The 115,343-nt window shown below is 69.8% G+C and carries 84 protein-coding genes, 1 tRNA gene and 3 pseudogenes (2 of these 88 running past the window's edge); 59 read left to right on the plus strand and 29 right to left on the minus strand.

The annotated features are described in order from the left end of the window. Nucleotides 1–503, plus strand: partial view of a sensor histidine kinase gene (locus OG385_RS00735; protein ID WP_266850826.1) — the 3' end only. 694 nt of this gene lie to the left of the window's left edge; the window shows 503 of its 1,197 coding nt (coding positions 695–1,197); its start codon lies beyond the left edge, outside the window; it ends in the stop codon at nt 501–503. Then, the gene (locus tag OG385_RS00740) at nt 500–1,105 is read left to right on the plus strand and encodes a response regulator transcription factor (RefSeq protein ID WP_266850828.1); all 606 of its coding nucleotides are present in this window, start codon (nt 500–502) and stop codon (nt 1,103–1,105) included. Before OG385_RS00735 ends, OG385_RS00740 begins: the two co-directional genes overlap by 4 nt. Nucleotides 1,106–1,277: 172 nt before the next feature. On the opposite strand, the gene OG385_RS00745 is transcribed toward OG385_RS00740, so the two are convergent. Beyond that, nucleotides 1,278–1,829 (minus strand): DoxX family protein, encoded by a 552-nt coding sequence (locus OG385_RS00745; protein WP_266850829.1) that lies wholly within the window; start codon nt 1,827–1,829, stop codon nt 1,278–1,280. Between the two features lie 201 nt (nt 1,830–2,030). On the opposite strand from OG385_RS00745, the gene OG385_RS00750 reads away from it, so the two are divergent. Then, complete coding sequence (locus OG385_RS00750) at nt 2,031–2,708, plus strand: endonuclease V (protein WP_266850831.1); 678 nt, start codon at nt 2,031–2,033, stop codon at nt 2,706–2,708. A gap of 34 nt (nt 2,709–2,742) precedes the next feature. On the opposite strand, the gene OG385_RS00755 is transcribed toward OG385_RS00750, so the two are convergent. The 4 genes from OG385_RS00755 to OG385_RS00770 are packed head-to-tail and all read right to left on the minus strand — an operon-like array spanning nt 2,743 to nt 8,518. After that, entirely contained in the window at nt 2,743–4,776 is a 2,034-nt protein-coding gene (locus tag OG385_RS00755) for an ABC transporter ATP-binding protein (protein WP_266850833.1), read from the minus strand. Nucleotides 4,777–4,824: 48 nt separating this feature from the next. Further along, complete coding sequence (locus OG385_RS00760; protein WP_266850835.1) at nt 4,825–5,724, minus strand: ABC transporter permease; 900 nt, start codon at nt 5,722–5,724, stop codon at nt 4,825–4,827. Continuing rightward, a complete protein-coding gene (locus OG385_RS00765) occupies nt 5,721–6,671 on the minus strand; it encodes an ABC transporter permease (protein ID WP_266850837.1) in 951 nt (316 codons plus the stop codon). The genes OG385_RS00760 and OG385_RS00765 overlap by 4 nt, the downstream gene beginning before the upstream one ends. Further along, nucleotides 6,668–8,518 carry a peptide ABC transporter substrate-binding protein gene (locus OG385_RS00770; RefSeq protein ID WP_266850838.1) on the minus strand — a complete coding sequence of 617 codons (1,851 nt, stop codon included), beginning with the start codon at nt 8,516–8,518 and terminating at the stop codon, nt 6,668–6,670. The genes OG385_RS00765 and OG385_RS00770 overlap by 4 nt, the downstream gene beginning before the upstream one ends. A 305-nt stretch (nt 8,519–8,823) precedes the next feature. Between OG385_RS00770 and OG385_RS00775 the strand changes: the two genes are divergently transcribed. The 4 genes from OG385_RS00775 (at nt 8,824) to OG385_RS00790 (ending at nt 14,590) form a co-directional block, all read left to right on the plus strand. Further along, complete coding sequence (locus OG385_RS00775; RefSeq protein ID WP_266850840.1) at nt 8,824–9,969, plus strand: ROK family protein; 1,146 nt, start codon at nt 8,824–8,826, stop codon at nt 9,967–9,969. Between the two features lie 79 nt (nt 9,970–10,048). Beyond that, entirely contained in the window at nt 10,049–11,626 is a 1,578-nt protein-coding gene (locus tag OG385_RS00780; RefSeq protein WP_266850842.1) for a M81 family metallopeptidase, read from the plus strand. 154 nt (nt 11,627–11,780) lie between these two features. Continuing rightward, nucleotides 11,781–13,259 (plus strand): aldehyde dehydrogenase, encoded by a 1,479-nt coding sequence (locus tag OG385_RS00785; RefSeq protein ID WP_266850844.1) that lies wholly within the window; start codon nt 11,781–11,783, stop codon nt 13,257–13,259. Between the two features lie 65 nt (nt 13,260–13,324). Then, nucleotides 13,325–14,590 carry an IS701 family transposase gene (locus tag OG385_RS00790; RefSeq protein ID WP_266850846.1) on the plus strand — a complete coding sequence of 422 codons (1,266 nt, stop codon included), beginning with the start codon at nt 13,325–13,327 and terminating at the stop codon, nt 14,588–14,590. Between the two features lie 361 nt (nt 14,591–14,951). On the opposite strand, the gene OG385_RS00795 is transcribed toward OG385_RS00790, so the two are convergent. The 5 genes from OG385_RS00795 to phnA form a co-directional block, all read right to left on the minus strand. Next, the gene (locus OG385_RS00795) at nt 14,952–16,469 is read right to left on the minus strand and encodes a chitinase (RefSeq protein ID WP_266850848.1); all 1,518 of its coding nucleotides are present in this window, start codon (nt 16,467–16,469) and stop codon (nt 14,952–14,954) included. A gap of 150 nt (nt 16,470–16,619) precedes the next feature. Next, complete coding sequence (locus tag OG385_RS00800) at nt 16,620–18,332, minus strand: glycosyl hydrolase family 18 protein (protein WP_266850850.1); 1,713 nt, start codon at nt 18,330–18,332, stop codon at nt 16,620–16,622. Nucleotides 18,333–18,637: 305 nt separating this feature from the next. Beyond that, nucleotides 18,638–19,771, minus strand: a complete 1,134-nt coding sequence (locus tag OG385_RS00805) for a TIGR03364 family FAD-dependent oxidoreductase (RefSeq protein ID WP_266850852.1) — start codon at nt 19,769–19,771, stop codon at nt 18,638–18,640. Nucleotides 19,772–19,801: 30 nt separating this feature from the next. Further along, nucleotides 19,802–21,229: an MFS transporter gene (locus OG385_RS00810; RefSeq protein WP_266850853.1), complete on the minus strand. Its 1,428-nt coding sequence runs from the start codon at nt 21,227–21,229 to the stop codon at nt 19,802–19,804. A gap of 236 nt (nt 21,230–21,465) precedes the next feature. Continuing rightward, complete coding sequence (phnA, locus tag OG385_RS00815; RefSeq protein WP_266850855.1) at nt 21,466–22,731, minus strand: phosphonoacetate hydrolase; 1,266 nt, start codon at nt 22,729–22,731, stop codon at nt 21,466–21,468. A gap of 205 nt (nt 22,732–22,936) precedes the next feature. Here phnA and OG385_RS00820 point away from each other — a divergent pair, with 205 nt between their 5' ends. The 3 genes from OG385_RS00820 to OG385_RS00830 are packed head-to-tail and all read left to right on the plus strand — an operon-like array spanning nt 22,937 to nt 24,902. Continuing rightward, the gene (locus OG385_RS00820) at nt 22,937–23,881 is read left to right on the plus strand and encodes a LysR family transcriptional regulator (protein ID WP_266850857.1); all 945 of its coding nucleotides are present in this window, start codon (nt 22,937–22,939) and stop codon (nt 23,879–23,881) included. Between the two features lie 8 nt (nt 23,882–23,889). Further along, nucleotides 23,890–24,633, plus strand: coding sequence for a dienelactone hydrolase family protein (locus OG385_RS00825; protein WP_266850859.1), 744 nt, complete (start codon nt 23,890–23,892; stop codon nt 24,631–24,633). Nucleotides 24,634–24,635: 2 nt separating this feature from the next. After that, on the plus strand, nt 24,636–24,902 hold the full coding sequence (locus OG385_RS00830) for a DUF6295 family protein (RefSeq protein WP_266850861.1): 267 nt from the start codon (nt 24,636–24,638) through the stop codon (nt 24,900–24,902). 318 nt (nt 24,903–25,220) lie between these two features. Here the strand turns inward: OG385_RS00830 and OG385_RS00835 are convergent, their stop codons facing one another. Next, nucleotides 25,221–25,730 (minus strand): VanZ family protein, encoded by a 510-nt coding sequence (locus OG385_RS00835; RefSeq protein ID WP_266850863.1) that lies wholly within the window; start codon nt 25,728–25,730, stop codon nt 25,221–25,223. Between the two features lie 320 nt (nt 25,731–26,050). Between OG385_RS00835 and OG385_RS00840 the strand changes: the two genes are divergently transcribed. Further along, nucleotides 26,051–26,590 (plus strand): hypothetical protein, encoded by a 540-nt coding sequence (locus OG385_RS00840; RefSeq protein WP_266850865.1) that lies wholly within the window; start codon nt 26,051–26,053, stop codon nt 26,588–26,590. Here OG385_RS00840 and OG385_RS00845 read toward each other — a convergent pair. The 3 genes from OG385_RS00845 to OG385_RS00855 all read right to left on the minus strand — a co-directional run bounded on the left by OG385_RS00845 (nt 26,568) and on the right by OG385_RS00855 (nt 31,019). Then, nucleotides 26,568–27,647 (minus strand): enoyl-CoA hydratase/isomerase family protein, encoded by a 1,080-nt coding sequence (locus OG385_RS00845; protein WP_266850867.1) that lies wholly within the window; start codon nt 27,645–27,647, stop codon nt 26,568–26,570. The two genes, OG385_RS00840 and OG385_RS00845, sit on opposite strands and share 23 nt — an antisense overlap. Nucleotides 27,648–27,805: 158 nt before the next feature. Continuing rightward, nucleotides 27,806–29,464, minus strand: coding sequence for an amidohydrolase (locus tag OG385_RS00850; protein WP_266850869.1), 1,659 nt, complete (start codon nt 29,462–29,464; stop codon nt 27,806–27,808). Between the two features lie 70 nt (nt 29,465–29,534). Then, nucleotides 29,535–31,019, minus strand: coding sequence for a cytosine permease (locus OG385_RS00855; protein WP_266850871.1), 1,485 nt, complete (start codon nt 31,017–31,019; stop codon nt 29,535–29,537). Between the two features lie 168 nt (nt 31,020–31,187). Here OG385_RS00855 and OG385_RS00860 point away from each other — a divergent pair, with 168 nt between their 5' ends. After that, nucleotides 31,188–31,832 carry a TetR/AcrR family transcriptional regulator gene (locus tag OG385_RS00860; RefSeq protein ID WP_266850873.1) on the plus strand — a complete coding sequence of 215 codons (645 nt, stop codon included), beginning with the start codon at nt 31,188–31,190 and terminating at the stop codon, nt 31,830–31,832. A gap of 33 nt (nt 31,833–31,865) precedes the next feature. Here the strand turns inward: OG385_RS00860 and OG385_RS00865 are convergent, their stop codons facing one another. Continuing rightward, on the minus strand, nt 31,866–32,768 hold the full coding sequence (locus OG385_RS00865; RefSeq protein WP_266850875.1) for a DUF3048 domain-containing protein: 903 nt from the start codon (nt 32,766–32,768) through the stop codon (nt 31,866–31,868). A gap of 411 nt (nt 32,769–33,179) precedes the next feature. Here OG385_RS00865 and OG385_RS00870 point away from each other — a divergent pair, with 411 nt between their 5' ends. After that, on the plus strand, nt 33,180–37,250 hold the full coding sequence (locus tag OG385_RS00870) for a hypothetical protein (protein WP_266850876.1): 4,071 nt from the start codon (nt 33,180–33,182) through the stop codon (nt 37,248–37,250). 134 nt (nt 37,251–37,384) lie between these two features. Here OG385_RS00870 and OG385_RS00875 read toward each other — a convergent pair whose 3' ends face one another. Next, nucleotides 37,385–38,014: an SMI1/KNR4 family protein gene (locus OG385_RS00875; RefSeq protein ID WP_266850878.1), complete on the minus strand. Its 630-nt coding sequence runs from the start codon at nt 38,012–38,014 to the stop codon at nt 37,385–37,387. A gap of 698 nt (nt 38,015–38,712) precedes the next feature. Between OG385_RS00875 and OG385_RS00880 the strand changes: the two genes are divergently transcribed. After that, nucleotides 38,713–42,459 (plus strand): DNRLRE domain-containing protein, encoded by a 3,747-nt coding sequence (locus OG385_RS00880; RefSeq protein ID WP_266850880.1) that lies wholly within the window; start codon nt 38,713–38,715, stop codon nt 42,457–42,459. A gap of 64 nt (nt 42,460–42,523) precedes the next feature. On the opposite strand, the gene OG385_RS00885 is transcribed toward OG385_RS00880, so the two are convergent. Then, nucleotides 42,524–43,168 carry a hypothetical protein gene (locus tag OG385_RS00885; protein ID WP_266850881.1) on the minus strand — a complete coding sequence of 215 codons (645 nt, stop codon included), beginning with the start codon at nt 43,166–43,168 and terminating at the stop codon, nt 42,524–42,526. Nucleotides 43,169–43,958: 790 nt separating this feature from the next. Between OG385_RS00885 and OG385_RS00890 the strand changes: the two genes are divergently transcribed. The 11 genes from OG385_RS00890 (at nt 43,959) to OG385_RS00940 (ending at nt 55,313) form a co-directional block, all read left to right on the plus strand. Continuing rightward, nucleotides 43,959–44,990 carry a hypothetical protein gene (locus OG385_RS00890; protein ID WP_266850882.1) on the plus strand — a complete coding sequence of 344 codons (1,032 nt, stop codon included), beginning with the start codon at nt 43,959–43,961 and terminating at the stop codon, nt 44,988–44,990. Nucleotides 44,991–45,122: 132 nt separating this feature from the next. Next, nucleotides 45,123–46,394, plus strand: a complete 1,272-nt coding sequence (locus OG385_RS00895) for an FAD-dependent monooxygenase (RefSeq protein WP_266850884.1) — start codon at nt 45,123–45,125, stop codon at nt 46,392–46,394. Nucleotides 46,395–46,513: 119 nt separating this feature from the next. After that, complete coding sequence (locus tag OG385_RS00900; protein WP_266850886.1) at nt 46,514–47,938, plus strand: MFS transporter; 1,425 nt, start codon at nt 46,514–46,516, stop codon at nt 47,936–47,938. 30 nt (nt 47,939–47,968) lie between these two features. After that, entirely contained in the window at nt 47,969–48,835 is an 867-nt protein-coding gene (locus OG385_RS00905; RefSeq protein WP_266850887.1) for a xanthine dehydrogenase family protein subunit M, read from the plus strand. After that, entirely contained in the window at nt 48,832–51,222 is a 2,391-nt protein-coding gene (locus tag OG385_RS00910) for a xanthine dehydrogenase family protein molybdopterin-binding subunit (protein WP_266850889.1), read from the plus strand. Before OG385_RS00905 ends, OG385_RS00910 begins: the two co-directional genes overlap by 4 nt. Then, nucleotides 51,219–51,728 (plus strand): (2Fe-2S)-binding protein, encoded by a 510-nt coding sequence (locus OG385_RS00915; RefSeq protein WP_266850890.1) that lies wholly within the window; start codon nt 51,219–51,221, stop codon nt 51,726–51,728. Before OG385_RS00910 ends, OG385_RS00915 begins: the two co-directional genes overlap by 4 nt. Further along, nucleotides 51,725–52,384, plus strand: a complete 660-nt coding sequence (locus OG385_RS00920) for an SRPBCC family protein (RefSeq protein WP_266850892.1) — start codon at nt 51,725–51,727, stop codon at nt 52,382–52,384. The genes OG385_RS00915 and OG385_RS00920 overlap by 4 nt, the downstream gene beginning before the upstream one ends. Before the next feature lie 21 nt (nt 52,385–52,405). Further along, on the plus strand, nt 52,406–53,062 hold the full coding sequence (locus tag OG385_RS00925) for an isochorismatase family protein (RefSeq protein WP_266850894.1): 657 nt from the start codon (nt 52,406–52,408) through the stop codon (nt 53,060–53,062). Nucleotides 53,063–53,075: 13 nt separating this feature from the next. Beyond that, complete coding sequence (locus tag OG385_RS00930; RefSeq protein WP_266850896.1) at nt 53,076–53,963, plus strand: alpha/beta fold hydrolase; 888 nt, start codon at nt 53,076–53,078, stop codon at nt 53,961–53,963. After that, a complete protein-coding gene (locus OG385_RS00935; RefSeq protein WP_266850898.1) occupies nt 53,956–54,432 on the plus strand; it encodes a MarR family winged helix-turn-helix transcriptional regulator in 477 nt (158 codons plus the stop codon). Before OG385_RS00930 ends, OG385_RS00935 begins: the two co-directional genes overlap by 8 nt. A 95-nt stretch (nt 54,433–54,527) precedes the next feature. Continuing rightward, nucleotides 54,528–55,313, plus strand: coding sequence for an aspartate/glutamate racemase family protein (locus OG385_RS00940; RefSeq protein WP_266850900.1), 786 nt, complete (start codon nt 54,528–54,530; stop codon nt 55,311–55,313). A 43-nt stretch (nt 55,314–55,356) separates the two neighbouring features. On the opposite strand, the gene hisC is transcribed toward OG385_RS00940, so the two are convergent. The 4 genes and pseudogenes from hisC to OG385_RS00960 form a co-directional block, all read right to left on the minus strand. Next, nucleotides 55,357–56,394, minus strand: coding sequence for a histidinol-phosphate transaminase (gene hisC / locus OG385_RS00945; protein WP_266850902.1), 1,038 nt, complete (start codon nt 56,392–56,394; stop codon nt 55,357–55,359). Next, nucleotides 56,391–57,116, minus strand: coding sequence for an IclR family transcriptional regulator (locus OG385_RS00950; RefSeq protein ID WP_266850904.1), 726 nt, complete (start codon nt 57,114–57,116; stop codon nt 56,391–56,393). The genes hisC and OG385_RS00950 overlap by 4 nt, the downstream gene beginning before the upstream one ends. 263 nt (nt 57,117–57,379) lie before the next feature. Then, nucleotides 57,380–57,991, minus strand: a complete 612-nt coding sequence (locus tag OG385_RS00955; RefSeq protein WP_266850906.1) for a bifunctional 2-polyprenyl-6-hydroxyphenol methylase/3-demethylubiquinol 3-O-methyltransferase UbiG — start codon at nt 57,989–57,991, stop codon at nt 57,380–57,382. 53 nt (nt 57,992–58,044) lie between these two features. Next, nucleotides 58,045–58,197: pseudogene (locus OG385_RS00960) on the minus strand (integrase); the annotation flags it as partial. A gap of 224 nt (nt 58,198–58,421) precedes the next feature. Here OG385_RS00960 and OG385_RS00965 point away from each other — a divergent pair. From OG385_RS00965 to OG385_RS01040, 16 genes are all read left to right on the plus strand, one after another. Beyond that, a complete protein-coding gene (locus OG385_RS00965) occupies nt 58,422–58,829 on the plus strand; it encodes an FKBP-type peptidyl-prolyl cis-trans isomerase (protein WP_116507018.1) in 408 nt (135 codons plus the stop codon). A gap of 56 nt (nt 58,830–58,885) precedes the next feature. Then, a complete protein-coding gene (locus OG385_RS00970; protein ID WP_266850908.1) occupies nt 58,886–59,011 on the plus strand; it encodes a hypothetical protein in 126 nt (41 codons plus the stop codon). Nucleotides 59,012–59,475: 464 nt separating this feature from the next. Beyond that, nucleotides 59,476–60,951, plus strand: coding sequence for an amidohydrolase family protein (locus OG385_RS00975; RefSeq protein WP_266850910.1), 1,476 nt, complete (start codon nt 59,476–59,478; stop codon nt 60,949–60,951). After that, nucleotides 60,948–62,060: a M20 family metallopeptidase gene (locus OG385_RS00980; RefSeq protein WP_266850912.1), complete on the plus strand. Its 1,113-nt coding sequence runs from the start codon at nt 60,948–60,950 to the stop codon at nt 62,058–62,060. Before OG385_RS00975 ends, OG385_RS00980 begins: the two co-directional genes overlap by 4 nt. Nucleotides 62,061–62,145: 85 nt before the next feature. Then, the gene (locus tag OG385_RS00985; protein WP_266850914.1) at nt 62,146–63,042 is read left to right on the plus strand and encodes a GNAT family N-acetyltransferase; all 897 of its coding nucleotides are present in this window, start codon (nt 62,146–62,148) and stop codon (nt 63,040–63,042) included. After that, nucleotides 63,039–64,145 carry an o-succinylbenzoate synthase gene (menC, locus tag OG385_RS00990; RefSeq protein ID WP_266850915.1) on the plus strand — a complete coding sequence of 369 codons (1,107 nt, stop codon included), beginning with the start codon at nt 63,039–63,041 and terminating at the stop codon, nt 64,143–64,145. The genes OG385_RS00985 and menC overlap by 4 nt, the downstream gene beginning before the upstream one ends. Before the next feature lie 76 nt (nt 64,146–64,221). Further along, complete coding sequence (locus OG385_RS00995) at nt 64,222–65,877, plus strand: CdaR family transcriptional regulator (RefSeq protein WP_266850917.1); 1,656 nt, start codon at nt 64,222–64,224, stop codon at nt 65,875–65,877. Between the two features lie 140 nt (nt 65,878–66,017). Beyond that, nucleotides 66,018–67,292: an MFS transporter gene (locus tag OG385_RS01000; protein WP_266850919.1), complete on the plus strand. Its 1,275-nt coding sequence runs from the start codon at nt 66,018–66,020 to the stop codon at nt 67,290–67,292. Nucleotides 67,293–67,360: 68 nt separating this feature from the next. Then, nucleotides 67,361–68,254 (plus strand): serine hydrolase, encoded by an 894-nt coding sequence (locus OG385_RS01005; RefSeq protein ID WP_266850921.1) that lies wholly within the window; start codon nt 67,361–67,363, stop codon nt 68,252–68,254. Nucleotides 68,255–68,394: 140 nt separating this feature from the next. Then, entirely contained in the window at nt 68,395–69,786 is a 1,392-nt protein-coding gene (locus tag OG385_RS01010) for a serine hydrolase (RefSeq protein WP_266850923.1), read from the plus strand. Further along, the gene (locus OG385_RS01015) at nt 69,783–70,682 is read left to right on the plus strand and encodes a serine hydrolase (protein ID WP_266850925.1); all 900 of its coding nucleotides are present in this window, start codon (nt 69,783–69,785) and stop codon (nt 70,680–70,682) included. Before OG385_RS01010 ends, OG385_RS01015 begins: the two co-directional genes overlap by 4 nt. Continuing rightward, the gene (locus OG385_RS01020) at nt 70,679–72,268 is read left to right on the plus strand and encodes an ABC transporter substrate-binding protein (RefSeq protein WP_266850948.1); all 1,590 of its coding nucleotides are present in this window, start codon (nt 70,679–70,681) and stop codon (nt 72,266–72,268) included. The genes OG385_RS01015 and OG385_RS01020 overlap by 4 nt, the downstream gene beginning before the upstream one ends. Next, nucleotides 72,268–73,260 carry an ABC transporter permease gene (locus OG385_RS01025; protein WP_266850950.1) on the plus strand — a complete coding sequence of 331 codons (993 nt, stop codon included), beginning with the start codon at nt 72,268–72,270 and terminating at the stop codon, nt 73,258–73,260. Before OG385_RS01020 ends, OG385_RS01025 begins: the two co-directional genes overlap by 1 nt. Next, a complete protein-coding gene (locus OG385_RS01030) occupies nt 73,260–75,191 on the plus strand; it encodes a dipeptide/oligopeptide/nickel ABC transporter permease/ATP-binding protein (RefSeq protein WP_266850952.1) in 1,932 nt (643 codons plus the stop codon). The genes OG385_RS01025 and OG385_RS01030 overlap by 1 nt, the downstream gene beginning before the upstream one ends. Next, the gene (locus OG385_RS01035; RefSeq protein ID WP_266850954.1) at nt 75,188–76,186 is read left to right on the plus strand and encodes an ABC transporter ATP-binding protein; all 999 of its coding nucleotides are present in this window, start codon (nt 75,188–75,190) and stop codon (nt 76,184–76,186) included. Before OG385_RS01030 ends, OG385_RS01035 begins: the two co-directional genes overlap by 4 nt. Next, nucleotides 76,183–79,539 carry a serine hydrolase gene (locus tag OG385_RS01040; protein WP_266850956.1) on the plus strand — a complete coding sequence of 1,119 codons (3,357 nt, stop codon included), beginning with the start codon at nt 76,183–76,185 and terminating at the stop codon, nt 79,537–79,539. The genes OG385_RS01035 and OG385_RS01040 overlap by 4 nt, the downstream gene beginning before the upstream one ends. A gap of 107 nt (nt 79,540–79,646) precedes the next feature. Here OG385_RS01040 and OG385_RS37450 read toward each other — a convergent pair whose 3' ends face one another. Further along, nucleotides 79,647–79,886, minus strand: a complete 240-nt coding sequence (locus OG385_RS37450; RefSeq protein ID WP_353963179.1) for a helix-turn-helix domain-containing protein — start codon at nt 79,884–79,886, stop codon at nt 79,647–79,649. On the opposite strand from OG385_RS37450, the gene OG385_RS37340 reads away from it, so the two are divergent. The 7 genes and pseudogenes from OG385_RS37340 (at nt 79,870) to OG385_RS01075 (ending at nt 87,910) form a co-directional block, all read left to right on the plus strand. Beyond that, nucleotides 79,870–80,073 (plus strand): hypothetical protein, encoded by a 204-nt coding sequence (locus tag OG385_RS37340; protein ID WP_323183621.1) that lies wholly within the window; start codon nt 79,870–79,872, stop codon nt 80,071–80,073. The two genes, OG385_RS37450 and OG385_RS37340, sit on opposite strands and share 17 nt — an antisense overlap. Nucleotides 80,074–80,329: 256 nt before the next feature. Continuing rightward, nucleotides 80,330–80,448: pseudogene (locus OG385_RS01050) on the plus strand (IS5/IS1182 family transposase); the annotation flags it as partial. Nucleotides 80,449–80,738: 290 nt separating this feature from the next. Then, nucleotides 80,739–81,923 (plus strand): alpha/beta hydrolase, encoded by a 1,185-nt coding sequence (locus OG385_RS01055; protein WP_266850958.1) that lies wholly within the window; start codon nt 80,739–80,741, stop codon nt 81,921–81,923. 135 nt (nt 81,924–82,058) lie between these two features. After that, nucleotides 82,059–82,681, plus strand: a pseudogene (locus OG385_RS01060) (acyl-CoA dehydrogenase); the annotation flags it as partial. 102 nt (nt 82,682–82,783) lie between these two features. Further along, nucleotides 82,784–85,909, plus strand: a complete 3,126-nt coding sequence (locus OG385_RS01065) for a BTAD domain-containing putative transcriptional regulator (protein WP_266850960.1) — start codon at nt 82,784–82,786, stop codon at nt 85,907–85,909. 136 nt (nt 85,910–86,045) lie between these two features. Further along, the gene (locus OG385_RS01070; protein ID WP_266850961.1) at nt 86,046–87,122 is read left to right on the plus strand and encodes an ATP-binding cassette domain-containing protein; all 1,077 of its coding nucleotides are present in this window, start codon (nt 86,046–86,048) and stop codon (nt 87,120–87,122) included. Then, on the plus strand, nt 87,119–87,910 hold the full coding sequence (locus OG385_RS01075) for an ABC transporter permease (RefSeq protein ID WP_266850963.1): 792 nt from the start codon (nt 87,119–87,121) through the stop codon (nt 87,908–87,910). The genes OG385_RS01070 and OG385_RS01075 overlap by 4 nt, the downstream gene beginning before the upstream one ends. Nucleotides 87,911–88,234: 324 nt before the next feature. Here OG385_RS01075 and OG385_RS01080 read toward each other — a convergent pair whose 3' ends face one another. Continuing rightward, complete coding sequence (locus OG385_RS01080) at nt 88,235–89,194, minus strand: DUF1152 domain-containing protein (protein ID WP_266850965.1); 960 nt, start codon at nt 89,192–89,194, stop codon at nt 88,235–88,237. A 580-nt stretch (nt 89,195–89,774) separates the two neighbouring features. Between OG385_RS01080 and OG385_RS01085 the strand changes: the two genes are divergently transcribed. The 3 genes from OG385_RS01085 to OG385_RS01100 all read left to right on the plus strand — a co-directional run bounded on the left by OG385_RS01085 (nt 89,775) and on the right by OG385_RS01100 (nt 98,439). Further along, entirely contained in the window at nt 89,775–94,646 is a 4,872-nt protein-coding gene (locus OG385_RS01085; protein ID WP_266850967.1) for an RICIN domain-containing protein, read from the plus strand. Beyond that, entirely contained in the window at nt 94,639–95,028 is a 390-nt protein-coding gene (locus tag OG385_RS01090; protein WP_266850969.1) for a hypothetical protein, read from the plus strand. Before OG385_RS01085 ends, OG385_RS01090 begins: the two co-directional genes overlap by 8 nt. 2,193 nt (nt 95,029–97,221) lie before the next feature. After that, nucleotides 97,222–98,439, plus strand: coding sequence for a site-specific integrase (locus OG385_RS01100; RefSeq protein ID WP_323183930.1), 1,218 nt, complete (start codon nt 97,222–97,224; stop codon nt 98,437–98,439). A 110-nt stretch (nt 98,440–98,549) separates the two neighbouring features. Here OG385_RS01100 and OG385_RS01105 read toward each other — a convergent pair. Further along, nucleotides 98,550–98,623, minus strand: a tRNA-Pro gene (locus tag OG385_RS01105). A 113-nt stretch (nt 98,624–98,736) separates the two neighbouring features. Between OG385_RS01105 and OG385_RS01110 the strand changes: the two genes are divergently transcribed. The 5 genes from OG385_RS01110 to OG385_RS01130 all read left to right on the plus strand — a co-directional run bounded on the left by OG385_RS01110 (nt 98,737) and on the right by OG385_RS01130 (nt 103,999). Continuing rightward, nucleotides 98,737–99,234 (plus strand): DUF309 domain-containing protein, encoded by a 498-nt coding sequence (locus tag OG385_RS01110; RefSeq protein ID WP_266850975.1) that lies wholly within the window; start codon nt 98,737–98,739, stop codon nt 99,232–99,234. Between the two features lie 128 nt (nt 99,235–99,362). Beyond that, nucleotides 99,363–100,127: a precorrin-6A synthase (deacetylating) gene (gene cobF, locus OG385_RS01115; protein ID WP_266850977.1), complete on the plus strand. Its 765-nt coding sequence runs from the start codon at nt 99,363–99,365 to the stop codon at nt 100,125–100,127. A 220-nt stretch (nt 100,128–100,347) separates the two neighbouring features. Continuing rightward, nucleotides 100,348–102,369, plus strand: a complete 2,022-nt coding sequence (locus OG385_RS01120; protein WP_266850979.1) for an NADPH-dependent 2,4-dienoyl-CoA reductase — start codon at nt 100,348–100,350, stop codon at nt 102,367–102,369. Nucleotides 102,370–102,441: 72 nt separating this feature from the next. Further along, nucleotides 102,442–102,975, plus strand: a complete 534-nt coding sequence (locus OG385_RS01125; RefSeq protein WP_266850981.1) for a PadR family transcriptional regulator — start codon at nt 102,442–102,444, stop codon at nt 102,973–102,975. Nucleotides 102,976–103,078: 103 nt separating this feature from the next. Next, nucleotides 103,079–103,999, plus strand: a complete 921-nt coding sequence (locus OG385_RS01130) for a DUF2510 domain-containing protein (RefSeq protein ID WP_266860539.1) — start codon at nt 103,079–103,081, stop codon at nt 103,997–103,999. A gap of 69 nt (nt 104,000–104,068) precedes the next feature. Here OG385_RS01130 and OG385_RS01135 read toward each other — a convergent pair whose 3' ends face one another. Continuing rightward, nucleotides 104,069–104,383 carry a hypothetical protein gene (locus OG385_RS01135; RefSeq protein WP_266850983.1) on the minus strand — a complete coding sequence of 105 codons (315 nt, stop codon included), beginning with the start codon at nt 104,381–104,383 and terminating at the stop codon, nt 104,069–104,071. Nucleotides 104,384–104,582: 199 nt separating this feature from the next. On the opposite strand from OG385_RS01135, the gene OG385_RS01140 reads away from it, so the two are divergent. After that, nucleotides 104,583–105,140: a GNAT family N-acetyltransferase gene (locus tag OG385_RS01140; protein WP_266850985.1), complete on the plus strand. Its 558-nt coding sequence runs from the start codon at nt 104,583–104,585 to the stop codon at nt 105,138–105,140. Nucleotides 105,141–105,213: 73 nt separating this feature from the next. Here OG385_RS01140 and OG385_RS01145 read toward each other — a convergent pair whose 3' ends face one another. Both OG385_RS01145 and OG385_RS01150 read right to left on the minus strand, forming a co-directional pair. Then, nucleotides 105,214–106,056 carry a sulfite exporter TauE/SafE family protein gene (locus OG385_RS01145; RefSeq protein ID WP_266850987.1) on the minus strand — a complete coding sequence of 281 codons (843 nt, stop codon included), beginning with the start codon at nt 106,054–106,056 and terminating at the stop codon, nt 105,214–105,216. 137 nt (nt 106,057–106,193) lie between these two features. Beyond that, complete coding sequence (locus OG385_RS01150) at nt 106,194–108,863, minus strand: TIM-barrel domain-containing protein (protein ID WP_266850988.1); 2,670 nt, start codon at nt 108,861–108,863, stop codon at nt 106,194–106,196. A 419-nt stretch (nt 108,864–109,282) separates the two neighbouring features. On the opposite strand from OG385_RS01150, the gene OG385_RS01155 reads away from it, so the two are divergent. Next, nucleotides 109,283–111,004, plus strand: a complete 1,722-nt coding sequence (locus OG385_RS01155) for a coagulation factor 5/8 type domain-containing protein (RefSeq protein ID WP_266860541.1) — start codon at nt 109,283–109,285, stop codon at nt 111,002–111,004. Between the two features lie 10 nt (nt 111,005–111,014). Here the strand turns inward: OG385_RS01155 and OG385_RS01160 are convergent, their stop codons facing one another. Further along, nucleotides 111,015–112,625, minus strand: a complete 1,611-nt coding sequence (locus OG385_RS01160; protein ID WP_266850990.1) for a glycoside hydrolase family 71 protein — start codon at nt 112,623–112,625, stop codon at nt 111,015–111,017. A 383-nt stretch (nt 112,626–113,008) separates the two neighbouring features. On the opposite strand from OG385_RS01160, the gene OG385_RS01165 reads away from it, so the two are divergent. Next, complete coding sequence (locus OG385_RS01165) at nt 113,009–114,412, plus strand: sugar transferase (protein WP_266850992.1); 1,404 nt, start codon at nt 113,009–113,011, stop codon at nt 114,410–114,412. 52 nt (nt 114,413–114,464) lie between these two features. On the opposite strand, the gene OG385_RS01170 is transcribed toward OG385_RS01165, so the two are convergent. Further along, nucleotides 114,465–115,343, minus strand: the 3' portion of a protein-coding gene (locus OG385_RS01170; RefSeq protein ID WP_266850994.1) for a GDP-L-fucose synthase. Its footprint extends 60 nt past the window's final position; only the last 879 of its 939 coding nucleotides appear in the window; its start codon lies beyond the right edge, outside the window; the stop codon is at nt 114,465–114,467.

The following is a 115,343-nucleotide window of genomic DNA, read 5'->3' on the forward strand; positions in this document are numbered from 1 at the left end:
AGTCCACCGGAGATGTGGCCCTCGCCGTCGGCCAGGTCACCGAGCTGGAGAACATGGCGCGTACGGCGCTGTCCGACATCCGGGCCACCATTTCGGACTACCGCACCCTGTCGCTGGACAGCGAGCTCGCCGGCGCCCGTATGGCGCTGCGTGCCGCCGGTGTACGGGCCGACCTGCCCGCTGCGACTGACGCCGTACACGCCGAGCTGCGCGAGGTGTTCGGCTACGTCGTGCGGGAGGCGGCCACCAACGTGCTGCGGCACTCCGACGCCGAACTGTGCACGGTCCGCATCGGACCCGACTGGGTCGAGGTCACCGACAACGGCAGTTCCGCCGGCGAAGCGAGCGCCGGGAACGGTCTCACCGGTCTCACCGAAAGACTGGCCGCCGTATCGGGCACCCTCGAACACGGGCCTGCCCCCGGCGGCGGGTTCCGGGTCGTCGCCCGCGGACCGGCCCCGGCGACCCACCTCGCACCCTCGCAGGAAGCCGAGCCCACATGATCCGTGTCCTGCTGGCCGACGACCAGGCACTCGTACTCGGCGCTCTTGCGGCCGTGCTCCGGCTGGAGCCCGACATCGACGTGGTCGCCGAGGTCGGCACCGGCACCGAGGTGCTGGCCGCCGCGCGGCGGACCTCGCCCGACATCGCGCTGCTCGACGTCCAGATGCCCGGCCGGGACGGCCTGGCCGTCACCGCCGATCTCCAACAGGCGCTGCCCGGCTGCCGCACCATCATCTGCACGACCTTCAGCCGGCCCGGCTACCTCTCGCGGGCGATGTCCGCGGGCGCGTCCGGGTACGTCGTGAAGGACTCCCCGCCCGAACAACTGGTTGATGCGATCCGCCGCGTCCACGCCGGCCTGCGCTTCGTGGATCCCGCCCTGGCCGCGGAAGCACTGGCCGGCGGGGCGAGCCCGCTGACCGGGCGCGAGGCGGACGTGCTGCGCGCCGCCGCCGAGGGGGGCACCGTGGCCGACATCGCCAGGGAGCTCCGGCTGTCCCAGGGCACCGTGCGCAATCACCTGTCGTCGGCGATCGGCAAGACTCAGGCCCGCACCCGCGCCGAGGCGGCCCGGCTCGCCGAGGCCAACGGCTGGCTGTGACCGCTGCGCCGTCCGGCCGGACGCGGCGGCCTTGATTGCGGCCGGACCCCTCGGTACGACAACAGCTTCCAAGTGCCGCAATCCGTACCGCAGTTCGCCCGGACCGGCAGCGGGCGGGTAGGGACCGGGACCGGCTCCCGGTCCCCACCCGCCCGCTGATGGCTCAGCCCTGTTACGCCCCGGCGCCCGGAACCGCTTCGGCCTCGGCCTTCGCCCTGGCGGCCTGGGCCTTGTTCCGCTTGCTGACCACCGCGGCGCTCGCGACCGCGCTTCCGGCGAAGGCCAGGGCGAGCATCCATGGCCGGTCGAAGCGGCGGCCGGTGGCGTGGTCGAGGGAGTAGCGTCCGGCGCCCGCGACACCGATGGCGGCCGCGGTGAAGCCGAGGAACGCCGGGTACTCGTAGCCGCCCGACTGGGCGAAGAATCCGGCGGGCGCGTGGACGGCCACCGCTCCCGCCATGGTGCCCGCGACGGCGGCGCCCGCGACGGGTGTGCCGAGGCCCAGCGCCAGCATCGCCCCGCCGCCCGCCTCGCCGAGGCCCGCGGCGACCGCGTTCCGGTGTCCCGGCAGGAAGCCCATGTGTTCCATCCCCGCCGCGGTCCCCGCGAGCCCGCCGCCGCCGAACCAGCCGAACAGCTTCTGCGAACCGTGTGCGACGAGCACCGCCCCGGTACCGGCCCGCAGGGCGAGCAGTCCGAGGTCGTGTCGGTTGATGCAGGTCATCGCATGTCTCCAGATCTGTGGCAGCGGATCAGCGGCGACGGCCGCCCGCGGGGCAGCCGGAGCGGTCCCGGTGGCGGACGTACGTACCCCCACTCTCCCCGCCCCGTACGGCCCGCCCGCACCCGGGTTGGTCCATTCGGGTGAAGCCGCAGGTCACCGCCGCACACTCCGGCGCTCGGCCGCCCTCATAGGGTGAGGCCCATGGAGACACCCGCCGATGAGACGGCAGCCCGCGCGGTCCAGGACGAACTACGCACCCGGGTGGTGCTGGACGAGCCGGGTCCCGCCCCGGGCACCGGACTGATCACCGGTGTCGATGTGGCGTACGACGACGAGCGGGACGTGGTCGCCGCCGCCGCTGTGGTGCTCGACGCCGCGACGCTGGCGGTGGTGGACGAGGCCACCGCGGTGGGCCGGGTGACGTTCCCGTACGTACCCGGACTGCTCGCGTTCCGGGAGATCCCGACCGTACTGGCGGCTCTCGAAGCGCTCTCCACCGAACCCGGTCTTGTCGTCTGTGACGGGTACGGGCTGGCGCACCCGCGGCGGTTCGGCCTCGCCAGTCATCTGGGGGTGCTGACCGGCCTGCCGGTGATCGGTGTGGCGAAGAACCCCTTCGCCTTCTCGTACGAGCAGCCGGGCGTCCGGCGCGGTGCGGAGGCGCCGCTGCTGGCCGATGACGGTGAGGAGGTGGGCCGGGCGCTGCGTACCCAGGACGGGGTCAAGCCGGTCTTCGTGTCCGTGGGCCACCGGGTCTCCATCGGCAACGCCTGCGCCCACACACTGCGGCTCTCCCCCGGCTACCGGCTGCCGGAGTCCACCCGGCGCGCCGACGCGCTCTGCCGGCGGGCGCTGCGCGAGGCAGTGGCGTCACCCTGACGCACTGCTCCGGGCCGGTCGCCCGCCGGCCGGCTCAGGACGGCCGGGTGGCGGGCTCCCGTACCAGCGGGAAGTGGCAGGCCACCTGGTGGTCAGCGCCCGCCGGGGTGCTCGCCGGCGGTTCGGTCTCGGCGCAGATGTCCTTCGCGATGGGACAGCGGGTGCGGAACCGGCAGCCGGACGGCGGGTTCGCCGCGGAGGGCGTCTCGCCGCCGAGCGGGGCGCGGCCGGAGCCCGCCGTCTCCGGGTCCGGGACGTTGACGGTGTCCAGGAGACCGCGGGTGTACGGGTGGAGGGGGTTCGCGTACACCTCCTCGGCCGGGCCGGACTCGACCAGCTTGCCGAGGTACATCACCCCGACCGTGTCGGCCAGATAGCGGACCACCGCCAGGTCGTGCGAGATGAAGAGGTACGTCAGTCCGCGGTCACGCTGCAGTTCGCGCATCAGGTTGAGGATCTGCGCCTGTACGGAGACGTCGAGCGCGGAGACCGGCTCGTCGGCGACGATCAGGTCCGGGGAGAGCGTCAGCGCGCGGGCCAGCCCGAGGCGCTGGCGCTGGCCGCCGGAGAACTCGTGCGGGTAGCGGTCGACGGCGCCGCGCGGCAGCCCGACCGCGTCGAGGAGTTCGGCGACGATCCGGTCCTGCTCCGCCCGGTCGCCGACGCCCTGGATGACGAGCGGTTCACGCAGAATGGTGCCGATCCGCATCCGCGGGTCCATGGCCGCGGCCGAGTCCTGGAACATCAGCTGGATCCGGCGGCGGTGGGCGCGGCGCTGCCCCCGGTCCATGGTGGCCAGGTCCTGGCCCTCGAAGAGGATCGATCCCGCCGTGGGGTCCTCAAGACCGGCGATCATGCGGCCGATGGTGGTCTTGCCGCAGCCGGACTCGCCGACCATGCCGAAGGTCTCGCCCTTGCGCACCGTCAGTGAGACACCGCCGACGGCGCTGACCGTGCCGCGCTTGCGTGAGAACGGGCCGCCGGTGAGCGGGAAGTCCTTGCGGAGGTCGGTGACTTCGAGGAGGGTCGCACCGTCCGGGACGACGACGGCTTCGGTCTGCCGCTCCTGGGCGAGCGCCTCTCCGAGATTCGGCTCGCCCTCCTCCGGTACGGGGTGGAAGCAGGCGAACCGGTGGTCGCCCTCGGTCAGCTGCGGCTCGTCGGTACGGCACACGTCGGTGGCGAACGCGCAGCGGGCGGCGAACCGGCAGCCCTGCTGGGCGGTGGCGAGGTTCGGCGGCAGACCGGGGATGGTGCGCAGTTCGGTCTCGCCCTCAACGGCCTTCTCGGGGAGCGCGGCGAAGAGCGCCTGGGTGTAGCGGTGCCTGGGGCGGGCGAACAGGTCCCGTACGCCGGAGGTCTCGGCGACCTTGCCCGCGTACATCACGGCGACCCTGTCGACCCGGTTGGCGATGACGCCGAGGTCGTGGGTGACCAGGATCATCGCCATGCCGAGGCGGGAGCGCAGCCCGTCGATGAGCTCCAGGATCTGGTGCTGGGTGGTGACGTCGAGTGCGGTGGTGGGCTCGTCGGCGATGAGGAGCTTCGGCTCGCAGACGAGCGCCATGGCGATGGCGACGCGCTGGCGCATACCGCCCGACAGCTGGTGCGGATACGCCTTCATCCGCTCCGACGGCTGCGGCATACCGACCAGGCCGAGCATCTCCTCGGCCCGCGCCCAGGCCTCCTGCTTGCTGATGGGGCGGTGCAGCAGGAGAGGTTCGGCGACCTGTGCGCCGATGGTCATGGTGGGGTTGAGGGAGGTCAGCGGGTCCTGGAAGACCATCCCGATGGTGTTTCCGCGGACGTCGCGCAGCACGGGTTCACCGGCCGACGCGAGATCGTGTCCGTCGAAGAGGACACGGCCCGACGCGACGGCGCCGCCGGGCGGCAGCAGCCCGAGGACGCTCAGCGCGGTCATCGTCTTGCCGCAGCCGGACTCGCCGACCACTCCGAGGGCCTCGCCGGGGGCGAGGTCCAGGCTGACGCCGTCGAGGGCGTGGACGGTGCGATTGCGGGACGCTATGTCGACATGGAGATCGTCGATCCGCAGCAGCGGCTCGGTCATGGGAGTGTCCTCCGGGCAGTGCAGGCAGGAAAGCAGGCGGGGGTGTGGCTACTTCTTCTGGAGCCGTACTTCGAAGGCGTCCCGGAGGCCGTCGCCCACGAAGTTGAACGCGCCGACGACGAGCACGATGGCGACGCCCGGCGGGAAGATCAGCCACCAGTAGCCGTTCTGGGTGTAGGTGATGCCCGAGGAGAGCATCGACCCCCAGTCGGTCGCGGGCGGCGGGATGCTGAGGCCGAGGAACGCCAGATAGCTGACGTAGAGGATGGCGTCGGCGATCTGGAAGGTGCAGTTGACGATGACGGTGCCGATGGCGTTGGGCACGATGTGCCGGAACACCGCGCGGGCTCCGCCGCCGCCCATCATCCGCATGGCCTGGACGTACTCGCGGTCGCGCAGCGAGAGTGCCTCACCGCGGACGAGACGGGCCGGGGACAGCCAGGCCACCGCCGCGATGATCACGATGAGCACGCTCTTGCTGGGCGTGATGATCGCGGCGACGACCACCAGCAGGAACATCGCGGGGATGGCGAGTGCGGCGTCCGTGACACGCATCATCACCGCGTCGGTCCAGCCGCCGAAGTAGCCGGAGATTGCGCCCCAGAGGGTGCCGAAGAGGGTCGCGAGCAGACCGGCGGCGAGGCCGACTTCCAGCGAGGACTGTCCGGCCAGCATCAGCCGGCCGAGCAGGTCGTAGCCGAGGTCGGTGGTCCCCAGGATGTGTCCGGGGCTGCCGGGTGCCAGGTTGGCCTGCGCCAGGTCGGTGTGGACCTGGTCGGTGGAGTGGATCAGCGGGCCGATGTAGCAGAACGCGAACAGCAGCACGAGCACGATCACGCCGGTGAGGGCGAGCTTGTTGCCGGTGAAGACCTGCAGGGTGCGGCGGGCCAGCGAAGGCGTGGCGAGGTCGGCGTCCTCGTGCCCGGGGGCTATGACTGCGGTGCTCATGAGACGCTCCGGATCCGGGGGTCGAGGACGGCGTAGACGATGTCGGTGAGCAGCGATCCGACGACGGTGGCGACGCCCACGACCAGCGTCACTCCGAGCAGTACGGGGAAGTCGGAGCCCTGTGCTGCGTTCCAGAACAGGAGGCCCATACCCGGGTAGTTGAACATCGCCTCGACGACCAGGGCGCCGCTGAACAGCGTCGGCAGATACAGGCCGAGGAGGGTGGCGAGCGGGATGAGCGCGTTGCGCATCACGTGCTTGGCGAGGATCCGCCGGCTGGACTGGCCCTTGGCCATCGCCGTCCGGACGTACTCCTCGGTGAGGTTGTCGAGCGTGGCGGAGCGCATATAGCGGCTGAACATCGCGATGACGCCGAGCGCCATGGTGACGATGGGCAGCACCATGCCGGAGAAGCCGCTGAAGATACTGGACAGGGACTCGCCCTGCGGTGCCTCCGACGGGAAGATCGGGATCGTCTGGCAGAAGACGATGATCAGGATCAGGCCGAGGAAGAAGACCGGCGTCGCGTAGGCGAGGAAGGCGGCCCCGGTCAGCAGGTAGTCGGTGATCTTCCCGCGCCGGACGGCCTGGAGCAGGCCGAGCGGGATCGCGATGATCACGGCGAGGAGCGTGGAGAGCGCCGTCAGCAGCAGGGTCTTGGGGAGCCGCTGCATGAGCAGGTCGGAGACCGGCTGGTTCAGCTTGTACGACACTCCCAGGTCACCGGTGAGCAGCCGCTTCAGATACTCGAAGTACTGGAAGGGCAGCGAACGGTCGTAGCCCTGGGCGTGGTTGAAGTGCTCGATCTGCTGCGGGGTGCCCTTGGGCCCGAGGATGGCACGCGCCGGTCCGCCGGGGAGCATGTGCAGCAGGACGAAGACGATGACCGACACCAGGAAGAGAACGACCACCGCCTGGAGGAGGCGCTTGAGGAGAAAGCCGGTCACTGGTCGGCCCCCTTCTTGACGTAGTACCAGTCCTGCGGGGCGAGGGTCACGGTGGGGTTCTGGTCGACACCCCGCAGGTCGTTGCGGATCACCGACACCTGGTAGGCGGGGTTCGGCATCCACATCACGGGGAGCTGCTGGGAGAGGTACTGGCCGTACGCGTGGATGGCGTCCGGATTGCTGGAGTACTGGACGGCGCGGATCAGCTTGTCGGCCTTCGGGTCGGAGTAGTTGCCGAAGTTGGCGGAGGCGCCGGTCGAGAAGAGCTGCTCACCGCTGGGGTTGAGCGGGTAGTACCAGCTGCCCGCCGTGCCGAAGAAGGACATGTCCCAGTCGCAGCCCGGCTGTCCCGCCTTGCAGGGGACGGAGTTGCCGAGGACCGAGTTGAGCGGCTGCTGGCGGACCTTGAGGTCGATACCGGCCTTGCTCAGCGAGGACTTCAGCTCCTGCATCATGTTGGTGGACTCGGTGGAGCCCGACTGCGAGAGCAGGGTCAGATTGAGCGGGGCGTTCTTCGCGATGCCGGCTCCGCACCGGTCGGCGCCGGTGCCGGGGCGGGTGCAGCGGGCCTGGCCGTCGCGGACGGTCCACCCGTGGTCGGTGAGGAGCGCGCGCGCCGCCTTCACCGAGTACGGGTACTGGTTCTTCTGCATCTGAGGGGTGGTGTACTGCGTCTTCGGCGTGACGGGCACCGGGCCCAGCGTCGGGTCGGCGCTGCCCTGCCAGATGACCTTGCTCATCGACTTCTGGTCGACCAGGTGCTGCATGGCCTGGCGGATGTAGAGCTGGCGCATGGCCGCCCCGCCGTGCGAGGAGTTGAAGTTGTAGACGATGTAGGTGGCCGCCCAGCCCTCCCACGGGTCGACGCGGTAGCCGCGGCTCTCGAACTTCTTCTTCTGTGCGAGCACCGACGGCGGTATGTAGCCGTAGTCGACGCCGCCGGAGCGCAGCACGTTGTACTCGGAGTCCGCGGTGGTGAAGGGCTTGAGGACGACCTTGTCCAGATGCGCCTTGTTGTTACCGGTGTACTTCGGGTTGCGTACGAGGGTGACCTGGCCGGTGTTCTGCCATTCGGCTATCTTCCAGGGCCCGTTGACGGTCTTCCAGAGCGGATCCTTGGAGTAGGCGCCGAGGCTCTTGGAGTGGGTGGTCAGCCGGGCGAAGACCGCCTTGGCACCGGCGGTGGTCCGGTCCCAGTCGCCGACGGGGCCGCCGTCCTTCTTCGCGTCCCAGGCCTGCTGCGGAAGGGCGCGCATCAGGGTGAGCTGGTTGGCGGTGAACCAGTCGGGGTTGTACGAGCGGTTGAGGTGCAGCCGGACCGTGTGGGCGTCGACGGTCTCGAAGCTCTTGACGTTGTCGGGCATGGTGCCGACCGAGTAGCTGCCCCACTCCGCCTTGTTGGCCTTGACCATGTTGAACCAGAACTCGATGTCGCGCGCGGTCACCGGCTTGCCGTCGGACCAGGTGATGTCCTTGCGGAGCGGCACGGTGACGGTCTTGTTGCCGTCGCTGTAGACGGGCTTCGTACCCAGCGTGTTGGGCCCGGTGGTGGTGAGGGCACCGTCCTTCTTCACCGCGTCGTACACCGGCATGAAGAGCAGGGACTGGATGGCGAAGTTGTACGTGGCGCCGTATCCCGGGGCCCCGATGGGGAAGATCCAGTTGGGGGTGGCGGCGGGCGGCAGGGCCATCGTGGCGGTTCCGCCCTCGACGGGTGTGCCGCCGGTGGGCCCCATGTCGATCTTGCCGCCGTCCTGCGAACAGGCCGAGAGGGCCACGACGAGCGCCGCCCCGGTGACCGCTGCGGCGAGCGCGCGACGCCGCGCGGATGAGCGCCTTGGGCGCATGGGTGGGCCTCCATCGGGTTCCAGCAGCGAGCCGACGTGAACATCGGCTGGAGAATGTCTGAAAGTTAGGACGGCCTTCGAAACTAAGTCAAGGGTAAAGATTCGACTTAGGGCACCCTTACTGAAGCTTTTGATGGTGTATGTCCCATATTCTGATGCCGAATTACTGAAAACATTCCCGCTACCCCTGGCGAAAGTCGGCCATGGATCGCTAACTTTCATCGAGACAGCATGGACTTGCTTTGAAAGATCGAAGTAACTTCACCTCGAAGTAACTTCACGCAGCCAGAGACTCGGGGAGCCCCATGACGGACAGCGCATCGAACCAGCAGATTCTGCGCATGGTCACGTCCGGCACCGCATCCTCACGGGCCGATCTCGTCCGGGAGTTGGGGCTCGCCGCCTCCACCGTCTCGCTCCGGGTGCAGGAGCTGGTCGCCGCCGGGCTCCTCACGGAGTCGGGCGAGGGCGCCTCCCGCGGCGGCAGACGCCCCAGGCTGCTGCGGATCCCGCAGCAGGGCGGAGTGGCCCTGACGGCCGACCTCGGCTCGCACCACGGCAGGCTGGCCGCCGTCTCCGCCGACGGCACGGTACGGGACGCCGCCGACCACAGCCACGACCTGACCGCGGGCCCCGAACAGGCCGCCGACTGGCTGGTGGAGCGGCTGACCGCGCTCGCCGACCGGCAGCGCGCGGCGGGCCGCACCGTACGGAGCGTCGGCATCGCCTTCCCCGGCCCGGTCGACTTCCCGGCCGGCCGGGTGCTCACCCCCTCCCGGATGCCCGGCTGGCACAACTTCCCGCTCCGCGACGTCCTCGCCGACCGGCTCGGGCTGCCGGTCACCGTCGACAACGACGCGACCCTGATGGCCGTCGGCGAGCACCAGTCGGCCCGTCCGGAGCTCCAGCACCTCGTCGTCGTCAAGGCCGGCCGCGGCATCGGCTGCGGAGTGATCTCCGCCGGCCGCCCGCACCGCGGGGCCAACGGCTGCGCGGGCGACATCAGCCACGTCCGGGTCGAAGCCGCCGAGGAACGCCCGTGCAGCTGCGGGAACATCGGCTGTCTGGAGACGGTCGCCAGCGGCGCGGCCGTACTGCGCGAACTCGCCCGCCGGGGCACCCCGGTGGACGGCACAGCCGAACTGCTGCGGCTGGTCACCGACGGGGACCCGCAGGCGACCACCCTGGTCCGGGCGGCCGGCCGGCACATCGGCACGGTCCTCAGCGTCGTCGTCAACTTCTTCAACCCGCAGGCCGTCGTGCTCGGCGGCGCGCTGGCATCGGCGGAGCCCCTGGTGGCCGCTGTCCGCGGAGTCCTGTACGAGCGCTGCCTGCCGATGGCCACGGCGGGGCTCGAAATCACCACCACCGTCTCGGGCCGCGACGCGGGCCTGCTGGGCGCGGGGCTGACGGCTCTGCGCGAAGGCCGGCCGCACGCCGAAGCGCCCTGATCCCGCCCTCACCGCGCCCGGACACCCGGCGGGCGCGACCCCCGTACCACCCCACCCGCAACCCGGAGAGCAGCGCCACATGACCACCGCCACCCCCGCCCGCCGTCTGCGCATAGCCATCGGCGGCATCGGTATCGAGTCCTCCACCTTCTGTCCGCACCGCTCCACCGTGGACGACTTCCGCCAGACCCGCGGTCAGGATCTCCTCGACCGGTACACCTGGACGCAGCCCGCGTCGGACCTCGGCGCGCACGTCGAGTGGGTCCCGCTGCTGCACGCCACCGCGCTGCCCGGCGGCCCCGTCGAGGCGGAGTCGTATCTGCTGCTCAAGGACGAGCTGGTCTCCCGGATCCGGGCGGCGGGCCCCCTCGACGGCATGGTCTACGACCTGCACGGCGCGATGAGCGTCATCGGCCTCACCGATGCCGAGGGCGATCTGACCGAGGCCGTACGCGCCGCGCTGGACGCGGTCGGCACCCCGGAGGACCCGGCGTCCGGCCGCCCGATGATGTCCGCTGCCATGGACCTGCACGGGAACGTCTCGCGCCGCTTCGCCGAGCCCGTCGAGCTGCTCACCGCCCACCGGCTCGCCCCGCACGAGGACGCCTGGGACACCCGCGAGCGTGCGGCCCGCAAGCTGGTCGAGCGGCTGCGGCTGCCCGCAGCCGACCGCCGCCCGCACCGCGCCTGGGTCCAGGTGCCCGTCCTGCTGCCCGGCGAGAAGACCAGCACCCGGCTGGAACCCGCCAAGGGGCTGTACGGGCGTCTCGCCGGGATCGAGGCGAAGCCCGGCATCGTGGACGCCGCGATCTGGGTCGGGTACGCCTGGGCCGACGAGCCGCGCTGCAAGGCGGCCATCGTGGTCACCGGTGACGACGCCGCGCTGGCCGCCGCCGAGGCCGAGTCGCTGGCCCGTCAGTACTGGGACGTCCGCCGCGACTTCGAGTTCGTCGGCCCGACCGGCACCGCAGAGGAGTGCATCGCGGCGGCGGTGGCGTCCGACCGCCGCCCGTTCCTGATCAGCGACTCCGGGGACAACCCGACGGCCGGCGGCGCGGGCGACCTCGCGTACATGCTCGGCAAGCTGCTGGAGAACGAGGAGATCGCCTCCGGCAGGGTGACCGCCGTCCACCCCGGCATCACCGACCCGGCCGCGGTCCGCGCCTGCTTCGAGGCCGGGATCGGCGCCACGGTCACCGTCGGTGTCGGCGGCAAGGTCGACACCAGCCAGGGCGGACCGTGCGAGATCACCGGCACCGTGACCGGACTGCAGCGCGCGGCCGACAAGACCGACCGGGCCGAGGGCGGCGCGTACGACCGCGGCTGCGACCTCGCGGCGATCACGGTCGGCGGCCTCACGGTCGTCGTCACCGGGCAGCGCAAGCCGTTCCACACGGTCGCCGACTTCACCGGACCGGCGCAGGGCGGTCTGGGCATCGACCCGCGCACCTTCGACCTGGTCGTCGTCAAGATCGGTTACCTGGAGCCGGAGCTGCACGACATGGCGGCGGACTGGCTGCTCGCCCTCACCCCCGGCGGTGTCGACCAGGATCTGCTGCGCCTGGGCCACCACCGTGTGGAGCGCCCGCTGTACCCCTTCGACGAGGACGCGTACGAGAGCGAGGGCGGCCCGGACCTGACGCCGGTGCTGCTCTGACCGGCCTGACAGGCTGTACCGCCGGGGGCTACGTGCACCCGATAGACCCCGGCTATCAGGCGTATTCGCCAATCGCGCATTGTGATGGCCCCCTCCCCTGAGCGAGCCTGGCCGGACCGGCAGCCGCGCCGGCAGGTCCAGCGAAGGGGAGGGCATGACAAGCGTTGCGCAGGAGATCCAGGTTCCGCAGCACCTTCGGCTCAACTTCATCGACGGGCAGTGGCTCCCGGCGGAATCGGGACAGCTCAGGGAGAACATCAACCCAGCCGATCTCTCCGATGTGATCGGCGAGTTCACCGAGTCCGGCGGCGTCGACGTCGATCACGCCGTCGACGCGGCGGCCACGGCCCTGCCCGCGTGGCGCGGGCTGGGCCCGGTCGCGCGCGCCCGGTATCTGACCGCCGCGAGCCGCATCCTCGGCGAGCGGGCGGCGGAGGTCGCATCCGTCATCACCCGCGAGCAGGGCAAGCTGCTCGGCGAGGCCCGCGGCGAGGTGACGAGGGCGCAGGCCGTCATCGACTTCACCGCGGGGCAGGCGCGGCTGCTCGGCGGGGTGACCGCGCCCGCGGAGGAGGAGCGCACCTTCGCGTACACCTTCCGCAAGGCCATCGGGGTGGTCGGCCTGGTGTCCCCGTGGAACTTCCCGCTCGCGATCCCGATGTGGAAGGTGGCGCCCGCGCTGCTCTCGGGGTGCACGGCGGTGCTCAAGCCGTCCCCGCTGACGCCGCTGACCTCGGCGCTGCTGGTCGAGATCTTCCAGCAGGCGGGGATCCCCGACGGTGTCCTGAATCTGGTGCAGGGCGATGCGGCGGCGGGCGAGGCGCTGGTCGCCAACCCGGCGGTCGCCGGCATCAGTTTCACCGGCTCGCTGCCGGTCGGGACCGCCATCCACAGCGGCGGGGCCCACCGGCTGCTGCGGACCCAGCTCGAACTCGGTGGCAAGAACGCGCTGATCGTGTGCGACGACGCCGACATCGGCAAGGCCGTCGACGCTGTGGTGAACGGCGCCTTCGGCCAGGCGGGCCAGCGGTGTTCGGCCACGAGCCGGGCCGTGGTGGATGTCCGGGTGCGGGAGGAGTTCCTCGACCGGCTGGTGGCGCAGGTCGCCGGACTGCGGGTCGGGCCGGGCGACGATCCGGCGTCCCGGGTCTGCCCGGTCGTCAACACGGCCCGGATGGAAGCGGCGCTGGCGGCCGTCGCCGGGGCACAGCGCGACGGCGGCAAGGTGCTGTGCGGTGGGGGCCGGGAGGAGCGGGCGGATCTGCCCGATGGCTGCTACGTCCAGCCGACCGTCATCCGCGATGTGCCCGCGGACAGCTCGCTGGCGCAGGAGGAGGTGTTCGGGCCGGTGCTGGCCGTGATCGACGCGGACGGCTTCGACGAGGCGATGTCGGTGGCGAACTCGGTGAAGTACGGGATGTCCGGCACCGTCTTCACGGCGTCCCAGTCGCGGGCGTTCGAAGCGATCGAGCGGTTCGAGGCCGGGATGCTCCATGTGAACCGGCCGGGTGTCGGGGCCTATTCGCATCTGCCGCATGTCGGGTCGAAGGCGTCGCAGTACGGGCCGCCGGAGTGTTCCCCCGAGGTGTGGGACTTCTACACGGAGTGGCATTCGGCCTGCATCAGCTACTAGTAGGGCTTGGTCATGTTGATGGTGGTGGAGCGTGTCCGTTGGGTGTGGTCCGGCGTTGAGAGGGTGTGACTCCGGACGAGATTGCCTGTGTGCGTGGTGAGTTGGAGACGTTTGCGGCGGAGGTGTTCGAGCCGTTCGCGAGAAAGGATCAACGTCGCTGGGGGCAGGTCTACCTGCGCGGGCTGTTGACCGACGGCAAGCGGAAGTCCGTCGAGCCGATGGCGGCCCGCCTCGGGGAGGAGGGGAACCGGCAGGCGCTGGCTCACTTCGTCACCACCAGTCCGTGGGACCCCTCACACATCAGGGCCCGGCTGGCGTGGAAAATGGAGGCGGCGATCCAGCCGAGCGCGCTGATCTTCGACGACACCGGCTTCCTCAAGGACGGAAATGCTTCGGCGTGTGTGTCGCGGCAGTACACCGGCACCGCCGGCAAGGTCACCAACTGCCAGGTGGGCGTTTCGCTGCACCTGGCCTCCGATCACGCCTCCTCGGCGGTGGACTGGCGGCTGTTCCTGCCCGAGACGTGGGATGCGGCCTCGCCGAAGGCGAACCCGGACAGGGTCGCCCGCCGCGCCTCCTGTGGCATTCCCGACGATGTCGGGCACGTGGAGAAGTGGCAGCTGGCCCTGGACATGCTGGACGAGACGCGCTCGTGGGGCATTGAGATCCCGTTGGCCATCGCGGACGCTGGATACGGCGACGCCACCGCTTTCCGGCTCGGTGTTCAGGCCCGCGGCCTGAATTACGTCGTCGGGATCTCCACGACGCTCACGGCCCACCCCGGCCAGGCCGTTCCCGTGGCCGTTCCGTACTCCGGAACCGGACGCCCACCGGTTGTGAAGTATCTGGACAAACCACAGTCGGTGAAACAACTGGCCATGGAAGCAGGCCGGAAGGCGGCCAAACCCGTGCAATGGCGGGAGGGCTCGCGGCCTGGCACCAGCCGCAGCGGCTTCAAGCGCATGTACTCGCGGTTTGTCGCCCTGCGGATTCGCCCCGCCGGACGCGAGATCCGTCAGGCGGTCCAGGGCCCGCAGTTGCCGGAGTGCTGGCTGCTGGCCGAGTGGCCGGCAAACGAACCCGAACCGGTCCAGTTCTGGCTCTCCGACCTGCCCACCGACACTCCACTGACCACGTTGGTCCGCCTCGCCAAGCTCCGTTGGCGCATCGAGCACGACTACCGGGAGATGAAACAGGCCCTGGGCCTGACCCATTTCGAGGGCCGCACCTTCAACGGCTGGCACCACCACGTCACACTCGTCTCCGTCGCCCACGCCTTCTGCACCCTGCAACGACTGGCCAGAGCCCCAAAAGACACGGCGCCGGTCTGAGCCTCTACCAAGTCGTCCGCGAGCTGCAGATACTCCTCGCGGTCTGGGCCGGCGCCTGCCCCACCTGCCACCGCGACATACCCACGCTCGTACTGACCTGACCAAGCCCTACTAGGGCCTGTCGTCAAAGTGCCGTCGTTGCCCGAAGGGCGGCCGCGCGGCGTCTGGTGCGTGCGATCGCAAGGCGCCGGAATGTTCTCGTAGCGGAGCTACTAGGGCATTTCGGCAACGCCGCGTGCGTGCGTGCCAGACGCCGCGCGGCAGGCGCGGCACTTTGACGACAGGCCCTAGGCGGCGCCCGGCAGGGCAACTGGCCTGCCGGACACCGCATATCAGGATCGGAATACCGGCATCGGGGGGATCAGCAGGCGCCGAGGTCCTGCCAGACGCCCCAGTCACCCGTGGTTCCGGGTGTCTCGCCGGTGGTCCACCACTTGGCCTTCCAGGTGTGGCCGCCGTACGAGACGGTGTTGCCGCCGACGTAGACCGCCGTCTTGTTCCACTGCGCCGCACTGCAGGCGGTGGCCCCGCCGGTGACGGTCAGTGTGTAGGTGGCCGCGTGGGTGGCGGACCCCGTCTTGCCGGTGACCGACAGGGAGTACGTGCCGGAGACGGCGGACGAGGTGGTGGAGACCGACAGGGTCGCGTTGCCTCCGGCGTCGACCGAGCCGGGGCTGACCGATGCCGTGACGCCGGCCGGGGCGCCGCTCACTGCCAGACCGACCGGCTGGGCCGAGCCGGCGGTGACCGCGGTGTGCACCGAGGAGGTGGTGGAGCTGCCGGCGGCGACGGTGGCCGAGGCCGGGGAGAGCGAGACCGAGAAGTCGTCGGCCGGGGGCGGTGTGGTGCTGCCGCTGGTGAACGGCGCGAAGGTGTGGGCGAACTGCCAGGTGCTCTGGTCGATACCGGAGCAGGAGTCCGAGCCGCCCTGGCCCGCGCAGCCGCCGTTGTCACGCTGAAGGGCCCAGATGGACAGGGTGTTGATGCCCTTGTCGACGGCCCAGTTGTAGACGGCTGTGGCGTTGGTGGTGGTGAAGGTCTCGGCGGCCCCGAAGTCGTCGATGCCCGGCATCTCGATGACGCCGATCCCACCCCACAGCTGCGCGTCCGTCTTCGACGGGTACAGCTTCGCCAACTGGTCGTGCAGGCCCTGGGCCGCGGTCTGGGTGTCGTTGGCCATGTCGTGCGTGGCGTTGTCGTAGTAGTCGAACGTCATGATGTTCGTGACGTCGATCCTGGCGCCGTTGGACACCGCGTTCTTCAGTACGGCCAGACCGCTGGAGGCCAGACCGTGTGTGGTCGTGGGCAGCGTGTAGGAGAACTCGACGGTGCGCCCGTTGGCGGCTGCCCAGTCCTCCACCTGCTTGACGGCCTTGTTGCGCCGGTCGATACCCGCGGTGTTGGTGAGGGAGTTGTCCTCGGTGTCCAGGTCGATCCGGGTGATGCCGTAGGTGGTGATGACCTTCTCGTAGGCGGCGGCGATCTGGCTGACGTCGGTGCAGCTGTCGGCGATCTCGGTACCGGTGTTGTCGGCGGTGTAGCCGCCGAACGAGGCGATGACGTCACCGCCCTTGGCCTTGATGGTGCTGATGTCGCTGCCGAAGCTGGCGGACGAGACGGGCGTACTGCTGTCGCCGTTCCAGTACGGCGTGCACGACCCCTTGCTCGCCGCCTGGAGGAACGCCATCGTCAGATAGGTGCTGCCGGACTGCTCGGCCAGGGCGGCCGGGCTGTCACCGGTCCAGGATTCGAAGTACGGGGCGTACACGTGCGCCGGAAGCGGCGTCGCCGCCTGAGCGGATCCACTGCCGACCGTGACGAGCCCGGCGGCGGCCGCGGCTGTGACGAAGGCGGTGAGAAGGGTGCGTATCGGTCTCATAAGAGTCTCCTGAGAACACCGGTTGGAGGGATGGGAGGGAGCGGAAGCGCGGTGCGCGTCCACGGCTCCAGGGGGCCCGCGATGCCCGGCGGGCCCGAACAGGTGGGGGCTGGAAGGGCCCGGCCGGGCATCGCGGGAGTTGCGGAGTGATCAGCAGGCGCCCAGGTCCTGCCAGGCCCCCCAGTCGCCCGTGGTGCCCGGCTCCTCATTGGTGGTCCACCACTTGGCCTTCCAGTTGTGGCCCTTCCAGGAGATCTGCTTGCCACCGACGTAGACCTCGGAAGCGCTCCAGGACGGCGAGGTGCAGGTGCCGGACGGGGGCGGCGTGGTGGGAGGCGGCGTGGTAGGAGGCGGCGTGGTGGGAGGCGGCGTGGTCGGGGGCGTCGTCGGGGGCGACGAGCACTCGGACGCGGACCCGTTCGTCGCGGAAACGATCTTGTTGAAGAGGGTGGCTGCGGGGTCGAGGTCGAGCAGGGAGTACATCATCGAGCCGGCCAGGCCGTGGCAGTGCGCGTAGTCCGCCTTGGCCTGGATGCTCTGGTCGCCCAGACCGGTCCAGAACTCCGTACCGTTGTAGAAGTAGTTGGACTGTGAGGCCGCGTCGTAGAACGTGGTGGACGCGTTGGCGACGATGCCCGTCAGTTCCTTGTAGTACGCCGTCCCCGGGACCTGACTGATGCCGCGCGCCGGTGCCGGTCCGGTGGCCGGCTGGTACAGGCCGTGGTTGCTCCCCGCCGAAACGCCGGTCCAGCCCCGGTAGTACAGCGGATAGCCCATGGTGATCTTGTCGGCCGGGAATCCGCCGGGGATGCCGTAGGCCGGGTCACCCGTGGTCCACGCCTTGATGGCGTTGTCGGTGGAGTACTTCTCGGTTCCGGGCGGGATCGGCGTCGACGGGTCGTCGGGCGACACGTACGTCGGGTCCTGGTGGTTGGTCGGGCCGGTCGCGTCCCAGGCGCCGTGCATGTCGTACGTCATGACGTTCGCGTAGTCGAGGTACTGGCCGAGCTTGTCGGTCTCAAGGTTCGCGATCTTGTCCTGGCCGGCCGGCAGCGCCGCGGTGAGCAGCATCTTCTTGCCGCCGTTGGCAGCGCCGTAGGCATCCAGCTCGGTGCGGAACTCGGCCATCAGCTTGGTGTAGTTCGCCTTGTCCGCAGTGCTGTAGTGGTTGCCCGTATGCCCGTTGGGCGAGCCGGGGTACTCCCAGTCGATGTCGAAGCCGTCGAAGATGCCGGCCGCGGAGCCGTCGCCGCCGTAACCGCCCTGCACCGGCAGGTTGCCCTTGATGAACATGTCGATGCAGGAGCTGACGAGCTTCTTGCGGCTCGCGTCGGTCGCGGCCGCGTCGGAGAAGTACTTGGAGTACGTCCAGCCGCCGATCGACGCGACGATCTTCAGCTTGGGGTATTTCGCCTTCAGCTCTTTGAGCTGGTTGAAGTTGCCGACGATCGGCTGGTCCCACTTGTCCGCGACACCGTTCACGCTGATGTCGGCGCCGAAGGACTTCTGGTAGTCGGCGAAGGCATCGCCCGCGCCGTCCCCGGCGTTCGGGTCGCTCTCGTTCGTCGAGTCGGACGCCTTGGTCGCCTCGAAACAGGTGTGGCTGCTCGGGTCGATGTTCTCGAACGAGTAGTTGAGGATGTCGAGCTTGCCCGCGATCCCCTCGGTGTCGAGGTTCTTGGGGTAGAAGGCGTTGCCGTACACGCTCCACTGGTCGTAGTACGCGATCTTGACGCCCCCGCTGCTCGCGGCGGCAGCCACGGGCTTGGCGGCGGACGCGGCGTCCGCCTGGGCGCCGGAGACGCCGGCCGCGAGTGCGGTGAGCACTCCCGCGGCCAGCGCCGCGCTCATGGCGGCGGCCATGAGCGTTCTCTTCCTGGATTGCACGGGGACCTCCAGATGGCGGATGTGCCACACCGGCTCGCGCAGCACGGTTGGTAAGGAGATATCCGCAGCTGAAGGGCGCGTCAATAGTCTGGACCAAGTGAGGACTAGACCAATTCCCTCAAAGGCGACGTTGTCATGGGCCTGACGCTGGGGGATCCGGACTGGACCAAACACAAGGCAAAATCACTGATCGCGCCCGGACAAGCCCTTGGTGGCAGGGAGCGGCGGTGCCGCTCACCGGATCTCCGGTGAGCGGCACCTGGTGGCCGGGTGGGCCGGTATCAGCGGCCGACGATCTCCTCGGCCAGGCCGAACGACAGCGTCATCCCGGCGCCGCCGACGCCGTTCACGACGGTAACGCCCGGTTCGGGCTCGGCCACCAGTTGCGTACGCCCGTCCCGCAGAGACGGGTAGTAGCCGCTCCAGCGCTCGGTGATGGCCGGGTTGGGCAACTGCGCGAAGGTGCCCAGATAGTCGACGACCGCCTCGTTGATCTCCTCGCTCTCGAAGGGGTGGAGGGTCTTGGCGTACGCATGGCTGTCGCCGATCGTCAGCCGACCGTCCGCGGTCTGGGAGAGCAGGACGTGGACGCCGTTCTCCCGGTGGAAGGGCAGTTCCTCGCCCATCCGGGCCGCCAGCGCGGCCTTCGACACGCAGTCGTCGAAGGCCGCGTAGTGCAGGAGAGTCAGCCCGCCGCAGAGCATCGGGCCGAGCTGCCAGCCGGCCGGCTGGGCCCCGGTGCGCATCATCTGGAGCTTGCACCGCATCAGACCGCTCCGGGCGAAGACTTCGGGGTACAGCGTCGCGAAGTCGTTGCCGCTGCACACATAGACCCGGTCGGCGTGCCACTCGCCCTCGGTGGTGGAGACCGTCGGCAGCGAGATGCCGCGTACGGTCGTGCCGAACCGGATGTCGACGCCGTACTCGGTCACCAGGTGCCTGGCGACCGCCGGGATGGCGAGCCGCGGGTCGACGTTGAGTTCGGTCGGGCTCCACATCGCGGCGAGCAAGCCGTCGGTGCGCGCGGTGGCGCTGCGGTCACGGGTCTCGGCTGCGGTGATCATCCGGGCGCCGCGGTCCCGGGCCGGCGGCGTGATCGCGAGGAACTCTTCGAGTACCGCGACCTCGTCGGGGTGGTGTGCGAGGTGCAGTGATCCGGTCGGTGCGGCCCAGAGACCGGACTTGGCGGCTATCTCCAGCCAGATCTCGCGGGTCCGCAGGGCGCGTTCGTAGACCTCGCCGCGCTGCTGGCCGATCGACCAGATCATGCCGAAGTTGCGGATGGAGGCACCGACGGCGAAGTCGTCGCGCTCGAACAGGACGACGCGGTCCCCCCGGCGGGCTGCGGCGAGCGCGTGGGCGAGGCCGACGATGCCTCCGCCGACGACAGCGGTGTCGGCACGGTTGACAGTCATGGGATCTCCTTCTCGATGGGTGCAGGAGGCTCAGGACGTGGGGCGCGGTACGCGGTTCCAGTGCGGGAGCATCAGCAGTCCGGCGAGGAGCGCGGCCCCCGCGAAGCCGGTGAACAGCACACCGCCGGAGAGGAATCCGGGGAGCAGGCCGCCGAGGATGGCACCCACCGAGCCGCAGCCGTTGACCAGCCCTGCGGCGGTTCCCGCGCCCTTGGCGCTGCCGAAGTCCACGGCGGCGACACAGGAGATCATCGCGTCGGCCGCGTACACGGCGAGTCCGATCACGGCGAGAACGGCGATCATCACGCCGACGCTGCCGGCCGCGGTGAGCGGCATGAACAGGGCGAGGGCCGCGGTCAGTACGCCCAGGGCGAGGACGCATGCCGGCACCCGGCGGGACCGGAACAGCCGGTCGGAGACCCAGCCCACCAGGATCGGGGCGAGGACGCCGGTGACGCCGAACGCGATGGGGATGAGTGTGGCGCCGACCTTGTTGATCTCGGGCAGCCGGTGGCTGACGATGACCGGCCCCCAGAGCAGGATGGCGTAACGGGCGGGCTTGAGAAGGAAGTAGCAGAGGCCGAGGGTCAGCACCATGCGGTCGCGCAGGGTTTCACGGTAGAGCCCGACGGCCGAGCGGCGCGGCTCGCTGCCCGCTCCGGGCCCGGGGCTGAGGCTGGGTTCCGTGGGCTCTGCGGGGTTGGTGGGCTCTGCGATTTCTACGGGATCGGTGGGATCGGTGGGGTCGGTGGGGTCGGTGGGATCCGGGAGTCCCACGTCGCGGGGGGAGTTGCGCTGGAGGAGCACGAACAGCAGGAGTACGACGGCGAGGGTGGCTGCGCCGGCGAGGAAGGCGGCCCGCCAGCTGTCGAGCACCGAGTAGGCGATCCACCCGAGGAACGGCGGGGCCACGAGCCCGCCGAACGCGTAGTTGGTGCTCCACACACCGAGCACCCGCCCCCGCTCCCCCACAGCGAAGAAGTTCCCCATGTTCTTGCAGAGGGGCGCCCACCCCGCCGACTGGGACAGCCCCTGGATCACCATGGCGCCGCCGAACACCAGGAGCGCGCTGTTGAGCCCCATCAGACAGGCCGCGGCGATGGCACCGGCCATCCCGCCGATCACCACCACGCGCGGCCCGAAACGGTCGGCCCACATGCCCCAGAGGAACTGCCCGGCCGCGTAGGCCGCGAGATAAACCGCGTCGATGATGCCGAGGACATGCTCGGTGAGCACCGTGTTCACCGAGGGGTCGTCCAGGATGCCCAGCTTGGCCACGGAGAACGCCTGCCGGACGAAGTAGAAGCCGACGTACGCGAGCCAGGTGATCGCGAAGATCTGCCGCCGCCAGCGGCGGGCGCGCGCGGAACGGAGCAGCGGTGAGACCTCGTCGAGCGCTTCACGTGTGGTGACGGGGGTGCCGGTCGGTGGTGGTTGCTGGAGTGGGGTGTCTGCCATGGCGGTGTCCTGTCCTCGGCGCGGTGAGTGCGGGGTGAGGGATCGGAGTCGTACCTGGACATGGCTCGGCCCCGGCGCGCGCCTCGACAGCGCACGCCGGGGCCGGGTCAGTGGTGGAAGCGTTCGTTTCAGGATCGAGCAGTTTCAGGATCGAGCAGCTTCGGAGATCGAGGAGTCTCAGGAGTCGAGGAGTTCCGGGAATCGCGGAGATTCATGGGCTGTCCTGTCCAGTCCGGTCAGGCGGTGAGCGGCCGGTCCGCCGCGAGTGCGGTGCCCACCCAGAAGGCGTCGAAGTTCCGGAGCCGGTGGCCCTCGGGGAGTGGCCCGGTCGGGGCGTTGACCAGGAACGGCACGCGCTGCTCCGTCAGCCCGCCGTGCGAGCGCAGCGGCTCCTCGAAGCCGGAGATGTCGTGGCGGGCCGGGGTCGTGCCCAGCGCTGTGTTGCGTTCGGCAATGACGACGATGTCGCCGATCCGGTCCGGCGGCAGCTCGAAGCGCTCGCAGGCCTGTGCACGGGTGAGGACGGTGTCCACACCGTCCAGCGTGGTGAGCGCGGCGACCAGCGGCGCCACGTCGGTGGCGGCGGGCAGATGCACGGTCGCGTACGAGCCGAGCGCCCCGTGGTGCACGGTGTACGGGTCGGTGATGGGCAGCACGACCCGCGCCGTCCCCTCGCCGAGCCGTGCGTCGAGGACGTCCTGGAGGAACACCACCCGGGCGTCGCCCCCGGCGTCGCTCTTGGCGTTCATCCCGTGGTCGGCGGTGACGACCAGGACGGCGCCGAGTGCGTCGATCCGCTCGAAGTAGCCGTCGAGCATCGCGTAGAAGTCGTTGGCGACGGGCGAGCCCGGTGCGTGCTTGTGCTGGATGTAGTCGGTGAGCGAGAGGTACATGAGGTCCGGCCGCTCCTGCTCCAGGACGTCCGTGCCGGCTGCCATGACCAGTTCACTGAGCCCGGCGCTGTACACGGAGGGCAGCTCGGCGCCGACGCGCTCCAGCACCTTGCTGATGCCGTTCTCCTCCTCCGTGACCTGGTCGGCCTTCTCGGCGGAGAAGCACATGCCGTCGACCAGGTCGCGCCCCAGCAGCCTGCGCAGTTTGTCCTTGGCCGTGATGACGGCGACCTTCGCGCCGGCCGCCGAGAACGCGGCGAAGAGCGTGGGCACCCGCAGCAGTGCCGGGTCGTTCATCATGATCTCGGTACCGGACTCGGTGTCGTAGAAGTAGTTGCCGCAGATGCCGTGCACCGAGGGTGGTGTGCCGGTGGCGATGGACAGGTTGTTGGGGTTGGTGAAGGACGGCATGGTGCAGTCGGCGCGCAGATCGCTGCCGTCCTGCACCATGCGTTCCAGGAAGGGCATCCGGCCGTCCGCCACCGCCCGTTCATGGTAGGCGGGTTCACTGCCGTCGATGCAGACCACGACGACCGGCCGACGGGGCCGGCCGTAGCCACGCCCGTTCACATCGAGCCCGTCGAGCCGTCCGGCAACAGGTTCCTTCATGTACGGATCCACCCCTGAGGTCGAAGTCCGGAGCGGTGGCTGCCGCTCTCCTTTTCATGGGTAGCACCCGTCACCGGCGGTGGAGAACCACCGGAATCGCTATGGCGGCCATAGCTGTGCAGGGGCCGGTGCACCCCCTCCCCACCAGGGCCGTTCGCCGCTAGGCTCGCCGCGCGGACGGTCGGTGAGCAACGTCAGGAGGCCCGTGGAACTCAACCTCCACCGATTGTGGATCTTTATGCAAGTGGTCGAGCACCACGGCTTCTCGGCGGCGGCCCAGAAGCTCTACATGAGCCAGCCGTCCGTCTCCAACCAGGTGCGCAGACTGGAGCAGTCCCTGCGGGTCACCCTGGTGGACCGCTCCGGCGCCCGCACCCGCCCCACCGCCGAGGGCGAGGTCCTGGCCGAGTACGGCAAACGGGTCTTCCTGCTGGCCGACGAGGCCGTCGCCGCGGTTCAGCAGGTGAGCGGGCTGGCGTCGGGCCGGCTGCTGATCGGCGGCACGACGACGGTCGGCACCTATCTGCTGCCGTCGCTCCTCGCCCGGTACCAGGCGGCGCATCCGGGCATCGAGTGCGACATCTTCGTGGGCAACAACGAGGCAGTGCTGGAACGGCTGACCGGAGGCGGAATCGGGGTGGCGGTGGTGGCGGGGGCGCCCACCACGGCCCAGCTGGTCGTCGAACACGTACTGGACGAGCGGCTGGTGCTCGTCGCCGCGCCGTCGCATCCGCTGGCGGGTGCGGGCGAGGTCCGTCCCGCCGAGCTGTCGGGCTCGCGGTTCCTGCTGCGCGAGCCCGGTTCACAGACCCGCGAACTCCAGGAACAGGTGCTGGCCGAGTGGGACTTGACGGAGGTGTCGCACGGCGACATCTGGGGCCCGGAGGCCGTCAAGCAGTGTGTGGCCGCCGGTCTCGGGCTCACGCTGATCTCCGAGCACGCGGTCGACAGTGATGTACGGGCGGGTTCGCTGGCCGTGCTGCCGGTCGGCCCGCGGCCGCGGTCCCGCCCGATCAGTCTGGTGAGCCGGCGCGACCGGCTCCTCTCCCCCGCCGAGCGGGCCTTCATCGCCCTGCTGCGTACGACCGGCAGCTGGCCCCGGGACTCTCCCGCCGGGCAGCCGCGGGCCGGTTCGGATCCGGTGATATAGCTGGTCCCATGAGTGACTCACTAACCGCGGAAACCATCAGGCTCACCGGTCACAACGGCGACGAGATCGAGGCATATCTGGCCCGCCCGCAGGGCGGAACCCCGCGCGGCGGCGTCGTGGTCATCCACCACATGCCCGGTTACGACCGGGGCAGCAAGGAGATCGTCCGCAGGTTCGCCGAGCTGGGCTACGACGCGGTCTGCCCGAACCTCTTCTACCGCGAGGCGCCCGGCGCGGCCCCTGACGACGCGGCAGCCGCCAACCGTGCGGCCGGCGGAGTGCCGGACGACCGTCTCGCGGGTGACGTGAGCGGGGCAGCGGCGTATCTGCGGGCGCTGTCCACCTCCAACGGCAAGGTGGGCACGATCGGTTACTGCTCCGGCGGGCGGCAGAGCGTACTCGCCGCCTGCCGTCTCGACCTCGATGCGGCGGTGGACTGCTACGGCGCGTTCGTCACCGGAACACCGCCCGAGGGCTTCCCGCTGAAGGTCACCAACCTGGTCGGCGAGCTCCCCGGGCTGCGCGCTCCGCTGCTCGGCCTTTTCGGGGCCGACGACAGCTTCCCCGGCCCCGAGCAGGTAGCCGAGCTGGAGCAGATCCTCACGGAGCACGGAAAGGACTTCGAGTTCCACACGTACGAGGGCGCAGGTCACGCGTTCTTCTCCACCGACAGGCCCTCGTACAACGTGGCGGCGGCGAACGACGGCTGGGAGCGGGTCGAGACCTTCTTCGCCAAGCACCTGGGGGTCTGAGCATGTGCACCTACACGACGATCAAGGACACCGTGGACGGCAGCGCCAAGGGGCCGGGCAGCTCCTGGTTCCATGTGTCCGACGTGACCGTGTACTTCGACCACCCGGTGCACGCGATGGCCGAGCACACGCTCAACATCGACTTCACCGACCCGTCGAAGGGCCCGTCGGCCCGGGTCGCCCTGGAGCTGACGGCCGAGTCCGCCCGCACGCTGGTCGCGGCGATCCAGGAGGCGCTTGCGGCGGTTCCGCCCGCGCTCACCGCATGATGATGCAGCCGGGCCGTGGCTGAGCGTTCGCGGGCCTGATCCGCCAATACCGGGCTGTGGGACAGCGCTTGGACGGCTGCCTCACAGCCCGTGGCCGGCTTGCGGGTGCCCGCCGTCGCCCAGGGCGCCACCGAGGACCGGGGCGGTCCGGGGCGGTCCGGGGCGTTTCGGCGAGTACCACGCCGTCGACGACGGGACACAGGACGGTGCCGGTCTCGGTCGCCGGGTCGCGGTCGGGGCCGATGTGCCCTCCTCGCCCTCACCGGCTTCGCCACCCTGATCGAACTGGACGTGATCGCCCGAGCGCAACGAAAGCCCCTAGTCGGCGTGGATTTCCCCGGCCTGCCGGGAGTCGCGCGCCCGGCCGATCAGCCACCCCAGCAGTGCGCCGGCCGCGACGCCCAGGGTGTTGTTCGCCCAGTCGAGCGGCTGGCAGGACCGTACGGGATCCAGCGTCTGCAGCAGCTCGACCACCACCCACGCCGCCGACCCCGCGAGCGTCACGGCCACCGGCCGCCGCGAGGCCAGCGTGCCCAGCAGCCCCATGGGCACCCACAGCACCACATTGACCGCGTTGTGCGCGAAGCCGCCCGTGAGCGTCCTGACCGAGTCACCGGTCACGCACGCCCCGAGCCGCCCTGCTGCCCCACTGACGATCTGATCGGGCAGCGTGATCCCCAGACACACCGCCACCGCGAGCAGTACCCCCAGCACGGCCCCGGCCGGCCGGCCCGTTCTCCGTGCGACCGGCCGGTACGCGACCACCGCGGCAACAGCAAGGACCAGTACGAGCGCCGCCATCACGGCACTGTGCATCGAGGAGGACATGGGGCAGAACCTACGGCACATCTGGCACGTCATGCCAGATGTGCACGAGATGCCGCACATGAGAACTCTATGAGTCCGGAGAAGCGGCCGACCGGGCTCGGGGCGCGGGCCGCACCTCACTGGTCGCAGGCAACTGCCGGTCGTGTCATCGGAAGCGGCTCGACACGTGGCAGGACTGGCGGCACCTCGCGTCCCGGGCATGACCGGCACGGAGCGGTCGGGCGCTCCGTGGGCCGTCTCGTCGGGGGCCGCCGCTTCCTGGCGGCGGCCCCCGGAAAAAGTGCGATCCGGGTCCGCGCGCCTCGACGTACGATGCCGAGATGCACACTGGCAGCCCCCGGGGCGCTCGGGCCCTCCTGATCAACGGCACCGTCGGTGTGGGCAAAACCACCGTTGCCGACGCGGTCGGCGACCTTCTCGCCGATGTCGGGACCCCTCATGCCGTGCTCGACCTCGACCGGCTACGCCAGTCGTGGCCCGCACCTCCCGGTGACCGTTTCAACTTCACCATGCTGCTGCGGAATCTGCGGAGCGTCGCCGGCAACTACGTCGAGGCAGGAGCGACACGCCTCGTACTCGCCGGCGTGATCGAGCGACAGAATGAGCGGAAGCAACTGGCCGACGCCGTAGGCGTTGATCTCACGGTGTGCCGGCTCCGGGCTGAACTGCCCGTCATCCACAAGCGTCTGGCCCAGCGCCACGACGGCGAACCCGAAGCACTGCGGTGGCATCTGGACCGGTCCGCCGAGCTGGACGCGATCCTCACCCGGTCCGCGGTCGAGGACTTCGCCATCGATACCACCACAGGCTCCGTCCCCGACGTGGCTGCATCCGTGATCAGGACAGCCGACTGGCAGTGATCTCCGGGCTGTTGGGCCGGTCCACCAGGTGGAGGTCCCCTCCTTCGGGCGGGGCGAAGTAGCGCTCCACATCTGTGTCGGTGACCTCGGCCGGAGTGGCCGGTTTCCAATGGGGCCTGCGGTCCTTGTCGATGACCTGGGCCCTGATGCCCTCGGCCAGATCGTGCGAGGCGAGCGCTGCGCAGGAACTCCGGTACTCCTGCTCCAGGACGCGCTCCAGCCGGCCCAGCCGCCGTGCGCTGCGTACTGCGGCGAGCGTGACCTTCAAGGCGGTGGGTGACCTGGTCGCCAGGGTGTCGGCCGTCGCTTCGGCGGCGCCCGTTCCGTGTCCCCGCAGCCGGGCGACGATCTCCTCGACGGTGTCGGCCGCGTAGCAGTCGTCGATCCACGCCCGGTGACCCGCCAGTTCGCCGGGTGGCGCCTGACGCACGTACAGCTGGAGCGCGTCCTCGACCGTCCGAGTGGCGAGGGCGTCCAGCAGCCGGGGCAGGTCGCCTGAGGGTACGAAGTGGTCGGCGAGACCGCACAGCATGGCGTCGTCCGCGCCGATCTCCGCGCCGGTCAGGGCGAGGTGGGTGCCGAGTTCACCGGGCGCGAGGGCGAGCAGATACGTACCGCCCACGTCGGGTGCGAAGCCGATACCCGTCTCCGGCATGGCGATCCGGGACCGCTCGGTGACGATGCGGACGTTGCCGTGCGCCGAGACTCCGACACCGCCGCCCATCACGATCCCGTCCATGAGGGCGACGTACGGCTTCGGGTACCGGGCGATGCGGGCGTTGAGCCGGTACTCGTCCCGCCAGAAGGCGAAGGATGCGGTGCCTCCGGCGCGTGCGTCCTCGTAAATGGAGCGGATGTCGCCGCCCGCGCACAGGCCACGTTCTCCGGCACCGGAGATGACCACGGTCTCCACGGCCGGATCATCCTCCCAGGCGGCCAGGGCCTCTTCGATGCGCCGCACCATCGCGCGGTTCAGCGCGTTCAGCGCCTTCGGCCGGTTGAGGGTGAGATGGCCGATCCGCCCCTCGGTGCGCACCAGCACGCAGTCGTCGCTCATCGCGGGTCCCCTGCCTGTCCTGTCCCGGTGGAGCGCGCGCACGGCCGCGGCGGTTCCGCCCGGGGTCCCGTGGACCCGGAGGTCCCTGCCGGTCATCACGATGCCTTACGCGGCAGGGGCGGCGGCCGCCGGGGGCCGCCGCCCCTGCCGTCCGGCTCTCAGGCCCCGGTCCCGGCGACCACCTCGCCGCCGACGACGACCAGCTCGGCCGTCGTGCCGGGGATGTCCTCCGGGCGGATCCGCAGGATGTCCCTGGACAGGACGGTGAAGTCGGCCAGTTTGCCGACGCTGAGCGAACCGCGTTCGTCCTCAAGGAAGTTGGCGTAGGCGGAACCCATGGTGTAGCCGTGGACGGCCGTCTCCACGTCGACCGTCTCGGCCGGCTGCCAGGGCTCGCCGCCACCGAGGGGACGGCGGGTGACCGCGGTGTAGATACCGATCATCGGGTCCATCTCGGCCACGTTCCAGTCACTGGAGAAGGCCAGCACGGCCCCCGCCTCGTGCAGGCTGCGCATCGGCCAGGCCTTGTGCCAGCGGCCCGAGCCGACGTTCTCCGCCCAGTCCTGGCCGGGACCCGCGATCTCGGGTGCGCAGTGCCTCGGCTGCATACAGGCGACGACGCCGAGTTCCGCGAAGCGCGCGGTGTCCTGCGGGTCGAGGCACTCGACGTGGACGACCTGGTGGCGGGCGTCGCGCCGCCCGTTGATCGCGGCGGCGTGCTCGACGGCGTCCAGTACGGTGCGGATGCCCCGGTCGCCGGTGGCGTGCACGAAGCACTGGAAGCCCCGGGAGTCCAGCTTGGCGAGCAGCCCGGCGAACTCCTCCGCCGGGTAGAACGTGTCGCCCCGGTGCTTGCCGCAGCCCGTGTACGGCTCAAGCAGCGCGGCGGTGCGCGGCTCGACCACGTCGTCGATGTAGAGCTTGAGCGGGCCGACCCGCATCCGGTCGTCGTTGAACCGGGCGGCGGTCGCCGCGAAGTCGTCCAGGTCGGCGTCGGTGGTACCGCGCGGGTGGAAGAGCGCCGCGACGAGGCGGGAGCGGAGCCGGCCCTCGGTGCGGGCGCGGGTGAACAGCTCCAGATCGTCCAGGGAGTTCTGGGGTTCGACCACGGTGGTGATGCCGAACCGGATCGCGTCGTCCAGGCTCTTCACCAGCCGGCCGTACTGGCGGTCGGGAGCGGCCCACGGCACGCCCAGCTCGCGCAGCGCCCGGTGCCCCTCGCGGGACAGCCCCTTGACCGCGAAGTCCTTGATGAATCCGGTGGGTTCGCCGGTCTCCAGGTCGGTCTCGGCGCGCCCGAACGGCAGCTCGGTGATCTCCCTGGTGACGCCGAGCCGGCGCAGGGCCGCGGTGTTGAGCCACGCGGTGTGGACGTCGTAGCTGAGGACGAAGGCCGGGGTGTCGCCGGTGACCTGGTCGAGGTCGGCCGCGTTCGGCATCCGGCCGTCCGGGATCGCGGAGTAGTCGAAGGCCTCGGCCTCGATCCACTCGGCGTCGGGGTTCTCGGCGCACCATGCGGTGATGCGGTGGTGGATCTCGGTGAGCGTGCGGGCTCCGGCGAGCTGGACGCAGGCGTCGTCGGAGCCGAGCCGTACGTGGTTGTGCGCGTCGATGAAGCCGGGCAGCACCAGCCTGCCCTCGCCGTCGACGATCCGGGTGCCCTCCCCCGCCCAGGCCGCCGCCTCCGCGTCGGGGCCGAGCCAGACGATTCGGCCGTCGCGGACGGCGAGCGCCTCGGCGGCGGGGAGCCGCGGGTCGACGGTATGGATACGGGCGTTGCGCAGGACCAGGTCGGCGGGGGCGGTGGTGCGGGTCATGAGGGACGGACTCCTGGGGTAGTACGGGAGGTACGGGGGTGGTGGCCGGCGGATGCGGCGTACGGGCCGGTCAGCTGTCGGCGGGGGCGGTACGCAACTGGCGGCGGGTCAGCGCCCAGTAGACGAGCCCGGAGACGACCGAGCCGAGCAGGGTGAGGTCGCCGCCGCCGAGCGGGGCAACCAGGGGCCCCGTCCACAGTTCGGAGTTGCAGGTCAGCGCGGCGAAGGCCATACCGGCGACGAGGGAGGCCATCCCGGCGAGGTGGAATCCCCCGCGGTACCAGTACGCCCCGCCGCGTCCGGCGTGCAGCGCGCGGGTGTCGTACCGGCAGCGGCGTATCAGCATGTCGGCGAGGAACACCCCGCCCCACGGGGCGAACACGATGATCAGCAGGGAGAGGAAGCTCAGCAGCGACTCGGTGAAGTCCACCAGGAAGAGCGCGCCGAGTGAGCCGAGCGCGGTCACGACGACACTGACGATGATCGCCCTGGCCCGGCTCCACGGGATGCCGAGCACCTGGAGGTTCAGGCTGGAGGAGTAGAGGGTCAGGATGGAGTTGGTGACCGAACCGCCGAGCACGAGCAGCAGGAAGACCGGCTGGAACCAGCCGGGCAGCAGCTTCTCCACCCCGGCCACGGCGTCCGTCATGTCGGCCTGGGTGGCGGCCGCGACACCGGCGACACCGAGCGCGACGGACGAGATGAGACCGCCGAGCGCACCGCTCCAGGTGATGGAGCGCAGCGAGGTCTCGCGGGGCAGGTAGCGGGTGTAGTCGGCGGGCATCGGCAGGTACGAGAAGGGCCCCGCCAGCATGACGACGAAGGCGAGCGTCCAGCCGGAGAACCCGGGCGCACCGCCGGAAGCGGCGCCCGTCGTGGCACCGGGCAGCAGGAAGACCAGCAGCACACCGAAGCCGGCGGCGAGCACGTACGCCATCCAGCGCTCGGCGAACTGCACGGTGGCGTGGCCCCACATGGCGACCGCGAACGTCACGGCGAGGGTGATGACGAGCGCGAGCGCCCGGGCGGTGTCACCGCCACCGCGCCATCCGAGGTCGGCGAAGAGGGATTCGAGTGCGAGGGTGCCGACCACCGTGTTCACGATGGTGTAGCCGATGGAGACGATCCAGTTGAGCAGCCCGGCGGGGAAGTTCCCGAGGACGCCGAAGGACGCACGCGAGATGACCAGCGTCGCGGTGCCGGTACGGATACCGCTCAGTCCGGCGGCGCTGATGACGAAGAAGGTCAGCCCGCCGATGACGACGACAGCGGTGGCCTGCCAGAAGGAGAGCCCGAAGCTGACGGCGAGGGCGCCGTTGATGACGTAGGTGAACGTCAGGTTGGAGCCGAACCAGAGCCAGAAGAGGTCCTTGGCACTGCCGTGCCGCTCCTCGTCCGGGATCGGGTCGATGCCGTGCGTCTCGACCTGGAACACCTCGTCGCTGGCGACCCCGGTACCCCCACCGGCCGGTGTCGGCGCGGTGTTCGTCGGGGTATTCCGCTCGGCGCCCGGCGGGGTGGTCCGCTCGGTGACATCCGTCGGTTGTCGCGCCATACGAGGCCTCCGTATTCCGCATCCATACTTTGAATGCCGTTCTAAGAGTTAGAACGGCATTCAAGATGCGCCCCGCACCCGTGGCACGTCAAGACCTCCGGCCGAATTGGCGTCACCGCCCGGGGATAGGCTCGGGGACAGGCGCGGCAGCGTCCGGAGCAGACCAGCGTGAGCGGGGCGGAAGTGGCACATCGCAAGGACGGGCAGATCGCACGGGACCGGATGCTCGAAGAGGCCATGACGGCCATCGCCGAGAACGGGCTCGCCGCGCTCACCATGTCCGCACTCGCCGAACGGCTGGGGACCAGCGGCGGCCACATCCTGTACTACTTCGGCAGCAAGGACCGGCTGCTCCTGGAGGCGCTGCGCTGGAGCGAGGACGCGCTCACCGGGGAGCGCCGGGCGCTGCTCGCGGGCCGGACGGCGGCGGCGCGCCGGCTCGACCGCTTCCTCCAGCTGTATCTGCCCAAGGGCGAGCGGGACCCGCGCTGGATGCTCTGGATCGAACTGTGGGCGCGCGCCGGGTCGAACGAGCAGCTGCGCGCGGCCCAGGAGGAGCTGGACCGCGGCTGGCAGGAGGACCTCGAAGCGGTGCTCGCCAAGGGCGCGGCGCAGCACCGCTTCACGATCGACGACGTACCGGGCCGTGCGGGTGAACTCCTGGCGCTGCTGGACGGGTTGAGCACCCGGGTGGCTCTGGGCCAGCGGGGCGCGGACCGCCGGGCGGCCCTGGCGTCGGCCCGGTCGGCGGCGGCGCGGCTGCTCGGCGCGGCGGACCTGGCGGACACCCGCGAGTCCGGTTCGCGGGCGTAACAGCGGCTCCCCCGGGCCCGGCGGACGGAGCCGTCAGGCGGGTTCGAGAACGATCCAGGTCCTGCCCGGCCGCAGCGGCAGGGTCCGCCCGTCGGAGGTGTACGTCGTCCCGGCGTCCTCCGCCGGCCTGCTCCAGTGCACGTCGTACGACCGCCCGTCGCGCAGCACCACGCCGGAACCGCTGCCTACGGTCTGGGAGAACGGGACATAGCCGGTACGGCTGTGGAAGCGTGACTCCTTGACCTGCACCCGCTGGATGATCACGTTGTCGGCGGTCCAGGGCGACGTCGAGCCGTCCATGACGACCCGGTACCGCGGCGCGCTCCAGGTGAAAGTGAACCGGGCGGAGGGCATCGAGGCCGAGGTGACGGTCACCGCCCTGCCGCCACCGGGCGTCTTCGACGCGAAGCGCAGGCCGATGTCCTTGGCGGTCCCGGCGCCGTCGGTGAGCCCCTTCGTGTGGACGTACTCGTTGTGCGGGGCCGGCCGGTGCGGGTCGCGGAAGAACGCACTGGTACCGGTCCTGGTGATGATGTCCGAGCTCTTGAGCACGGGCAGCAGCTTGCTCTGGGCACCGGAGAACGCGAGGGCGGGCTTGTCGTACGCGGCGAGCAGCTGGAGGTCCGTCTCCCGCGCACTGCGGACGGGCCCGACCGCCGAGGGCAGATGACTGCTGTCGTATACGGCCATCAACCGCGAGAGCCCGCCTTCGACCTCGATGGCGTACACGAGGCCCGCGTCGTTGAGCCCGGTCTGCGGCCGGGCGGCGGGTACGTTGTCGACCTTGACGGCGAGCACCCGCCCGGCGGCCCCGTTCTCCCCTGTGAGGACGGAACGGCCCGAGCCCTCGTGCCCGCCCGTCGATGAACAACCGACGGCGAGCCCGACGGCGAGGGCCGCCGCCGCGCCTGCCCGGAGTGCTTTCAGCCTGTTCACCCGTACTCCTCACGTCCGTACCACCTGCGGCCCCGAGCCGGCCGGAGGCCGAGCCGACCCGCAGGACCATACTCGGGCGTAACGCCCTGGCGCGGTTGCGGCGGCGCTCTGTCGGTCCCGGAGATTCCCGCCGGTCCTTCGACCACTTCGACGCGCAGTCACGGGGCCCGGCAGCAGTCGGCAGACCCGCTCCGCGGAGGCGTCCAGACCGATCGGCTCAAGCACGTCGTACCCCTTTCGCACCGTCTCAGCACCATCTCGGCACCGTCTCGGCAGAACAGCGATCGACCGGCAGTGGCCGTCAGCGGTCGATGGCCGCAACCGGCCACTCGCGACCTCTCCCCCAGGCCTGGTTCGCCTGGAACAGTACGAGACCCCCGAATCAGGTGACTTGAAAGTGACGGAGCCTCAATGAGACCCGGAACAAAGGGCATACGCGCCATAGCGGTGGCGGCGGTGCTTGCCGCTGCCACCGCGGCGCTGTCCGCGCCCGCGGCGCAGGCCGACCCGACGAAGAAGGATCCCGTGCGGCTGACCGCCGCACAACTGGCCAAGCTCAGCGCCCACTACACTCCCCGCTCCGACGGCACGCCCGGCCTCGTCGCCGCAGCCGAGGGCACCCCGGCCGACGCCAAGGACTCCAAGTCCGGTGCCACGGTGTCCGCCCCCGCGACGGCACCCTCGATCGACCAGAAGGCGAGCTGGGAGACGGCTCGTGGCGCGGCCTCGACCCTGGCACTGGGCGGCACGGGCGACTGGGTCTCGGTGTTCTCCGGCGGCACGGTGAGCCGCTACAACGCCAAGGGCGACCCGGTCTGGCAGCGCACCAGCCACTCCCTCTACACCGACTGGCAGGTCAAGCCCAAGGTTCCGTACCAGACCGAGGAGTACACCCCGGTCATGTACGAGGGGTACGACCCGTACGAGCCGTCCTCGACCGGCACACATCCCTACGCGCAGGCGGACTTCAACGGCGACGGCGTGGCCGACATCGCCGTCGCCTACTCCGTCGGTGCGAGCCCCGCCCGCAGCTTCACATCGCCGGGCTCGACGCTCCCGTCCGGGACCTTCGTCAGTGTCCTCGACGGCCGCAGCGGCAAGATGCTCTGGCACAAGCTCCTGCCCGGGTACGTCGGTTCGCTGCTCGCCCAGGACGGCAAACTCATCGTGGCCGACCGCACCGGCCCCGACTGGGGTGACGACCCGGTGGCCGAACAGGGCGACAGCCGCAGCTCGCTGCTCGCCTACACCCTGACGCCGGGTTCGGGCGGCAGCCTCAAGGCGCACTCGGCCTGGAAGTACAGCACCGGCGCCCCCTGGGCGTCGTGGACCGATGTCGAGTCGCTGACCGGTGGCCGTATCACCGTCGGCTGGACCGACACCCCGCTGGGGCTCGGCAACCCGCGGCCGGCCGACGGGCACGTCATGGTGCTCGACACCGCTGACGGCCATGTCACCGTCAACACCAAGACCCCCGGGTATCCGCGCATCCTGCACCAGGACCCGGGCTCGGACCGCGTCCTGGTCGCCGAGCAGAACGACCCGCTCGACGCCGTCCGCTGGGACCTCACCGCCATCAATGCCCGCAGCGGCGCCCGCAAGGTGCTCGGCTCGCGCGACAACACCATTCCCGAGGCGTTCCTCGTCAACGGCCAGGCCCACGGCAAGCAGGCCCGCTACGCCGTGGCCGAACTCGGCATCGACCCCGTCGACCTGAGCGACGGACAGAGCACCGTCTCCGGCTGGGACGACAGCGGCGACACCGTCTGGCACTACCGGACCGCCAGCACCGTGGGCGGCGCCAACGCGCCCACCCTCTCGCTCCAGTACGACCCGAGCGGACACGGCCAGGTCGTCGCGGCGGTCGCCGACCCGACCGCCGTCACCCCGGCCGAGCCCGAGGGCATCTACCACAGCCAGCTCATCGCCTTCGACGCCCGCGACGGCGACATCGCGTGGCGCCGCGAGGGCGACGTCGCAGGCGACCAGGTGACGCCCTACCGGGGCCGCCTGCTCACCGTCGGCTACGACCTGACCGCCTGGAGCATCGACCCGAAGCAGGGCAACAGCACCGCGCTGCCGCTGCTCGGCGACAACTACGCCTCCGTGGCCAGCGACGTCAACGGTGACGGTGTCAAGGACCTGATCGTCGGCGGCCAGAGCCACGGCGTCTTCGCCCTCGACGGCCGCGACCTCGACCGCGCGTCGCCCCGCATCCTGTGGCACAGCGCCGTCGGTGCGGCCGTCCACCAGCTACAACTGTCCGAAGTCGCCGACAAGCAGGGGAAGTCGGCGCAGCGCCTGGTCGCCGCCACCTCCCGCGGCTTCGCCGTGCTCGACCCGCACAAGGGAAAGGTGACCACCGACATCGACACCGGCGCCTTCCAGTTCGGGGTGGCCGTCACCGGCGGCCGCATCATCGCCAGTGGCAGCAAGGGCGTCAGCGCCTACACCGCGGACGGCACCACCCGCTGGACCTACCGGCCCGCGGGCACCAAGGACAAGCAGGTGGCGTACTCGACGCCGGCCACGGACGGCGACGGCCGCCTCTTCCTCGAATACGGCGGAACGCGCTCCGGCACCGACACCGGCCCCGGTGACCCGGCCCCGACCGCGGTCGCCCTCAACTCCGCGACCGGCGCCAAGCTGTGGCAGGAGCAGCCGAGCGGGGTGGGCGCCGACTGGATCGAGGCGCAGGCCGGTGTGTTCGCCGGTTCCGCCGTCCCCGGCGCCGACGGCCACGGGGTGGCCTTCGCCTGGGGCGGGGAGAAGTTCAACTCGCCGCACCTGGTCCAGACCGTCGACGGAACCACCGGCAAGGTCCTGACCAAGCGCGACTCGACCGGCGCCAGCACCTTCCAGGGCTTCGCCGGCTCCCAGAAGTACGGGCTGGTCGAACTGCACGCCTACGAGATGACGGTGTACCCGCCCGACGGCGGCCCCGCCTACGACGTCCTCAACGACGAGAACGTCCAGCAGGGCGTGTTCGCCACCACCACCGGCGGTAACGAGACGTTCATCGGTGGCGGGGGCGGCCTGTTCCAGTTCACGCAGCCCTTCCCGAACACCCCCGAGCAGTACGTCGACTCCAGCAGCTCCGCGTTCTCCCTGTTCGCCGGTTCGCTCACTCCGGCCGGTCTCGGCGGCAAGGGCGCCGGAACCGACCTGATCGGGCTGCCCGAGGACACCACCGCCTACGCGGTCAACCAGCTGATCGGCGGCTTCGAATACGACATGCGCGCCGTGGACAACTACCAGCACGGCGTGACCGTCCAGCGGGTCGGTGATGCCAAGGCGGCCGCGCCGACGGCCAAGCTCCAGTCCCTGCCCGGCAGCGACGCGACGTCCAAGGCCGTCAAGGACCCGGCCCTGCCCAGCGGCACGGCATCCCCGGACCTGCGTATCCGGGCCACCCACAAGGTGGACCCGGCCTCGGACACCGAGACCGCGCCCGGCTACAGCCCGCAGCAGATCCAGGCCCGGCTCGGCCTCAAGGGTGACGGCACCGGTCAGACCATCGCCATCGTCGACGCCTACGACTACCCCACGGCGAAGGCCGACCTGAACCACTTCGCCGCACACTTCGACCTGCCGCAGACCTGTGACAGCGTCCCGGCCGGCACCGACTGCTTCGACTTCCAGCAGACGTACGCGAGCGGCACCAAGCCGGCCGCGAACGCCGGCTGGGAGGAGGAAGAGGCCCTCGACATCGAGTGGGCCCACTCCGTCGCCCCGCACGCGAAGATCGTGCTGATGGAGGCGGCGGACGCCTCAACAACAGGACTCTTCCAGGCCGTCGACAAGGCGGCAGCGCTACACCCGGCGGCCGTCAGCAACAGCTGGGGCATGTCGGAGTTCTCCGAGGAGTCCTTCTACGACGGCCACTGCAAGCTCGCGGACTCGGTGTGCACCCAGTCCACCGGCGACGCCGGCTACCCGGCGGGATACTCCAGCACCAACCCGTACGCGCTGGCCATCGGCGGCACCAGCCTCCAGCTGGACTCCTCCGGCGCCACGCTCGGTGAGACGGCGTGGTCGTCGACCGGTGGCGGCCTCAGCTACTTCGAGAAGCGCCCGGCCTACCAGAAGGGTGTCCAGTCATCCCGTTTCCGGGCCACCCCCGACGTGAGCTTCGTGGCCGACCCGCGCACCGGCGTGGCTGTCTACACCAGCGCCGGAGGGACCGCCCAGTGGCTGGAGGTCGGTGGCACCAGCCTGTCCGCACCGGTCTGGGCCGCGGTCCTCACCGCCGCCGACCAGCTGCGCGCCACCGCCCACAAGCCGCATCTGGCCGCCGCCGGACCGGACGGGGACACCGCGCACCGTGACGTTTACGGGCTCGGCGCGTCGCTCAAGGACATCACGTCGGGCTCCAACGGACTGTGCGGGACGGAGTGCACCGCCGGTCCGGGCTACGACACGGTGACCGGACTCGGCTCTCCCCTCGCGGGGGTGGACACCGCCCTCAGCGCGATGAAGTAACCACCGGGCAATGTGACCACCAGGGGCCGGCGGCGCGCTCAGCGCCGCCGGCCCATACATGCCCGCCGAACAGTTGGACGGCTTCGAGCACTGCACGAACGCCAACACAGACTGGGACTGCGCCTGCGCCCGCGTCATCCGGTGAACGGCGTCCACAGCGCTTCCAGGCCAGGGTCCGACGGTGGCCCCCACACCAGGACGCCATTGACCAGACCGGGCTTCTCCCCGGTGACCAACGACGGCGCCTCCAGAGCGTCCGCCATCTCCTCCAGGTAGTCGGTCAGCGACTCGAACCCGGGCCTGTGCTCATAGAACCTGCTCCAGCCACCAATTTTGCCCGTCTCGGCGTCCAGATACAGCCCATAGGTGTAGTCGGCGGCGTAAAAGGAACACACCGGGATCCAGGCGGGACGCCAGAACAAGAATTCGTCATCACCGTCACGCTCCTGGGAGACCATCTTCTCCCGGTAGACGTAGGTGACCGAGTCAAAGCTCAACAGAGCCCAGCCCCCCAGCAGGAAGTTACTGCCCTGCCCCGGAACGGTACGGACGCCCGCACACTGGCGCCACAAACTCTTCAGCCCTGCCGGGATCCGCACGCCCAGAGCCTGTTGCAGGGCAGTGATCTCGTCCTCGGTGGCGCCGGGCCGCAACAGTTCCAGGGTCGCCGGAGCGTGGCACCGAAGCCAGGTCGTGATGCGCAGCCACGCGTCAGCAACCTGCCTCTCCTCAATCGCCTGCGCGCTTCGTATGTCGTCCTTCACGCCGGTCACCGTACCGGTGGAGACTTGAATCGGCCCTGAATACCAGCGGGCGGAATCGACCCGGTCCTCGGAGAAACCAACAGCGCATGCTCATGCAGTACGGGCTCGCCGACCGGATCCTTCAGACGCTTACCCAGACCGGGTCTCGCAGAGCCGCGGCCTCCTGCTTCACCACTCGTCACCCCTGCTCGTGGCCGGCACTCTCCGACCTCTCCCGCTCCCGCGCAGCCGCCTCGCCCCGAGGCCCGCTCGTACCGGGTCGATGCCCGCGGCGACCCTTGCCGTCGGTGCCGGCGATCCACCAGCGGGTAGGCCAGGCAAAGTCGGCGGTGTAAGTACTCAGGCTTGAAAGCCTGACGAGTCAGACATTGCCATTACTTTCGGGGATACGAGCTGATGTGAGTCTCTGGCCGGCAGAGGGCGCTAGAGATACCCGTCACCTGACACAGCAAACGCCCAGCCCGGTGAGTCCATAGAACACGACAGGTGCCAGGGGCAGGCTTCGGAGAGTGGCCCAAGCAACCATGACTCATGTCTCACCAGCGCCCAACTTCACCCTCCCCCAGAGGCTTTACCCGACGTTTACAGTCCCTGGGTGATCGCTCGCAACGGGCGACACGGAAGGGACACACGAGTTGAGTACGCACATTCCTGGACGCCCGGCGCGATCCAGGCGACGAAGAACCCACGCTGCCGCAATGGCGGTGTTACTGCTGGCCGCCGACCTCACCCTGGCCACGGGTCGGACGGCAGCCGCCGAGCCCAGACCCGCCGCGGTGGTCGGAAGCCACCCGCAGGCCGAGCAGCCGTCCGCGGCCGAAGTCCGTGAGGCCGACCTGGCCTGGGCGCAGAAGCACAGTAGGGGCGGTATCGCCTGGGCGCTCGCCGAGGCGAAGAAGACGGGGAAGAAGACTCTCGCCCCGGATGAGACCACGCCCACCAACCTCACCTACGCCAACCCCGACGGCACCCTGACCTCCGAGGTCACCACCGGGCCCGAGCGCATGGAACGCGACGGCAAGTGGGTCGACGTCGACGCCACCTTGACGACCACCGCCGACGGTGGCGTGCAGGCCAAGGCACACCCTGAGGGCCTGACCCTCGCTCCCGGCGGCGGCACCCCGTCCAGGTCGCTCAGGGCCGCGCAGGGCGACGCAGGCCGTGACCTGGTCAGCCTCGGTAGGGGTGACGAGCGGGTGACGTTGCAGTGGAAGGGCGGTCTGCCCAAGCCCGTCCTGGACGGCACCACCGCCACGTACAAGGACGCCGTGCCCGGCGCCGATGTGATCGTGAAGGCCACCCGCACCGGCTTCGAGCAGTTCGTGAAACTCGACGCCCAACCGACGGCGGGCGACTACACCTACACGCTGCCGCTGAAGGCCAAGGGCCTCAAGGCGACAGCGCAGAAGGACGGTTCGGTCCTGTTCACCGACGCCGATACCGGCGTGCGGAGGGCCACCATGCCCGCCCCCGTGATGTGGGACGCGAGCGTGGACAAGGTCTCGGGCAGGCACGAGAACCGCGCCCGAGTCGGTATGAAGGTCACTGACAACGGTGGCGGGAACATAGACCTCCAGGTCACCCCGGACGCCGCATTCCTCGCCGACCCGGACACCACGTACCCGGTCACCGTGGACCCGTCGACCTCCGCGCTCGGCAACACCTTCGACACCTACGTGCAGCAGGGCGAGACCACCGACCTCGGCGGCGAGACCGAACTCGACTTCGGCAACCCCGGCACCATCAACGCCGACGGCACTCCACGCACCGCGCGCACGCTCATGACGTGGAACACCGCGGGGTTCGCCGACGCGCTTGTCTCCTCCGCCAGCGTGCAGCTGTACAACTTCCACTCCGGCGCCACCGACTGCAAGGCCCAGGGCTGGACAGTGTGGAACACCGGAGCGGGTTCCGGGGCCTCACGCTGGACGAAGCAGCCCGCGTGGCTTCAGCAGTACGGCTCCTCCACCCAGACCGCCGGCTACCCGGCCGGCTGTACCGGCACGGCCGGCGGCTGGATCAAGGCAGATGTGACCGACCTGGCGAAGGTCTGGGCGTCGCAGAAAGCCACCAGTGGATACATGGGCGTCCGCGCCGCGAGCGACGACGCCACGGGATGGAAGCGCGTCAACTCGCGTAACGCCACAGTGAACCAGCCCAAGCTGACGGTCAACTACAACTACCGTCCGGGCGATGGCACCGACCAGCAGGCCGGCGCCCCGTTCAAGTCCTACGCCGGGGTATGGGCGGTCAACTCGACCACCCCTACTCTGCGCGACAAGTTCCCCGATGCCGACGGCGACAAGGTCAACGGCACCTTCCAGGTCTACGACGCCGCGACGAACAAGCCCATCACCACCCCCGCCGGCGACGGCGCGATCGTCTCCGCCGATGTCGCCCCCGGTTCCTGGGCCTCGGTGAAGGTCCCCGCCGGACAACTCGTGAACGGCAAGACCTACAAGTTCCGCACCAACTCCTACGACGGCACCCACTACAACCTGAACTGGTCCCCCTGGCGCGAGTTCGTCGTCGACACCACCGCGCCGGGCGCACCGACGTCCATCGCCTCGGCGACATATCCGGAGAACTGGGGCGGCGGCGGCAAAGGCATCACGGGCACCTTCGACGTCAACACCGGCGTTTCCGACGCACGTGACGTGCAGTACCGCAGCGACCCGTACGAGGACGACGCCGCAGACGCCAACTGGTCGACCGTGGCCACCAGCCTGCCCAAGGCGGCCATAGCAGCGGAGGCAACGGCCTCCTACAGCGTCACCCCTGCCGAGGACGGCAACCACACGGTGCAGACCCGATCCGTGGACCGCGCCGACAACGTCGGCCCGATCCGCGACTACGGCTTCACCGCAGGCAACCGCGACTACAACCGCAAGCAGAAGATCGACATCAAGCTCCCGGACAATGACTTCAGCTCGCCGCAACCGGACCCGACCGATCCTCCACAGCCTGCGCTGGGCCAGTGGAAGCAGGGCAGCCAGGCTCGCGTCTTCAAGACCGGCGATGGCATCCGGGTCACTGTCACCCCGAAGGGCCATGCCTCCAAGGAGTTCACCAAGAAGGCCGCGAAAGAGCGCAACATCCGTGCCGGTTCGCGCCCGGACCCGGTCGTTACGGATGCCTGGTGCCAGCCCACCCTGTCCGGTGAGGCCCAGAAGTCGCTGATGACCCGTACCGAAGCCTGCGTGTTCTTCGACCTTCAGCTCACCATGGAGGCCAAGCTGCAAGATGGTTTCCCGCCCACGAAGTACCGGGCGAACTGGGAGGTCGCCTTCCAGGTCAAGACTGACGTCCACGGTGGCGCCATCAAGACGTGGGTGGAGATCAACCCGGTCTACAACGACTTCCCGGGCGATGAGCGCGCGGTCGTGATGGGCGACGGCAACCCGAATGCCTCGTTCGACTCCAAGTGCGTGGGTGCCGGTTGTGACAGTCAGCGGAAGAGCTTCGACTTCTTCGGCGACCTCAGCTGGAAGGGAGGCGGCGGCGCCAGTCCGGTCGACACCCACATGGCCACCGGCACGTCCGACTACAAGTGGAACGGCCAGGTGGACAACGCTTCAGGCACGACCGACGCCGACCAGTCCACGGGCATGCTGATCTCCTTCACCGGCAAGGTTCTGACAGAAACGGAGCCCCCGACCGGCGTGAACGGCGAAAAGGGTGAATGGCTGGACCCGGGGGACTTTCAGTCTCCGTTCCTGCTCGTCAAGTGCGACAAGGTCGCTTCCTACGGCGTCCCGGGCTGCGTCCTGTCGGAGTACATGCCGACATACAAGTTCAACACCGCCGCCTATCCTGAGGCTGCCGCGCACGCCTGGCTGATCCAGAACAAGTCGAAGGTCAAGGGGCTCGGCCAGAGCTGGGAGGGGCAGGGCCCGCTTTCGTACCTGCCGCCGCCGAGCCGGAACAAGGAGGGCTACGACTCTGACAAGAGCCGCGACAGGATGTGCACCCGCTACCGGGGCCCGAAGTCGGGAAGCACTGGGTGGGTTCCGGGCAGGACGTTCCTGCCTCACCCGAAGACGGCCCTGCACCACGACCCGCCGCACTTGGACGAGGTCAACTGTGACGAGTTCCCGTTTGCCTCGACGTATCAGTCCGCCGGTATGAAGAAGACCGACGGCGGCCGGAACGAGGCCCCGGGTGGCGGCGCCGACTGCATGCAGACCGTTTCCGCCGTCGCGGACGACGGAACGACCCACTTCCTCGACGATACCCGCTACGACGCTCCGACGTTCACCGAGAACTGTGGCCGCTCGTCGATGTCCGGTGACGTCAACCAGGGCTCCATGCGACCGTTCGGCGACTTCGCGAGCAAGATGCGGATCTTGGATCAGGAAGGCTATTTCCTGGATCCGGGCAACGCCTGGTTCAAGGAATGTGACACCTCCAAGGCCGAACTGGTCTGCACCATGAAGAAGCCGTAGAGCGGCTGCCGCTCGGCTGACCGGGTCCCACTCCACCAGCAGGGTGGAGTGGGACCCCATCTGTTCAGTGCACGGGCCGCCAGTCAGCGAACGTCTCGTCCAGCCTGGGATCCTGCGGATCATCCCAGATGAGGCACCCGTACACGATGCCCGGCACCTGAAAACCCCTCACCTTGTCCGGTCCCTCGTCGAGCGTTCGGTTGACTGCTTCCAGGTACGCGGCGATGGACGGATACAGCGGTTCATCCATGAACAAGCCTTCGTAGCTCCTCCACTTACCGAGCCCGGCGGCCGACAGGTACAGGCCGGTGTCGGTTGCTTCGGGGTAGTTGCCGAAGGGGGCCGCCCAGTGCGCGCTTCCCCAGGAGTCCTTGCCCTGGCGGTCGAAGCCTGCAAGCCGCGGCCGGATCGACTGAGCAGGGGTGAGCAGCAGTCCGTGGGGCAGGAACCGCCCGGTGTCCACCTCGCCCTCTTCGTCGCACTCGTCGCTGTCGAGCTGCTGGACCCCGCCGGCCATCGCCCAGAGGGCGACCAGCTCGGGTGGAAAGCCGTACCCGCAGTATTGCCTGAGGCGGCCTTCCGCTTCCTCTATCTCGGCCTCGGTGGCCGGGGGCAGAATCGAAGCGTGCGAGGTTGGGGCACGCACGCGAAGCCATTCGATCAACTGCTGCCAGGCGGCGGTCGTCCGCTCTATATGCTCTGGGCTCATACCTCAAACCCTACGCAAAGAAGAAACAATCCCAGTGCCCCGAGACACCGTGAAACACTCCGGCATTCTCCTGCTGCGCCGGCACGCCCTCTCAGGAGACCGAGGCGACAGCGCCGTCTGACGGGTACGCCCCCACCCGTGGGTTGCCTTGCATCGGCGACTCTTGCTTCAAGGCATGCGATACATCCAAGGCCGACCTCATCTGTGAGATGAAGAAGCCCTGACCGGCTGATCACGCTCCCAGCCCTGGCCTTCAACCGGCCGGAGCTGGGAGCCAACCATCCTCAGTGAACCGGGTGGAACGGCTCCCAGCCGTCCGTGGTTGGAGCCTCAGGGTTCTCCCACACCAGGCATCCGTTCACCACCCCGGGCAACTCCGGCCAACCAGCGGGCGATCCGCCTCCACACACTCGTCAAACGTTCCACATCTGGGTGCTTGGTCATGCCCTGAGCCTACGAAGGGCGAACCCCGCTCCTGCACAAGGGAAGAGCGATACGAACGTGAGCACCGGAACACCCCCTGCCCGTATTCCAAGGGCGGCCTTGATGCCGTCAGGGTGCGCAGCGAAGGCCTCACGACGAAGGCTGCGGCGGGTGATCTCCGGACCGGACCGAAGGTGAACTCGGCGCGTTAAGTCCTCCGCCACCCCTTGCCAAGCGAGATAGTACGTGTTCGGATTATCTCTGTCGGGCGGTGCTCCGCCCCGTGTCTTCGCAGCTCATCACCCGTGCACAACAGGCCTGTTCGTCATGCCCGCGTGCACTCAGCCGAGCCCAGGAAGGACATCTCGTGTTCGATCTGACCTCCGTCGATCTGCTCGACGCATTCACCCGCCAGCTCCGCCTCTGCAAGCTCCGCGAGGGCGAACACGTCGTCGTGCTGTCCGAGCCCGGCAGCCGCGGCGACTACGTGGCCGCCGCGTTCGGAGCGGCCAAGACGTGCGGCGCGCATGTCATCGCCGCGACCGTGCCCGGCGGCAGCCCGGCCCCGATGCCCAGCACCCACACGGGCGCGGGCCCCGGCCTCATCTCCGTACTCAACGACACCACCGCGCAGACCCTGCTGAAGTCCGCCGACCTGGTGGTCGATCTGACCCGCGAGGGGTTCATCCACGCCCCGGTGCAGCAGGAGATCCTGCGCGCCGGAACCCGGATCATCTTCGTCTGCGACGCCCCGGACGTACTGATCCGCAATCTGCCCAAGGAGTCGGACAAGGAGGAGGTGCTCCGCGGCGTGGAGCTGCTCAAGGCCTCGTCCGTCATGCACGTCACCTCGGCCGCGGGCACCGACCTCACCATTCAACTCCCGGGATCCAAGCCGGAGTTCCAGTGCGGTTTCGCCGACGACCCGGGGCGCTGGGACCACTGGCCGAGCACGATGGTGCTGTGCTGGCCGGAGATCTCGGACGGGCAGATCGTGCTCGCCGAGGGCGACATCCTGCTCCCGTTCAAGGAGTACGTACGCACGCCCGTCACGCTGGAGGTCTCCGGCGGACACATCAACAAGGTCACCGGCGGCGCCGAGGCCGAGATGCTCAACACCTTCTTCGACGACTCGCAGGACCAGTGGGCCCGCAGCCTCTCCCACATGGGCTGGGGCCTGATGCGCACCGCCGACTGGTTCGCGACCGCGATGTACGGCAAGGACGACCTGATGGGCATGGACGCCCGCGCCTTCGCCGGGAACTTCCTATGGTCGACGGGCCCGCACCCGCACCTGCAGCGCGAGTCGTACGCCCACCTCGACATCGCCATGCGCGGCTGCACGGTCGCCGTCGACGGCGCCGAGGTCGTCACCGGCGGCCGTCTGGTCGAGAGCTGACATCGAAGCGGCCGGCACCGGAGCAGCTGCGCCCGACGCCGGAACAGCTGCGACCGGAACCGGGACCGCTGCGGCCGGCAGCCGGCACCGCAGGACCCACGACCTCACCAGACTCCCGGGAGAACAGCCATCGTGGCTCTCAGCCAGTCGTTTGAAATCACCGTTGTCGGTGGCGGCCTCGGCGGGCTCACCGCCGCGCTGTCGCTGCGCCATCAGGGCCTGCGGGTCACCGTCCTCGAACAGGCCGCCGAGCTCGGCGAGGTGGGGGCGGGCATCCAGACCGCGCCGAACGCCAGCCGCATCCTGATGGGCCTCGGACTGCGCCGCCGCCTGGAGGCCATCCGCACGGAGCCCCAGGACCAGGTCCGCCGTCGCTGGCAGGACGGCAGCATCATCGGGCTCACACCACTCGGGCAGCACGTCAAGGAAACCTTCAACGCCCCGTACTGGCACTACCACCGGGCGGATCTGCACCAGATCATCCTCGACGCCTGCTCCGATCCGGAGGGTCCGGGCCCCGCCGTCCGGATCCGCACCGGCAGCCGGGTGACCGCCATCGACCGCAGCGATCCGCAGCGCCCCGTCGCGGTCACCGAGGACGGCACCCGGTACGCCGGGGACGTGCTCATCGGCGCCGACGGCGTCCGCTCCCAGGTACGCGACCTCATAGGTGCCGAGGACACGCTCGTCTTCTCCGGCGACATGGCCTTCCGCACACTGATCCCCGGGGATCTGCTGCGGGCGGACCCGGCCACCCGGTTCCTCTTCGACCGTTTCCAGAGCACCATCTGGTACGGGCCCGGACGCCACCTCGTGCACTACCTCATCCGTGGCGGCGAGTCCCTCAACGTCGTCGGCTGTGTTCCGTGCACCGACGAGGTCGCCGAGCAGTGGTCCACCACGGCCCCCGCGCAGCAGCTGGTCGATGCCTACGAGGGGTGGGACGACCGCGTTCCGGCAATGCTGTCGAAGGCCAAGGACGATGTCACCTGCTTCGCCCTCTACTACCGGCGTCCCGACCCGGTCTGGGTCGACGGCCGGGTCGCGCTGCTCGGCGATGCCTGCCACGCGATGCTGCCCTATCAGGCCCAGGGCGCATCCCAGGCCATGGAGGACGCCGCCGTCCTCGCTGAAGAACTCGCCGGCGTGACGGTGACCGGGGTGGAGGACGCATTGCAGCGTTACGTCCGCCGCCGGGCCAAGCACGCCGGGATGGTGCAGCAGGCCTCCCTGCGCAACAAGACCTTCTACCGCCACCCGGACGGGCCCGAGCAGCAGGCCCGTGACGCCGCGCTCGCGACCAGCTTCGACGGCGAGTCGGACGTCTCGTACGACTGGCTGTGGAGCGGCAGTCCGCTCGACAGCGCCGGTCAGGAGCAGTTCGCCTATCGGCACCACCGCTGATCCTCTCCCGGCTCCTCTCACCCCAGGCCTCCGCCCGGCGGCCCGCACCCGCAGCTCGTGCAGTCATCCAGCGCCCGCGACGACGCGGCGCCCCTCCTCTGCAGACCTGGAGTACGCGCGTGAAAACCGGTGACCAGATTGTCCAGGAACTCCCCTGGAAATGGGGTGTACAGGGCCGCATCTTCATCATCGGCGGCCTCGGCTATCTCTTCGATGCCTGGGACGTCGCCCTCAACGGCTTCCTCACCCCGCTGCTCGGCACGGAGTTCGACCTGTCCGTCGGGCAACGCAGCCTCGTCGCCACCGCCAACCTCATCGGAATGGCGGCCGGTGCGGTGGCCTGGGGTTCCGTCGCGGACCGTATCGGCCGCAAGAAGGCCTTCAGCACCACGCTGCTGGTTTTCGCCGTCTTCTCCGTCCTGGCCGCCGTCTCCCCCACCTACGACACCTTCCTGCTGCTGCGCTTCCTCGCAGGCGTCGGTCTCGGTGGCTGTATCCCCGTCGACTACGCGCTCATCAGCGAGTTCTCACCACGCAAATACCGCGGCCGGATCCTGACCGCGCTGGATCTGTGGTGGCCGGTCGGCGGCACCCTGTGCGGCGTGGCCTCGACCGTGATGCTGGACCTCGGCGGGAACTGGCGCTGGATGCTGGGTGCCATGACGCTGCCCGCGCTGCTGCTCTTCTGGGTACGGCGCGGGGTACCCGAGTCACCGATCTACCTCACCGCCAAGGGACGTGAGGCCGAGGCACGTACCGTCATCGACGACCTCGTGGCCCGCACCGGCACCCCCGCCGAACCGTACGCCGTACCCGCTCCCCCACCGGAGAAGGCGTCCCCGAAACATGGACTCACCGAAACCTTCGCGCAGTTGGGCCGGGTGTGGACGTTCAACCCGCGCATCACCTCGGTCGCCTGGGCGCTGTTCGTCACGATCATGCTCGTGTACTACGCCGCGCTCAGCTGGATGCCCTCCATCCTCGCCGACCAGGGATACAGCGACACAGCGGCCTTCACGGGCACCACGCTCATGAGTGCCGTGGGCATCCTCGGGGTTGCCGCGTCGGCCTGGCTGGTGGACGTGGTCGGCCGGAAGTGGCTGATCGGTGTCTCGGCTCCGCTCGCGTCCGCCGCGCTGGTGCTGTTCGCGCTGCTGCTGAGTACCCCTACAGCCGCCATGGTGGCGCTCGGCGTCTTCGGGTTCACCATTCAACTGACCATCCCGGCGCTGTACGCCTACGTGGCCGAGCTGTACCCGACGTCGATGCGGGCCACCGGCTTCGGCTCCGCGTCCGCGGCGAGCCGCGTCGCCACGGGCTTCGCACCCCTGCTGTTCGGCACGCTCATGTGGCCGGTCCTCGGACTGCCGCTGACCTTCGCGGTGCTCGGTGCCGCGGCGGCGCTGGCGGTGGGATGGATGGCCGTGGCCGCTCCGGAGACGAAGGGCCGCGAGCTGGACCACGTGGAGCCGGACCCGGCCCCGGGTGCTGCGGCCCACCGCTCGGCCGGCCCGTCCGCCGAGCCCGCCCGGCCCACCATCTGACCCGTATCCGAGCACGATGAGAGGAGGGCCATGAAACCCGCCCCCTTTACCTACCACCGCGCGCGATCGACCGAGGACGCCGCCCGGCTGCTCGCCGAGCTGGGTGACGAAGCCAAGCTGCTGGCGGGCGGCCAGAGCCTCATCGCCATGATGAACTACCGGCTCGCGCGGCCCCGGCACCTGGTGGACATCGGCAGCCTCCCCGCGAGCGAGGGCCTGACCGGGTTCCGGCACGGCCCCGACGGGCTGCGCATCGGCGCCCTCACCACCCACCACGCGGTCGAAACGGCGGACGAAGCGCAGATGGGGGCCGGTTTCGCCGTGCTGAGGGACGCCATGCGATGGGTCGGTCACCTGCCGATCCGTACCCGCGGCACCGTCGGCGGCAGCATCGCCCACGGGGACAGCACCGCCGAGTGGTGCCTGCTCGCCGTCCTGCTCGACGCGCGGATCGTGGCCCGAGGCCCCCGGGGCACCCGCACCATCATCGCCGGCGACTTCTTCTACGGCTTCTTCAGCACCGCGCTCGAACCCGACGAGCTCATCACCGAGCTGGTGTTCCCGCATCCGGCACCTCATGCGGCGCTCACCGAATTCGCCGAGCGCCAGGGGGACTTCGGCATCGTGGTGGCCGCCGTCGATCTGGATGTGGAGAACGGCGCCGTGCGCGGCGGGCGGGTGGCGCTCGGCGGCGTCGCCCCCGCGCCGGTACGGGTGCCGGAAGCGGAGGAGGCACTCGCCCGGGGCGGGCCCGACGACGTGCTGTTCGCGGCCTGCGCCGAGGCCGCGGCCGCTGCGATCGACCCGCCGGGTGACGGCAACGGCAGCGCACAGTACCGGCGGATCCTCACCCGCCGGTTGGTCATACAGGCCTGCGAGGAGGCGATGTCCCGATGAACCGCACCGATACGGCCCCTTCCACCCTGGTCGGTACCGCCGTCCCGCGCCGCGAGGATCCACGGCTGCTGACCGGGCGTGGCCGGTTCGTCGACGACATCCAGCTGCCGCGCATGCTCCACGCCCAGTTCGTCCGGTCGAGTGTCGCGTCGGGCCGGCTCACCTCCCTCGACCTGTCCGCGGTGCGCGAAGTGCCCGGTGTGGTGGCCGCGTTCACCGCTGGTGACCTGGACCTGAGCGCGATCACCGCCGGTCTGCACCGTCCCCCCGAGGAGTACGTGCCCACCGAGATGCCGGTACTCGCCCGCGACCGGGTGCGCTTCGTCGGTGAACCCATCGCGATCGTGATCGCCGAGGACCCGTACGCGGCGGAGGACGGCATCGAGGCCGCCAAGGCTGTCTACGACGTGTTCGCGCCGATCCTGAACGAGGACACGGCACTGGCTCCTGGCGCACCGCTCGTCCACGAAGAGGCCCCGGGCAACACACTGCTGGACGTGTCCCTCTTCGCGACGGAGGGCATCGACCAGATCTTCGCCGACGCCCCGTGCACCGTACGCGTCGAGTCGCGGACCGGGCGGCAGAACGCCCTGCCGTTGGAGACCCGTGGCGCTCTGGCCCAATGGGACGCGCGCGAGGAGCAGTTGGTGGTGCACACGTGCACGCAGATCCCCCACCAGGTGCGGACCGTGATGGCGAACTGCATGGGCCTGGACGAGCGAGCCGTACGGGTGGTGGTGCCCGACATGGGTGGCGGCTTCGGCATCAAGTGCGTGGTGGGCCGCGAGGAGATCGCTGTCGGCGCGGCAGCCATGCGCCTGGGGCGGGCGGTGAAGTGGATCGAGGACCGCAAGGACGCGCTGACCGCGTCCTTCCTGGCCCGCGAGCAGCACTACAGCCTGCGCGCCGCGTTCGACTCCGACGGGCACATCCTGGCCCTGGACGCCGATGTGGTCTGCGACATGGGTGCCTACTCCTGCTACCCGTTCACCGTGGGCATCGAGCCGCTGATGGCCTCGTCCGAGATGCCCGGCGTCTACCGCATCCCCGCCTACCGGGTGCGAGGCCGGGCGATCACCACCAACAAGGCACCGACGGCCCCCTATCGAGGTGTCAGCCGCCCCCAGTACGTGATGGCCGTCGAGCGGGTCTTCGAGCGTGCCGCCCGTGAACTCGGCATGGATCCGGTCGAGATCCGCCGCCGTAACGTCATCACCGAATTCCCGTACACCGGCGTCAACAACATCACGTACGACCCCGGCTCGTACCTGGAGTCGCTCGACCTGTGCGAGAAGTCGCTGCGGGACGAGGGCTGGTACGCGCGCCAGGCCGAAGCGGCGGAACAGGGACGCCACTTGGGTATCGGATACTCCTGCTTCAGCGAGCGCACCGGGTACGGCACCGCCGCCTTCGCGCAACGCAGGATGAAGGTGGTGCCGGGCTTCGACCTCGCCGAGGTACGGATGGACACCACCGGCGCGCTCACCGTCACGACCGGCACCATCAGCCACGGGCAGAGCCATGAGACGACGATGGCCCAGATCGCCGCCGACGAGCTGGGCCTGGAGCTGCACAAGGTCAAGCTGCACCAGGGCGACACCGAACGGATCGCTTACGGCTGGGGGACCTTCGCCAGCCGTTCCATCGCCATCGGCGGCAGCGCGGTACGCCGCGCCGCGGGAAAGCTGGGCGAGCGGCTGCGCGCCCTCGCGGCAGCCCTGCTGGATGTCCCGTACGAGGACACCGTTCTCGACAAGGGCCGGGTGCGGCTACGGGACGACCCCGAACGCGGCCTGACGCACGTCGAGTTGGCCGAGGTCGCCTACCTGCGGGCGGACCTGCTGCCCGCCGGAACGGAACCTGGCCTGACGGCCACCGCGTCGTTCGACACCCTGAGCGACGGCACCTTCTCCAACGCCACTCACGGCGTCGTCGTGGAGCTGCACGAGGGCACCGGCCAGGTCGAGATCCTGCGGTACGTCTGTGTGGAGGACTGCGGCGTCGCCATCAACCCCACGGTCGTGGAGGGCCAGTGCCGCGGCGGCATCGCCCAGGGGATCGCCGGGGCGCTGTACGAACAGGTCACCTACGACGCCCAGGGCGACCCCGAGTGCACCGGATTCATGGAGTACAAGATGCCCACCGCGGCCGAGATCCCGGACATCACCATCCACCACCTGGAGACTCCCTCCCTGATCACCGAGACGGGCGCGAAGGGCGCCGGCGAGGGCGGCACCATCGGTGCCCCCGCCGCCGTGCTCAACGCCGTCAACGACGCCCTGCGCCCCACCGGCGTGGAGCTGGAGAACACCCCCATCCGTCCGGAGCAGATCCAGCTCTCCCTGGAACAAGCGGCCTACAAGCACAAGGAGTCCGCACAAGCATGAGCAGCAACTCCACGGACCACCAGCTGGTCAGCCTCACCGTGAACGGCACGGCGCGTGAGGTCGTCCTGGACTCGCGCCGCACCCTCGCCGACACCCTCCGCCACGACCTCGGGCTCACGGGCACCCACCTGGCCTGCGAACACGGCATCTGCGGGGCATGCACCGTACTCGTCGACGGACGTCCGGCCCGCTCCTGCCTCATGTTCGCCGTGCAGGCGGAGGGAAAGCAGGTCCGCACCGTCGAGTCGCTCTCCGACGACGGCCGGCTCAGCGATCTCCAACAGGCGTTCGCAGATCGGCACGGACTCCAGTGCGGCTTCTGCACCCCCGGCTTCCTCATGCTCGCCGAGGGCTTCCTCGCGGAGAACCCGGACGCGGACCGTAAGGAGATCCGCGAGGCCGTTTCCTCCAACCTGTGCCGCTGCACCGGCTACCAGACCATCGTCGACGCGGTCGAGCACTGCGCCGCAGCCCGGCGCGGGCACCAGAAAGGAAACGTCCAGTGATCCTCACCAACGAGATCGCGGTGCAGGCAGCACCCGATGCCGTGTTCAAGCTCCTCAACGAGGTGGAGCGGGTGGCCGCCTGTATGCCGGGCGCGGCTCTCGAAGGACTCGACGGCGAGGCCTGGCGCGGCACGGTCAAGGTCAAGGTCGGACCGATCACGGCCGGTTACGCGGGGACGGTGCGGTTCCTCGAATCCGACCCGGAGGCACGTCGCCTGCGGCTGCAGGCCAGCGGCGCCGACGTCCACGGCAGCGGCGACGCCGAGGCCGCGGTCGACCTGGAGGTGGCGGAGGCTCCCGACGGCTCGGGGTCGCTGTTGCGGATCTCGACCGACCTGGTCATCCGCGGCAAGATCGCCCAGTTCGGCAAGGGTGCCATCGTGACGGTCTCCGACCGCCTGCTGCGGCAGTTCGCCCAGAACCTGGTGGGGCAGCTGTCCGGCGGCAGCCCGGCCATCGCCACGGGCAGCACCACGGGCAGCACCACCACCGGCGCTACCGGAAGCCCGGCGCCCACAGCTGCCACAGCGCCCGAACTCGACGGACTGGCGCTCCTCGTCGGCCCCACGGCCACCCGCTACGCACCCGTCGTGGCGGCCTTCGCCGCCGGGATGTTCCAAGGCTGGCTGATCACCCGTGCCTTCTCCCGCCGCTGACACCCCCGAGGTGAGGACCCCATGACCGCGCGCTACGGCCGACGGACCGACTCCGTCTACGAACGGGCCGGCTTCGGCAGCCCCGTGCCCCGCGGCACCCGCCCCGCCCTGGTCGTCGTCGATCTCACCCGCGGCTTCACCGAAGCGGACTTCCCGACCGGCAGCGACCTCACCGCGACCGTCGCCGCCACGACCCAGCTCATCGAGGCAGCACGCGAAGCCGGTGTGCCCGTGATCTTCACGGCGATCAGCTATACGCCCGCCGAGGCCGACGGCCGCTCCGTCGCCTGGCTGGACAAGGCGACCGGTATGCGCGCCCTGCGCGAAGGCAGCGACGCGGTCGCGCTCGACCCCCGGCTGCCGTACCGGGACGGGGACGTGCTCGTGGTGAAGAAGGGGGCATCCGCGTTCTTCGGCACCTCGCTCGCCGCGCAGCTCACGGCCCTCGGCCGGGACACGGCCGTGGTGTGCGGGGCCACGACCAGCGGCTGCGTGCGCGCCACCGCCGTCGACGCCGTCCAGTCCGGGTTCCAGGTGCTGGTGCCGAGCGACGCCGTCGGCGACCGCGCCCAGGGACCGCACGACGCTGCCCTCTTCGACATCCAGGCCAAGTACGGCGACGTCATCGACCAGGCCGACGCCCTCGGCTACCTCGCCGAACTCCCCACCGCACAGTGAGGACTCCCGCACCATGAACCAGCGCTCGCTCACCCAGCCGGCACTCGCCGACCTCGCCGACATCCCCGCCCGCAGCCGCTGGGCCCACCACGGCGGCCTGCGCCTGCACGCCCTGGACTACGGCGGCGACGGCGTTCCGGTGCTGATCCTGCCCGGAATCACCTCCCCCGCCGTGACCATGGACTTCGTGGCCCGCGCCCTGACCGGTCCCGTACGCCCGGTCGTCCTGGACGTACGCGGCCGGGGCCTGTCCGACGACGGTGACAGCTATGCGCTGGACGATTACGCGGCCGACGCCGAGGCCGTCATCGAACAGCTCGGCCTCGATCACCCCTTGCTGCTGGGGCACTCGATGGGTGCCCGCATCGCCACGGTCGTGGCCGTACGCGCACGGGTACCGCTGCGCGGCACGGTAATCGTCGACCCACCGATGTCGGGGCCGGGACGCGGCCCGTACCCGACCCCGCTGACGGCGTTCGCGAACCAGCTGCAAGAGGCCCGGCGCGGCACGGACGCCGACGAGGTCGCCCGCTCCTGGCCGTCCTGGCCCCGCCGCGAACAGGAACTGCGCGCGCGATGGCTGAGCAGTTGTGGCGACGTGGCGATCACCGCCACGCACGAGGGGTTCGAGAGCGAGGACTTCTTCGACTGGTGGCCGCGGATCGGCGCGAACACCCCGACAACCCTCATGTACGGAGCTGACAGCCCGGTCGTGACGGCCGAAGGAGCCGCCGAGGCCGCCAGTGCGCTTCCCGCCGCCCGCCTGATCCGCGTGCCGGACGCCGGACACATGGTCTTCTGGGACAACCCGGACACCTCCCTCACACTGCTCCGTGATGCCCTAGCGGCTCCCCACCCCGCTGAAGAGCGCGCGTCCGTGGGAAAGTTGGCCTATGACTGACTCCACGGCGGCCACTGACGCCCCCGCTGCTCCACGTCGACTCGTCGAAGCGCCCGGATTCCAGTCCCGGCGCCTCTACCAGGCGTATCTGGCGGTCTGGGTGCGCAGCGTCGACGCGACACTCACGGGCCCGCAGTTCGCGGTGTTGCAGATCGCCGAGGCCAACCCGGGGCTCGACCAGAGCTCCCTGGCCGCGCTCGCCGCCCTCGACACGTCCACCATGGCAGACATTGCACGGCGCCTCGAAAACCGAGGGCTGCTCGCCCGCACCCCCTCGCCCGCCGACGCACGGCGCAAGCTGCTGCACCTGACGGACGAGGGGCGAGAGGTGGTCGAGACGGCGAACACGCGGGCGCGTGAGCTGGACGAGCAGCTGCTGCAGCCCTACGCCCCCGAACGGCGCGCGGAGATCGTCCGGGAGCTGACACGCCTCGCCGACCACTGGGAGCAGCTGGCCCGCAGCTCCTGACTCCCTCAACCGCCCCGCTGCCCCGCCTCTGCCGGGTATTCGGGGCTCACCACAGCCAAATTCGTACGTGTCCGGACTTTTGATGGAGGAAGTACATGCCCACGCACCACATCGGGATGATCGTGCCCAGCTCGAACCTGACGATGGAGACCGAGGTCCCGCGCATGCTGCGGGCCCGCGAGGAAGCCGGGCAGGGCGACCGCTTCGTCTTCCACAGCAGCCGCATGCGTATGCGCCAGGTCACGCCCGAGGAACTGCGCAGCATGAACGCGCAGACGGAACGCGCCGCTCTCGAACTGGCCGACGCCCAGCCGGACGTGGTGGCCACCGCCTGCCTGGTCGCGATCATGGCGCAGGGCCCGGGCTACCACTGCACGGCGGAGGACCAGATCACTTCCGTACTCCGGGAGCAGGGCGCCAAGGCTCCCGTCGTCTCCAGTGCCGGCGCACTCCTGGACGGGATCGCCGCGCTGGGCGCCCGGCGGGTCGCCGTCGTCACCCCGTACATGAAGCCGCTGACCTCGCTCGTCACGCAGTACATCGAGTCCGCCGGTATCGACGTGGTCGATTCCCTCAGCCTGGAGGTCCCCGACAACCTCGCCGTCGCCCGCCTCGACCCCGCGGACCTCCGCGACCACTACAAGCGCCTCGACCTGAGCAACGCGGACGCGTTGGTCCTGTCGGCCTGCGTGCAGATGCCGTCCCTGGACGCGATCCAGGCAGTCGAGGACGAGTGCGGCATCCCGGTGCTGTCCGCGGCGACGGCTACGACGTTCCGCCTGCTGACCGAACTCGGCCTGACTCCGACGGTGCCGGGCGCGGGACGCCTCCTCAGCGGGCAGGCCGTGCCGACCGTGTCCCGGATGAGCGCGGTTGACTGACCTCCAGTACGGGCGACGGGGTCATCCCTGTGGTCCCCAGCCGTCAGGGCATGGCGAGAGCTCGCTCGACCAGGGCCATGCCGGGGAGTGAGGGCACGCTGATCCGGACGGTGCCGGGGGCGCCGAGGGCGCTGCCCGGCCGTACCGAGACGCCGTGCTCAGCGAGTCGGGCGACGAGGTGGTCCTCGTCCCTGGCCCTGACGAGGACGAAATTGGCCTGTGAGGGTACGACGTCGTAGCCGGCGGATGTGAACAGGTCGGCCAGTGCGGCACGGTGCTGCATCGTGTGCCGTCGTACGGCCTGGTAATGCGAGTGGTCGTCGAGGGCCGCGCAGGCCGCGGCCTGGGCCAGGCCACCGACGGAGAACGGGGCGCGGACGGTTCGCAGTGTGTCGATGATCGCCGGGTCCGCCACGAGATAGCCGACGCGCAGGCCGGCGAGACCGTGCACCTTGGAGAAGGTACGCAGTACGGCTGCCTTGCCCTGACGGGCGAGCGGGATGGCACTCGTGGCGGCCGGGTCGTCGGTGAAGTCGATATACGCCTCGTCGACCACGACGAGGCGGCTCTGCGCGCGTGCGACGAACGATTCGATCGCCTGCAGTCCCAGCGTCGTCCCGGTGGGATTGTGCGGGTTGACCACATAGGCGATGTCGGCCGCCACGTCGGCCATGGCCGGCAGGTCGTGGGTCCAGTTCCGCAGCGGGATCCTGGTGAGACGCGCGTCGACCACCTGGCTGCTGATCTCGTCCACGCGGTAGGCCGGATCGGCGCACACGGCCTGCCCGCCGTGAGCCAGGTAGGCCCAGGCCAACAGGAATATCAACTCGTCGGATCCATTGCCGACGAGAATGTGCTCAACGCTGACCTCGTGCAACTCGGCCAGCCGCTGCCGGAGATCCGTCGCCAGCGGGTCCGGATACTGATGGGCTCCGGTCACCGCTTCGGCCACCGCCGCTGCCACCCTGGGGCTGGCCCCGAGAGGCGACTCGTTGGAGGCCATCGATCCTGCTGCGGTCAGTGCCTGACGGCCGGGCCGGTAGGGGGTGATCCCGTCCAGCCAGGGCCTCGCGCGGATCACCGCTGCACTCCGCCCAGTTTGGCGGTCAGGCGAGCCGCGGATTTCCGTACGGCCTCTGTTGCCGTGTCCACTTCGGGGAAGCCTCCCTTGAGATAACTGATTCCGACAGCGCCCCTGGGACCCGCCGGGTCGAAGACCGGAGCAGCGATGCACTGCACACCGGAGGCGACCTGTCCGTCGTCGGTGGCGTGACCGTGTTCCCTGACCCGTAGCAGCTCTTCTCGCAGGCAGCCCGGGTCCTCGGCCCCCGTGCTGTGCACGTGCTCCGCCACGTCTTCAGGACGGAGCCAGGCAAGACAGCACTTGCCGACCGCGGTCAGGTGGGAGGGCAGGCGCGCGCCCAACGAACTGGCCAGTTGTATCCCCGCGTTGACCGGGTCCTGTTTGCAGAGGTACACGGCCTCGGTACCGTCCAGGACCGCGTAGTGCGCCGTGATGTCCAACGCGCGGCTCAGTTCGACCAGTTCGGACGAGATCACCCCACTGACCCCGGCGATGCGCAGATGCGCGGCTCCGACCTCGAACGCCTTCAGGCCGACGGTGTATCCCACGGGCTCGCATACGTCGATGAACCGCTCCTGTGTGAGATCGCGCAGGATGCCGTGCGCCGTGCTCTTGGGGATCTCAAGCTCTTCGGCGATCTGCTTCAGCGTGACCGGTTTGTCCGCATGCGCGACCAGGGTCAGAATCCGCAGGGCCCGGGTGACCGATGTACTCGCCACAGGACTCCGTTCGTATATACGAATGCAAATCGGTTATATGAATAACAGGACCTTAGGGCGACAGCCGTATCGGCGTCAATGCATACAGAAGCGCGGGCTCGCCAGAGCGAGCCGCAGGCACAGGGACGCATCAGCGCCGTGACAGGGGGACTGCCGCGACGGACAGCCGGCGGCTCGACCGGGCGACGGGTGCCCAGCGCGGGCGCACCCATGGCAACTGGGCCTGGCGCTCACCCCGGTGGTCATGGACCTGAGCGGCCGGGTCAGGGGCTGGTGCGATGCATACTGACGGCGTAGCCACCGCCGTCGTAGGCGTCGGCGTCCCAGGTGGCAAAGCGGTCGACGAGGGTGAGGCCCGCCGCAGTGCAACTCGCGTCGTACTCCGGCAGCGTGATGCCGGGCGGCACGGGCAGGTGGGCGGCGTCCAGGCCGAAGCCCGCGACCAGCAGCCCGCCCGGACGCAAAGCCCCGGCCAGGCGCTTGACCACCGCGGCCTCAGTACCGGCGGCCAGCAGTGGGAAGACATTGCCGGCAGCGAGGACCAGGTCGAAGTCCGCCGCGATGCCGAGCAGGGCCGGATCGAACTCGGCGAGATCGGCCCGGAACCACGGCAGCTCCGGCGCGTGAGTCCGCGCCACGTCCAGCATCGAGTCGTCGAGGTCAATCCCGACGCAGTCGTACCCCAGCTCCGCCAACCGGATCGCGACCCGTCCGGTACCGCACCCGGCGTCAAGCACCCGCGCCCCGGCGGGCACCAGGGCCGCACAGAAGCGCGCCTCACCATGCACATCCTTGCCGTTGCGGACCAGCGCGGCGAAGCGCGCGGCGTACTCGTGCCCGGATGTGCCACCGGTCAGTTCCTGCCAACGACTCATGAGATCGACTATAGGCCGCCCTCCAGCTCCCGGTGCCTTCCCTCCTCCTCGCGCTGCTGCCAGGTCGGGCCGGAGCGTTGCGTGGCGGGGTCGATGCCGGCTGCGTGGAGGATCTCCCAGACTGTGGACGGGGCGATCGGGTAGCCGAGGCGGGCGGGTTCGCCCTGTATCCGGCGGTGGCCCCAGGTGCTGTTCTCTCGGGTCAATGTGCCGACAGCCGTCTGCACCACGTCTCGTTCTGGCGATTACTGCGTGACCTGTGCGTGCCGGTCGCGTTCATCGGCAGTGCAAAAGATCACCACGTGTGGCCGCTGGATCTGGTGTGCTCCGGGGACCGGCATTCTCGGTAGCGTGACCATCTGCTGCATGGAGTGTCCACGTGCCCGGCTGATCCGTGCGACGGCTTCCGACGGAGAGTGATGAGGCGGCAATGAGTGAACTGACGAAGCCCGAGGTCGACGTTCCGGAGGGTGACGCTCCTACCGAGCTGACCATCCGGGACCTGGTCGTCGGGGACGGGGCTGAGGTGAAGCCGGGCATGGTGGTCAGGGTCCACTATGTCGGGGTGACCTTCGAGTCCGGGAAGGAGTTCGATGCCTCCTGGGACCGGGGCCAGCCGTTCAAGTTCGCCCTGGGCAGTGGCAAGGTCATCAAGGGCTGGGACCGGGGGGTGAGGGGGATGAAGGTCGGCGGTCGGCGCGAGATCATCGTTCCCCCGCGTCTCGGCTACGGCAATCAGTCGCCCTCGCCGTTGATCCCGCCGGGCTCGACCCTGGTCTTCGTGGTGGACCTGCTGGACTCGTATTCCAGCACAACCGGGTGGAGCAGCGCCTGGTGACCTTGGCCGCTCCTCCCCCACGACGTGCTGCGTCGTACCCCGGGGTTGCCGCTCCCATGCTCCTCACTGCCGCTCCTGCTTCCGCCTCCGCAGCGTCCGAACGGTTCCGCCGCGCTCTGGGGCGGACCACAGGCGTCGTGCTGATCGGCTTCGGCCTCGCGGTCGCGACCGCCTCCGTCTGAGCTCGGACCGGGGTTTTCCCCACCCCGTACCGGACTGCAGGAGCCGAGCACGATGCGCTGGGAAGCACTCCTGGTGGCCGCCACTGGTCTCCGGCTCGGCGCCGGCATCGCCTGGACCACGCTCATTCCCCTCGCCCGCGGCCTCACCGGTGCCGCACCTCAAATCTCCGCCGGCGCGGCGGTCGCCTTGGTGGCCGGCACGGTCTTCCTCGGCCTGGCTGCCACCGGTCTGCCCACGCGTGCGCTGCTCCGCCGCCACCCCACGGAAGCGGCGGCAGGACGGCAGTGGCCGTTTACGTGCGCCCCGGGGCATTCGCGGTGCTCCGGGCCGGGTTCGTCGGCGCGTATGAACAGGCGGCCACGGATTCGTCGGCATGGACCAACAGCGGTGCCTGATCCCCCTCCTAGGGTCGCACTGGAGACCAGCAGGTGCTCCAGTGCGTCCTCGACGAGGAGACGAAAGCGTGCAGACACTTTTGCGTGGCGGCCGTGTCATTGATCCGGGAACAGGGTTCGACGGCATCGCCGACCTACTCGTGTCCGACGGCGTGGTCAGAGCTGTGGCCGCGGGGCTCGACGTGCCACCGGGATGCGAGGTCGTCGACGTCACGGGGTTGGTCGTCGGTCCGGGGTTCCTCGACCTGCACAGCCACGTGCACTCCGTCGCGGGGCAGCGGCTGCAGGCCATGGACGGTGTGACGACGGCCCTCGACCTGGAGTCGGGCCTCATGCCCATCGGGCGTGCGTACGCCGAGGCCGCCGCGGACGGACGCCCGCTGCACTACGGCTTTTCCGCCTCGTGGGGCGGCGCCCGGGCCCAGGTGCTCGCCGGTATTCAGCCCGACGCACAGATCGGGAGCGGCCTCGCGGTGCTGGGAAACCCCGCATGGCAGCGCTCCTCCACCGATCGTGAACTCGCCGAATGGCTGGCCCTGATCGAGGGTGAACTGGCCGCAGGAGCGCTCGGTATCGGAGTCCTCCTCGGGTACGCGCCGCACAGTGATCCGGCCGAGTTCCTCGCCGTCGCCCGGCTCGCCGCGAAGGCCGGTGTGCCGACGTACACCCACGTCCGTGAGCTGGTCGAAGTGGATCCCGGCACTCCGGCGGACGGCTCCGAGGAGATCGTCATCGCCGCGGCCGAGACCGGCGCCGCGATGCACCACTGCCACGTCAACAGCACGTCGGGCCACCACATCGACCGGGTACTCGGCGCGTTGGACGGCTCACGGCGGTCGGGATCCCGGGTGACGGTCGAGGCCTACCCCTACGGGGCGGGCAGCACCGCGATCGGCGCGGCCTTCCTCGACGCCGAACGCCTGCGGATGAAGGGCCTGTCCCCGTCGAGCGTCGTGATGCTCGAATCGGGCGAACGCATCGCCGACGAGGGGCGCCTGCGGCAGTTGCGCAACACTGACCCCGGGGCGCCCTGCATTCTGGAGTTCCTCGACGAGGGCAACTCGTGCGATCTCGCGATGCTGCACCAGGCGCTGGCCTTCCCGGACGCGATCGTCGCCAGTGACGCGATGCCGGTCTACTGGCCCGATGGCAGCAACGACAGCACCGAGTGGCCGCTGCCGCCCGGGGGAACGACGCACCCACGCACCGCGGGAACGTTCACCAAGACGCTGCGCGTGATGGTGCGGGAGAGCGGCGCCTGGGACTGGCCGGAGGCGTTCCGGCGCTGTGCCCACCTGCCGGCGCGCGTCCTCGACGACGTGGCGCCGGGCGCGCGGGGGAAGGGACACCTCGGCGTCGGCGCGGACGCCGACATCGTCGTCCTCGACCCGGTGACGATCACCGATTGCGCCACCTACTTCGACTCCACGCGGCCGTCCGTGGGCGTGCGGCACCTGTTCGTCGGTGGTGTGCCGGTGGTCAGTGCGGGGGAGCTTCAAGTCGACGCGCTCGCCGGACAGCCGCTGCGAGGTGAGCCGCGATGAAGGCGACGCGTTCCGAAGTGACGGTGGAGGCGCTCCTCGCCGACATCGAGACCCTGGTGCGGTGCGAGTCGCCGTCCTCCGATCACGAAGCCGTCGCCCGCAGCGCAGACGTCGTGGCGGCGCTGGGGCGCAGGCTGCTGGACGCGGAACCGGACCGCGTGGTGATCGACGGGTGTACGCATCTGAGGTGGCGCTTCGGCGAGGCGCCGCGTGTGCTGCTGCTCGGGCACCACGACACCGTGTGGCCCGCCGGATCGCTGGAGACGCACCCGTACTCCGTCCTGGACGGAGTGCTGCGCGGGCCGGGCTGCTTCGACATGAAGGCGGGCGTCGTGATGGCGCTGCACGCCGCCGCGGCCGCCGGGAACCGCTCGGGTCTTTCGGTCCTCGTCACCGGCGACGAGGAGATCGGCTCCCCGTCGTCGCGGCGCCTGATCGAGGATGAGGCTCGCGGCTGCGAAGCGGTCTTCGTGCTGGAGGCGTCGGCCGACGGCGGAGCGCTCAAGTGCCGCCGCAAGGGCGTCTCCCTGTACCGGATCGACGTGGACGGCCGGGCCGCGCACGCCGGGCTCGAACCGGAGAAGGGTGTGAACGCCGGAGTGGAGGTGGCGCACCAGATCCTCGCCGTCGCCGCACTCGCCGACGCCGAACGGGGTACGACCGTCGTGCCGACGGCCCTGTCCGCCGGTACCACGACCAACACCGTTCCCGCGCGTGCCGGCGTGGCGGTCGACGTACGTGTGTGGGACGAAGCGGAACAGCGGCGGGTCGATCAGGCCGTGCGGGACCTGAGGCCCGTACTCGACGGCTCGCGGATCCGGATCTCGGGTGGCATCAACCGCCCGCCGCTGCAGGCGGACGCGTCCTCGGGGCTGTTCGACCTCGCCGCGACGCTCGCTGCCGAACTCGGTCTGGGAAATCTCACCGCCGCCGCTGTCGGCGGTGCCTCGGACGGGAACTTCACCGCAGGCCTTGGGGTCCCCACCCTCGACGGCCTCGGTGCCGTGGGCGGCGGTGCACACGCCGACGACGAACATGTCGTCGTCGCCGAACTGCCGCGGCGCACTGCCCTGTTGACCGCCCTGATCGACGCTGTGTCGGCGAAATGAGCTCCGTGCGCCACGCCGAACGCGGCGGACAACCCTGGCGCGGCACCACCGTGGCCCGCCAGGCAAGCCCGGAAAGGACAGTCCCGTGACCGATCTTGCGACACATGAGTCAGCTCTGGTTTCCCCGGCTGTGAGTGCAGCCGCGCTGGCCGCCGCGACCGCTGCGGCCGCCGCCTCACGTGTGGAAATCCGGGATCTGACCGAGGTGTCCGACCTGACCGAGGTCTGCCGGCTCTTCGCCTCGATCTGGCAGCCGGGCGCCGGTGCCCAACCGGTGACGACCGAGCTGCTGCGGGCGATGGCCGCGGCGGGGAACTATGTCGCGGGGGCGTATGAAGGGGACGAGCTCCTGGGAGCCTGCCTCGGCTTCTTCGGTAGCCCGGCCAAGGCGAGCCTGCACAGTCACATCGCCGGGGTCGCGCCGCGAGGCCTCGGCCGGGGGATCGGGTTCGCCCTCAAACTGCACCAGCGCGCCTGGGCGTTGCGCCAGCACGTCTCGCTGATCACCTGGACGTTCGATCCCCTGGTCCGGCGGAACGCGCACTTCAACCTGGCCAAGCTCGGCGCCGGTCCGGCGCGCTACCTGCCCGACTTCTACGGGCCGATGCGGGACGGCATCAACGGCGCCGGTGACACCGACCGGCTGATGGTCCGTTGGGACCTGTCAGGCCCGGTGGCCTCCGCCGCCTCGCTCGGTGAGCCCGCCCGGGTCGATGCCGCCGCGCTGCGGGAGCACGGTGCGGAAGCCGCCCTGTCCGTCGCACCTGACGGGGGCCCGCTGACCGCAGTGGCCGACGGGCCGGTCGTCCTGGTCGGTGTGCCGCCGGACATCGAGACACTCCGGCGCACGGACCCGGGCCGGGGCCAGGCGTGGCGCGTCGCGCTGCGGGAGGTGTTGGGAGGCCTGATGGCGGAGGAAGCCAGGGTCGTCGGATTCGATCGTGCCGGATGGTACGTGGTCTCAAGGGAGAAGCCGTCATGAAGCCCAGTGGTGTGGAACTTCTGCGTGTGCAGATGCCGTTGGTGGCACCGTTCCGGACGTCATTCGGTACGCAGGACGTACGGGAACTGCTGCTCGTACGCGTCGTGACGCCGAACGGCGAGGGCTGGGGCGAGTGCGTCACCATGGGAGGGCCGCTCTACTCCTCGGAATACGTCGACGGTGCCGAACACGTGCTGCGGAACTTCCTGGTCCCGGCCCTGCTGGAGGCGGGCGAGGGCACCGCGAGCCGGGTCGCGCCCCTTCTGGCCAGGTTCAAGGGTCACCGGATGGCGAAGGCCGCGCTCGAAATGGCCGTGCTCGACGCCGAACTGCGAGCACACGACCTGTCCTTCGCCGCCGCGCTCGGGTCCGCACGGGACTCCGTTCCGTGCGGGGTCTCGGTCGGCATCATGGACTCCGTCCCCCAGCTCCTTGATGTGGTGGGCGGCTATCTCGACGCCGGCTATGTGCGGATCAAGCTGAAGATCGAACCCGGTTGGGACGTCGAGCCGGTGCGAGCGGTGAGGGAGCGTTTCGGCGACGACGTGCTGCTGCAGGTCGACGCCAACACGGCGTACACCCTGTCCGACGTGTCCCAGCTCGCCCGTCTGGATCCCTTCGAGCTCCTCCTCATCGAGCAGCCCCTGGACGAGGAGGACCTCCTGGGCCACGCCGAGCTGTCCCGTCGCATCCGCACGCCGGTCTGCCTCGACGAGTCGATCGTGTCCGCCCGCTCCGCTGCCGACGCGATCACGCTCGGCGCCTGCCGCATCGTGAACATCAAGCCCGGCCGGGTCGGCGGGTACCTTGAGGCGCGGCGGGTGCACGATGTCTGCGCCGCCCATGGGATCCCCGTGTGGTGCGGTGGCATGATCGAGACCGGGCTCGGCCGGGCGGCCAACGTCGCGCTCGCCTCGCTGCCCGGGTTCACCCTGCCCGGAGACACCTCGGCGTCGGACCGGTTCTACCGGACCGACATCACCGAACCGTTCGTCTTGAAGGACGGACACCTGCCGGTGCCCCAGGGGCCGGGCCTCGGTGTCACGCCGATTCCCGACCTGCTGGCGGAGGTCACGACCTCGAAGGTGTGGCTCGGTTCGTAGCACGCGACGAATTCGCCGTGAAATCCGGTCGGATCGGACCACCGGGTTCCGGTGCGCCCGGAGTTACCTTTGGGCGGTGCTGACACCGACGTCTGGCAAGCCACACACAAGCCTGGCGCGCGTCCTCGACGACCTCGGGGACGTGCTGCTGGAGTCGATCGCCGGCGGCGGGAGCACGCGCCGGCAACTGAGCGGCGTAGTCATCCACGACCCGCTCGACGAGGCGCAGTTCCCGGCGCGGGCAGTCGTCCTGGGTGTGGGCGTCCACGAACCGGACGACGTGGTCCGCCTCCTGTACGACCTCGGCAGCAAGGGCGCGGCAGCGCTCGTCGTCCGGTCACCGTTCACCGCGACCGTGGAGATCCGGCGGGCCGCCGACGAGTCCGGCGTCGCCCTGCTCGGACTCACCCGGGGAGCCTCCTGGGCGCAGGTCGCCGCCATGCTCCGCACCCTGCTCGTCGAGGGAGACATCGGCGACATCTCACCGCAGACGCTGGGCGGCATGCCGTCGGGCGACCTGTTCGCGCTGGCCAACGCCGTGGCCGCGCTCCTGGACGCGCCGGTCACCATCGAGGACCGCAGCTCACGCGTGCTCGCCTTCTCCGGCCGCCAGGACGAGGCGGACCAGTCCCGCGTGGAGACGATCCTGGGGCGCCAGGTGCCGGAACGGTTCACCCTGGGCCTGGCGCGCAACGGCGTCTTCGAGCGACTTCATCGCGGCCATGCGCCCGTGTACGTCGATCCGCTCCACGACGAGTCGATGACCGTTCCCCGGGTGGCGCTCGCTGTGCGGGCCGGCGACGAGATCCTCGGCTCGATCTGGGCCGCGGTGCCCGGGCCCCTGTCCAAGGAGCGGACGCAGGCGCTGATCGACGCCGGAAAGCTCGTCGCGCTCCACATGTTGCGCCTGCGCGCGGGCGCCGATGTCGAACGCAGGCTGCGCGCCGATCTGGTGAGCACCGCGCTGGAAGGCGGCACCGGGGCACCGGAGGCGATTGCGCGGCTCGGGCTCGTGGGACAGCCCGCGATCGTGCTCGCCCTGGGGCTGTTCGGCGGATCGGAAGCCGATCCGTCGACGGAGGACGGTCTGCGCCGGGTCGCGGACCGCCAGCGCGTCGCCGATGCGCTGGCCATGCATCTGAGCGCGGTCCAGGCGCGCTCGGCCGTGGCGCTGGTGGGCGACGTGGCCTACGGCATCGTGCCGATGCCGGGGAGCCAGACGGACTGCCGGGAGCGGTCGGTCCGCGTCGCGTCGACCTTCCTTGAGCGCACCGGGCAGCGCGTGGACGCGGCGATCGGCATCGGGCCGCCCGCTCCCGACGGCTCCGTGCTCAGCCGCTCGCGTGACGGCGCGGACCGCGCGCTGCGGGTGCTGCTCGCCAACGGGGGCGCCCGGCGCGTGGCCACGGCGGAGGAGGTCCACGTCGACGCACTCATGCTGGACCTCGCCGATCTGGCCGCCGCGCGCGGGGACGTGGCGACCGGGCCCGTCGCCCGCCTGCTCGACTACGACGCCCGGCACCAGTCGCAGCTCGTCCACACGCTCTCGTGCTGGCTGGACGCCTTCGGCGACGTCGCCGCCGCTTCCGCCGCGGCGTACGTGCACCCCAACACCTTCCGGTACCGGCTGCGACGGGTCGCGGAGGTCGGTGAGATCAATCTGGACGACCCCGGCGAGCGGTTCGCGGCGATGCTGCAACTCCGGCTCCACCCTGCTCGCCACCACGAGTAGAAGCCGGAGGCCGCACCAGGACGACGTTCGTCCGCACCGCCCGAACACCACCTGAAGGTTTGTGGAACTCCACGAACCCGCTGCGTCACCTGATGTCCAGGATGGGCCATCAACCCCGACGCTACGGTACGGAGGTAGCCATGACGGCGGTGATCACCGAGGACACCTGGACGCCGAAGCGGGTCAACCGTACGGCAACGATCACGATGGTGGTCATGCTGTGCGCCTGGTCGGTCGACTACATCGACCGTTTCTCGATCAGCATGGCTCTGCCGTCGATCGGAGAGGAGTTCCAACTCGGCAGGACGGCACAGGGCTCGCTCGTCACCGTCTTCGCGCTGGTCTACATGATCTGCCAGATACCCGCCGGTTTCCTGGCCGATCGGTACGGCTCCCGCGGACCCATGCTGATCACGCTCGTGCTGTGGTCGCTGTTCACCGCGCTGACCGGGATGGCCGGCACATTCGGTCTGCTCCTGCTGTTCCGCGGTCTGTTCGGTGCCTGTCAGGGCGCTTTCCCGGCAGCGTCGTTCAAAGCCATAGCGGAACGGACGACACCGGCGAGACGGGGGACCGCCACGAGCGTGATGCTGTCCGCCAGCGGGATCGCCGGCCTCGCGCCCCTGCTCGTCGCCCCGCTGCTGACGGGCATCGGCTGGCGGCACACCTTCCTCTGGATGGCGGGTTGCGGCGCGGCCATCGGCATCGGGTTGTGGGCGCTTCTGCCCAAGGCACTGCCGGACCGGCTGAGCCGGCTTCCGCAGACGACGGCGACGACGCCCGCAGTCTCGCGCGCACAAGTACTCAGGTCCCCGGCGGTGTGGAAGTTCGCGGTGCTGTTCTGCGCGATGAACATGCTCAGCTACGGCCTGGTCACCTGGGTGCCCAGCTATCTGCTAGAGGCCAGACACCTGTCGCTGAACGAGACCGGGGTGCTGTCGGCGATCCCGAGTCTGGTGGGCTTCGCGACGACCATCTTCGGCGGCTGGCTGTTCGACCGGTACTTCCATGACAAGGCCAGGTGGTACCTGGTGTCCATCGCGACGGTGACCGCGGTCCTGCTCGTTCTGATGGTGTCGGCGGGCAGCGCGGCGACGTTCACTCTCTACGAGACCTTGGCCGTCGGAGTGTTCGGGATGGCGACGATGTGCGTCTTCGGCCTTCCGCTGCGGGTGCTTCCCACGGCGGTGGCCGGCCTCGGCTCCGGAATGACGAACTTCGGCGGCCAGGTCGCCGGCGTGATCGCGCCGCTGGCGATGGGCTGGCTGGCGGACGCGTTCTCCTACACCGCCGCGTTCGGATTCCTGATCTGCACCACGCTGCTCACCGCGGTGATCGCGTTCTGGGTCCCGCAGCGAGCCGAACAGTTCAGCTTCCCGCCGGCCGGAACCAAGGAGTCTGCCGGCACCAAGTAGTCGACCGGTGTACCGGGAAACAGATCCCGTCCGGACAGAAATCCACCCCGCCAGAGAGAAGGGACCCCATGGTCACCGAATCGGAACTGGTCGAGACAATCACCGGGCGGGCGGCGGAAGCCGGCGTCCAGGTATGGCTGCACGCGGCCGATCTGGACAGCCCGCGACACGTGGGCATCGACGCCGACGAGCCGGTGGTCACCGCGTCCGTGTTCAAGGTTCCCGTAGCAGTGGAACTTGCCCGGCAGGCGGCCGACGGTGAACTCGACCTCGCCGAGCGGATCACGGTGCCACCGGGACATCCGACCGCCAGTCCGTACGGCCTCGCGACGTTCCGCCACGACGTCACGATGTCCTGGTACGACCTCGCCGTCCTGATGATCGGCATCAGCGACAACGTCGCCACGGACCTGATCCTCGGGAAGGTGGGAAAGGCCGCGGTCGCCGGGACGCTGCGCCGGCTCGACCTCCCGCACACGGCCGTCCCCCACGACTGTGGGGACCTGTTGCGCACGATCGGCGAGGACCTCGGGATCGACTACCAGGACGACGAACGGATCCTGGCCGCGATGCCGGCCGAACAACTGGCCAAGCTGCGCGCGTTGACACCCGAAGAGACCTGCCGGACCACCGCCGCGGAGAGCACCCGCCTGCTGGGCCTGATCTGGCGTGACGAAGCGGCACCCGCGACGGCGTGCGCCGACGTCCGGCGCTGGCTGGAACTGCAGGTGTGGCCGCACCGGCTGCGCTCCGGCTTCGCGGACGACGACGTCAGGATCAGCGGCAAGACCGGCACGCTGCCCTCGCTGCGCAACGAGATCGGCGTGGTGGAGTACCCGGACGGTGGCCGGTACGCGGTCGGCGTCTTCACCAGGGCCGTCGACGCCCGTTCGAGAGTTCCCGAGCGTGACGCCTTCATCGGTTTCGCCGCCGCCCGGGCGGTGGACTGGCTCAGGCGGTAACCCATAGCGGCGGCCGGGCGTTTCGTCGGTCGCGATGAAGGTTTCGGCAATTCTCGTCGTTTCTCACGAATCGGCCATGAGCGCACAGGTCATACCCTCCCGGAATCACCCGTTCTCCCTCGCCGAGACAAGAGGTGCACATGTCCGAACTCAATGAACTCCGCGGCTGGTTGGAAAGTCGCCTTCCCGAGTTGCTGGCCGAACACAAGGTGCCGGCCGCGTCGATCGCCGTATACGCGCACGGAGAGATGATCGACCGTGCGGCCGGGGTGCTGAACAAGCACACCGGCGTCGAGGCCACCGCGGACTCCGTCTTCCAGATCGGGTCGATCACCAAGGTCTGGACGACCACGCTGGCGATGCAGCTCGTCGACGAGGGCGCGCTCGACATCGACGCCCCGGTCCGGGCGTACCTGCCCGAATTCGCCGTCGGTGACGAGACGGCCTCCGCGAAGATCACCGTACGCCAACTGATGTGCCACACCTCGGGGTTCGAGGGCGACGTCTTCCTCGACACCGGTCGCGGGGACGACGCGGTGCACAGGCTCGTCACCCTCCTCGCCGACGTGCCCCAGCTGTTCGCGCCGGGCGAGATGTTCTCGTACAACAACGCCGCCTTCTGCGTACTCGGTCGCATCGTCGAGGTGCTGCGCGAGAAGTCGTACGACGACTGCCTGCGCGACCACCTGTGCACGCCGCTGGGGCTGACCCACGTCGCCCCCAGCCCGTACGAGGCCGTCAGGTTCCGCGCCGCGTCGGGGCACCTCACGCCCGACCCCGACGCCGAGCCGCAGCCCGCGCAGGTGTGGGCGCTGCCCCGGTCGAACGCGCCCGCCGGATCAATGCTGGCGATGCGGCCGCGGGACCTTCTGACGTTCGCCCGGATGCATCTCGACGGGGGCAGGGGGCCCGACGGGACGCCGGTGCTCACTCCGGAGAGCGCGCTCGCCATGCGGCGCCGCGAGGTGGAACTACCGGATCTCGGTCTGATGGGCGACGCCTGGGGACTGGGCTGGTCGCTCTTCGACTGGCCCGGCGGCACGGTGGTCGGCCACGACGGAGGCACGCTCGGCCAGTCGGCCTTCCTACGGGTGGCTCCCGAACACGACATCGCGGTGGCGTTGCTGACCAACGGCGGCAACCCGCTCCCGCTGTACGTCGAACTCGTCGGACGCGTGCTGCGCGAGCTGGCCGGAACAGAGATGCCGGCGCTCCCGGTGCCGGACGCCGACGCCCCCCGTGTCGAGACAGCGAGGTTCGTGGGCACGTACGCGTCGTCCGTCGGCGACACCGTCGTCAGCGAGGACGCCGACGGCAGGCTGTGGGCCGAGCGGACCCCGAAGGGAGTGTTCGCCGAACTCGACGGCGGTCCGCCGGAAAGGATCGAACTGGTCGCGTACGACGGCGACAGGCTGATCCCCGTGAAGCCGCAGCGCGGCATGCACATGGTGCACGCGTTCGTCGGGGACGACGGGACCGGGCGGGCGCGGTTCCTGCACACCGGCCGGGCCGATCGGCGGGTGAGCCGGTGAACGCCATCGCCGACGAGATCGCCGCGGTCTTCGCCGAGGCGGGAGCGCAAGGATTCCTGCACGCCCGTGAGATCGGGGTGACCGACGGCCCCGAGGTCGCCGTCGGCGCGGACGCCCCGGTGGTCCTGGCGTCGGTCTTCAAGATCCCGGTCGCGGTCGCCTACGCCCGCGAGGTGGCCGCCGGACAGCTGGACGAGACCGAACGGACCCGGGTCACCGCGCGCTACCGCGTCGGCGGGATCGGCACGGCCGGGTGCGTCGACGACGTGGAGATGAGCTGGCGCGACCTGGCGCTGTTCATGCTGACCATGAGCGACAACGCGGCCACCGACGTCGTGTTCCACCGGGTCGGACAGGACGCCGTGGACCGCGTGCTCACCGACCTCGGGCTGTCCCGAACGCGTATCCGCGGCTGCTGCGAGGACCTCTTCGCGTCGTTGCTGTCCGACCTCGGTGCCGGCGAAGGCGACGACGCGGAGGCCGTGCTCGCCGCGGCCACCCCGGAACAGCTGTGGAAGCTCGCGGTGCTGGACCCGGCCAGGACGACGTCGTCCACCCCGCGGGAGATCACCCGGCTGCTCGACGCGATCTGGACCGACCGCGCGGCCGATCCCGGGGCCTGCGAGAAGGTACGCGCGATCATGGGACGGCAGATCTGGCCGCACCGGATCTCGTCCGGCCTCGACACCGGGGTCCAGGTGGCGGCCAAGACGGGCACGCTTCCCGCGATCCGCAACGAAGCAGGTGTGCTGACCTACCCGGACGGCAGGCAGTACGCCGTCGCGGTGTTCACCCGCGCGGACTCCCTGGAGGACCGCCGGCCCGCTGTCGATACCTCGATCGGCAGGGCCGCCCGGCTCGCCGTGGACCATCTCCGCCACGGAGAGACGTCGTGAGGCGCCGGGTCGTGCTGCTCGGCGCGCTGGCGCTGACGGTCAGCGCGTGCGGAGGAGTCTCGCAGTCCACACAGGGGCGGACCGCACACCAAAAGCTGGCGGACGGCAGGACCTTCACGCAGGCGATCGCGTCCGACCCCGGAAGCCTCGACCCGCAGATGACGGTCCTCTCGGTCGCCATCCAGACCGATCGCTACCTCTACGACTCGCTGCTCAACGTCGACGCCGCCGGAAAGCCCGTGACGGGACTGGCGGACAAGTGGCGCGCCACGACGACGAAAGCCACCTTCAGCCTGCGGCGCGGCATCACCTGCGCCGACGGCTCGCCGCTGACCGCTGCGGACGTCGCGGCGAACATCAACTTCGTGGGCGACCCGGCGAACAAGTCCCCGTTCGCGGGGGTGACCATCGCGCCCGGAACGAAGGCGACCGCCGACAACGCGAGCCACACCGTCACGCTCACCAGCGGAGCGCCGGACGCGTTCCTGCTGCGCAACGCGGGCCGGCTGCCGATGGTGTGCGCCGCGGGCCTGCGGGACCGTTCGCTGCTGGCCAAGGGCGGCGCGGGCACCGGCATGTTCACCGTCACCGAGGCCGTACCCAACGACCACTACACGCTCACCCGGCGCAAGGACTACACGTGGGGGCCGGGCGCGTGGAAGACCAACCAGCCGGGGCTGCCCGACAAGGTGGTCGTGCGGGTGGTCCCGAACGCCACCACCTCGGCGAACCTGCTGCTCTCCGGCGGCCTCAACGCCGCGGCCACGGTCGGGCCGGACAAGAAGCGGCTCTCCGCGCAGAAGCTGTTCCACGCCGACTACCTCGCTCCGATGGGAGAGTTGTTCTTCAACGAGGCTCCCGGCCGCGCCGGCCGGGACGAACGTGTCCGCCGCGCCCTGGTCCAGGCACTCGACCTGACGCAGCTCGGCAAGGTGCTCACCAGCGGCACCGGCAGACCGGCCACAGGCATGGTCACGGCCGAACCCCGGGCCTGTACGGGCGACACCCTGAAGGGCAACCTTCCCGCGCACGACCTCGCCGCGGCCCGAACTGCGCTCGACGCGGCGGGCTGGCGCGTGGGCCCGAGTGGCGTGCGCGTCAAGGACGGCAAGCGGCTCGCCCTCACCATGATCTACGCGACGCAACTCGGGCCGACCATGGCGCCCACCGCCGAGCTGGCGCAGCAGACCTGGAAGAGCATCGGAGTCGACGTCAAGCTGAAGGGCGTCGACAGCTCCGGGCTCGACCAGGCGCTGTTCACCACCGGAGCGTGGGATGTCTCGATGGCTCCCTTCGGCTTCGAACTGCCCAGCCAGGCAGTGCAGTTCATGTCGGGCAGGACGCCGCCGCAGGGCACCAACTTCGCGCACATCCGGAACGCCGGGTACGACTCTCAGGTGCGCAGGGCGTCGGCGCTGGTCGGCGACGACAGCTGCCGCGCGTGGCTCGCGGCCGAGACGTCGCTGATCAAGCGCGTCGACGTCGTCCCCTACGTCCACTCGGTCATCCCGTTCTTCGGCACCGGAGCGCGGTTCGAGGTCAGCGCGGGCTCCATCACGCCGTCGTCGATACGGATGTACGGCTGATGGCCACCGCTGCGGTGCCGGCCGCCTCGCGTGCCGGAATCCGGGGCGGCCCGTGGCTGCCGTTCGCACGGCGCAGGCTGCGGCGATTCCTCGTCGCGCTGTGGGTGCTGCTGACCACGGCATTCCTGATGATCCACCTGGTCCCGGGCGACCCGGTCCGGGCGGCGCTGGGAATGACCGCACCCACCGAGCTGGTCGATGCCCGGCGCCAAGCACTCGGCCTGAACGACCCGTTGTGGGTGCAGTACGGCCACTACCTCGGCAACCTGTTCACCGGCGACTTCGGTACGTCGATGACGAGCAACCTGCCGGTGGCGCAGGTGATCGGCGACCGTCTGCCCGCGACGCTCGCGCTGGCCGTGCCGGCGTTCGTGGTGGTGGTCGCCCTGGCGATTCCGCTCGGCGTGCTGTTCGCGGTGTTGACCAGGGGCGGCAGACGGCGGGGCGTCGAGCTGGGATTCACCTCGGTGAGCGTGTTCCTTGCCGCCGTCCCTGAGTTCCTCGTCGCCGTCGGCCTCGTCGCGTTCTTCGCCGTGCGCCTTGGCTGGTTCCCGGTCGCCGGGAGCGGCGGCGCGAGCACGTTCGTGCTGCCGGTGACGGCACTGGCGACCGGGGCGACGGCGGTGCTGGCGCGGATCGTACGGGTGGAGATGCTGTCTGTGCTCGGCGACGACTTCGTCCGCACCGTCCGGGCGAAGCGGCTGCCCGCCCGGCTCGTGTACGTCCGGCACGCCCTGCCGAGCGCGCTGACCGCCACGCTGACGCTGGGCGGGCTGATGCTCACCGCGATGGTCGCCGGGACGGTGCTGGTGGAGAACGTCTTCGCCTGGCCCGGGCTCGGCTCGACGATCGTGCAGTCGATTCTGGCGAAGGACTATCCGACGGTGCAGGGCATCGTGCTCGTCTACGGCATCGGGGTGCTGCTGGTGAACCTGGCGGTCGACGTGCTGCTGGCGCTGCTCGACCCGCGCTCGACCATCCGGGAGAGCTGATGACGTCGACATCGCAGTGGAGAAGGCGCGGCTCGGCCTGGTCGGCGGCCGCGCGCACCCCGATGGGGGCGTGCTCACTGGCGCTGTTGGTCGCGTTGGCCGCACTCGCCATCCTGGGACCGGTGCTGTGGGGCGAGCGGGCGGCCGCGGTCGACACGAACGCGATCGGCCAAGGCCCCTCCGGGGCACATCTGTTGGGCACCGACTCGCTCGGCCGCGACATCTTCTGCCGCACGCTCGTGGCCACCCGGTTCTCGGTCGAACTCGCGGTGATCGCCACGGCGGTCGGCGTCACGGTCGGTCTCCTGCTGGGTACCTTGCCGTCGGTGCTGCCGCGCCGGGCCGGCAGGCTGATCACCTCCGCCGTGGACATCGCGGTGGCGTTCCCGGGGCTGCTTCTTGCGTTGTTCTTCGCGGTCATCTTCGGCGTGGGCACCCGAGGCGCGGTCCTTGCGATCGCGTTCGCGACGGCGCCGGGCTTCGCCAGGCTGGCGCAGACCCTCGCCGCGTCGGTGGCAGGGCGGGACTACGTATCGGCGGCGCGCATCGCGGGCGTCGGCCGGCTCCGGTTGCTCGTCCGGCACGTCCTGCCCAACATCGGCGAACCGTTGATAGTGAACGCCACCATCAGCGCGGGCGGCGCACTGCTCGCGTTCGCCTCGCTCTCCTTCCTCGGCATCGGCGTCCAGGCACCCCGATACGACTGGGGGCGGCTCCTGGGCGAGGGACTGGACGGGATCTACGTGAATCCGGCGGCCGCGCTCGCTCCCGGTGCGGCAGTGGTGCTCGCCGGTCTCGCGTTCAACCTGGTGGGAGAGACCGTCGCCGCGGTGGTCGGCGTGCGCACCCCGACCGCGCGGATCCCCGCCCGGCCGGCGCCGCCCGCCCGTCCCGCCGCGGCCGAGGAACCCACGGCGAAGCCGGTGCTGTTGGTGGAGAACCTGCACGTGGCGTTCCCGCGTGCGGACGGGTGGACGGTCCCGGTGCGCGGCGTGAGTTTCACCGTGCGCGACGGTGAGGCGATCGGTGTGGTCGGGGAATCCGGATCGGGCAAGAGCCTGACCGGACTGGCGGTTTCGCGGCTGATCGAGACGCCGGGTGTGGTGACCGCGGACCGGCTTGAGTTCGCGGGGACTCCGCTCCTGACGACCCCGGAGCGGGAGTTGCGCGAGTTGCTCGGCACGTCGCTGGCGATGGTCTTCCAGGATCCGACGAGCTCGTTCAACCCGACCCGGCGGATCGGCCGCCAGCTGGCTGAGGCATCGGAGCAGCACCACGGCCTCAACAGGCGCGAAGCCTTCGCCAGAGCCGTGGACCGGTTGCGCGAGGTGCGCATTCCCGCCGCGGAACGACGTGCCCGGCAGTACCCGCACGAGTTCTCCGGCGGGATGCGGCAGCGCGCGATGATCGGCATGGGGCTGATGGGCGAGCCGAAACTGATCATCGCCGACGAGCCGACGACGGCGCTGGACGTCACCGTGCAGCGCCAGGTGCTGCGCCTCCTCGCGCGGACGAGGGAGACCGAGAACGCGGCCATCCTCCTGATCAGCCACGACATCGCGGTCGTCGCGCAGACCTGTGACCGGATGCTCGTCATGTACGCGGGCCGGGTCGTCGAGGACCTCCCCACCGCCGACCTCATGTCTGTACCGAGACATCCCTACACCCGGGCGTTGCTGGCCGCGACGCTGGAACTGGACACCGACCGCGACGAGCCGCTGGCCGTGATCCCCGGCCGCCCGCCCGAGCCGGACCAGGTGCCCGAGGGGTGCGCGTTCGCCGCCCGCTGCCCGGTGGCGACGGACCGGTGCCGGAGCGAGGACCCGGTACTGGAGCGGGTCGACCGGGCACACCGGGTCGCCTGCTGGCATCCGAACGGCGCCGTCGCGCGGGAGTCCGGCCGGGAAGCCGCCTACGGAGGTGCCGAATGAGCGCGCTGGTGTTTGACGAGGTGAGCGTGCGCTACGGCGCCCGGCGCGGAGGCCTGACCGCCGTGGACCAGGTCAGCCTGACCGTGCCCAAGGGACAGGTGGTCGGGCTGGTCGGGGAGTCGGGATCAGGCAAGTCGACCCTGGCACGGGCCGCGGTGGGCCTTGTACCGGTCGCCGCGGGCCGCGTCCTGCTCGGCGGCGTGGATGTGAAGAGCCTGCCGCGAAGGCGTCCGCTGCAGATGGTGTTCCAGGACCCGTACTCCTCGCTGGACCCGCGGATGAGCATCGGTGAGTCGATCACCGAGGCCCTGCCGCGCAGTGCACACGCCGGGGCGGCAGACAGACGGGCCGAGGTGGCGAGACTGCTCGAACTGGTCAACCTCGACCCGGACCGGGCGGGGATGCTGCCGAAGCACCTGTCAGGCGGGCAGCGGCAACGTGTCGCGCTCGCCCGCGCGTTGGCCGGGCAGCCGCAGGTACTGATCGCCGACGAGATCACGTCCGCGCTCGACGTGTCGGTGCAGGGCGCCGTGCTCAACCTGGTCCGCACACTGCAGCGGCGACTGGACCTGTCGATGCTGTTCATCTCGCACAACCTGGCCGTGGTGCGCTATCTCAGCGACGTGATCGCCGTGATGTATCTCGGCCGCATCGTGGAGATGGGCCCCGCCCAGCAAGTCCTCAACGACCCGCAACACCCCTACACGCGCGACCTGCTCGCCGCGGCCCCGTCCGCCCGCACCGGCCTGTTCGACGACCCCGGTGACGGCGACGGCATCGGAGACACGGACCCGCCGGACCCGCACCACCCGCCCACCGGTTGCCGCTACCACCCCCGCTGCCCGATCGGCCCGCTCACGCACACCGAGCGCACCGTCTGCCTCAGCTCCGACCCGGCCGACGCCGCGGCGACCCGCCGGCACCGAGCGGCCTGCCACTTCTCCCCGAGCGTCAGCGAACAGCCCGAAATCCCACGAGGAGGCCTCCTGCGATGACCCGACGCCTTGGCATTGATGATCTGTACGAGTTGACAGTCCCCGAGCAGCCGAGTGTTTCGCCGGACGGAAGCCGGATCGTGTACGTGCTGCGCGCCGCCGACCGCGACGGCGACCGGGACGTGCGGGCGCTCTGGCAGGTCGCCGCCGCGGGCGGCGAGGCACGGCAGCTCACCCGGGGCACGACCGACACAGCACCGACATGGTCGCCCGACGGCACGCGTATCGCGTTCCTGCGTGCCCGGGACTCGGCGCCGCAACTGTGGTTCCTGCCCGCCGCCGGGGGCGAGGCCGAGCAGGTGACAGAACTCCCACTGGGCGCCGGCGCGCCGGTCTGGAGCCCGGACGGCAACAAGGTCGCCTTCGCGGCGCCGGTCGACCTCGCCGCGGCGGACGGCGAGGACGCAACCGCACGCGCACGCCGGGCGAATGCCCCGGTCGTGACGGACCGGCTGGACTTCAAGGCCGACGGCACAGGTCTGGTACGGACCCTGCGCAGGCACGTGCACGTCCTCGACGTAGGCACACGGGAGATCCGGCAGGTCACATCGGGGGACTGGAACGCCGGCGATCCCGCCTGGTCCCCCGATGGCACCCGGCTGGCGTTCCCCGGCGCCCGCGAGCCCGACGCCGACCTCACGCTGCGGTCCGCCGCCTACGTCCTCGACCTGAGCGGGCGCGCCGCCGAACCGCAGGCGACGGGCTCCGGCGACGGCACGGCAGCCACGGTCACCTGGACCTCTGACGGTCGGGCGCTGCTGGTCGTCGGGCGGGGGGACACCGAGATCGGGAACACCAAACTACTGCTGGTGCCGCTGGACGGCGGCGACACCATCGACCTGACGGCTGCCCTCGACCGGAACGTGATGCCGGGCGGCCCCGGCTATCCCGGCGCGGCGCCACGCCCGACAGCGGACGGCCGCGTGCTGTTCTGCGTGCGGGAGCGCGGCTGCACCCACCTCTACTCGGTCGGTCTCGACGGCGGCGCGCCGCGACCAGTCGTCGGGGGCGCGGGGAACACCGTCGGCGACCTGGCCGTCGCGGGCGACACCGTGGCGATCCTCCTCGCCACGCCGTCCTCGTTCGGCGAGATCGCGACGGTCGACCCCGCCGACGGGACGGTCGAGGCGCGCACACACCATGGCGAGAGCGTCGCCGACGTGGAGCTGTTCGCCCGTGAGGAGCGGGAGTTCACGATCTCCGACGGCACCGTGGTCCATGGCTGGCTGGTCCGTGACCCGGCCCGTACCGGCCCTTCGCCTCTGCTGCTGGACATCCACGGCGGCCCGCACAACGCATGGAACGGCACAGCCGACGCCACCCACATCTACCACCAGGTACTGGCCGCGCGCGGCTGGGCGGTGCTGATGCTCAACCCGCGCGGGAGCGACGGCTACGGCGAGAAGTTCCTCACCGCGGCGCTCGGCGCGTGGGGGCAGGCGGACGCGCCGGACTTCCTCGAACCACTGGACCACCTCGTCGCCGAGGGGGTCGCCGACGCCGACCGGCTTGCCGTGTCCGGTTACAGCTACGGCGGCTTCATGACCTGCTACCTGACGAGCCGCGACAACAGGTTCGCGGCTGCGGTCGCGGGCGGGGTGGTCAGCGATCTGACCAGCATGGCGGGCACCTCGGACGCAGGCCACCACATGGGCGTGCGCGAACTGGGCGGCACTCCGTGGGCGGAGGAACAGCCGTACCCGCAGCAGTCGCCGCTCACCCACGTCGACCAGGTCCAGGTACCGACGCTCATCGTCCAAGGTGCCGATGACGTGCGCTGTCCGGTGGGGCAGGCGGAACAGTGGTTCACCGCGCTGCGCGAGCGGGGCGTTCCGGCCCGGCTGGTGCTGTACCCCGGCAGCTCGCACCTGTTCATCCTCGACGGCAGGCCGTCGCACCGGGCCGACTTCAACCGACGCGTCGTCGACTGGGTGGAGCGGCACGCAAGGCCCAAGGGAAACGCGACGCGGGTGCCGATCGACGCCGCGCACTGGCAGCGGCGGCTGAGCGAACTGGCTTGCGCACATCGGGTACCCGGAGCGGCGCTCGGCATCCTGCGCATCGGCGGCGACGGCGCCGACGATCTGGTGCAGGCGAGCCACGGCGTCCTGAGCAAGAACACCGGCGTCGACGTCACCGACGACTCGCTGTTCCAGATCGGCTCGATCACCAAGGTGTGGACGACGACCGTCGTGATGCAACTGGTCGACGAGGGGCTGCTCGACCTCGACGCGCCGATAGCGGACGTCCTGCCCGAGCTGCGACTGGCCGATCCGGGGGTGGCGAGGCAGGTGACCATGCGCCATCTGCTGACCCACACCAGCGGCATCGACGGCGACGTGTTCACCGACACCGGCCGTGGCGACGACTGCCTGGAGCGCTACGTCGACCAGCTCGCAGGCGTCGGACAGAACCACCCGCTCGCGGCGACCTTCTCCTACTGCAACTCGGGATTCGTCCTCGCCGGCCGGGTCATCGAGAAGCTGACCGGCAAGACCTGGGACCTCGCGATGCGCGAGCGGCTGTTCACCCCGCTCGGCCTGAGCCACACGATCACGCTGCCGGAGGAAGCGCTGCTGTTCCGCGCGGCGGTCGGTCATGTCTCGCCCGGCGGCGGCGAGCCGACGTCCGCGCCGGTCTGGGGGCTGCCGCGCTCGGTCGGTCCCGCCGGTCTGGTCGGCGCGGCGACCGCGGACGCCCTGGCGTTCGCCCGGTTGCACCTGACCGGCGGGCTGGCACCCAACGGCGAGCGCCTGCTCGCGCGGGCGTCGGTGGACGCGATGGCCGACAGGCAGACGAACCTGCCCGATCCGCACAGCATCGGCGACTCCTGGGGCCTGGGCTGGATACGTTTCGACTGGGACGGGCACCAGGTCATCGGCCACGACGGCAGCACGATCGGCCAGGCGGCGTTCCTGAGGCTGCTCCCCGAGCAAGGACTCGCGGTGGTGCTGCTCACCAACGGCGGCAGTCCACGCGACCTGTACGAGGAGCTGTACCGGGAGATCTTCTCGGAGCTGGCCGGGGTGGCCATGTCGCGTCCACTCGAGCCGGCCGCCGAACCTCCCGCCGTGGACGCGCGGCGGCACGCCGGTGTGTACGAGCGGGCCGGGGTGCGCGCCGAGGTTCTGCTGACCGGGGAAGGGCTGCGCCTGCGCCAGACCCTCACCGGTCCCCTGGCCGAACTCGCGCCGGATCCGACGCAGGAGTACGACCTGGTACCGGTCTCCGACAGCCTGTTCGCGTTCCTCGCGCCGGAATCACGGACCTGGACCCCGGTCACGTTCTACACGCTGCCCACCGGCGAGCCGTACGTGCACTACGGGGTGCGGGCGGCCCCGAAGGTGGCCTGACCGTTCACGGCCGGCGTCTGCGGCTGCGATGTGGAAGGGCCCGCCCGACCAGCCGTCCTGTCGACTGGTCGGGCGGGCCCGCGCGGACGCCCTGGGAGGAGGTGAACTCATGGAGTGTCCGCTCGCATGACGCGGAGTTCGAGCATCGCGGCGAAGCGATTCCCGGGGTCGTTCAGGTCTGCCCCGGCGATCTCCGCGGCCCGCGCCAGCCGGTATCGGAAGGTGTTCGGATGCACGTCGAGCGAGGCGGAAGCGCCCAGAACATTTCCGAGACTGTCCAGCCGGGCGGTCGGAGTCTCGACCAGGGCGGTGCCGTTTTCCCGGTCGTAGGTGCGCAGACGCTCGATCGGTCCGTTCCGTCGCGACGCAGAGCCGCAGAACGACCGTCAGCTGTTGGGCGGCATCGATGTGCGTCTGAGGGACGTCAACCTCGCTCCGCCACTGGTCGACGATCGCCTCCAAGCGGGGCAGGAGTGCGGCGCACTCGATGGGCGAGAGCTCGCCTCCGCCGTCGTCGGGGCGATCGAGGAGTGACTCGAGCGAGGTGGAGACATCACTCCAGGTACGCTCGCCGCCGAAGCCCCGCATCTCGGAGAGAGCGAACCCCTCAGCCTGCGCCACCTGACGCCGGAACGCAGCGAAGTCGCTGCAGGACCAGGCGATATCGGGACTGCTGGGTGTCTCCGTCTCCCGGGAACAGAGTCAGCCCCACGTCGCTCTCCCTCTTGGTCGTCGAATGCACAAAGCTTCAGTCGGAACCAGCAACATCTGCAGCTGTGATGATCCAGCAGTGGCTGGTGTGATCACGGCATCGGAGCTCTCCTGGCTAGACCCGTTCACCAGCTGAGCCCGCGTGCCTTCGGGAAGCTGGTGACCGTGCTGCGGCGCGAGGGTGCGGCCGCCGTCCGCGAGAGCTGGCCGTGAGGCCTCCCGCTGCCCCCCCCCCGATGGCCGACGAGAACCGGCTTACCGCTGCCGCGGGCCCCCTGCCCAGCTGTGCAGCATCCCGCAACCGCGTTCAACGTCTCGATGCCGCACACAACGGCCCGGACAAGAATCCGACATATGGGGTCCCCGAAATCGGACATGGGGCCAAGATTTCGCATGGCCCCATACCCTCGAATCCTGATATGGGGACGTCGCTCCCAGTGGGAGCGACCTTCGCAGCGAGCACTTCACCCTCCCGCATCATCCCAACCGTGGTACCACAGAAGGGGATTGTCAGGTCGACTGTCGAACGGGGTGATGTGGTGGCTGTGGGCTATCTGGTGACCGTGGTGTTGGCCGTACTGATCGTGGTGTTCTGTCTGGCTCGCATACGCTGGCCGAAACCGCTCTTCTACTTCAGCTACCGGCTCGGCCTGGTCTTCAACGAGATCCCGCACCTCGCTCTCTACGCGTTGGTGGCCTCCACGGCACTGGCCTTCTCCGAGGGCGACATCACCACGACCTCCGACCGGGTGAACGTCGGGGTGGCAGGGGCCGCGGCTGCCGGGCTTGTGGTGGTCACCCTGCGCGGAATGCGGGCGGCGTCCGTGGTGCGTGTCGCCTTGGACGACGCGCTCGGCATCGGGACGGGGACGCACCGCCGGCCGCCGCTGGCACGCATCCTGCTCAGGCCCGTCCTTCGCCGCCGCCGTGACGTCAAGCGGGTGGGCAACCTCAGCTACGGGGACGCAGGCCGTCGCAACCTCCTCGACGTCTACCACCACCGCTCACGCCCCGAGGGCGGCTCCGTAATGATCCACTTCCATGGTGGTCACTACGACCAGGGTCGGAAGAACACTCAGTCGCTGCCCCTGCTCTACCGGCTCGCCAGCCAGGGCTGGGTCTGCATCAGCGCCAATTACCGGCTGCGCCCCGACTTCCCGCATCCCGCCCATCTGATCGACGCGAAGAAGGTCATCGCCTGGGCGCGCGAACACGCAGCGGAGTACGGCGCGGCGCCTGCGGCGGCCGTGTTCGTGGCGGGGAGCTCCGCGGGTGGGCACATGGCGGCTCAGGCAGCACTCACCCCCAATGAGCCGGCCTACCAGCCCGGGTTCGAGGAGGCGGACACCTCCGTGACCGCCGCCGTCGTGCTCAACGGTTTTCTCGCGGAGTACTTCGACGGCGACCCGGCGACCTCGCCGGTGAACCTCGTCCGGACGGATGCACCACCATTCCTCATCGCGCACGGGGACCTGGACGAGCTGGTGGACACGGAGAACCCCAGGGCTCTTGTCACCGCTCTGGGGTCGGTCTCCACCTCGCCGATCGTGTACGTCGAACTACCGGGTGCCCACCACGCTTTCGACCTCTTCCACTCATTCCGGTTTGAGGCGCTCATCGGCGGCGTCGAGGACTTCGCCGCGTGGGTGACGGCCCGGAAAAACCGGGCCTAGAGCTCGTATCAGGGACTTGTTGATGTGGGCTGGCTGGGCGTAACCGGTGTGACGATTCGGCCGTTCGTGAGGGTGTGGGTACTCGACCGTGGATCGTGGACGATGAGTTGTGGGCGTTGATCGAGCCGTTGCTGCCGGGGGCTGCTCACCGACCACGCGAGCGAGTTCGAGGACCTCGACCAGCTCGGCATGGTCCGCTACGTCACCGGCCTCGCCGTCGAGACGGTCATCGAGCGGACGTCGGCCCACAAACTGCTGGAACGGGTACGCGACCTGCTGCCCGGCGGGGACGAGTGGGACCGGGAGGCCGGTCTGCTCGACTCGGAGTACCAGCTCGCCATGGTCCGCTTCCGTGAGGAGCACATGCTCGCCGGCCTGGCCGGCGGCTCAAACGCGGGATCGACCAGAAGCGCGATCCGGTCGCCGTCTTCTCTGAGGTGCAGGACCACGTCATCGCGCTGGCCCATGCGCACGTCGAGCGGCTGGTGACGGAGGCCTTCGCCGACCGGGTGCGCGCGCTGCCCGAAGGCGGCGAGAAGGCGGCGCTCACCCTCCTCTGCAGCCTGTTCGCCCTGTCCACGATCGAGGCGGACCGGGCCTGGTTCATGGAGCACGGGCGGCTGACCGTACAGCGTTCCAAGGCGATCAGCCGCGAGGTGAACGACCTCTGCCGCAAGGTGCGTCCTCTCGCGGTCGATCTCGTCGACGCGTGGGGCATCCCGTCCGCCGTGCTGCGGGCGCCGGATCTGGTGGGCTGACCCGGAACCGTAGCCGGAGGCCGCGGGGGTTCCTGCCGGCCCGGGTGGCTCGATCAATCGCACGCGTGCGTGCCCGGCGGGCCTCTTGGATAATGTGCACGGGTGAGCACCGATCTGACCTTACTGTCGCGTGTCGCCTACCACGGGCAGGAGGTCACCGCCCCCCGGATCCGCGAACTCCTCGCCCTCCTCGCGGAGGATCTCCGCAGGGGGTGCAGCACCGACCGGCTCGTGGCCGGACTGTGGCCCGACGAACTGCCCGAGCGGCCCGCCAAGGCGGTTCAGGTCCTGGTCTCACGGGCCCGCACGCTGCTCGGCGCCGACCTCGTGGCCAGTACCCCGAACGGCTACCGCATCGCTCTCGGCGAGGAGCGGGTCGACGCTGCCGCGCTCCTGCTGCACGCCGCCGCCTCGGCCGAGCGGGCCAGGGCCGGGGACCACGCGGGATCGCTGGGGGCCGCCGAGGCCGGACTCGCCCTGTGGGACGGCTCCCTGGAAGGGGACGGCGGACCGCTCGCGTCCCTGCGCGCCGAACGGGCCCCCGTACGAATCTCGCTCGTCCGGGCGCAGGGGCTCGCCCTCGCCCGCCTGGGGCGGCACGCCGAGGCCGCCGGGCCGCTGGCCGTGGCCGCCTCGAACCACCCCCGCGACGAGGAGGTCCTCGCCGAACTGCTGCGCGGCGAAGGGGCGGCAGCGGGCCCGTCCGCCGCGCTGACCCGGTACGAGGCGTACCGGCGGGAGCTGCGCGAAGAACTCGGCACGGACCCGGGCGCGGCGCTCAGGGCCGTACAGCAGGAGCTGCTGCACGGTGGGGCGCCCGTGGTGCGGCACGGGGTGCCGCACGAACCGAACCCGCTGCTGGGGCGCGACGGGGACATCGCATCGGTCGAAGGGCTGCTGCGCGCCTCGCGGGCGGTGACCGTCACCGGTCCCGGCGGGCTCGGCAAGACCCGGCTCGCGTACGCCGTCAGCCGCCGCGCCGAGCAGCGTGTCGTGCACTTCGTGCCGCTCGTCGGCGTCACGGCCGACGGGGACGTGGCCGCCGAGGTGGCGTCGGCGCTCGGGGCGGGCGAGAACCGGCACACCAGGGTGAGCGGCCACGTCTCGGCGGACCCGGTGTCCCGGATACTGGGCGTGCTGGGCTCGGGGCCCGCGCTGCTGGTGCTGGACAACTGCGAGCACGTCATCCGCGGGGCGGCCGACCTCGTACAGGCGCTGGTGTCGTCGTCGAGGGACCTGCGCGTCCTGGCCACCAGCCGGGCGCCGCTGGGCCTGACGTCGGAGGCGGTGTACGCGCTGCCGGAGCTGGGTCCTGAGACGTCCGTCGAGCTGTTCACGCAGCGGGCGCGGGCCGCACGGCCCGGTGTGATGCTGCCGCCGGACGTGGTGACGGAGCTGTGCGGGCACCTGGAGGGGCTGCCGCTGGCCGTGGAACTGGCCGCGGCCCGGGTGCGGGTGATGTCGGTACCGCAGATCGCCCGGCGGATCGGCGACCGGTTCGCGCTGCTGCGCGGCGGGGCGCGGGACGTGCCCGAGCGGCATCGCACGCTGCACGCGGTCGTGGAGTGGAGCTGGAACCTCCTCGCCGAGGACGCCAGGGCGGCGCTGCGCACGCTGTCGGTGTTCCCCGGGGGCTTCTCCGGGGAGGCGGCGGAGCAGGTGCTGGGCGAGGATGCCCTGTTCATCCTGGAGCAGTTGGCCGGGCAGTCGCTGGTCACGGTGGTGGACGGGCCGGTGGGGGTCCGGTGCCGGATGCTGGAGACCGTGCGGGAGTTCAGCGCCGCCCGGCGTGCGGAGGCGGGAGAGGGGGAATCGGCCGTCGACCGGTTCCTGGACTGGGCGCGGGGCTTCGGGGTCGCGTACCACGATGTCCTGTTCGGGTCGGACCCTCTGGCGGCCTGGGAGTTGATCCGGGCCGAGCAGGACAACCTCGTCCTGGCGCTGCGGCACGCGCTGGCCCGTGGGGACGGGCCCTCCATCGCCGCGCTGACCGCGGTGCTCGCCGCGTTGTGGTCGACCGACTCCAACTACCCGCGGCTGGCGGTGCTCGCCGCCGACACCGGGCCGCCGCTGTCGCACTACGTTCCCGAGCCCGGCTACGTCGAGGTCACGCGCGTCGCCGCCGTGCTGTGCACGGCGAGCCTGTTCATGGGCTACCGCCCGCATGTCACCGTGGTGCGGCAGTTGGTGACGCTGCGGCGGCTGCCACCCGCGCGGCCGGACACCCTGCTGCGTGCCACCGCGCTGGTGTTGCGGGCGATCCCCGAGATGGTGCCGCCCCGCTACGAGGTGCTGCAACGGCTGTGCGACAGCGGGCTTCCGCTGGTCGCCGGGATCGCCGAGTGCGTCGCCACGTATGTCTGGGAGTACGAGCACGACATCGACCGCGCGCTCGCCTCGGCCCGCCGGATGATCGCCGCGCTGGCGTCCGTCGCCAACCCCTCGATGCAGGTCATGGCGCACGCGCGGGTGAGCGACATGTGCCTGCAGACGGAGCAGGGCGATGCCGCGTACGGGCATCTGAAGGCGGCCCTGGAGGCGCTGCCGCGGCTCGACGAGGAGCACGACTCGATCGGCATCCGGCGGGGCCTGGTGCTGGCCTGCCTGCAACGGGGCGAGCTGGACGAGGCGGAGTACTGGCTGCTGCAGGCGGCGGGCGACAGCACCCGGCCCGGTGACGCCTCCCACATTTCCGACCTGGGCGGGCGGGCCGAGATCGCGCTCGCCCGGGGGCGCACGGAGACGGGGCTCGGCCTGTGGCGCAGTGCCGTGGAGCGGATGCCCGAGGCGGACTCCGCGGACGGCGGCGACCCGTGGCTGGACCCCTGGGCCCTGGAGATCCAGTCGGCGGCGGTGACGGCTCACGCGCACGCGGGCCGGCTCGACCTGGTGGCGGAGGCCGCCGACCGGCTGCATCAGCGGCTGCTGACGCTGCTGTCCGGACCGCCGCGCAAGCCCAGAGAACTGCCGGTGATCGGGACGGTCCTGCATGCGCTGGGGATGGCGGGGCTCGCGTCGGGGGACGCGTCGGCGGTACGGCTGGTGGCCCTGGCCGAGCGGCTGCGGGTGCTGCGCGAGTTCCAGCCGACGATGTCGGCGGCCCGGGCGCGGCGGGCTGCCGAGGCTGCGGACGCCGCGGCCTGGGCGGAAGCGGTGTCCCGGTATGCCGCGCTGGGCCGCGACGAGCTGCGGGAGGCAGCGCGGGTCCTGGTCTCCGGACGGGTCTGAGGCTGCGGGGCGCCATCCGTCCACAGGGGCGGAATGCCTGTTCAGAGGCGCTCCGGTGGCTGTTCGGGCAAGGGTTTCACCGGGTTGAAGCCATGGTGAAACCCTACTGAATGCGGTGTCCCGCAGTGTCTGTCGCATGACGACCACGGCATCGCAATCACTCGCTATCGCGGCCAGGGGGCTGCGAAAGTCCTACGGGGAGAAGACGATCCTCGACGGCATCGACCTGACGGTGCCGACCGGCACCATCTTCTCGCTGCTCGGGCCGAACGGTGCGGGCAAGACCACAGCGGTGAAGATCCTCTCGACGCTCAGCTCCTACCAGGCCGACGAGTTGTACGTCGGCGGACACGACCTGGCCTCGGACCCGCAGGGCGTCCGCGCCTCGATCGGGGTCACCGGGCAGTTCTCCGCCGTGGACGGCCTGATCACGGGTGAGGAGAACATGCTCCTGATGGCCGACCTGCACCACCTCTCGCGCAGCGAGGGCCGGCGCACCGCGGCGGAGCTGCTGGAGCGCTTCCACCTGACGGACGTGGCGAGGAAGCCCGCCTCCACCTACTCCGGCGGCATGAAGCGCCGCCTCGACATCGCCATGACGCTCGTCGGCAGCCCGCGCATCATCTTCCTCGACGAGCCGACGACCGGCCTCGACCCGCGCAGCCGCCACAACACGTGGGAGATCATCCGCGAACTGGTCTCCGGCGGGGTCACCGTCTTCCTCACCACCCAGTATCTGGAGGAGGCCGACGAACTCGCCGACCGGATCGCCGTGCTGAGCGACGGCAAGATCGCCGCCGAGGGCAGCGCGGAGGAGCTGAAACGGCTCATTCCGGGCGGTCACGTGCGGCTGCGGTTCGCCGACCCCGTCGCCTACCGGTCGGCGGTCTCCGCGCTCAACGAGGCGACCACCGACGACGAGGCGCTGGCGCGCCAGGCGTCCAGCGACGGCACCCGGCGCGAGCTGCGCTCGATCCTCGACTGGCTGGACTCCTCCGGCTTCGCGCTGCGCGAGGTCGGCAGGGACGACGAGGCGCTCGCGCTGAGGATCCCCAGCAACGGCGGCCAGCGGGAGCTGCGCTCGATCCTCGACTGGCTGGACGCATCGGGCATCGAGGCGGATGAACTGACCGTGCACACCCCGGACCTCGACGACGTGTTCTTCGCGCTGACCGGTGGTCTCAACCAGCCCGCCAAGGAGGCCGTCCGGTGAGCGCCCTGTCCCTCGCCGTGCGTGACTCGACCACCATGGTGCGCCGCAACCTGCTGCACGCGCGGCGCTATCCGGCGCTGACCCTGAACGTGGTGCTGACCCCGCTCATCATGCTGCTGCTGTTCGTCTACGTCTTCGGCGACGTGATGAGCGCGGGCATCGGCGGGGGCGGGGCGGACCGCGCCGATTACATCGCCTACATCGCCCCCGGCATCCTGATGATGACCATCGGCACCACCCTCGTCGGGACCTCGGTGTCCGTGGCCGACGACATGACCGAGGGCATCATGGCCCGCTTCCGCACGATGGCGATCCACCGGGGTTCGGTGCTGATCGGGCACGTCGCCGGCAGCGTGCTGCGCTCGGTCATCAGCGTGACCGTGGTCGGCGCGGTGGCGGTGGCCATCGGCTTCCGCTCGGCGGACGCGACGGTCGTGGAGTGGGTGGCGGCTTTCGGGCTGCTCGTGCTGGTCGCGCTGGCGTTCACCTGGATGGCGATCGCCGTCGGCATGGCCAGCCCGAACGGCGAGGCGGCCGGGAACAACGCGGTGCCGCTGGTCATCCTGCCCTTCATCTCCAGTGCCTTCGTACCGGTCGACGCGATGCCGGGCTGGTTCCAGCCGGTCGCCGAGTACCAGCCGTTCACGCCCGCCATCGAGACCCTGCGCGGCCTGCTGCTGGGCAGCGAGATCGGTTACAACGGGTGGCTCACCGTGGCCTGGTGCGTGGGTCTGGCCGTACTCGGCTACTACTGGTCGAAGTCACTGTTCAACCGCGAGACGCGGTAACCCCGGACACGGGCTGAATCCCCCGCAGCCCGTACCGCCCCGGGGCGGAGTTCTCCGCCCCGGGGCATCTCGCGATCGGGCGGCGTCCCGCTGCAGCTGCTCCCGGCCGATCGGACGGACCCGGGCGTAGTCCACGATGGAGCATCCCCGCACGCCTCCGCATGACCCCCGAGAGTTGTGTGGATCGTCTGCGGCCCACTGCCGACGCCGCGCTGCGCGACCCCCTCGCTGCGGATGCGGGCGCTCCTTCGCGGCTGGAACGGCGGTATCGACGGCGCGCACCATCTCCCACAGCCTCTGCTCGACGCCCGGCTATTGGGCATCTCAGTGCGGGAAGCGGCGCGGTGGACGAGGCACTATGGTTTCGCGGAACTCGGCGATGCGCGAGTGGACTTGGCGCATCAGGTGGGTGTCTTCGATCCGATCCAGGTAGAGGCAACGGGCCGCCAGGCCCGGGAGATCAAAGGCAAAGTACAGGGCCATCAGCGGGTTCACGAACAACTCGCTTCCCCGGGTGCGATCAGTGAACTTAACGTCACCGAACGAGCCGCGCACTGCAGCCGCGATAGAACCGTTCACAATGCTGGGGTGCTCCGGGGTGTGGTGCTGAGCGTGCGTCACTGCTTCCAGGTAGAGAGCGGCCTCACGGGTGGCCTGCGGTATCGAGAACGCGCCGAGGTACGCACCGTCGCGATCCAGTGCGGCGATGTTCTCCAACACCTGAGTGTGGTTGACACCGTGGTACGCGTCGACACCGAAGCCGACCGCCACGACGAGCCGGGTCAGAGGGTCATCCAGCGCGGCCAGCGCCGCCACGCTGGCCAGGTCCTCCTCTGGTGTACCGAGCCCGGATTCGTCACCGCGCATCAAAATGTCCGTACCACCGTCGACCAGCACAACAGCGTCGATGCAGTGCAACTTGATCAGTGCTTGATAGGCGGCGCGCAGCGGGCGTACCCCGGTTTGGGGGAAGGCGTACACGGTGGACGGGTAGCCGTGCTGGTCCAGCCACTGAGCCAGGGTCCGCTCCGGGAAGTAGCTCTGGTGCAGTGCGGAGTCGGGAGTAACGGTGGCCAGGTCGGGAGCGGCCCAGTCATCGGTCGGGAGACCAGCGAGTGCGCTGAAGGAGAGGTTCGCGAGATGCACCTGCTTGCCCTGATGCAGGAGGGAGAGAGCCAACGGCAGGCCGGAGTAGATGTCGAAGCCGCCGCCCGCTCCCGCGACGAGGACCCGTTCGGCATCGGCGAGCCGGGTGAAGAGGGGGTTGGAATGGAGGGATGCCATGGCATTCATTGTCCACGCTGCGCCAGAAAATCATCGCTGACAACGTGGCGCCACCCGCAACACTCACGAGATCGCGGCGATCTGTCCGCTTCCCATCCTCGGCGCATCTGATCAACGCGGACAGCTGGGAAGTCGACCTGTTGTTGCGGGCGGCGGGCCAAGAAGCAGGCCCCTTTTCGGCCAAACCCGTTCTGATTTAAACACCCTTTCACACAACTCCTTCACGGTTGCATCACAGTCAATCCTCATATTTTGCACGGGGGTTGCACACGCTCAGGGCGGTGTCCTTGCAGTGGCGTGTTCGAGACAACGCCGAATCCGCCCCTTGTCACGGCCTGCTGGCTCCTGCGTATGGTGCGTGCCGCGCCTCAGCGGGGACCTTGATCGTTCTTCGGTTGGTGGCGTTGACCTAACCGGCACACCGGTGGGAGTGCCGCGCAACAGCTAACGTCCCGTTCGTCCTCAGCTGACTGTTCTGCCCCGCTCGGTGTGCCCTACATCTAGCGAGGGGTGCTCTGTGCGACCTATATCGGAATTCCTGATACCCGGACGGCGAAGATCCAGATGGGTCGTGTCCGTGATGACGGGTGTGCTGGCTCTGGCCCTGTTGTGCGGTCTGACGGCCCGGCCTGACTTGCTGGAGCTCGGTCGGGACGCTGATCCGGTCAGTGACTCTGCTGACTGGTACACGGACACAGCTGCTGAGAAGTTGCGGCAGGACCAGTGCCTGGTGGCCGATGTGCTGCGGTTGGGCGGTCCGTCGATGGCCAAGACCGCGCAGGGCGGCCTCAACCAGACGCCGGAACAGCTGCGGGTACTGGCTGACCGGCGGTACTGGCAGAAGACTCCGCTCGCCACCGCTTACACGGCGGACCGGGACGCCGCGGGCAAGGAGCTGGATGCCCTTGGTGCCCGGCCGGCCGCGTGGCAGAAGCCTCTCACCGGGCTGACGTCGCCGGCCGGTTTCACCGACGCCGATTTCCAGTGGCCTCCGGGATCACCTGGGGACGGGAAGGACGACTTCTACTCCCAGACGGGTCTGAGCCCCTGGGTCGCCGACCGGTTCTGGAAGAACGAGAGCGACTTCTACCAGGACTCCACCCCGACGGCTGACGCGAAGACACTCCAAGCCGTCGACGCCGTGGGCGCCCCTCTCTACGGCAAGGCCCCCGACCCGACCGGCCTGACGCAGGACGAGTGGAAGCGGGCAGTCGCCGAACACGACGCCTTCGAATGGATACACGGCGAGCCCGGCGAGAACGCCGGCGCGGACAACGCCCGCATCTTCCTCGCATCCGGCGGCTTCCCGCACACGGCTCCGCAGCCGGGGAGCGCGGAGTACCGTATCGCCGTCGAGGACCTCAAAACCCGGTACGCCGGGTGCGCCTGGCGGGATCCGATCGACCCCGACCAAGTCCTCAGCGACATCACTGCAACCGCCGCCACGGAGTGGCAGCAGGAGATCACCTCCCAGCAGGTGCAGCGCAACCAGATCCTGGACGCGAACACCACTGCCACCAAGGCCCTCGCCACCGGGGCGAAGGCGCTGGGCGAGCTGCTGGGCCAGTCATGGATCGCCGACCACCTGGCCCGCTGGCAGGACTACTGGTCGCCAGGCGGCGCCGGATGGATCGGCGACGCCCCAGGGGTGATCGAAGTCCACGCCGCGAACAACAAGTGCCTGGACGTCCAGAGTGCCGCAAAGACCGACGGCGCCCCAGTCCAGGTGTATACGTGCAACGGTTCCGCGGCGCAGGCGTGGCGGGTCTACGGCGACGACGTAGGTCTTCACCTGCAGAACGTGAACTCCAATAAGTGCCTCGACGTAAACGGCAACGCCGCGGTCAACGGCACCCAGATCCAGATCTGGGGGTGCCACGAAAACCCGGCGCAGACCTGGGAGTACAACCTCCACGCCACCACGAGCCTGAAGAACGTCGGGACCGGCAAGTGCCTCGACCTGCACACGTTCGCCGACGGCCTCAACTCGCAGCTGTACACGTGCAACAACACCGCTGCGCAGCAGTTCGACATCAAGCCGTCCGGCCACACCGGAACGGTTCCGCCCAGGGCCCAGTTCGACCAGGCGAAGAAGGGCGTCACTGACGCGCAGACGGCGGCGAAGGCGCAGCTGGCAGCCCTCAAGGTGCAGGCCGCCGCAGCGACGACGGCCGCCACGACATCGGACACCGCGGAGAACGCCGCGTACGCCGTAGCTGACGCCAACGGCGCGCCCCGGGGCCGTGGTCTGCTGGTCGGAGAGCAGAAGGCGCAGGTCACCCAGGGGGCATCTGCCGCTCTTGCGGCGATGGTGAAGGCGGGCGAGACCGCCGAGGCCGCCACCCGCGCATCCGGTGCGGACAGCGAGACCATCGCGCAGCGTGCGCTGGCTCAGGCCGCGCAAGTGAAGACGGAGTTCCGCAAGGAGGCGGCGCACAGTGCCGAGTTGCAGGCGAAGGCCGCTGCCGATGCGGCGAAGGTGCACCGGGACAATGCGAAGAAGGACAAGGAAGAGGCCGAAGCCAAACTCGCCGAGTCTCTGAAGGCGGAAAGCGACGCCAAGACCGCGGCCGCGCAGGCCCACGCGAAGCGGCTTGCCGCCGAGGCCGAGGAGAAGACGGCCAAGGCGGAGAAGGAAACCGCCGCCGCGAAACAGGCCGAAGCCGCGGAGCACAAGAAGAACGCGGAGGGTGAGGCGACCAAGGCCAAGGACGCCAAGGACAAGGCCGAAGCCTCCGAGGCCACCGCGAGCGAGAAGAGGGACGCTGCGGTCAAGGCCAGCGACGCCGCGAAGGCGAAGCGGGACGACGCGTGGGACGCCGAAGAGAAGGCGAACGCGGCGCGCGCCAAGGCGGACGCGAAGGGCGCCTACGCCGACTCCCTCGACGCGGGCGAAGCAGCAGATGCTGCCCGTGCGGCTGCCAACGATGCGGACCAGCATGCGGACGACGCCGAAGCAGCGGCCGGCAGAGCTCGTTCCGAAGCCGATGCCGCGACCCAGGCAGCCGCAGACGCGGATGCCGCAGCCACCCGCGCCGAGGCAGCCGCCAAGCGCGCCCGCTCCGACGCGGACGGCGCACAGGCCGCGAAGCTGAAGGCCGACGCCGCGGTGAAAACCGCCACCAGCGCCGCAGCGGATGCGATCGAGGCGTCCAAGCACGCCGCCTCCGAAGCCAGGACGGCCGTCAAGCTCGCCGACGACGCCGAAGCGCAAGCGAAAACCGCCAAGGCCCAGGCGGACGCGGCGAGCAAGGAAGCAGCCAAGGCACTGGCGGCATCCGCGAAGGCCGCGGGCTTCGCTCACATCACCGCACAGGCAGCCGAGGACGCCGGCAACGCCGCCGCGCAGGTCGCCAAGCCTGCCAACGACGCCATCCAGCTCGGCTCCCCCTACGTCACCACCGACTCCGCGGCAAGCCTGGTCGTACTGACCGGGCAGGCATCCAAGACGATCGCCGAGCAGCAGAAGGCCGTCGCCGACGCCCACGCCAAGAACGCACTCGAGGAAGCAGCGACCGCCAAGGCCCTCGCCGACAAGGCGGCGGAAGACACCAAGGCCGCCTACCAGTCCGCCGCCAACGCCGCCGGCTACGCAGCAGACGCCCGCACCTACGCCAAGGACGCCCTCGGCTACGCGGCCGACGCCGCCACCGCCGCCTCCAAGGCCACCGCGTCACTGGCCCGCACCATCACCTACGACAACCAGGCCACCGCCGACGCCGCAGCAGCCGACACGGCAGCAGGCCGGGCCGAGGGCTACGCCAAGGACGCCCGCGACTCCGCCGACCAGGCAGCGCTGGACGCCGAAGCCGCCCGCACCGCCGCCACCCTCGCGGAACAGGAGGCGACAGACGCACGCGCAGCAGCCGACCGCGCCGACGCCGCAGCGACCGAAGCCGAACAGGCCGCGAAGGACGCCGACAAATATGCCAAGGACGCCCAGGACGCCGCAGACAGGACAGAAAAGGCGGAGGCCAATAAGGAACGTTCCGAGGGGTCCGGTACGGGCATTCCCGGTGTGTTCGCCGTTCCAGACGAGTCCACCGTCGAGATCGTCAGCTCCAAGCAGATCGGCACGTGCCCGGGGATGCCTGAGGCGGGCTTCCAGGGCTGCAATGCGATGTACGACCTGGTTGTCACCTACGAGGCCGACTTCTACCTGTGTACCGACGAACAGGCCCAGGCCACAGCCGACGGGTGCCCGAAGTCGGCATGGGAGTTCCTCCAGCGTTCGACGCTGAAGAACATCAAGATCGACGGCTGGACGCACAAGTTCTCCGGCAAGGACATCATCCGCGCCGGATGGCAGAGCCTCTTCGGTGACGTGGCCGGATCGATCCTGTTCTCCTTCTTCGCCGAAGACCTGATGGACTGCTGGCACGGCAGCAAGGCCGCCTGCGCCTGGAGCCTCGCCACGTTTGTCCCGGTCGAAGGCTTGCTCTCCCCGATCGCCCGTGCCGTCACGGCCCTTGACGCAGCTGCCAAGACCGGCATCGGCTTCACCGACGCGTGGAAAGCCCTTCGCGTGCTCCACCTGTCCGACGAAGCTATCGCTGGGATAGGTGCCAAGGCGGTCGAGGCTCTCGGCAAGGCTCGGAAGGTGTGCGCTGCCAACAGCTTCCCCGGCACCACGCGCGTGCTGATGGGTAATGGCACGACCAAGGAGATCAGGGACATCAGGATCGGCGATGCGGTTCTCGCCACTAATCCTGAGAGCAGCCGCACCGAACCCCACACCGTCACCAGCACCATTTACACACCGGACGACACTGACTTCGCCGACATCACGATCGACGTCGGGCGTGCGCGGATCACTGCTACGCAGCACCACCCCTTTTGGTCACCCAGTGCCCATCGCTGGATAGACGGAGGCGACCTCCGGCCCGGGCAAACGCTGCGTACCAGCAGTGGTGCGACCGTCACCGTGCTCCGCGTCCACCGTTTCCATCGGCTTCACTCGGCTTACAACCTCACTGTCGACAGCCTCCACACCTATTATGTCTTGGCCGGAGCGACACCGGTTCTGGTACACAACACAAATGGGTGCCCCACCGGGACAATGGTGCTCGGAATCGGCGAGCACTCGGAGGAATTGGCTAAGGAAATTCAGGGGGGATATACCTTCAACGGCGACAAATTCGCAGAAGAGGTCGGCAGGGCCAACGGGATACCGATCGCCCTGTGGATGACCGAGGTATCGAGTGTCCTGCGCAACAACGGCAAGGTCGCAGTCAGCCTGAAGGGTTTCGACGGAGATACAGCGGCTGAGCAGTTTGCGCTCGCCTATAAAAAATGGCGCTCGGGTGGCTGGGCAGCCACTCAGTGGGAAATGGGTCAGATCGGTCTCCAGATACAGTTGGGCAACTTCGAATGGCGCAATATCACGTTCTATAGCAAAGAGGGAAAAGTAGTGAACATAGCCGAACCGGACTGGGACGCACTGAATGGGTGAGGTGACACCGGAGTTCACCGGTTCCGAAATTTTCCGATCAGACAGGTCCTTCAAGGTCTGGCAATACGCTGTCGGCCATCGCAGGCTGCTCCTCCGCAGCAGCCGGGACAGCCCGCCGGACACCCGGATCGAAATCTACTTCGCCAACGTCGATCTCATGCTTCTCCGTCCCCGCTACGACAGCTTGGTCATCCGTCGCGCCGAAGACGAGGAATGCAGGAAGACCGGCCTCGACTATGGGGTGGAGGTCAAGCCCGGGCGTCTTTTCTTGCTGGGTGGCGACCTGAGGAGCTTCGTCGTTTCGGCCCCTCCACAGTGGCATGAAGATGAGGGCACGATGGACGACCCATCATGGTTCGGCCCCATACGGGGAACGCACTGAGAACAGCATCGGGAGGCCACTTCGCGAAGGAGCCTCCCGATGCTCTCTGGCCACTCACCACGCCGGTCATCAGTGACCGAGAATCAGCGCCCCCATGGGTAACCCAGTGCCCAGCGTCGGCGGCCGCCGTTCTCCTGGTCGATATCGCCCCCACACGACACCACACCGAGTCCCGCGAGCTCGCGCAGCAGCGCGTCGTCGGTCGGGGCCCGCTCGTGCTGGTGGGAGAGGACCAGGACCAGGGCGCGCCCGTCCTGACCGGCGAGGTGAACACTGACCCTGGCCCCTCACCCGCCGCAGCCGTCACCAGGGCGGTCACCACCAGGCGCGTTCGCGTGGTCGGTAATCAGCGGACTGATATGGGGACGGAACCGGGTGATTGGTCCTCTGCTGAGCGAGGACTACGCGCCCGCCATCGGTGACCGCGTTCCGCACTCGAAGCGGGAGTCGGTGTCCGACCCGGCCGACGTCGCAGAGATGGACGCGCTGTGCGGCTACCTGACGGTCGTCCGAGGGTCCTATCCCGGCTCATTCCCGGGACCCGATCCCGCTGGGCAAGCCGGACACCGCCGAGCGGGCGCGTACTGCCGAGCACTTCGATGCGGCTGGGACGCTGACGCCGGACCAGCGGCTGTTGCGCGTCCTTCTCGACGACAACCATGCCACGTTCGAGCAGGCCCTTCAGGAACGACTCGTAATGCAGCGCGAGAGCGTCGGCGCCGACCCGGCTGCCCGGAGCCTGCTGCCGCGTCGGCCGCGGATGCGTCGGCGATGGCCTTGTTGTCGTAGGTGATGGTTCGGGCCAGTGACGCGCTGACCTCGGATGCGGCGGTGGCGGCGTCGGCTGCGTAGCCGAGGGCCTCCTTGGCGTAGGTACGGGCATCTGCCGCTTAGCCGGCGGCGTTGGCGGCGGACTGGTAGGCGGCCTTCGCGTCACCTGTGGCCTGGTCGGCGAGAGCCTTGGCGGCGGCTGCTTCCTCCTGTACTAACAGCTCGCGGCACTAGCACCCCTGGGGAGAATCTGGGGAGTATTCGGAGGCTTGGGGAGCGCGTGGGGAGAATCGGCTACATAACGCAGCACGAAACTGAAAGACAGTGAAAGACACATCCACGCAGGTCAGGGGCCCGTAGGATCACAAATCCGCAGGTCAGCGCCACCAGGTAGACAACTTCATGACGTAATCCACTGGTTCAGCAAGGTCAGCCTGGACCGTTCTTGCGCAGAGCCAACGATCAAGATCCGGCCATGCGCGGTCCAGAATCAGCGAACCAGCAGGCAGGGACGACGTTTCTGCTGGCCAGCGCAGGTACGACCTCTGTACCACCAGCAGACGAAGAACCTACCGCCACTCTGCGCAGGTGACCGAGTGGGGCCGCTCTGCACCACGAAATTCCCGGCATCACGCCATTCCCGCCCAGCCAGGAGGCGCCTGACCAGCGGGGCAACCTGTCTGATGACCCATCAGAACGAGCGTCAAGACGCCTCGTAGAGCGTCATCTCAGCGTCAAGATATCGCCCGTAACGCCCACATCGCACATAACGCACACCACCCAAACCCGCAGGTCAGGCAGCCTTTGCGATGGGTTCAAGGATCGCCACGCACTCCACATGATGGGTCATCGAGAGACATTAATCGACACAGTACGTGATGCTCGCCTCGTCGCAAATGAGGGCAACATAGCCGAACATCGCCGGTTAGCCAAACCGGCGCTTCTGCAGACGATTATTGTCCACCGTTTGCCCCGAGCACCACTGCGGATCAGTTCCAACAGAAGAGACTCACCGCTTCTGTGCATGCAGAACCCCACGGTTCTCCACCTGCGGGCCGCGTCGCTTGTCGCCGACCGCCTTCTGTATCCCTTGGCGCTCCATACCTCCGGAGATCCAGCGCCTTTGCCCACCGAACCGATAGCAGACTACACAGGCCGTCAGACACACACGAAGGATGAGGGCGGTGCCCCTTTCACCCGAGATGACAACCAGCCATTTCTCCTGGCCAGTGCCTGGTATTCGACGCGCGACCTCGCCGCCTGCCTGCGTGTAAACACCTCGACTCTGCGCCGTTGGCGCACCGCTCGGCCGCCCCAGGGCCCGCCGTTCGTCTCCGTTTCGGAACGCGTCATTATGGACAGCGCGGTCGACGTCGAGGAATGGCTGCATCGCCACCGGACCGTCCCACGGCGAGACGCATGATGGCCGAGAAAGCCGTTGTGCCGGTCGGTGTCCGACTCACCACCGACATCGAGTACCGGCCTGATCGCCCCAACCCGTACCGCGCGCGAGTCCGCTGGTTCGACCCGGCTACGAAGCGGCGCCTGTCCCTGTCGGAGGGGAAGGCTGACGAGGACGAAGCGCAGGAGTGGCTCCAGTCCATCATCGAAGCGGCTGAGGCAGGGCTGTCCCCGTCGCTCGCCACCATGAAACTCGCCGAATACGGCAACGCGAACATGGACCTCGCCCTGCGCGGCCTGGAGTTGAAAACGCTCGACCCCTATCTGTCAGGCTGGCGGATGCGTGTCGTGCCCGCTCTGGGCCACGTCGCGGTCCGGATGATCACCAACGGCGCTGTCGACCGCACCGTGCAGAACTGGATCGCCGACGAGCTCAGCCGCTCAACGGTCAAGAACACCATCGCCGTCCTGGTTCGCGTCATGGAGCAGGCAGTCCGCGACGGCATCATCAAGGTGAACCCCGCCCGGGTGACCGGCTGGCAGAAGCTCTACAAGCAGGCCGAGGACGAACTCCTCGACCCGCGCGCGCTCGCCCTGCCCGACTGGGAAACACTCGTCGCACTGGCCGACGCGCTCGTGGCCGCCTCCCACGACGAGTACCGCGGCTGGGGAGAGGTGGTCATCTTCGCCGCGTGCACCGCCGCACGGATCGGCGAGATCTCCGGCTGCCGCGTCGGAGACATCGACACCACCCAGTGGATCTGGACCGTGCGGCGTCAGACCACACCCGCGCCCGGCGGACTGACCGACAAGGGCACCAAGGGCAAGCGGGCCCGCAAGGTTCCCATCGTCGAGGAGATCCGCCCCCTCGTCGCCCAGCGCATCCTGTCCGCCGGCCCCAATCCGGACGCCCGCCTGTTCACGGGCCCACGAGGCGGACGTATCTCCACCGCCGTCCTGCGCGACGCCACACACTGGGACGACGTGGTCACCAAGCTCGGCTACGAGCATCTGCGCCGCCACGACCTCCGGCACACCGCACTCACCTGGTTCGCCGACGCCGGGGTCCAAGTACACGTCCTCCGCAGGATCGCCGGCCACGGTTCACTAACCACCACCCAGCGCTACCTTCACCCGGACGTCCACAAGATCACGGCCGCCGGCGCGGCGCTCTCGGCCCACTTCAACGTGCTGCGCGCACCACGCTCACTGCCGAGCCCCATCGTCATGACCCGCTGACCCCGTCAAGGACGCCGGACCTCCAGCTGGTCCCCAACTGGTCCCCAAAAATGATCAAAGGCCGGTTTCGAATTGCTCCGAAACCGGCCCTGATCTGCGACTGTCTCCAGTCGGGACGACAGGATTTGAACCTGCGACCCCTTGACCCCCAGTCAAGTGCGCTACCAAGCTGCGCCACGTCCCGATGCCCGTCTGACCTGGGGTTTCCCCTGGCCTGACCTGCACGAGAACCATACCGCACTCCGGCCGCCGGACCGACTCCGCCATGGGGGACCGCGATCGGGAGACAATCAGCGGATGAACGAGAAGAGCGACGGCTCGCGCGACACCACGAGGGATCGCGACGCCGATGGCCGGGCGCGCAATGCCCGGCCCCGGGACGGGCTCGGGCGGCCGCTCCCGTACGGGGCCGAGGGCGTGGAACGGCAGCCGGAGGGGGTGACGCGTACTCCTGCGGAGACCGTGCGGGAGGCGCAGCGGCTGCTCGACGCCGGGATGCCCTTCCATGCACATGAGGTGTTCGAGGATGCCTGGAAGGCGGGGCCCGAGTCGGAGCGCGCGCTCTGGCGGGGTCTCGCGCAGCTGGCGGTCGGGCTGACGCACGCCGCCCGCGGCAATACCGCGGGCGGTGCGCGGCTGCTGCTCCGGGGTGCGGGCGGGCTCGCCGCGTACCCGGATCCCATGCCGTACGGGATCGACATCGGCGGGCTGACCGTCTGGGCGGAGCAACTCGCGGGCGGGCTCCGGGGACCGGTCGACGCGAGGGCGTCGGCCCCACGCCTGACAGGCGCCTGAACAGCCCTTCCCCCTGGCCCCCGCCGGTCGGCGTCCGACCGGGCGCGGCGTCGCCGGGGGCGCCGGGCCGGGGCCGATATACGCCCCGGCGGGCGCCGGACCTGGTGGACATGCGTCAGACTCGGCGGGTGAGAAAGATCTATGTGATCGGCATCGGTGCGGGCGACCCCGACCATCTGACGATTCAAGCGGTGAAGGCCCTCAACAAGACGGATGTCTTCTTCCTCCTCGACAAGGGTGCGGAGAAATCCGATCTGATCCGGCTGCGCCACAACATCCTCCAGGAGCACATCGGGCACGGCCGCGGCTACCGGCTCGTCGAGGCGCGGGACCCCGACCGGGACCGCGCAGCCGGGGGTTCCGGATACGCCGCGGCCGTCGACGACTGGCGGCGGGCCCGGGCCGGCATCTACGAGCGCATGATCATGGAGGACCTGGGCGATGACGAGTGCGGCGCGTTCCTGGTGTGGGGCGATCCCGCTCTGTACGACTCCACTCTCGCCATCCTCGAAGAGGTCCTGGAGCGGGGCGCGGTCGCCTTCGACCATGAGGTGATTCCCGGTATCAGCAGTGTCTCCGCGCTGGCGGCCAGACATCGCACCGGCCTGAACCGGGTCGGGCAGCCCGTGCAGATCACCACCGGACGGCGGCTCGCCGAGGGGTGGCCCGACGGTGTGGACGACGTCGTCGTCATGCTCGACGCCGAGCAGGCATTCCGGCACCACGTCGACGAGGATCCGGTGATCCACTGGGGCGCCTATCTGGGCACCGAGGACGAGATCCTGATCTCCGGACGGCTGTCGGAGGTCGCCGGGCGCATCGGGGAACTGCGGTCGGAGGCCCGCGCCCGGAAGGGCTGGATCATGGACACCTATCTGCTGCGCAGGGACTGACCCGCAGGGACTGACCGCAGGGGACTGACCGCAGGAACTGACCGCAGGGGACTGACCGCAGGAACTGGCAGCAGGAGCCGACCGCAGGGACGGAATACAGGACACGCAGCAGCGACATCCACGGCACGGGCAGTGACGCACTCCATTATGCAACTTGTTGCACAACAGGGTGCGGCTGGTCTAGAAAGAGCTGACCACCACTGCGCACCGGAGGCGCCGGATGAGCCCGTACCCCCACCTGCTGAGCCCCCTCGACCTCGGCTTCACCACGCTGCCCAACCGTGTCCTGATGGGGTCGATGCACCTCGGGCTCGAAGAGGCGACGGACGGCTTCGAGCGGTTGGCCGAGTTCTACGCGACCCGCGCACGCGCCGGTGCCGGGCTCATCGTGACGGGCGGGATCTCCCCCAACGAGCAGGGCAGGTCGCGCGACGGCGGCGCCAAGCTGACCACCGAGGCGGAGGCCGCCGAGCACGAGATCGTGACCGCGGCCGTCCACCGGGCGGGCGGCCGGATCGCGATGCAGATCCTGCACTTCGGCCGGTACGCCTTCCACCCCGGTCTGGTGGCGCCGAGCGCGGTCCAGGCGCCGATCAGCCCGTTCACCCCGCACGCCCTCACCGACGACGAGGTCGAGCAGACCATCGAGGACTTCGTACGGGCGGCAGAGCTGGCCCGGAGCGCCGGGTACGACGGTGTCGAGATCATGGGGTCCGAGGGCTATCTGATCAACGAGTTCATCGCGGCGCAGACCAACCACCGCGAGGACCGCTGGGGCGGTTCGTACGAGAACCGCATCCAGTTCCCCCTGGAGATCATCCGCCGGGTACGCGAACGGGTGGGGCCCGACTTCATCCTCATCTACCGGCTCTCCATGCTCGACCTGGTCCCCGGCGGTTCCTCGCAGGACGAGGTGGTCGCGCTCGCCCAGCGGATCGAGGCGGCGGGCGCGACCATCATCAACACCGGAGTCGGCTGGCACGAGGCGCGGATCCCGACCATCGCGACGTCGGTGCCGCGTGGCGCGTACACCTGGGTGACGAAGAAGGTCACGGGCGCGGTCACCATTCCCGTGATCACCAGCAACCGGATCAACACCCCCGAGGTCGCCGAGGAGTTGCTGGCCGGAGGCTGCGCGGACATGGTGTCGCTCGCCCGCCCCTTCCTGGCCGATCCGGAGTTCGTCGCGAAGGCCGCACAGGGCCGCTCCGACACCATCAACACCTGCATCGGCTGCAACCAGGCCTGTCTCGACCACACCTTCAGCGGTCTGATCACCTCTTGCCTGGTCAACCCGCGCGCCTGCCGTGAGACCGAACTGGTCCTGTCGCCGACCCGGCGCCGCAAGCGCGTCGGGGTGGTCGGCGCCGGTCCCGCCGGGCTCGCCTTCGCCGTGTCGGCTGCCGAGCGCGGCCACGCGGTGACGCTCTTCGACGCCGCAGAAGAGATCGGCGGGCAGCTGAACGTGGCGCGGCGGATACCCGGCAAGGAGGAGTTCGACGAGACCCTGCGCTACTTCCGGGTCCAGCTCGAACTGCGCGGCGTCGATGTCCGGTTGAAGACCCTGGCCACGGCGGAGACGCTCACCGCGGAGGGCTTCGACGAGATCGTGCTCGCCACGGGAGTCGTCCCGCGCACCCCGGACATCCCCGGCCTCGACCACCCCAGCGTCGTCAGCTATCTGGACGTCCTGCGGGACGGCGCACAGGTGGGACCGCGTGTCGCGGTCATCGGAGCCGGTGGGATCGGCTTCGACGTCGCCGAGTTCCTCACCGACAGCGGCGAGTCGGCGAGCCAGGACCCGGCGGTCTTCTTCCAGCAGTGGGGTGTCGACACCGAGTACCGCACGCCCGGCGGTCTGCGCGCCCCGGTCCGGCCGGCCTCGCCGCGGACCGTGCATCTGCTCCAGCGCAAGACCGCCAAGGTCGGTGCGGGGCTCGGGAAGACCACGGGGTGGATCCACCGTACGGAGCTCAGGCACCGCGGCGTCACGATGGTCGCCGGCGTGACATACGAACGGATCGACGACGAGGGTCTCCATGTCACGGTCGACGGCGCCGCGCAGGTGATCCCCGTCGACACGGTCGTGCTGTGCACCGGTCAGGAACCGCGACGCGAGCTGTACGAGCAGCTGCGCGCCGCGGGCCATCCGGTGCATGTGATCGGAGGCGCCGATGTGGCGTCCGAGCTGGACGCCAAGCGGGCCGTACGCCAGGGGACCGAACTGGCCGCGAGCGTCTGAGCCACCGCATCGATGCAGCTCCCGGCGCCGCACAACGGCAGCTCCCGGCCGGGATCTCTCTAGGATGCCCGCATGTCCCTCCCGCACGCGATCCTCACCGCCCTGCTCGAAAAGCCGTCGTCGGGTCTTGAGCTGACCCGGCGATTCGACAGGTCGATCGGTTACTTCTGGTCGGCGACGCATCAGCAGATCTACCGCGAACTGGCCAAACTGGAGCAGTCCGGCTTCATCCGCCCGCTGCCGCAGCAGCAGCCCTCGCGCGGGCGGAAGCGGGAGTACGAGGTCCTGCCCGAGGGGCGCACCGAACTGACGGCCTGGGTGGCCAGGCCGGAGGATCCCAGGGCGTCACGCGATCCGCTGCTGCTGCGGCTGCGGGCGGCGGCCGTGGTGGGGACGGACGGCCTCGGATCCGAGCTGGCGCGCCATCTCCGGCTGCACGAGGGGAAGCTGGCCGAGTATCTGGCCATCGAGAAGCGTGACTTCTCGCGGCCCGGCCCGTCCCCGCAGGACCGTCTCCAGCATCTGGTGCTCCGGGCCGGCATCGATCTGGAGAAGTACTGGGTCGGGTGGCTCACGGAGGTGCTTGCGGAGTTGACCGACCGCTGAATCCGGCCCGGACCGGCATGACGAGGCGGTGCCCGGCGCACTCCCCCGACCCCGATTCATGTGATTTTCACGCAGCCCGGCTACGGTGGCGGCTGTGACCCAGATGAGCCCGCCCGGATGGCACAGAGACCCCGGGTATACAGGAATAGGCCCAGTCCAGGAACGCTGGTGGGACGGCGCCCAGTGGACCGACCAGCTGCGTATGCCGCCTGCCGCGGCCCGGCGGCGCCGGTTGCGGATCGGCGCCGCGGTCACGGCCGCCGTGGTGGTCCTGGCGGCGGTCGGGGGCGGCATCTATCTGCTGACGGACGGATCGGGCTCCGGGCACACATCGGATGCGGCGACCGCCCCGTCCAAGGCGCCCTCCGATGCGCCCAGCCGCCCCGGGATACCGGGCGGCGGTGGCGGGAGCGGTCAGAACGGCGGCGGCAGCGGCGGAGACGATGGCCCCGGGTTGCAGGCACCGCCGACCGAGGACGGCTACGCCACCGACGCGGCCAGCGGGATCAGCATCCCCGTACCGAAGGGCTGGACCGGCCAGTCGGGGACCGTCGGGGCCGGCGTGACCATCGGCAAGTACACCTGCCCGAGCGGATCCGGCGCGAACGGCAAGACCGCGCAGTGTGTGCGCGGCGGGGTGTTCTCCGAACCCGCGATCGCCCTGAAGATCAAGACGACCGACCCGGAGGCCGCCGCGAAGAAGGACATCGCGGGCAACGCCAAGGAGTCGTACGGGGAGACCTCTTCGGGGATCACCTCGCACCAGCAGCTGAAGTCCGAGGCCGTCACGGTGGCCGGCCAGCAGGGCTATCTGGTGCGCTGGAAGGTGGTGACGAAGAAGGGTGACGACGGGTACGTCCAGTCGCTGGCCTTCCCGTCGCCGGGGGCCGACGGCATGCTGATCGTCGTACGCTCCGGCTTCGACATCAACTCCAAGGCGCCCGCGCTCTCCGTCATGGACCAGATCACCAAGGGGATCAAGGCGGCCTCCACTTCGGGGACCGGGTCGGGCGAAGGCGCCTGACTCCCTCTGCCCCATCCGCACCCGGAACGCACCGTCGGCGGCGTCAGGCGTCGGCGTCAGGCGTCGGCTTTAAGGCAGTACGAGCCAGTCGGCGGCGACAGCGGCCACCAGGCCCACGCACAGCAGCCAACTCGCGACCCGGGTACGGCCGCTGCGGCTGAGTTCGATGACCACACCGCAGAGGATCAGCGCCATCCCGTAGTCGGCCACGACCAGCAGGGACGACCGGCTGGTGATCCGCTCCGCGAGCACCAGCGCGACCGCGGCCATCATGACGGATGCCACCGCTATCCGTATCCGCCGGGCCTGACGAGGCGTCAAGCCCGGCTTCCCGGGCTCGGTCAGGTCCGTGTCCACCGCTTCGCTCTGGTCAGGAGTGCTCATGAGCGGGAATCGTAACGGAGTGCGTGCGGTCCGCGCCGACGCAGTCAGGACCGGTTCCGGCGGACCGCCCCTGACACCCCCCGAACAGACCGGATCCCTCCGTCACGGCGGCCTCCCGGCGCCGGCCGGGAGATACTGTCCGGGCTGAGTTCAAGGAGGCGCCGGTCTCCACTCCCCCGTACCGAGGTGGGCCGACGCCATGACCCTGCGCTATTTCCGAGAGAACGGCCTGCTCGTTCTGGAGACGGACCGGCTCGTCCTGCGTGAGCAGTCGCCGGCCGCGGCCGCCGTGCTCGCCGAGGGCGGCACGGCCGGACTCGACTGGCTCGACGCGGCTCCGGGCAGCGGGACGCAGATCGCCGCGAAGATGGTGGCGATGGCTGCCGAAGCCGGGGCGTACCTGCCTGGCTGGGGGCTGTTCGTGATCGAGCGCGCCGTCGACGGCACCGCGCTGGGCGGGATCGGATTCCACGGGCCGCCGTCCGAGGGCACGGTGGAGATCGGCTACGACCTCACGGAGTCGGCGCGGGGCGCCGGCTGGGCGACGGACGCGGTGATCGCGCTCACCGGCTGGACGCTGCGACTCCCCGCTGTGCACACGGTGCTGGCCACGACGGACCCGGGCAATCTGCCCTCACAACGGGTCCTCCTCCGGGCCGGGTTCACCCGGCGCGCCGACCTGGACGGGCTGTGGGCGTACGAGCTGACCGACGAACCCGCCTCAGCCCGGCCCGGATCACCGGGGGCCGCCCGATGAGTATCGGCGTACGGCCGTTCCTGCCCTTCGGCCTGCCGGGCCTGTGCCGGGATCCGCGGGGCCGGGCGGCTGCTCAGCGCAGCAGCAGCTGAGCGCCGCCCAGTACGGTCGCACCGATCACCAGCCGCTCGAAGAGCCGCTGGTTGATCCGGTGCACACAGGCCCGTCCGATGAACGCCCCGGGGACGACGAAGACCACCAGCACGGCGTCCAGCAGCAGCGACTTGCCGTCGATCAGGCCCAGCCCCGCGCTGAAGGGCACCTTGACGGTGTTGACGATCAGGAAGAACCACGCCGACGTGCCGAGGAACCCCAGTTTCCGGAAGCCCGCCGAGATCAGATAGAGCGACATGACCGGGCCGCCGGCGTTGGCGACCATCGTGGTGAAGCCGCCGAGCACCCCGTACGAGCGAGCCATGACCCGGCCGCGCCGGGCCGGCCCCACCGCTGTCCCGTCGTCCACCGCCGTCCCGTCGTCCGCCGCCGTCCCGTCATCCACTGCGGTGCTGTCGTCGGTTGCGGCTGTGCGGGCCGGCTCCGTGGAACGTCTGCGCCACAGGGTGACGCCCGCCATCAGCAACAGGATCGCGCCGATCGAGGTGCGGACCACCGCGTCGTCGGCCCAGAACAGGAAGCCCGTGCCGATCACCACCCCCACCGCCACCGCCGGGAACAGCCGCCAGAGCGTCGGCCAGTGGGCGTGTCTGCGGTAGGTGAGGACGGCGAGCATGTCCCCGGCGATCAGTACGGGCAGCAGCACCCCGGTCGATTCCCGGGCCGGCAACACCGCCGCGAAGACCGCGAGGCTGATGGTGTTGGCCCCGCTGACCGCGGTCTTGGAGAAGCCGACCAGCATCGCCGCCGCCGCGAGGGCGGCCATGCCCCCGATGTTTCCTGTGATGTTCAGCGTGTCCATAGAGATGAAGGAGATATGCCCCGCCCCCGGGGCGAACACACCCCCGAGGTACCCGAGCCCCGTTCGACCCACCCCGGACACAGGTCAGGGGCCGTCCGAGAACGGCCCCTGACTGCTTCACCACTGCTCGGGTACCGCTACCTCCGCAGCTCGACCGAGAAGCCGTGGCCCGTGGAGAGCGACGGCGTCCTGATCTCGGTCACCCCGGTGTCCGGGTCCGTGTACCAGCCGGACTTGGCCGCCGCGAACGCCTTCGCGGAGTCCAGCCGGTGGAGCTTGCCGCCCGCCATGGCCACCTGGGACGGTGCGTCCTTGGCGTGCACCGTGAAGGTGTACGAGCGGGAGGCGGGCTTGCCCGTGTAACTGCCCACGCTGGCACCGACCTTGATGGAGGTGCTGCCCTTGCCGTGCGTCGGGGCCTTCACCTGCACGTGCTGGGTGGCCGACGAGCCCTTCGCGAACTTCCGCGTCACGCCGTCGTCCTCGTACAGCGTGTAGTCCGTGGTGCCCTTGGGGTAGATGTCGTAGTCGAGTTCGCTCTTGTTCCGGGTCTCCCAGGACGTCGTGCCCTTGGGCCACATCGGGACGATCGAGCCGCCCTTGACGAAAAGCGGGAGGGTGTCGAGCGGCGCCTTGTAGCCGTTGACCGTGGTCGGGCCGTGGTAGGTCTTGCCCGTCCAGTAGTCGGTCCAGGTGCCCTTCGGCAGGTAGATGCCGTTGCGCACGTCGGTGTCGCTGTAGACGGGCGCGACCAGGAAGTCCGAGCCGGACATGAACTCGTACTTGGCGTCGGCGCCGAGCGTCGCCGGGTCGTCCGGGTACTCCAGCGACAGCGGGCGCACCGACCCGACGCCGGTCTTCGTGGCGTCCTTGGACAGCGTGTACATGTACGGCAGCAGCCGCTCCTTCAGCTGGAGGTACTTCCGGTTGATGGAGGTGTACGGCTCACCGTCCAGCCACGGCTGCTGGTCGTGCGGCTTCTTGGTGGTGATGTCGGTGGCCCAGCCGTCCATCGTCATGATGGCCGGGAGGAACGCCTTCCACTGGAGGTCACGGGCGTACATCTTGGGGTCGTGGCTGTAGATCGAGCCGACGTCACCGGTGTTGTACGCGATGCCGGACAGGGTCGCGCCGGCGTACGTGGGAATCTGCCAGCGCAGGTAGTCCCAGGACAGCTTCTGGTCACCGCTCCAGAGCACTCCGCAGCGCTGGGCACCGGCCCAGGAGACCGGCAGCCAGACGAAGCCGCGGGCGTCGCTGTTGTCCTCGATACCGGCCTTGGCCTGGTCGCAGGCGTCGAGCGCCATGCCGTAGCCGTTGCCGACCCAGGCGACGTCCAGCTTGCGGACGCGTACTCCGGCCTTGGCCTCCTCGGCCTGGTTCGGCAGACCGTCCTGGGTCCAGAGGCCGAGCTGGGTGTGGCTCTTGTTCAGACCGGCGCCGGTCTGCGGCAGGTCCTCGTAGCCGCAGCCGTAGCCGTCGTTGACCAGCATCCAGCCGAGCGGCATCTGGTTCTGGTTGTAGCTGTCCGCGATCTTGAGCGAGTCCAGGGTGTGGCGCTCGCCCCGGTTGGCGTTGTGCAGATAGCAGTCGGCGTCGCCGGGCTCAAGGCCGTACACCGGCGGCATGAACGGCTTGCCGACCAGTGAGGTGTACTCGCCGATGACCTTCTTGGTGTCACCGGTGAAGTAGTAGGCGTCCAGCCGCCGCTCCTGCTGGCCGGTCCTGACCGGTGAGCCGAAGTCGTACACCCCGGCCGTCATGGTGTTGCGGAAGACGCCGTATCCCGCGCTGGAGATGTAGAACGGCTGGGAGTTGTTGTAGCCGCCCTCGTCCCAGTCGGTGTTGTTCCCGACGTTCATGACCTGGTCGCGGTGGGAGAAGCTGCCGTTCTGTTCACCACCGCCGAAGAACTGCTCCTTGGACCCGCGCTTCAGGCTCTGCCGCATTCCGCCGGACGTCCAGCGCAGCGGGTCGGCCTCCGCCCAGATCGCGGTGCGGTTGTCCGCCTTGTACAGGGCGAACGTCAGCGGCTTCTTGTAGACGCGCAGTACGACGCCCTTCGACCGGATCCCGTAGTAGGAGCCGGCGTTGAAGGCGGAGGTGTGCGACTGGACCGTCGGCTGCTTCTGGATCATATGGCTGCCCGCGGGCCCGGAGAGGTCTCCGTCCGGGGATGCCTGGAGCCGCATCGTCTCATCGGTGAAGAAGGAGGCGCGCGCCTTGAGATCACCGGCAGCGATGTCGTAGGTGCCGTGCGAGCCGCTGAAACCGGTCAGATTGCCCGCGTCGGTGGACTCGGGAAGATAGGCCTTGCCGGTGAAGGAGTTGTTGTGGACGTTGTACGGGACGACCACCACGTGGTAGGTGCCCGACGCCTTGGGGATGACCGTCGCCTCGGGGTCGGCGGTCCCGGCACTCGACGCGACCTGCTTGTTGTCCTTGTCGTAGATGTACATGTCGAAGTCGTCGGTGGGGGTCTGCCACTGGATGGAGACCGGGACACCGCCCTCGGGGTTGTCGTCCCACTGGCCCGCCGGCGGGTTCACGGTCAGATCGAACCGGGCGCACTTGGCCTGGTCCGGGTCGTCGGCCGCCGTCCCGCACTTGTCGGGCCCGTCCACGGTGCCCTTGGCGTAGACGGGGCTCTGCCAGGTGACGCTCTTCGTCCCGCTGTCGAGGACCCCCGACGGGGTCGCGGCCGCGTGTGCCTGCGACGCCGGGACGGTCAGGGTGGTGAGGGCGAGTACCAGCGCCGACACCGCGGCGGCCGCGCCCTGCCGGGGGCGGCTTCTGAGGATTCGCAAGGAGTGTTCTCCGTTCGTACCGAACAGTAAAATGTGCAATGCCTGCGCAGACATGCTTGGAACACTGGAATTTCGAGCATCACAATTCACCTTGCGGTCAGTACATGTCAACGTTTCGGCGCGATCCGCACCGCTCGTCCGGAGCGGTCCCGGACCGGGTACCGCCCTCGTCAGCGATGCCACGGAGCCCGGGCTGCCTTCCTCAAATAACCCCTTATTCAACAGAGTTGGAGAAACTCAGGTCATCGGCAGCACTTTTTGCACAACTCTTGACGTGGCACACCCGCGGAGGAACGATCCAACCCATCAGAGAGCGCTCCCACACTCTTTCGCTCTTCACTTCTTGAAGGCTCACTGTCGAGCCACCAACCGCGGGAGATTTCCCCATGCTTGTTCCCCCCACAGCACGCAGAAGAGGGATGTCGGCGGTGGCAGCGGCCGCGCTCGCCGCCGCTCTGCTCGTCGTCGCCCCATCCGCGTCACACGCCGCCGATCTGCCCGGCGGCGGTGACCTCGGTCCGAACGTGCATGTCTTCGACCCCTCCACCCCCGACATCCAGGGCCAGTTGGACTCGGTGTTCAAACAGCAGGAGTCGGCGCAGTTCGGCACCGGCAGAGACGCCTTCTTCTTCAAGCCGGGTACGTACAGCAACATCAACGCCCAGCTCGGCTTCTACACCTCGATCGCCGGTCTCGGCCTGTCCCCCGACGACACGAACATCAACGGCGATGTCACCGTGGACGCCGGCTGGTTCAACGGGAACGCCACGCAGAACTTCTGGCGCTCGGCGGAGAACCTCGCCCTCACCCCGGCGAACGGCACCGACCGCTGGGCGGTGGCACAGGCCGCGCCGTTCCGCCGGATGCACGTCAAGGGCGGACTCAATCTGGCCCCCGACGGCTACGGCTGGGCCAGCGGCGGCTATATCGCCGACAGCAAGATCGACGGGACGGTGAGCCCCTACTCCCAGCAGCAGTGGTACACCCGGGACAGCTCGGTCGGCGGCTGGGCCAACGGCGTCTGGAACATGGTGTTCTCAGGCGTCAAGGGCGCCCCCGCGCAGGGCTTCCCCGACCCCACGTACACCACTCTGGACACGACCCCCGTCTCCCGGGAGAAGCCGTTCCTGTATCTGGACGGCAACGACTACAAGGTGTTCACACCGGCGATGCGCACCAACGCCAGTGGCACCACCTGGGAGAACGGCACGCCCAAGGGCGACTCGATCCCGCTGGACCAGTTCTACGTGGTCAAGCCGGGCGCGACCGCGGCGACCATCAACCAGGCGCTCGACCAGGGCCTCAACCTCCTCTTCACGCCGGGGATTTACCACGTCGACCAGACCATCGACGTGAAGCGGGCCAACACGGTGGTGCTGGGCCTCGGGTACGCGACGATCGTCCCCGACAACGGGGTGACGGCGATGAAGGTCGCCGACGTGGACGGCGTCAAGCTGGCCGGTCTGCTCATCGACGCGGGTACCACCAACTCGGACACGCTGCTCCAGGTCGGCCCGGAAGGCTCGTCGGCCGACCACTCCGCCAACCCGACCACCGTGCAGGACGTCTTCGTCCGGATCGGCGGCGCGGGACCGGGCAAGGCCACCACCAGCATGGAGATCAACAGCAACAACACCATCGTCGACCACACCTGGCTCTGGCGGGCCGACCACGGTGACGGCGTCGGCTGGGAGACCAACAGAGCCGACTACGGGCTCACGGTCAACGGCGACAATGTGCTGGCCACAGGGCTTTTCGTCGAGCACTTCAACAAGTACGACGTCCAGTGGAACGGCGAGAACGGCAAGACGATCTTCTTCCAGAACGAGAAGGCGTACGACGCCCCGAACCAGGCCGCCGTCCAGGACGGCGCCACCAAGGGGTACGCCGCCTACAAGGTCGCCGACTCGGTGAACACCCATGAGGGCTGGGGACTCGGCAGCTACTGCAACTTCACCGCGGATCCCACCATCCAGCAGGACCACGGCTTCGCCGCCCCCGACAAGGCGGGCGTGAAGTTCCACGATCTGCTGGTCGTGTCACTCGGCGGGAAGGGCCAGTACAACCACGTCATCAACAACACCGGGTCCGCGACGTCGGGGACATCGACCGTGCCGTCCACCGTCGTCTCGTACCCCTGAGCGCCGGAGCTCAGGGCGTGTCCGGGCGGCCGCTGCTCTCCGCGTAGTACTGGAGGTCCTGGACCTGGACCTGGCTCCGCACCGGGTGGCGCGAGGTCACCTCCGCCACGGTGCGGCCGTCCCGGCGCACCGTGGCCGCGCTCCACCCGGTGTGCAGCGGCACCAGGGTGGGCCGCACTCCGGCCGGCACCGGGTGGCTCTGCCGCTCGGTGCCGACCACGGTGTCCAGGACGGCGGGCGCGGTCAGGAAGGTCAGCGCCTCCACCGTGTCACGGGGCGCCGCCGTCCCGGCGCGCGGGCTCATCAGCTTCTGCTGCGCCCCGGGCACCGGCCGGGTCCCGGCGAACTGGACCCGTGAGGTCAGATAGACCGTGTCGCGTACGATCCTGGGCCACTGCCCGGTCTTGAAGCGGGTGAGGTAGTACGAGGACAGGTCGAGATAGATGTATCCGTTGTGCAGCGACGGTGCGAACTGGCTGCCCTCGGAGTAGTCGTTCCAGGTGGTGAGCTGGACCCAGTCGGCGCCGTCGTCGATCGCGTGACCCCAGCCGGCCCGCAGCGTAGCGGTGTTGCCCGCCTCGTCGTACACGCCCTGGTTGGGCCTGGCGTCCTGGACCGAGACCGGCTGCATCCAGGTCTTGCCCAGCCGGTGGGCCAGAGCGACGTCGGAGGCGGCGCCCGCCTGGGCGGTGTAGCTGCGGTTTCCCCACTCCGAGAAGCCGTAGCTGATCGGGGCGAACCGCTCGGCGTTCGCGGTGAAGTCGAGGAACAGCGGGACCAGGGCCGTCCGGATGCCGTGCTGGGTCCGGAGCCGCGTGGTCAGCTGCGACCACCAGCCGGGACTGTGCGCCTCCGCCTTGAAGGGCGAGATCACCAGGCGTCCGTCGCCGAGCCGGTGGGCGGCCGGTGAGGCGGCGAGACCCGCCAGGGCGTCCGCCAGCGTCGTCGGGTCGGTGTGCAGCGACGTCATGTCCGGCATCAGCATGATGCGGAAGCCCGGCGCGGCCGAAGCGGCAGCCTTGAGCAGGAGGTTGACCCGCTCCCAGTTCGGTCCGGTCAGCGAGAGGATGTCGACACTGAACCCGTCGATGCCCGCGGCCCTGGCGGTGCGGACCTCCTGCTGGAGGTTGGCGAGCTGCCAGTCGCCGCCCCGGGGCGCCACGGGCAGTGGCCGGTCCCGCAACAGGCCGCCGTACGGGGCGTGTTTGCCGTTCTCGCCCTGCGCCGTCAGGTAGTTGCGGCTGTAGTAGTCCTGCCCGGCCGGCTTGTTGTCCAGGGACAGCGGATACGGCGTGAAGTAGTGGGCGAACACCAGGTGGTGGCCGGTTCGCAGTGTCGCGGGTGAGGGCAGGTCGAAGGGGAGCTCCTTGCCGGTGACGTGCTGCGGCCTGGGAGTGAGGTCCCCGGCACGCGCCGCCGGGCCCTGCGCGGACGGTGCGGCGGCGGGTGCTCCCCCGGCGGGCTTCCCGTCCGCCCCGAAGGGCGACCAGGCCATTCCGTTGCCGGCCAGCAGGCAGATCAGCAGCAGCCCGAGCACCAGACCGGCGCCCGGCAGCAGGATGCGCCGCCCGGTGGTTCTGCGGCGGTGGGGCGCCAAGGTTCGTTCCGGCGCTTCGGCCATCGTCGTTCCTTCCCGGAAGGCCGCCCGTAGTACGGGGGTTGGGCAGTAGTAGAGCGGAAATGCGGCTCCGGGACAACTGGGAGTCCGTCCCGAACGAGCCAGTACGTGACCATTCGGCCAGAATTACACGAGCCCAACACCCCTTCGCCACATGGCCTCCCGATACACGCCGGGGCCAATCGGTCGCAACGTTTACGTAAACGGCATTGTGCGACCTGAAGTTTGTCGTACTGTTCCCTGTTGCGACTCCAGTTCGTCGATCGGGGAATCGACGAACAGGACGAACCAGTCAACACGTGCCGGGGGGGTACATGTGGCATGTCCGAACGCCTGAGACCAGTGCGTCCGACATCAGCACTTCATCAGGCGCGATCCCGCATGGGATGCGCCTGAAAGCACCGTGGTACCTGCCGACGGCGCTGCTCGCCGACGTCGCGGCGACAGCGCTGCCGGTCGCTCTCGTGTTCCGCGCCCAGGGCCAGCCGTACGCGCTCCGGTCGGCGGCCGTGACGGCGCTCGCCTGGCTCGGGGTGCAGGCGCTCCGGCACCGCTACACCAAGCGCGCCCTGGGCGAGTCCAGGGGTGCGCTGCCGGTCCTGCACGACTGGCTGATCCTGCTGGGTGTGCTGGCCGTGGTCCGCAGCGCGGCCGAACTGCACCACCCGCCGCTGCTCTGCCTGTTGGTCCTCCTGCCGGCCCTGCTGGCCACGCTCGTCTGCCGCCGGGCGACCTACCGGCATCTGGCGGCGGCCCGCCGCAAGGCCCAGGTCGTCACCCGGGTGCTGGTCGTCGGCGAACCGGCGGCCGCCGACGAGGTCGCCGGACATCTGGCGGGCCGCACCGACCACCCGTACGTCGTGGTCGGCATCGTGGCGGTCGGTGTGGGCGCGGTGGACAGCGGCTCGCGGCTGGCGGGCCGGCTGGCCCGGCAGGCCCCTGCGGCCACCGCCGACGACACCGTGCCGCTGCTGAGCGCCGCACGCGAGCTGGCCGCCGATGTCGTCCTGGTCGCACCCGGTGCGGGCATGTCGGGCGAGCGGCTGCGGCGGCTGTCCTGGGCGCTGCACGACGCCGGGGTCGAACTGGCCCTGGCCCCGGGCCTGGTGGAGATCTCCGTCAAGCGGATGGAGCCCGCATCGGCCGCCGGAATGGCTCTGCTGCGCATCGTGCCGCCGGTACGGCGCGGCGCCCAGCCGGTGCTGAAGTCCGTCACGGACCGGGCGGGCGCGGGTCTGGGGCTGCTGCTGCTGTCACCGCTGTTCCTGGTGATAGCCCTTGCGGTCGGGCTGAGTTCGGCCGGCCCGGTCTTCTACCGGCAGCAGCGGATCGGCCAGGGCGGCACGCCGTTCGTCATGTGGAAGTTCCGCACGATGCGGCTGGACGCGGACGCCCGCAAGGCCGAGCTGGCGGCGGCGAACGAGACCGACGGGCCGATGTTCAAGATGCGGCGCGACCCGCGGGTCACCCGGACCGGACGGCTGCTGCGCAGAACGTCCCTCGACGAACTGCCCCAGCTGATCAATGTGTTGCTCGGTGTCATGTCCCTGGTCGGCCCGCGCCCGCCGCTGCCCGAGGAGGTCGCGCTCTACAACGAGACGGAGGCCAGGCGGCTGGCCGTAAGGCCCGGGATGACCGGGCTCTGGCAGGTCAGCGGCCGGTCCGACCTCTCCTGGGACGAGGCCATCCAGCTCGATCTCCAGTACGTCGACAACTGGTCGTTCACCAGCGATGTCGATGTGATGGCCCGTACGCTCCGCGCCGTTGTCGACGGCCGCGGTGCGTACTGACCGGCCGCTGTCCGTGCCGCCCATGCGGGCAGGGACCCGGGCCCAGCGACCGTCAGCCGCGCTGCCAGGCGGCGTAGGTGGCGGCGATCCCGTCGCGCAGCGCGACGCCCGGCTTCCAGCCGAGCGAACTCAGCCGGGTGATGTCGAGCAGCTTGCGCGGGGTGCCGTCCGGCTTGGAGGTGTCCCAGCCGATCCGCCCCTCGAAGCCGGTCACTTCGGCCACGGTGGCGGCGAGTTCACGGATCGTCAGGTCGGCGCCGCAGCCGACGTTGACGGGTGCGTCGCCGTCGTACGAGCGGAGCAGCAGGGCGCAGGCGGAGGCCAGGTCGTCGACATGGAGGAACTCCCGGCGCGGGGTGCCGGAGCCCCAGAGCACCACCTCGTCGCGGCCTGCCGTGCGGGCCTCGTGGAAGCGGCGGATCAGCGCCGGCAGGACGTGCGAGGTCTCCAGGTCGAAGTTGTCGCCGGGCCCGTAGAGGTTGGTCGGCATGGCGGAGATGTAGGCCGCCCCGTACTGCTGCCGGTACGACTGGATCTGCACGATTCCGGCGATCTTGGCCAGCGCGTACGCCTGGTTGGTGGGCTCCAGCGCCCCGGTCAGCAGGCAGTCCTCGCTGATCGGCTGCGGGGCGAGCTTCGGGTAGATGCAGGACGAGCCCAGGAAGAGCAGCCTGCCGACGCCCGCCGCGTGCGCCCCGGCGATCACGCTCAACTGGATCTGCAGGTTCTCCTCGATGAACTGGACCGGGTAGGTGCTGTTCGCCATGATGCCGCCGACCTTGGCCGCGGCCAGGACGACCGCGTCGGGACGAGTGTCACCGAGGTAGCGCGCGGTGCTCACGGCGTCGCGCAGATCCAGTTCGGTACGGGTGCGGGTGAGGACCTGGTATCCGTCGGCGGTGAGCCTGCGGGCCACCGCCGATCCGACGAG

The organism is Streptomyces sp. NBC_01306 (assembly GCF_026340465.1).
Lineage (GTDB): Bacteria > Actinomycetota > Actinomycetes > Streptomycetales > Streptomycetaceae > Streptomyces.

Coding starts and splice junctions, on each gene's coding strand:
- OG385_RS00740 (WP_266850828.1), top strand. CDS start 500: ATGATCCGTGTCCTGCTGGCCGACGACCAGGCACTCGTACTCGGCGCT.
- OG385_RS00745 (WP_266850829.1), bottom strand. CDS start 1,829: ATGACCTGCATCAACCGACACGACCTCGGACTGCTCGCCCTGCGGGCC.
- OG385_RS00750 (WP_266850831.1), top strand. CDS start 2,031: ATGGAGACACCCGCCGATGAGACGGCAGCCCGCGCGGTCCAGGACGAA.
- OG385_RS00755 (WP_266850833.1), bottom strand. CDS start 4,776: ATGACCGAGCCGCTGCTGCGGATCGACGATCTCCATGTCGACATAGCG.
- OG385_RS00760 (WP_266850835.1), bottom strand. CDS start 5,724: ATGAGCACCGCAGTCATAGCCCCCGGGCACGAGGACGCCGACCTCGCC.
- OG385_RS00770 (WP_266850838.1), bottom strand. CDS start 8,518: ATGCGCCCAAGGCGCTCATCCGCGCGGCGTCGCGCGCTCGCCGCAGCG.
- OG385_RS00775 (WP_266850840.1), top strand. CDS start 8,824: ATGACGGACAGCGCATCGAACCAGCAGATTCTGCGCATGGTCACGTCC.
- OG385_RS00780 (WP_266850842.1), top strand. CDS start 10,049: ATGACCACCGCCACCCCCGCCCGCCGTCTGCGCATAGCCATCGGCGGC.
- OG385_RS00785 (WP_266850844.1), top strand. CDS start 11,781: ATGACAAGCGTTGCGCAGGAGATCCAGGTTCCGCAGCACCTTCGGCTC.
- OG385_RS00795 (WP_266850848.1), bottom strand. CDS start 16,469: ATGAGACCGATACGCACCCTTCTCACCGCCTTCGTCACAGCCGCGGCC.
- OG385_RS00800 (WP_266850850.1), bottom strand. CDS start 18,332: ATGGCCGCCGCCATGAGCGCGGCGCTGGCCGCGGGAGTGCTCACCGCA.
- OG385_RS00805 (WP_266850852.1), bottom strand. CDS start 19,771: ATGACTGTCAACCGTGCCGACACCGCTGTCGTCGGCGGAGGCATCGTC.
- OG385_RS00810 (WP_266850853.1), bottom strand. CDS start 21,229: ATGGCAGACACCCCACTCCAGCAACCACCACCGACCGGCACCCCCGTC.
- phnA (WP_266850855.1), bottom strand. CDS start 22,731: ATGAAGGAACCTGTTGCCGGACGGCTCGACGGGCTCGATGTGAACGGG.
- OG385_RS00825 (WP_266850859.1), top strand. CDS start 23,890: ATGAGTGACTCACTAACCGCGGAAACCATCAGGCTCACCGGTCACAAC.
- OG385_RS00830 (WP_266850861.1), top strand. CDS start 24,636: ATGTGCACCTACACGACGATCAAGGACACCGTGGACGGCAGCGCCAAG.
- OG385_RS00835 (WP_266850863.1), bottom strand. CDS start 25,730: ATGTCCTCCTCGATGCACAGTGCCGTGATGGCGGCGCTCGTACTGGTC.
- OG385_RS00840 (WP_266850865.1), top strand. CDS start 26,051: ATGCACACTGGCAGCCCCCGGGGCGCTCGGGCCCTCCTGATCAACGGC.
- OG385_RS00845 (WP_266850867.1), bottom strand. CDS start 27,647: ATGAGCGACGACTGCGTGCTGGTGCGCACCGAGGGGCGGATCGGCCAT.
- OG385_RS00850 (WP_266850869.1), bottom strand. CDS start 29,464: ATGACCCGCACCACCGCCCCCGCCGACCTGGTCCTGCGCAACGCCCGT.
- OG385_RS00855 (WP_266850871.1), bottom strand. CDS start 31,019: ATGGCGCGACAACCGACGGATGTCACCGAGCGGACCACCCCGCCGGGC.
- OG385_RS00870 (WP_266850876.1), top strand. CDS start 33,180: ATGAGACCCGGAACAAAGGGCATACGCGCCATAGCGGTGGCGGCGGTG.
- OG385_RS00880 (WP_266850880.1), top strand. CDS start 38,713: ATGGCGGTGTTACTGCTGGCCGCCGACCTCACCCTGGCCACGGGTCGG.
- OG385_RS00885 (WP_266850881.1), bottom strand. CDS start 43,168: ATGAGCCCAGAGCATATAGAGCGGACGACCGCCGCCTGGCAGCAGTTG.
- OG385_RS00905 (WP_266850887.1), top strand. CDS start 47,969: ATGAAACCCGCCCCCTTTACCTACCACCGCGCGCGATCGACCGAGGAC.
- OG385_RS00910 (WP_266850889.1), top strand. CDS start 48,832: ATGAACCGCACCGATACGGCCCCTTCCACCCTGGTCGGTACCGCCGTC.
- OG385_RS00915 (WP_266850890.1), top strand. CDS start 51,219: ATGAGCAGCAACTCCACGGACCACCAGCTGGTCAGCCTCACCGTGAAC.
- OG385_RS00925 (WP_266850894.1), top strand. CDS start 52,406: ATGACCGCGCGCTACGGCCGACGGACCGACTCCGTCTACGAACGGGCC.
- OG385_RS00930 (WP_266850896.1), top strand. CDS start 53,076: ATGAACCAGCGCTCGCTCACCCAGCCGGCACTCGCCGACCTCGCCGAC.
- OG385_RS00935 (WP_266850898.1), top strand. CDS start 53,956: ATGACTGACTCCACGGCGGCCACTGACGCCCCCGCTGCTCCACGTCGA.
- OG385_RS00940 (WP_266850900.1), top strand. CDS start 54,528: ATGCCCACGCACCACATCGGGATGATCGTGCCCAGCTCGAACCTGACG.
- OG385_RS00955 (WP_266850906.1), bottom strand. CDS start 57,991: ATGAGTCGTTGGCAGGAACTGACCGGTGGCACATCCGGGCACGAGTAC.
- OG385_RS00965 (WP_116507018.1), top strand. CDS start 58,422: ATGAGTGAACTGACGAAGCCCGAGGTCGACGTTCCGGAGGGTGACGCT.
- OG385_RS00970 (WP_266850908.1), top strand. CDS start 58,886: ATGCTCCTCACTGCCGCTCCTGCTTCCGCCTCCGCAGCGTCCGAACGG.
- OG385_RS00980 (WP_266850912.1), top strand. CDS start 60,948: ATGAAGGCGACGCGTTCCGAAGTGACGGTGGAGGCGCTCCTCGCCGAC.
- menC (WP_266850915.1), top strand. CDS start 63,039: ATGAAGCCCAGTGGTGTGGAACTTCTGCGTGTGCAGATGCCGTTGGTG.
- OG385_RS01000 (WP_266850919.1), top strand. CDS start 66,018: ATGACGGCGGTGATCACCGAGGACACCTGGACGCCGAAGCGGGTCAAC.
- OG385_RS01005 (WP_266850921.1), top strand. CDS start 67,361: ATGGTCACCGAATCGGAACTGGTCGAGACAATCACCGGGCGGGCGGCG.
- OG385_RS01010 (WP_266850923.1), top strand. CDS start 68,395: ATGTCCGAACTCAATGAACTCCGCGGCTGGTTGGAAAGTCGCCTTCCC.
- OG385_RS01025 (WP_266850950.1), top strand. CDS start 72,268: ATGGCCACCGCTGCGGTGCCGGCCGCCTCGCGTGCCGGAATCCGGGGC.
- OG385_RS01030 (WP_266850952.1), top strand. CDS start 73,260: ATGACGTCGACATCGCAGTGGAGAAGGCGCGGCTCGGCCTGGTCGGCG.
- OG385_RS01035 (WP_266850954.1), top strand. CDS start 75,188: ATGAGCGCGCTGGTGTTTGACGAGGTGAGCGTGCGCTACGGCGCCCGG.
- OG385_RS01040 (WP_266850956.1), top strand. CDS start 76,183: ATGACCCGACGCCTTGGCATTGATGATCTGTACGAGTTGACAGTCCCC.
- OG385_RS01070 (WP_266850961.1), top strand. CDS start 86,046: ATGACGACCACGGCATCGCAATCACTCGCTATCGCGGCCAGGGGGCTG.
- OG385_RS01080 (WP_266850965.1), bottom strand. CDS start 89,194: ATGGCATCCCTCCATTCCAACCCCCTCTTCACCCGGCTCGCCGATGCC.
- OG385_RS01085 (WP_266850967.1), top strand. CDS start 89,775: ATGACGGGTGTGCTGGCTCTGGCCCTGTTGTGCGGTCTGACGGCCCGG.
- OG385_RS01090 (WP_266850969.1), top strand. CDS start 94,639: ATGGGTGAGGTGACACCGGAGTTCACCGGTTCCGAAATTTTCCGATCA.
- OG385_RS01100 (WP_323183930.1), top strand. CDS start 97,222: ATGGCCGAGAAAGCCGTTGTGCCGGTCGGTGTCCGACTCACCACCGAC.
- OG385_RS01110 (WP_266850975.1), top strand. CDS start 98,737: ATGAACGAGAAGAGCGACGGCTCGCGCGACACCACGAGGGATCGCGAC.
- OG385_RS01120 (WP_266850979.1), top strand. CDS start 100,348: ATGAGCCCGTACCCCCACCTGCTGAGCCCCCTCGACCTCGGCTTCACC.
- OG385_RS01125 (WP_266850981.1), top strand. CDS start 102,442: ATGTCCCTCCCGCACGCGATCCTCACCGCCCTGCTCGAAAAGCCGTCG.
- OG385_RS01130 (WP_266860539.1), top strand. CDS start 103,079: ATGAGCCCGCCCGGATGGCACAGAGACCCCGGGTATACAGGAATAGGC.
- OG385_RS01135 (WP_266850983.1), bottom strand. CDS start 104,383: ATGAGCACTCCTGACCAGAGCGAAGCGGTGGACACGGACCTGACCGAG.
- OG385_RS01140 (WP_266850985.1), top strand. CDS start 104,583: ATGACCCTGCGCTATTTCCGAGAGAACGGCCTGCTCGTTCTGGAGACG.
- OG385_RS01145 (WP_266850987.1), bottom strand. CDS start 106,056: ATGGACACGCTGAACATCACAGGAAACATCGGGGGCATGGCCGCCCTC.
- OG385_RS01155 (WP_266860541.1), top strand. CDS start 109,283: ATGTCGGCGGTGGCAGCGGCCGCGCTCGCCGCCGCTCTGCTCGTCGTC.
- OG385_RS01160 (WP_266850990.1), bottom strand. CDS start 112,625: ATGGCCGAAGCGCCGGAACGAACCTTGGCGCCCCACCGCCGCAGAACC.
- OG385_RS01165 (WP_266850992.1), top strand. CDS start 113,009: ATGCGCCTGAAAGCACCGTGGTACCTGCCGACGGCGCTGCTCGCCGAC.